The organism is Pseudomonas frederiksbergensis (genome assembly GCF_003732705.1).
GTDB classification, from domain to species: Bacteria; Pseudomonadota; Gammaproteobacteria; order Pseudomonadales; family Pseudomonadaceae; genus Aquipseudomonas; species Aquipseudomonas frederiksbergensis_F.
On the sequence record NZ_MOBR01000017.1, the window covers coordinates 1 to 114,483 of the forward strand.

The 114,483-nt window shown below is 59.7% G+C and carries 110 protein-coding genes (1 of these 110 only partly in view); 83 read left to right on the forward strand and 27 right to left on the reverse strand.

Annotation, left to right across the window (positions count from 1 at the left end; translation table 11 throughout):
• Window positions 1-162 precede the first annotated feature (162 nt).
• The 4 genes from BK667_RS18370 to BK667_RS18385 all read right to left on the reverse strand — a co-directional run bounded on the left by BK667_RS18370 (window position 163) and on the right by BK667_RS18385 (window position 4,228).
• Window positions 163-1,902: a dipeptidase gene (locus tag BK667_RS18370; protein WP_123598484.1), complete on the reverse strand. Its 1,740-nt coding sequence runs from the start codon at window positions 1,900-1,902 to the stop codon at window positions 163-165.
• 196 nt (window positions 1,903-2,098) lie between these two features.
• Complete coding sequence (locus tag BK667_RS18375) at window positions 2,099-2,737, reverse strand: LysE family translocator (protein WP_123510019.1); 639 nt, start codon at window positions 2,735-2,737, stop codon at window positions 2,099-2,101.
• A gap of 1 nt (window position 2,738) precedes the next feature.
• Window positions 2,739-3,509, reverse strand: coding sequence for a 2OG-Fe(II) oxygenase (locus BK667_RS18380; protein WP_123510020.1), 771 nt, complete (start codon window positions 3,507-3,509; stop codon window positions 2,739-2,741).
• 92 nt (window positions 3,510-3,601) lie between these two features.
• The gene (locus BK667_RS18385; RefSeq protein WP_123598485.1) at window positions 3,602-4,228 is read right to left on the reverse strand and encodes an alanyl-tRNA editing protein; all 627 of its coding nucleotides are present in this window, start codon (window positions 4,226-4,228) and stop codon (window positions 3,602-3,604) included.
• Between the two features lie 91 nt (window positions 4,229-4,319).
• Between BK667_RS18385 and BK667_RS18390 the strand changes: the two genes are divergently transcribed.
• Entirely contained in the window at window positions 4,320-5,318 is a 999-nt protein-coding gene (locus BK667_RS18390; protein ID WP_054051724.1) for a LysR family transcriptional regulator, read from the forward strand.
• 170 nt (window positions 5,319-5,488) lie between these two features.
• Here BK667_RS18390 and BK667_RS18395 read toward each other — a convergent pair whose 3' ends face one another.
• Both BK667_RS18395 and BK667_RS18400 read right to left on the reverse strand, forming a co-directional pair.
• Window positions 5,489-5,896: a PA2817 family protein gene (locus BK667_RS18395; protein ID WP_054051726.1), complete on the reverse strand. Its 408-nt coding sequence runs from the start codon at window positions 5,894-5,896 to the stop codon at window positions 5,489-5,491.
• A 74-nt stretch (window positions 5,897-5,970) separates the two neighbouring features.
• Entirely contained in the window at window positions 5,971-8,418 is a 2,448-nt protein-coding gene (locus tag BK667_RS18400; protein ID WP_123598486.1) for an acyl-CoA dehydrogenase, read from the reverse strand.
• 248 nt (window positions 8,419-8,666) lie between these two features.
• Here BK667_RS18400 and BK667_RS18405 point away from each other — a divergent pair, with 248 nt between their 5' ends.
• The 4 genes from BK667_RS18405 (at window position 8,667) to BK667_RS18420 (ending at window position 11,834) form a co-directional block, all read left to right on the forward strand.
• A complete protein-coding gene (locus tag BK667_RS18405) occupies window positions 8,667-9,326 on the forward strand; it encodes a transglutaminase-like domain-containing protein (RefSeq protein ID WP_123598487.1) in 660 nt (219 codons plus the stop codon).
• Between the two features lie 43 nt (window positions 9,327-9,369).
• Window positions 9,370-9,993 (forward strand): glutathione S-transferase family protein, encoded by a 624-nt coding sequence (locus BK667_RS18410; RefSeq protein ID WP_123598488.1) that lies wholly within the window; start codon window positions 9,370-9,372, stop codon window positions 9,991-9,993.
• A gap of 132 nt (window positions 9,994-10,125) precedes the next feature.
• A complete protein-coding gene (locus BK667_RS18415) occupies window positions 10,126-11,058 on the forward strand; it encodes an ABC transporter ATP-binding protein (RefSeq protein WP_123407006.1) in 933 nt (310 codons plus the stop codon).
• Complete coding sequence (locus tag BK667_RS18420) at window positions 11,055-11,834, forward strand: ABC transporter permease (RefSeq protein WP_054051736.1); 780 nt, start codon at window positions 11,055-11,057, stop codon at window positions 11,832-11,834. Before BK667_RS18415 ends, BK667_RS18420 begins: the two co-directional genes overlap by 4 nt.
• 170 nt (window positions 11,835-12,004) lie before the next feature.
• Here the strand turns inward: BK667_RS18420 and BK667_RS18425 are convergent, their stop codons facing one another.
• On the reverse strand, window positions 12,005-12,520 hold the full coding sequence (locus BK667_RS18425; protein ID WP_123510025.1) for a DUF2062 domain-containing protein: 516 nt from the start codon (window positions 12,518-12,520) through the stop codon (window positions 12,005-12,007).
• 135 nt (window positions 12,521-12,655) lie between these two features.
• Here BK667_RS18425 and BK667_RS18430 point away from each other — a divergent pair, with 135 nt between their 5' ends.
• The 15 genes from BK667_RS18430 to BK667_RS18500 all read left to right on the forward strand — a co-directional run bounded on the left by BK667_RS18430 (window position 12,656) and on the right by BK667_RS18500 (window position 27,543).
• Entirely contained in the window at window positions 12,656-14,890 is a 2,235-nt protein-coding gene (locus tag BK667_RS18430) for a DNA internalization-related competence protein ComEC/Rec2 (RefSeq protein WP_123598489.1), read from the forward strand.
• Between the two features lie 86 nt (window positions 14,891-14,976).
• Complete coding sequence (pocA, locus tag BK667_RS18435; RefSeq protein WP_185058243.1) at window positions 14,977-15,615, forward strand: flagellar polar localization protein PocA; 639 nt, start codon at window positions 14,977-14,979, stop codon at window positions 15,613-15,615.
• Window positions 15,612-16,043 (forward strand): flagellar polar localization protein PocB, encoded by a 432-nt coding sequence (gene pocB, locus BK667_RS18440; protein WP_123510027.1) that lies wholly within the window; start codon window positions 15,612-15,614, stop codon window positions 16,041-16,043. Before pocA ends, pocB begins: the two co-directional genes overlap by 4 nt.
• Window positions 16,043-17,053 carry a tetraacyldisaccharide 4'-kinase gene (lpxK, locus tag BK667_RS18445; RefSeq protein WP_123598490.1) on the forward strand — a complete coding sequence of 337 codons (1,011 nt, stop codon included), beginning with the start codon at window positions 16,043-16,045 and terminating at the stop codon, window positions 17,051-17,053. The genes pocB and lpxK overlap by 1 nt, the downstream gene beginning before the upstream one ends.
• Before the next feature lie 25 nt (window positions 17,054-17,078).
• Window positions 17,079-17,264 carry a Trm112 family protein gene (locus BK667_RS18450; protein ID WP_007945752.1) on the forward strand — a complete coding sequence of 62 codons (186 nt, stop codon included), beginning with the start codon at window positions 17,079-17,081 and terminating at the stop codon, window positions 17,262-17,264.
• Window positions 17,261-18,025 carry a 3-deoxy-manno-octulosonate cytidylyltransferase gene (gene kdsB, locus BK667_RS18455; protein WP_123598491.1) on the forward strand — a complete coding sequence of 255 codons (765 nt, stop codon included), beginning with the start codon at window positions 17,261-17,263 and terminating at the stop codon, window positions 18,023-18,025. Before BK667_RS18450 ends, kdsB begins: the two co-directional genes overlap by 4 nt.
• The gene (locus BK667_RS18460) at window positions 18,025-18,489 is read left to right on the forward strand and encodes a low molecular weight protein-tyrosine-phosphatase (protein WP_123598492.1); all 465 of its coding nucleotides are present in this window, start codon (window positions 18,025-18,027) and stop codon (window positions 18,487-18,489) included. Before kdsB ends, BK667_RS18460 begins: the two co-directional genes overlap by 1 nt.
• Window positions 18,486-19,505, forward strand: a complete 1,020-nt coding sequence (murB, locus tag BK667_RS18465; RefSeq protein ID WP_123598493.1) for a UDP-N-acetylmuramate dehydrogenase — start codon at window positions 18,486-18,488, stop codon at window positions 19,503-19,505. The genes BK667_RS18460 and murB overlap by 4 nt, the downstream gene beginning before the upstream one ends.
• 317 nt (window positions 19,506-19,822) lie before the next feature.
• Entirely contained in the window at window positions 19,823-20,293 is a 471-nt protein-coding gene (locus BK667_RS18470) for a (2Fe-2S)-binding protein (protein ID WP_123598494.1), read from the forward strand.
• Entirely contained in the window at window positions 20,290-22,623 is a 2,334-nt protein-coding gene (locus BK667_RS18475; protein WP_123598495.1) for a xanthine dehydrogenase family protein molybdopterin-binding subunit, read from the forward strand. Before BK667_RS18470 ends, BK667_RS18475 begins: the two co-directional genes overlap by 4 nt.
• Window positions 22,623-23,606, forward strand: coding sequence for an XdhC family protein (locus tag BK667_RS18480; protein WP_123598496.1), 984 nt, complete (start codon window positions 22,623-22,625; stop codon window positions 23,604-23,606). Before BK667_RS18475 ends, BK667_RS18480 begins: the two co-directional genes overlap by 1 nt.
• On the forward strand, window positions 23,603-24,193 hold the full coding sequence (locus BK667_RS18485; protein WP_123598497.1) for a nucleotidyltransferase family protein: 591 nt from the start codon (window positions 23,603-23,605) through the stop codon (window positions 24,191-24,193). Before BK667_RS18480 ends, BK667_RS18485 begins: the two co-directional genes overlap by 4 nt.
• Window positions 24,194-24,356: 163 nt before the next feature.
• The gene (locus BK667_RS18490; RefSeq protein ID WP_123406981.1) at window positions 24,357-25,718 is read left to right on the forward strand and encodes an acyltransferase; all 1,362 of its coding nucleotides are present in this window, start codon (window positions 24,357-24,359) and stop codon (window positions 25,716-25,718) included.
• 11 nt (window positions 25,719-25,729) lie between these two features.
• Complete coding sequence (locus BK667_RS18495; RefSeq protein ID WP_123598498.1) at window positions 25,730-26,647, forward strand: DMT family transporter; 918 nt, start codon at window positions 25,730-25,732, stop codon at window positions 26,645-26,647.
• A complete protein-coding gene (locus tag BK667_RS18500; protein WP_123598499.1) occupies window positions 26,647-27,543 on the forward strand; it encodes a hypothetical protein in 897 nt (298 codons plus the stop codon). Before BK667_RS18495 ends, BK667_RS18500 begins: the two co-directional genes overlap by 1 nt.
• A gap of 14 nt (window positions 27,544-27,557) precedes the next feature.
• On the opposite strand, the gene BK667_RS18505 is transcribed toward BK667_RS18500, so the two are convergent.
• Both BK667_RS18505 and rne read right to left on the reverse strand, forming a co-directional pair.
• Entirely contained in the window at window positions 27,558-28,457 is a 900-nt protein-coding gene (locus tag BK667_RS18505) for a LysR family transcriptional regulator (RefSeq protein WP_123406975.1), read from the reverse strand.
• A 254-nt stretch (window positions 28,458-28,711) separates the two neighbouring features.
• A complete protein-coding gene (gene rne / locus BK667_RS18510; RefSeq protein ID WP_123598500.1) occupies window positions 28,712-31,972 on the reverse strand; it encodes a ribonuclease E in 3,261 nt (1,086 codons plus the stop codon).
• 700 nt (window positions 31,973-32,672) lie between these two features.
• On the opposite strand from rne, the gene rluC reads away from it, so the two are divergent.
• From rluC to sppA, 3 genes are read left to right on the forward strand one after another with little or no spacing between them, the layout of a single operon-like run.
• Window positions 32,673-33,635: a 23S rRNA pseudouridine(955/2504/2580) synthase RluC gene (gene rluC, locus BK667_RS18515; protein ID WP_123510041.1), complete on the forward strand. Its 963-nt coding sequence runs from the start codon at window positions 32,673-32,675 to the stop codon at window positions 33,633-33,635.
• On the forward strand, window positions 33,622-34,284 hold the full coding sequence (locus tag BK667_RS18520) for an HAD-IA family hydrolase (RefSeq protein ID WP_123598501.1): 663 nt from the start codon (window positions 33,622-33,624) through the stop codon (window positions 34,282-34,284). Before rluC ends, BK667_RS18520 begins: the two co-directional genes overlap by 14 nt.
• A 24-nt stretch (window positions 34,285-34,308) precedes the next feature.
• A complete protein-coding gene (gene sppA / locus BK667_RS18525; protein WP_123510043.1) occupies window positions 34,309-35,298 on the forward strand; it encodes a signal peptide peptidase SppA in 990 nt (329 codons plus the stop codon).
• A gap of 48 nt (window positions 35,299-35,346) precedes the next feature.
• On the opposite strand, the gene BK667_RS18530 is transcribed toward sppA, so the two are convergent.
• Window positions 35,347-35,925 carry a Maf family protein gene (locus BK667_RS18530; protein WP_123598502.1) on the reverse strand — a complete coding sequence of 193 codons (579 nt, stop codon included), beginning with the start codon at window positions 35,923-35,925 and terminating at the stop codon, window positions 35,347-35,349.
• 105 nt (window positions 35,926-36,030) lie between these two features.
• Between BK667_RS18530 and BK667_RS18535 the strand changes: the two genes are divergently transcribed.
• The 17 genes from BK667_RS18535 to BK667_RS18615 all read left to right on the forward strand — a co-directional run bounded on the left by BK667_RS18535 (window position 36,031) and on the right by BK667_RS18615 (window position 49,726).
• A complete protein-coding gene (locus BK667_RS18535; protein WP_004371317.1) occupies window positions 36,031-36,558 on the forward strand; it encodes a YceD family protein in 528 nt (175 codons plus the stop codon).
• A 13-nt stretch (window positions 36,559-36,571) separates the two neighbouring features.
• A complete protein-coding gene (gene rpmF, locus BK667_RS18540) occupies window positions 36,572-36,754 on the forward strand; it encodes a 50S ribosomal protein L32 (RefSeq protein WP_008152339.1) in 183 nt (60 codons plus the stop codon).
• A 4-nt stretch (window positions 36,755-36,758) separates the two neighbouring features.
• Complete coding sequence (gene plsX, locus BK667_RS18545) at window positions 36,759-37,769, forward strand: phosphate acyltransferase PlsX (RefSeq protein WP_123598503.1); 1,011 nt, start codon at window positions 36,759-36,761, stop codon at window positions 37,767-37,769.
• 125 nt (window positions 37,770-37,894) lie between these two features.
• The gene (gene fabD, locus BK667_RS18550) at window positions 37,895-38,833 is read left to right on the forward strand and encodes an ACP S-malonyltransferase (RefSeq protein WP_123598504.1); all 939 of its coding nucleotides are present in this window, start codon (window positions 37,895-37,897) and stop codon (window positions 38,831-38,833) included.
• A 16-nt stretch (window positions 38,834-38,849) separates the two neighbouring features.
• A complete protein-coding gene (fabG, locus tag BK667_RS18555) occupies window positions 38,850-39,593 on the forward strand; it encodes a 3-oxoacyl-ACP reductase FabG (RefSeq protein ID WP_123510046.1) in 744 nt (247 codons plus the stop codon).
• A gap of 191 nt (window positions 39,594-39,784) precedes the next feature.
• Window positions 39,785-40,021 (forward strand): acyl carrier protein, encoded by a 237-nt coding sequence (gene acpP / locus BK667_RS18560; protein ID WP_003442511.1) that lies wholly within the window; start codon window positions 39,785-39,787, stop codon window positions 40,019-40,021.
• Between the two features lie 108 nt (window positions 40,022-40,129).
• A complete protein-coding gene (fabF, locus tag BK667_RS18565) occupies window positions 40,130-41,374 on the forward strand; it encodes a beta-ketoacyl-ACP synthase II (RefSeq protein WP_054613861.1) in 1,245 nt (414 codons plus the stop codon).
• Window positions 41,374-42,189: an aminodeoxychorismate lyase gene (pabC, locus tag BK667_RS18570; protein ID WP_123510047.1), complete on the forward strand. Its 816-nt coding sequence runs from the start codon at window positions 41,374-41,376 to the stop codon at window positions 42,187-42,189. Before fabF ends, pabC begins: the two co-directional genes overlap by 1 nt.
• A gap of 3 nt (window positions 42,190-42,192) precedes the next feature.
• Entirely contained in the window at window positions 42,193-43,440 is a 1,248-nt protein-coding gene (gene mltG / locus BK667_RS18575; protein WP_123598505.1) for an endolytic transglycosylase MltG, read from the forward strand.
• Between the two features lie 19 nt (window positions 43,441-43,459).
• Window positions 43,460-44,092, forward strand: a complete 633-nt coding sequence (gene tmk / locus BK667_RS18580) for a dTMP kinase (RefSeq protein WP_123510049.1) — start codon at window positions 43,460-43,462, stop codon at window positions 44,090-44,092.
• On the forward strand, window positions 44,085-45,071 hold the full coding sequence (locus tag BK667_RS18585) for a DNA polymerase III subunit delta' (RefSeq protein WP_123510050.1): 987 nt from the start codon (window positions 44,085-44,087) through the stop codon (window positions 45,069-45,071). The genes tmk and BK667_RS18585 overlap by 8 nt, the downstream gene beginning before the upstream one ends.
• A gap of 32 nt (window positions 45,072-45,103) precedes the next feature.
• Window positions 45,104-45,460, forward strand: coding sequence for a PilZ domain-containing protein (locus BK667_RS18590; protein WP_123510051.1), 357 nt, complete (start codon window positions 45,104-45,106; stop codon window positions 45,458-45,460).
• 14 nt (window positions 45,461-45,474) lie between these two features.
• Window positions 45,475-46,260, forward strand: coding sequence for a TatD family hydrolase (locus tag BK667_RS18595; RefSeq protein ID WP_123510052.1), 786 nt, complete (start codon window positions 45,475-45,477; stop codon window positions 46,258-46,260).
• A 342-nt stretch (window positions 46,261-46,602) separates the two neighbouring features.
• Window positions 46,603-47,241, forward strand: a complete 639-nt coding sequence (locus BK667_RS18600; protein WP_123598506.1) for a TetR/AcrR family transcriptional regulator — start codon at window positions 46,603-46,605, stop codon at window positions 47,239-47,241.
• Between the two features lie 140 nt (window positions 47,242-47,381).
• Window positions 47,382-48,350 carry a GTP 3',8-cyclase MoaA gene (locus tag BK667_RS18605; RefSeq protein WP_123510053.1) on the forward strand — a complete coding sequence of 323 codons (969 nt, stop codon included), beginning with the start codon at window positions 47,382-47,384 and terminating at the stop codon, window positions 48,348-48,350.
• A gap of 193 nt (window positions 48,351-48,543) precedes the next feature.
• The gene (locus BK667_RS18610; RefSeq protein WP_123510054.1) at window positions 48,544-49,149 is read left to right on the forward strand and encodes a DUF4823 domain-containing protein; all 606 of its coding nucleotides are present in this window, start codon (window positions 48,544-48,546) and stop codon (window positions 49,147-49,149) included.
• Between the two features lie 16 nt (window positions 49,150-49,165).
• On the forward strand, window positions 49,166-49,726 hold the full coding sequence (locus BK667_RS18615; protein ID WP_123510055.1) for a DUF1285 domain-containing protein: 561 nt from the start codon (window positions 49,166-49,168) through the stop codon (window positions 49,724-49,726).
• 56 nt (window positions 49,727-49,782) lie between these two features.
• Here BK667_RS18615 and BK667_RS18620 read toward each other — a convergent pair whose 3' ends face one another.
• Window positions 49,783-50,655 (reverse strand): esterase/lipase family protein, encoded by an 873-nt coding sequence (locus BK667_RS18620; RefSeq protein WP_123598507.1) that lies wholly within the window; start codon window positions 50,653-50,655, stop codon window positions 49,783-49,785.
• A gap of 225 nt (window positions 50,656-50,880) precedes the next feature.
• Here BK667_RS18620 and BK667_RS18625 point away from each other — a divergent pair, with 225 nt between their 5' ends.
• The 10 genes from BK667_RS18625 to BK667_RS18670 all read left to right on the forward strand — a co-directional run bounded on the left by BK667_RS18625 (window position 50,881) and on the right by BK667_RS18670 (window position 61,944).
• The gene (locus tag BK667_RS18625) at window positions 50,881-51,597 is read left to right on the forward strand and encodes a FadR/GntR family transcriptional regulator (RefSeq protein ID WP_123598508.1); all 717 of its coding nucleotides are present in this window, start codon (window positions 50,881-50,883) and stop codon (window positions 51,595-51,597) included.
• Between the two features lie 129 nt (window positions 51,598-51,726).
• Window positions 51,727-52,602 carry an SMP-30/gluconolactonase/LRE family protein gene (locus BK667_RS18630; protein ID WP_123598509.1) on the forward strand — a complete coding sequence of 292 codons (876 nt, stop codon included), beginning with the start codon at window positions 51,727-51,729 and terminating at the stop codon, window positions 52,600-52,602.
• Between the two features lie 198 nt (window positions 52,603-52,800).
• Window positions 52,801-53,619, forward strand: a complete 819-nt coding sequence (locus tag BK667_RS18635) for an SDR family oxidoreductase (protein WP_123598510.1) — start codon at window positions 52,801-52,803, stop codon at window positions 53,617-53,619.
• Between the two features lie 129 nt (window positions 53,620-53,748).
• Entirely contained in the window at window positions 53,749-54,753 is a 1,005-nt protein-coding gene (locus BK667_RS18640) for a substrate-binding domain-containing protein (RefSeq protein WP_123510060.1), read from the forward strand.
• Between the two features lie 64 nt (window positions 54,754-54,817).
• Entirely contained in the window at window positions 54,818-56,359 is a 1,542-nt protein-coding gene (araG, locus tag BK667_RS18645; RefSeq protein WP_123598511.1) for an L-arabinose ABC transporter ATP-binding protein AraG, read from the forward strand.
• Between the two features lie 12 nt (window positions 56,360-56,371).
• Window positions 56,372-57,340, forward strand: coding sequence for an L-arabinose ABC transporter permease AraH (araH, locus tag BK667_RS18650; RefSeq protein ID WP_123407155.1), 969 nt, complete (start codon window positions 56,372-56,374; stop codon window positions 57,338-57,340).
• A gap of 283 nt (window positions 57,341-57,623) precedes the next feature.
• The gene (locus BK667_RS18655) at window positions 57,624-58,337 is read left to right on the forward strand and encodes a GntR family transcriptional regulator (RefSeq protein ID WP_123598512.1); all 714 of its coding nucleotides are present in this window, start codon (window positions 57,624-57,626) and stop codon (window positions 58,335-58,337) included.
• Window positions 58,334-59,332, forward strand: a complete 999-nt coding sequence (locus BK667_RS18660) for an ADP-ribosylglycohydrolase family protein (RefSeq protein ID WP_123598513.1) — start codon at window positions 58,334-58,336, stop codon at window positions 59,330-59,332. Before BK667_RS18655 ends, BK667_RS18660 begins: the two co-directional genes overlap by 4 nt.
• A gap of 223 nt (window positions 59,333-59,555) precedes the next feature.
• The gene (locus BK667_RS18665; RefSeq protein ID WP_123598514.1) at window positions 59,556-61,022 is read left to right on the forward strand and encodes a purine-cytosine permease family protein; all 1,467 of its coding nucleotides are present in this window, start codon (window positions 59,556-59,558) and stop codon (window positions 61,020-61,022) included.
• Window positions 61,015-61,944: a PfkB family carbohydrate kinase gene (locus BK667_RS18670; protein WP_123598638.1), complete on the forward strand. Its 930-nt coding sequence runs from the start codon at window positions 61,015-61,017 to the stop codon at window positions 61,942-61,944. Before BK667_RS18665 ends, BK667_RS18670 begins: the two co-directional genes overlap by 8 nt.
• Window positions 61,945-62,060: 116 nt before the next feature.
• Here the strand turns inward: BK667_RS18670 and BK667_RS18675 are convergent, their stop codons facing one another.
• The 3 genes from BK667_RS18675 to BK667_RS18685 form a co-directional block, all read right to left on the reverse strand.
• Window positions 62,061-62,441, reverse strand: coding sequence for a Rho termination factor N-terminal domain-containing protein (locus BK667_RS18675; protein ID WP_123598515.1), 381 nt, complete (start codon window positions 62,439-62,441; stop codon window positions 62,061-62,063).
• A 97-nt stretch (window positions 62,442-62,538) separates the two neighbouring features.
• Entirely contained in the window at window positions 62,539-62,793 is a 255-nt protein-coding gene (locus BK667_RS18680) for a hypothetical protein (RefSeq protein WP_123510065.1), read from the reverse strand.
• Between the two features lie 53 nt (window positions 62,794-62,846).
• Window positions 62,847-63,182 (reverse strand): hypothetical protein, encoded by a 336-nt coding sequence (locus BK667_RS18685; protein ID WP_123598516.1) that lies wholly within the window; start codon window positions 63,180-63,182, stop codon window positions 62,847-62,849.
• 288 nt (window positions 63,183-63,470) lie between these two features.
• Between BK667_RS18685 and BK667_RS18690 the strand changes: the two genes are divergently transcribed.
• From BK667_RS18690 to BK667_RS18735, 9 genes are all read left to right on the forward strand, one after another.
• The gene (locus BK667_RS18690; protein WP_054051821.1) at window positions 63,471-63,953 is read left to right on the forward strand and encodes a GNAT family N-acetyltransferase; all 483 of its coding nucleotides are present in this window, start codon (window positions 63,471-63,473) and stop codon (window positions 63,951-63,953) included.
• Between the two features lie 219 nt (window positions 63,954-64,172).
• Window positions 64,173-64,667, forward strand: coding sequence for a PAAR domain-containing protein (locus tag BK667_RS18695; RefSeq protein ID WP_123510067.1), 495 nt, complete (start codon window positions 64,173-64,175; stop codon window positions 64,665-64,667).
• Between the two features lie 5 nt (window positions 64,668-64,672).
• Complete coding sequence (locus BK667_RS18700; protein ID WP_123598517.1) at window positions 64,673-65,404, forward strand: alpha/beta hydrolase; 732 nt, start codon at window positions 64,673-64,675, stop codon at window positions 65,402-65,404.
• Window positions 65,405-65,410: 6 nt separating this feature from the next.
• Window positions 65,411-65,908 carry a hypothetical protein gene (locus BK667_RS33300; RefSeq protein ID WP_259698107.1) on the forward strand — a complete coding sequence of 166 codons (498 nt, stop codon included), beginning with the start codon at window positions 65,411-65,413 and terminating at the stop codon, window positions 65,906-65,908.
• A gap of 257 nt (window positions 65,909-66,165) precedes the next feature.
• Entirely contained in the window at window positions 66,166-67,158 is a 993-nt protein-coding gene (locus BK667_RS18710) for a 2-dehydro-3-deoxygalactonokinase (RefSeq protein WP_123598518.1), read from the forward strand.
• Window positions 67,159-67,177: 19 nt separating this feature from the next.
• The gene (locus tag BK667_RS18715; protein ID WP_123510070.1) at window positions 67,178-67,798 is read left to right on the forward strand and encodes a 2-dehydro-3-deoxy-6-phosphogalactonate aldolase; all 621 of its coding nucleotides are present in this window, start codon (window positions 67,178-67,180) and stop codon (window positions 67,796-67,798) included.
• A 45-nt stretch (window positions 67,799-67,843) separates the two neighbouring features.
• Window positions 67,844-68,992 (forward strand): galactonate dehydratase, encoded by a 1,149-nt coding sequence (dgoD, locus tag BK667_RS18720; RefSeq protein ID WP_090186690.1) that lies wholly within the window; start codon window positions 67,844-67,846, stop codon window positions 68,990-68,992.
• A 184-nt stretch (window positions 68,993-69,176) separates the two neighbouring features.
• Window positions 69,177-70,487: an MFS transporter gene (locus tag BK667_RS18730; RefSeq protein ID WP_123598519.1), complete on the forward strand. Its 1,311-nt coding sequence runs from the start codon at window positions 69,177-69,179 to the stop codon at window positions 70,485-70,487.
• Window positions 70,488-70,547: 60 nt separating this feature from the next.
• Window positions 70,548-71,351, forward strand: a complete 804-nt coding sequence (locus tag BK667_RS18735; protein WP_123598520.1) for an IclR family transcriptional regulator — start codon at window positions 70,548-70,550, stop codon at window positions 71,349-71,351.
• A gap of 15 nt (window positions 71,352-71,366) precedes the next feature.
• Here the strand turns inward: BK667_RS18735 and BK667_RS18740 are convergent, their stop codons facing one another.
• Window positions 71,367-72,419: an NAD(P)-dependent alcohol dehydrogenase gene (locus BK667_RS18740; RefSeq protein WP_123598521.1), complete on the reverse strand. Its 1,053-nt coding sequence runs from the start codon at window positions 72,417-72,419 to the stop codon at window positions 71,367-71,369.
• Between the two features lie 191 nt (window positions 72,420-72,610).
• Here BK667_RS18740 and BK667_RS18745 point away from each other — a divergent pair, with 191 nt between their 5' ends.
• The gene (locus BK667_RS18745) at window positions 72,611-73,501 is read left to right on the forward strand and encodes an AraC family transcriptional regulator (protein WP_123510075.1); all 891 of its coding nucleotides are present in this window, start codon (window positions 72,611-72,613) and stop codon (window positions 73,499-73,501) included.
• Between the two features lie 185 nt (window positions 73,502-73,686).
• On the opposite strand, the gene BK667_RS18750 is transcribed toward BK667_RS18745, so the two are convergent.
• Complete coding sequence (locus BK667_RS18750) at window positions 73,687-75,351, reverse strand: electron transfer flavoprotein-ubiquinone oxidoreductase (protein WP_123598522.1); 1,665 nt, start codon at window positions 75,349-75,351, stop codon at window positions 73,687-73,689.
• Window positions 75,352-75,898: 547 nt separating this feature from the next.
• Between BK667_RS18750 and BK667_RS18755 the strand changes: the two genes are divergently transcribed.
• From BK667_RS18755 to BK667_RS18800, 10 genes are all read left to right on the forward strand, one after another.
• Complete coding sequence (locus tag BK667_RS18755) at window positions 75,899-76,648, forward strand: electron transfer flavoprotein subunit beta/FixA family protein (RefSeq protein ID WP_123598523.1); 750 nt, start codon at window positions 75,899-75,901, stop codon at window positions 76,646-76,648.
• Between the two features lie 2 nt (window positions 76,649-76,650).
• The gene (locus BK667_RS18760) at window positions 76,651-77,580 is read left to right on the forward strand and encodes an electron transfer flavoprotein subunit alpha/FixB family protein (protein WP_123598524.1); all 930 of its coding nucleotides are present in this window, start codon (window positions 76,651-76,653) and stop codon (window positions 77,578-77,580) included.
• Between the two features lie 80 nt (window positions 77,581-77,660).
• Entirely contained in the window at window positions 77,661-78,485 is an 825-nt protein-coding gene (locus BK667_RS18765; RefSeq protein WP_123598525.1) for a substrate-binding periplasmic protein, read from the forward strand.
• 9 nt (window positions 78,486-78,494) lie between these two features.
• Entirely contained in the window at window positions 78,495-78,851 is a 357-nt protein-coding gene (locus BK667_RS18770; protein ID WP_123510080.1) for a DUF4398 domain-containing protein, read from the forward strand.
• Window positions 78,848-79,660, forward strand: coding sequence for an OmpA family protein (locus tag BK667_RS18775; RefSeq protein WP_123598526.1), 813 nt, complete (start codon window positions 78,848-78,850; stop codon window positions 79,658-79,660). The genes BK667_RS18770 and BK667_RS18775 overlap by 4 nt, the downstream gene beginning before the upstream one ends.
• A gap of 212 nt (window positions 79,661-79,872) precedes the next feature.
• The gene (locus BK667_RS18780; protein WP_123598527.1) at window positions 79,873-81,312 is read left to right on the forward strand and encodes an aminotransferase-like domain-containing protein; all 1,440 of its coding nucleotides are present in this window, start codon (window positions 79,873-79,875) and stop codon (window positions 81,310-81,312) included.
• A 90-nt stretch (window positions 81,313-81,402) separates the two neighbouring features.
• Window positions 81,403-81,882 carry a translation initiation factor 2 gene (locus BK667_RS18785; RefSeq protein WP_123510083.1) on the forward strand — a complete coding sequence of 160 codons (480 nt, stop codon included), beginning with the start codon at window positions 81,403-81,405 and terminating at the stop codon, window positions 81,880-81,882.
• A gap of 165 nt (window positions 81,883-82,047) precedes the next feature.
• Window positions 82,048-82,302 carry a YkgJ family cysteine cluster protein gene (locus tag BK667_RS18790; RefSeq protein WP_123510084.1) on the forward strand — a complete coding sequence of 85 codons (255 nt, stop codon included), beginning with the start codon at window positions 82,048-82,050 and terminating at the stop codon, window positions 82,300-82,302.
• 42 nt (window positions 82,303-82,344) lie between these two features.
• The gene (locus tag BK667_RS18795) at window positions 82,345-82,950 is read left to right on the forward strand and encodes an START domain-containing protein (RefSeq protein WP_123510085.1); all 606 of its coding nucleotides are present in this window, start codon (window positions 82,345-82,347) and stop codon (window positions 82,948-82,950) included.
• Window positions 82,951-83,339: 389 nt separating this feature from the next.
• The gene (locus tag BK667_RS18800) at window positions 83,340-85,433 is read left to right on the forward strand and encodes an LTA synthase family protein (protein ID WP_123510086.1); all 2,094 of its coding nucleotides are present in this window, start codon (window positions 83,340-83,342) and stop codon (window positions 85,431-85,433) included.
• A 63-nt stretch (window positions 85,434-85,496) separates the two neighbouring features.
• On the opposite strand, the gene BK667_RS18805 is transcribed toward BK667_RS18800, so the two are convergent.
• A complete protein-coding gene (locus BK667_RS18805; protein WP_177331420.1) occupies window positions 85,497-85,655 on the reverse strand; it encodes a DUF3309 family protein in 159 nt (52 codons plus the stop codon).
• A 410-nt stretch (window positions 85,656-86,065) separates the two neighbouring features.
• On the opposite strand from BK667_RS18805, the gene BK667_RS18810 reads away from it, so the two are divergent.
• The 3 genes from BK667_RS18810 to csrA all read left to right on the forward strand — a co-directional run bounded on the left by BK667_RS18810 (window position 86,066) and on the right by csrA (window position 87,617).
• Window positions 86,066-86,881: an SDR family oxidoreductase gene (locus BK667_RS18810; RefSeq protein WP_123598528.1), complete on the forward strand. Its 816-nt coding sequence runs from the start codon at window positions 86,066-86,068 to the stop codon at window positions 86,879-86,881.
• 64 nt (window positions 86,882-86,945) lie between these two features.
• Complete coding sequence (locus BK667_RS18815; protein ID WP_123510088.1) at window positions 86,946-87,278, forward strand: YnfA family protein; 333 nt, start codon at window positions 86,946-86,948, stop codon at window positions 87,276-87,278.
• Window positions 87,279-87,431: 153 nt separating this feature from the next.
• A complete protein-coding gene (csrA, locus tag BK667_RS18820) occupies window positions 87,432-87,617 on the forward strand; it encodes a carbon storage regulator CsrA (RefSeq protein WP_123598529.1) in 186 nt (61 codons plus the stop codon).
• A 5-nt stretch (window positions 87,618-87,622) separates the two neighbouring features.
• Here the strand turns inward: csrA and BK667_RS18825 are convergent, their stop codons facing one another.
• From BK667_RS18825 to mnmC, 5 genes are all read right to left on the reverse strand, one after another.
• Window positions 87,623-87,850, reverse strand: coding sequence for a YheU family protein (locus BK667_RS18825; RefSeq protein WP_010461751.1), 228 nt, complete (start codon window positions 87,848-87,850; stop codon window positions 87,623-87,625).
• A 204-nt stretch (window positions 87,851-88,054) separates the two neighbouring features.
• On the reverse strand, window positions 88,055-89,245 hold the full coding sequence (locus BK667_RS18830; protein WP_123510090.1) for an osmoprotectant NAGGN system M42 family peptidase: 1,191 nt from the start codon (window positions 89,243-89,245) through the stop codon (window positions 88,055-88,057).
• A gap of 143 nt (window positions 89,246-89,388) precedes the next feature.
• Window positions 89,389-91,134, reverse strand: coding sequence for an N-acetylglutaminylglutamine synthetase (ngg, locus tag BK667_RS18835; protein WP_123598530.1), 1,746 nt, complete (start codon window positions 91,132-91,134; stop codon window positions 89,389-89,391).
• A gap of 3 nt (window positions 91,135-91,137) precedes the next feature.
• A complete protein-coding gene (locus BK667_RS18840; RefSeq protein WP_123510092.1) occupies window positions 91,138-92,910 on the reverse strand; it encodes an N-acetylglutaminylglutamine amidotransferase in 1,773 nt (590 codons plus the stop codon).
• Window positions 92,911-93,127: 217 nt separating this feature from the next.
• Complete coding sequence (gene mnmC, locus BK667_RS18845) at window positions 93,128-95,107, reverse strand: bifunctional tRNA (5-methylaminomethyl-2-thiouridine)(34)-methyltransferase MnmC2/FAD-dependent 5-carboxymethylaminomethyl-2-thiouridine(34) oxidoreductase MnmC1 (RefSeq protein ID WP_123598531.1); 1,980 nt, start codon at window positions 95,105-95,107, stop codon at window positions 93,128-93,130.
• Between the two features lie 339 nt (window positions 95,108-95,446).
• Here mnmC and pap point away from each other — a divergent pair, with 339 nt between their 5' ends.
• Both pap and BK667_RS18855 read left to right on the forward strand, forming a co-directional pair.
• Complete coding sequence (pap, locus tag BK667_RS18850) at window positions 95,447-96,961, forward strand: polyphosphate:AMP phosphotransferase (protein WP_123510094.1); 1,515 nt, start codon at window positions 95,447-95,449, stop codon at window positions 96,959-96,961.
• Between the two features lie 102 nt (window positions 96,962-97,063).
• On the forward strand, window positions 97,064-98,248 hold the full coding sequence (locus BK667_RS18855; RefSeq protein ID WP_123598532.1) for a thiolase family protein: 1,185 nt from the start codon (window positions 97,064-97,066) through the stop codon (window positions 98,246-98,248).
• 112 nt (window positions 98,249-98,360) lie between these two features.
• Here the strand turns inward: BK667_RS18855 and BK667_RS18860 are convergent, their stop codons facing one another.
• A complete protein-coding gene (locus BK667_RS18860; RefSeq protein WP_123598533.1) occupies window positions 98,361-98,555 on the reverse strand; it encodes a DUF6316 family protein in 195 nt (64 codons plus the stop codon).
• Between the two features lie 210 nt (window positions 98,556-98,765).
• Between BK667_RS18860 and BK667_RS18865 the strand changes: the two genes are divergently transcribed.
• On the forward strand, window positions 98,766-99,719 hold the full coding sequence (locus BK667_RS18865) for a DMT family transporter (protein ID WP_123598534.1): 954 nt from the start codon (window positions 98,766-98,768) through the stop codon (window positions 99,717-99,719).
• A 131-nt stretch (window positions 99,720-99,850) separates the two neighbouring features.
• On the opposite strand, the gene BK667_RS18875 is transcribed toward BK667_RS18865, so the two are convergent.
• On the reverse strand, window positions 99,851-101,245 hold the full coding sequence (locus BK667_RS18875; RefSeq protein WP_123598535.1) for a class II fumarate hydratase: 1,395 nt from the start codon (window positions 101,243-101,245) through the stop codon (window positions 99,851-99,853).
• A 192-nt stretch (window positions 101,246-101,437) separates the two neighbouring features.
• Here BK667_RS18875 and BK667_RS18880 point away from each other — a divergent pair, with 192 nt between their 5' ends.
• The 5 genes from BK667_RS18880 to BK667_RS18900 all read left to right on the forward strand — a co-directional run bounded on the left by BK667_RS18880 (window position 101,438) and on the right by BK667_RS18900 (window position 105,862).
• Entirely contained in the window at window positions 101,438-101,971 is a 534-nt protein-coding gene (locus BK667_RS18880) for a DUF2059 domain-containing protein (protein WP_123510105.1), read from the forward strand.
• A 12-nt stretch (window positions 101,972-101,983) separates the two neighbouring features.
• Entirely contained in the window at window positions 101,984-102,283 is a 300-nt protein-coding gene (locus BK667_RS18885; RefSeq protein WP_123510107.1) for a BolA family protein, read from the forward strand.
• Window positions 102,284-102,467: 184 nt separating this feature from the next.
• Complete coding sequence (gene trhO / locus BK667_RS18890) at window positions 102,468-103,409, forward strand: oxygen-dependent tRNA uridine(34) hydroxylase TrhO (RefSeq protein ID WP_123510109.1); 942 nt, start codon at window positions 102,468-102,470, stop codon at window positions 103,407-103,409.
• A 40-nt stretch (window positions 103,410-103,449) separates the two neighbouring features.
• Window positions 103,450-104,052: a DsbA family protein gene (locus tag BK667_RS18895; RefSeq protein WP_185058248.1), complete on the forward strand. Its 603-nt coding sequence runs from the start codon at window positions 103,450-103,452 to the stop codon at window positions 104,050-104,052.
• Complete coding sequence (locus tag BK667_RS18900; RefSeq protein ID WP_123598536.1) at window positions 104,045-105,862, forward strand: ABC transporter ATP-binding protein; 1,818 nt, start codon at window positions 104,045-104,047, stop codon at window positions 105,860-105,862. Before BK667_RS18895 ends, BK667_RS18900 begins: the two co-directional genes overlap by 8 nt.
• Window position 105,863: 1 nt before the next feature.
• On the opposite strand, the gene BK667_RS18905 is transcribed toward BK667_RS18900, so the two are convergent.
• The gene (locus BK667_RS18905; protein ID WP_259698109.1) at window positions 105,864-109,115 is read right to left on the reverse strand and encodes a deaminase domain-containing protein; all 3,252 of its coding nucleotides are present in this window, start codon (window positions 109,113-109,115) and stop codon (window positions 105,864-105,866) included.
• 24 nt (window positions 109,116-109,139) lie between these two features.
• On the reverse strand, window positions 109,140-110,063 hold the full coding sequence (locus BK667_RS33610; RefSeq protein ID WP_259698110.1) for a hypothetical protein: 924 nt from the start codon (window positions 110,061-110,063) through the stop codon (window positions 109,140-109,142).
• Window positions 110,064-110,343: 280 nt separating this feature from the next.
• On the opposite strand from BK667_RS33610, the gene BK667_RS18910 reads away from it, so the two are divergent.
• Together BK667_RS18910 and BK667_RS18915 are read left to right on the forward strand one after the other, a co-directional pair.
• Window positions 110,344-112,803, forward strand: coding sequence for an EAL domain-containing protein (locus BK667_RS18910; protein WP_123510117.1), 2,460 nt, complete (start codon window positions 110,344-110,346; stop codon window positions 112,801-112,803).
• 79 nt (window positions 112,804-112,882) lie between these two features.
• Window positions 112,883-113,644, forward strand: coding sequence for an iron-containing redox enzyme family protein (locus tag BK667_RS18915; protein WP_375539179.1), 762 nt, complete (start codon window positions 112,883-112,885; stop codon window positions 113,642-113,644).
• Window positions 113,645-113,852: 208 nt separating this feature from the next.
• Here the strand turns inward: BK667_RS18915 and BK667_RS18920 are convergent, their stop codons facing one another.
• Window positions 113,853-114,483, reverse strand: the 3' portion of a protein-coding gene (locus BK667_RS18920) for a GGDEF domain-containing protein (protein WP_123598538.1). Its footprint extends 296 nt past the window's final position; only the last 631 of its 927 coding nucleotides appear in the window; its start codon lies off the right edge, out of view — the gene reads right to left on this strand; the stop codon is at window positions 113,853-113,855.

Consider the following 114,483-nt stretch of genomic DNA (forward strand, 5'->3'; position numbering starts at 1 on the left):
AGCGGCGTTTTTGTTTGCGTGTGTTTTGTGGGAGCGGGCTTGCTCGCGAAAGCGGTCTGTCAGTTGACGCATTGGTTGACTGATACACCGCTTTCGCGAGCAAGCCCGCTCCCACATATTTTTTGCGGAGGGCCCGCCGGCAGGGCGGGCCCGTTTAGCGAATCAGAGCTTCGGCAACTGCCCGATACGGCCCATCATCTCGGTCACAATCTGCAGATCCAGCAGGAACTGGTCGACGGTCTTGAACTCGTTGTCGGTGTGGCCGGTGTACTTGATCTCAGGCCGAGCCAGACCGAATTGCACGCCATTAGGCAGTTCATGGACCGAAGTGGCGCCGGCGGATGAGCCGAACTCGTGTTTCATACCCAGGTTTTCCGTAGACACAGCGAGCAAGGCCTTGACCCATTCGCCCTCGGGGTTGCGGTACATCGGCTCGGCGATCGAGTAGTCGAAGGTCGCCGCAACATGGGTCTTCTTGCTCCAGGCGCCAATCTTGTCGGCAATTTTCGCCTTGAGCGCTTCCGGGGATTCGCCCTTCGGTACGCGCAAGTTGACCGCGAGCTTGAAGGTTTTGTCATCCATCCCGACAAAGGTCAGGGACGTGGTCAGCGGGCCCATGAAGGCGTCGGAAAAGCCGACCCCCAATTTGCCACCCAGGTAATCCAGGCCCCAGTTATCGGCGGCGTAGCGGGCGGCGTCGGTGATGTGGTTGTGCTTGAACGCGACTTTGCCATCCAGACTGTGGATGAAGAGTAGCATCCGGGCTACCGGGTTCACGCCGGACTCGGGCTCGGAGGAGTGAGCGGATACGCCGGTAACCGTCAGCTTGACGTCCTTGCCGTCGACCTTGGCGCTCACCTCGAAGTTACCGCCATTGCGCTTGGCATAGTCAGCCCCGGCCTTCTGCAGGCTGGCGGCCAGTTCGGCGGGTTTGTCGGTGACCAGAACGGCAACCGACGCCGACGGAATCTGGTTGGTGGCCTTGCCGCCGGTCATTGAGATGATTTCCGCGCCTTTGCCTTCACCTTTACGGATCGGGAAGTTACCCATCACGGTGCCGTAGCCTTTCTCGGCAATAACCACCGGGTAGCCGCCGTCCAGCGCCAGGTTGTAGTTCGGCGTCGGGTTGTGTTCGAAGTAATAAGGGATAGCGTCGCCGGTGGTTTCCTCGGTGGTATCGACCAGCAACTTGAAATTCCTGGCCAGCGGCAGCTTCTCTTCCTTGATCACCTTCATCGCGTACATCGCTACCACGATACCGTTCTTGTCATCCTCGGTGCCCCGGCCATACATGCGGTCGCCGATCAGGGTGACCTTGAACGGATCGAGTTTGGTGCCGTCCTTCAGGACCCAGTTCTCCGGCGTCACGGGTACCACGTCGGCATGGGCGTGGATGCCCACAACTTCATCGCCACTGCCTTCCAGGGATATTTCGTAGACGCGGTTATCGATGTTGCGAAAATTCAGGTTGAAGGCTTGGGCCAGGCCCTTGATCTTGTCGGCGATCTTGATGAATTCAGGGTTGTCGTGCTGGGCTACGCCGGACACTTGGAAGGTCGGAATCGCCACCAGTTCACGCAAGGTCTCAGTGGCCGCGCTGCCATATTTCACCCGGGTATAAATACCCAGCAGGCGCGTGATCTCGTTCTGCTGTTCGGCAGACAGGGTTTTGTTGTCGAGAAAGGCACTGATGGCCGGGCCGAGGTTGGCGGTTTTGGCCAGGTCGCTCTTGGCCAGGCCGCCCAGGAACTGCCTGAAATCCGTGACCGATGCATCGCTGAAGGTCTTGAGGATCGTCGCGCTCTGTTGCGGGGTGATGTTGGCGTGCGCCAACGTGGTGAACGACGAAAGGCTCGCCAATACAAGGGTGGTCGCGGCCAGGTGTTTGAGAGAAAAATCCATTGCTGGGGGCATTCCTTCGCAAGTAGTGAGTAGGAAATATCTGATCAATGAATCAGAAAGGTTCACAAACTAACACCACGAGGAAGCGGTAGGGGAGTCCCATAAGTGGGAACTGTCGCACAGAAACGCAAAAGCGACGCAGAAACGCAAAAGGCCCGACAGTCTGACTGAGCGGGCCTTTTGCATGGACGCTGGTTTACATCGACAGAATCAGGCGTCCGGCAAACAGGATCAGAATCACCCCCATGGTGCGTTCGAACCAGTGGCCCATGCGCATAAACAACAACCGCACCCGTGCACTGGAAAAGAACAGCGCGACGATCACAAACCACAGTGCGTTCACGAAGCACATCCACAGGCCATACAGCGCCTGGATCTGCAGGGGTGTTGTGGCGCTGATGATGGTGGTGAAAATCGCCAGGAAAAACAGTGTGGCTTTCGGGTTGGTCGCGTTGGTCAGGAACCCTGTGGTGAACGCCTTCAGCAAGGTTTGTTCGACCGCTGGCTCGTCAGCAGGCTTGTCGCCTTCCAGCGCGGTCTTGGGCTTGCTACGCAGCAGGCTGACGCCGAGGTACAGAATGTAAGCACCGCCCACGACCTTGGCCACCGTCAATAACCAAGGCGTGGTGTGCATCAATGCGCCGACGCCGAGCAAGGTGTAAAGCACATGCACGGAAATCCCCGCGCCAATGCCCAGCGCGGTGCAGATGCCCACCACTCGACCGAAGCGCACGCTTTGGCGGATGGTCACGGCAAAGTCCGGTCCGGGTGCGACCACGGCCAGAAAGTGGATGGTCGCCAGCGCCAGAAACTCGCCCAGGTAATTCGAAAGCATCTCAACTCCAAAAAGTAAGGGGTGAAGCATTGCCGCGATAGCCGACAAAGAACGAAAGGCTCAACCGCGGATCCGCCACGCCCGGGGTCACCGAGTGCATGCAGCGCGAATTGAACATGATGAAATCCCCCGGATCCGGGCGCACCTCCAGGGTCGGAGGGCCAAGCAGGGCTGGCTCGATGCCGTAACTGTCGCCACGCATTTCGTCGAACTGGTCCGGGGAAATGTCGTGGTCCCACATCTGCAGCGCACCGCCCTCGGTGGGCATGTTCAGGTAAACATTGCAGGCGAATTGCGCCTCCAGGCTGCGGGCCTGAAAACTGTCCGGGGCGTCCTTGGCGAAGATGTCGTGATGGGCGAGGAAGCACACGCCGGGCTTCACCACCCTGGACAGCCCGACGTACATCTTGCGGCCGTAGAGGTTCTCCAGATGTGCGCCGGCCGGCCAGGACTCGTCGAGCATGCAGCGCAAGGTGTCGACCGGGGACGAGTAGGGCGCACAGCGATTACGCAGCTCCTCGATATTGCTGGTGGCGCGTTCGAAATAGTCTTCGATCAGCAGCGGCTGGTTTTCCGCTTCGTAGAACGCCATGCCGATGCGACCGATGCTCGGCGCGTTGATGTAGCCCTCGAAGCCCGGCGCAAGGATCTTGTCGCCGATCTGCACCGCCAGCGGCTGAGGCAAAAAGCCTTTGACGCGGATGGCGAGGACTTCTTCGTTGGCCAGTTTTTTTATGCACGTCTCATCGAGACGCTCGACGTCAAGCATCATGGTTTAGGTCCATCTATCGAGTAGTCAACGGAGCTCGCGGATGCAGGCTCCCCCGGCGTCAGGCGATGACGGTGTCGACATCGCCAAAAGGCTCAATCCACGTGGTAGTGGACGGACAACGTGCCCTTTTTCTGTGAAAGGGAGTCGATCGTGACCGTGCCCAAATCCTTCAGGCTACGTACATGGGTGCCGCCGCAACCGTAGGCGGGCAGTTCACCGAAACCGATTTCCCGGGCACCTTCGCGTAGCGAAGTCAGGCGTGGCAGGTCCTGGGCGATCCATTGCTCGATGCCGTTTTGCACAGTCTGGATATCAACCTCTTCGGCCGAATCCGACGGTTTGAACTGCACACGGCTTTCGCTTGGCCAGTGATGGGCCTTGATCGGCATCCAGCCCCGCGCCTGGACGAAATGACCGATCAAGTGGCCGGCCGAATGCAGGCGGGCATTGAGTCGGCGGCGTGGTTCATCGATCCGGATCTGGGTCATGCCGAGTTTCACCGGTTGGTCGACGTAATGGACGATCCGGTCCGGATCCTGAATCACCCGTAGCACCCGGCTTTCACCGATCCAGCCGGTATCGTAGGGCTGGCCACCGCCCTGGGGATGAAACAGTGTGGCGCGCAAAACGACCGCGAATTCATTCTCGTGGGGCGTGCAATCCAGGACTTCCACATCGGCCTTGAGGTCATCACTATGGAAAAAGAGGCGAAGCGTCATATTCCATGCCCTTATTAAAGTTTCTATTTTTTATTATATGAAGCGTGGAATTGCGTGATAATCCGTTCAAACATCAAAGGACTGTTGCGCTGTGAGCATAAATCTACCGTTGCCGCTGTTGGGTGAAATGGCGATTTTCGTCAAAGTTGTCGAAACCGGCAGCTTCTCCGAAGCGGCACGTCAATTAGGCTCCTCGCCCTCGGCGGTCAGTCGCAGCATTTCGCGCCTGGAAAAAGCCCTGGCCACCCGATTGCTGCAGCGCACCACACGCAAACTGCGCTTGAGCGACGGCGGCGAAGAGGTGTTCAAGCGCTGCCAGGAGATGGTCAGCGCAGCCAAGTCGGTGATGGAAATCAGCGGTCAGTTCACCCATGAAGCCGAAGGCCTGGTGCGGGTCAGCGTGCCCAAAGCGGTGGGGCGATTTGTGATTCATCCGCATATGCCGGAATTTCTGCGGCGTTATCCCAAAGTGGATGTGGAGTTGTTGCTGGAAGATCGGCAGGTGGATTTGATCGATGACAACGTCGATCTGGCGATTCGTATTACCGACCGCCCGCCCGCAGGACTGGTCGGGCGGCAGTTGCTGACCATCGACCACTTACTCTGCGCGACACCGCAATACCTGGCCGAACACGGCACGCCGACCCATCCCCACGATTTGCTCAACCACAGCTGCATCTACCTGGGGGAAACCCCGAGCGATGCCCGCTGGAAATTCAAGAAAGGCACCAAAGCCGTGACCGTCGGCGTACGCGGACGTTATGCGGCCAATCACACCGGCGTGCGGTTGGGCGCGGTGTTGCAGCACATCGGCATTGGCAGCCTGCCGTATTTCACCGCCCGCTATGCGCTGGAGCAGGGGCTGATTGTGCAGGTGTTGCCGGACTGGACCTTTCTGGCTTCGTACCACGGCGGTGCGTGGTTGCTGCATTCGCCAACGCGTTATTTGCCGCCCAAGCTGCGGGTGTTTATCGATTATCTGGTGGAGTGTCTGGAGAAGGAGCCGACATTGAGCAAACCGGGGAAGCCGAGTGCCTTGGGCAAGGTCGCGGCGGAGTATGAGTTGCCGGAGAGTGATGGGTTGCTTTGACGGGACTCTTCGCGGGCAAGCCTCGCTCCTACAGGTTGTGTTGATCGCACCATTTCCGCATGACCGAACCCTGTAGGAGCGAGTCTTGCCCGCGAAGGCGTCCTCAACCGCGCCACAAAAAAAGGCCCGCATGAATGACCATGCGGGCCTTTTGCATTCCTGATCCGGGATCAGTGCTTGCTGTCGTCCTGCGACATCGCCAACAGCTGCTTTTCCTGGTTCCAGTCGAACGGTTCGTCGTTCTGTTCGGCTTCGAAACGACGCTCTTCCAGCGCCTGATACAAGTCGATTTCATCATCGGGCATGTAGTGCAGGCAGTCCCCGGCGAAGTACCACAGCAGGTCGCGCGGCACCAAGTGGGCAATTTGCGGATAGCGGGTGATCACCTGGCACAGAATGTCCTGGCCAAGGTATTGGCTTTCGATCGGATCGACCGGCAGCAAGGCACGCAATTCGTCGAAGCGCTCCAGGAACAAGGCATGGCTTTCTTCGGGAACCTGTTCGGCCTCACCCACGGCGACCAGAATGCTGCGCAAGTGGTCAAGCAAGACGAGATGATCGGCAACGACGTTGGACACGAGATAAGTCCTCAAGAGCAAAACGGGCGCGGGAGTATAAAGCCCCCGCGCCCTTTTTTACATCGATGGCTGGATCAGCGGACCTTTCCATCGGCCAGCGCCAGCTCATCCTTGTCGAAATCATCGACATCGATCACCTTGCGCCGCGCCACTTCGGCGTCACGCAGGGTCTGCGCCTCACCCGGTTGCAGGACCCCGGCTTCCAGCGCCGCATCGATGGCGTGTTCCCCGGCCGCCGGTTTGACCTGGCCGCTTTTGAGCACCACATGCAGCTTTTTCTGCAACGGTTGCGCCGCGTTCAGCAGGTTGCAGGCATGTTGCAGAGCGCCCACAGCATCATCGGCCGATTGCGGACGGTAGCAACCGCCGAGCAACTCTTCGAGGGTTGGATCACCCTTGGCCCGGCCAATCACCGCTGCCACTTCGGCGCCGAGTTTGTCCGACGGTCCTTTGTGGCGACGACCGAACGGGAACACGATGACCCGCAACAGGCAACCCAGCACTTTATTCGGGAAGTTGGTCAGCAGCTCATCCAGCGCGCGTTCGGACTGGCCCAGGCTTTCTTCCATGGCCCAGATAAACAGCGGAGCCATGTGGTCCGGCGAATCGAGGTCGTGGTAACGCTTGAGCGCGGCGGAGGCCAGGTACATGTTGCTGAGTACATCCCCCAGGCGGGCCGACAGGCGTTCGCGACGTTTCAATTCACCGCCCAGCAACATCATGCTCAAGTCGGCGAGCATCGCGAATGCGGCAGCCTGACGATTGAGCGCACGGAAATAACCTTGGCTGAGTTTGTTGCCCGGAGCCTGTTCGAAGTGCCCGAAACCGAGGTTCAGCACCAGGGTGCTGGCGGCGTTGCTCACCGCAAAACCGATGTGCTTGAGCAGCAAACCATCGAACTCGGTCAGGGCCTGATCCTTGTCTTCACGCCCGGCAAGCGCCATTTCCTTGAGCACGAATGGATGGCAGCGAATCGCGCCCTGGCCGAAGATCATCAGGTTACGCGAAAGAATGTTTGCGCCTTCCACGGTGATGAAAATCGGCGCGCCATTCCAGCTGCGGCCCAGGTAGTTATTCGGCCCCATGATGATCGCCTTGCCGCCATGAACATCCATGGCGTGGCTGATGCACTCGCGGCCGCGTTCGGTCAGGTGATACTTGAGAATCGCCGACAGCACTGACGGTTTCTCGCCCAAGTCCACCGCGTTGGCGGTCAACATCCGCGCGGCGTCCATCATCCAGGCATTGCCGCCGATGCGGGCCATGGCTTCCTGAATCCCTTCGAATGCCGACAGCGGTACGTTGAACTGCTCACGCACCTGAGCGTACTGGCCGGTCACCAGGCTGGTGAACTTCGCCGCGCCGGTACCCACCGCCGGCAGGGAAATCGAACGGCCCACGGAGAGGCAATTCATCAGCATCATCCAGCCTTTGCCGAGCATTTCCTGACCGCCAATAAGGAAGTCCAGCGGAATGAATACATCCTTGCCGGAGTTCGGGCCGTTCATGAACGCTGCGCCGAGGGGTAAGTGACGGCGGCCGATTTCAACGCCGGCGGTGTCGGTCGGGATCAGCGCCAGGCTGATGCCCAGGTCCTCCTTGTCGCCCAGCAGGTGATCCGGGTCATAGGCCTTGAACGCGAGGCCGAGCAGGGTGGCCACCGGGCCCAGGGTGATGTAGCGCTTTTCCCAGTTCAGGCGCAGGCCGAGGGTTTCCTGGCCTTCCCATTCACCTTTGCAGATCACCCCGGTGTCGGGCATCGCGCCGGCGTCGGAGCCGGCCAGTGGCCCGGTCAAGGCGAAGCACGGAATGTCATCGCCACGAGCCAGCCGTGGCAGGTAATGGTTGCGTTGTTCGTCGGTGCCGTAATGCAGCAGCAATTCTGCCGGGCCGAGGGAGTTGGGCACCATGACGGTGGATGCGAGGTCGCCGCTGCGGGTTGCCAGTTTCATCGCGACCTGGGAATGCGCGTAGGCGGAGAAGCCTTTGCCGCCGAATTCCTTGGGGATGATCAGGGCGAAGAAGCCGTTTTCCTTGATATGGGCCCAGGCTTCGGGCGGCAGGTCCATGTCCTGGCCGATCTGCCAGTCACTGACCATCGCGCAGAGTTCTTCGGTCGGGCCGTCGATAAAGGCCTGCTCCTCTTCGCTCAATTGCGCTTTTGGATAGGACAGCAGTTTGTCCCAATCCGGACGGCCACTGAACAGCTCGCCGTCCCACCAGACCGTGCCGGCATCGATGGCGTCGCGTTCGGTTTGCGACATTGGCGGCAGGGTTTTTTGGAACCAGCTGAACAGCGGCGCACTGAAGAATTTGCGGCGCAGGTCAGGCAGCAAGAGTGGCGCCGCAACTGCTGCGATCAGCAGCCAGAGAATCAGCAGCAGCCAGCCCGGTGCATGGCTGAAGGCGCCCATCGCCACCACATAAACCGCAACGATGCTCAGGGCAGGCAGCGGGGCGATGCGGCGGTGGGCCAAATAGGCTATTCCAACGATCAGAACCAGTATCCACAACAACAGCATATTTAATCCTCCGTGAAACCAGGGCAAAACCAACTTTCAGAGCTTAGACGGCATCCGCAAAATCGGGTGGTCAGAGCAATGGATAGAAATCGTGGGAAACAATGGATGGGTTTTGTAAGACCTGTTGGCATCAGGCCTCGGAAATCGTTCGCCAGGTGAGCGGCAAAGCGCCCATGTTTGGCCGAATCGTCGTTATCTCTGTGCTTAAGGTGTGGTTAGACTCGAGGCTCCCCCAGGAGATCGCCCTCATGCACGAGTATCTGAATCCCGGCCGCTTCATCGATAGTGACCACCCCGCCGTGGTGGAGTTCGCCGAAAAACATCGCGGTGTCAGTTGCGATCCCCTCGAACAAGCGATCAATCTCTATTACGCCGTGCGTGAGGCCGTGCGCTACAACCCCTACACCTTCAGCCGCGACCCAGACACCTTGCGCGGCAGTTACGCACTGGCGGCGGGGGAAAGTTATTGCGTGCCCAAGGCCACGTTGCTGGCCGGGTGCGCCCGGCATTGCGGGATCCCGGCGCGCATTGGCCTGGCGGACGTGCGCAATCACCTGTCGACCCCGCGCTTGCTCGAACTGCTCAAGAGCGACATGTTCGCCATGCACGGCTACACCGAGTTGTACCTGAACGAGCGCTGGGTCAAGGCCACGCCCGCGTTCAATCAAGGCTTGTGCGAGTTGTTCAATGTTGCGCCGCTGGAATTCGACGGCATCCACGACAGTATCTTCCACCCCTTCAACCGTGACGGCGCACCGTTGATGGAATACCTGGTGGACCACGGCCAGTTTCCCGACGTACCGCAAGCGTTCTTTTTCGAACACCTGGAGAAGTGCTATCCGCATCTGTTCGGCGATCAACAGCCGGTGCTGCTGGGTGACATGCAGAGTGATTTGAGTCGCGCCTGATCCGGCGTATGCTGCCTGCGCATTCATCCAAAAAGAGGCAGTCATGCTGAAGATCTGGGGTCGGAAAAACTCGTCGAATGTCAGGAAACCACTGTGGGCCGCCGAGGAACTTGGCCTGGCCTATGAAGCCATCGATGCCGGCGGCGCGTTCGGGGTGGTGGACACGCCTGAATACCGCGCGATGAATCCCAATGGCCGCGTGCCGGTGATTCAGGACGACGGTTTTGTGCTGTGGGAATCCAACGCCATCGTGCGTTACCTGCTGGCTCGCCACGCCAACGGCACGGCCTGGTATCCGCAAGACCTTCAGGCCCGGGCATCTGCCGATAAATGGATGGACTGGACCACTTCAAGCTTTGCTGGCCCGTTCCGCACCGTGTTCTGGGGCGTGTTGCGCACCCCGAAAGAGCAGCAGGACTGGACCGCCATCAATGCCGCGATCAAAGAGTGCGACGGCCTGCTGTCGATGGCCGATCAGGCGTTGGCGGTGAAACCCTACCTGTCCGGCGATGAAATCGGCATGGGCGATATTCCCCTGGGCAGCTTCGTTTATGCCTGGTTCGAGATGCCGATCGAGCGCGCGCCGCAACCGCATCTGGAAGCCTGGTATGCGCGACTGAAGCAACGTCCGGCGTATCAAAAAGCCGTCATGACCGCGTTGACTTAATACTCACTATCGACACACTTGACTGTACTTGTGTGGCGGCGACAAGCACCATTGCGCTCGTGCGCCGTGGTTGTATTGATCGCCGCCCGCCCTTATTTATTCCTTTCTTCCCTTCTTGGTGCGTATCCCGATATGAGTTCCGCTCTGTCCATCCGGCAGCTAACCAAAACCTACGGCAACGGTTTCCAGGCCCTGAGTGGTATCGATCTGGATGTCGCCGAAGGTGACTTTTTCGCCTTGCTCGGCCCTAACGGCGCCGGCAAATCCACGACCATCGGCATTCTCTCGACCCTGGTGAACAAGACCACGGGCACGGTGAATATCTTCGGTCATGACCTCGACAAGAACCCTGCGCAGCTCAAGCGCTCCATCGGCGTGGTGCCGCAGGAGTTCAACTTCAACCAGTTTGAAAAGACCTTCGACATTGTCGTGACCCAGGCCGGCTATTACGGCATCCCGCCGAAAATCGCCAAGGAGCGCGCCGAGCAGTACCTGACGCAGCTGGGCTTGTGGGACAAACGCGACGTGCCATCACGCTCCCTGTCCGGCGGCATGAAACGGCGCCTGATGATCGCCCGCGCCCTGGTTCACGAGCCGCGCCTGCTGATCCTCGACGAACCGACGGCAGGTGTGGACATCGAGCTGCGTCGCTCGATGTGGACCTTCCTCACCGAGCTGAACCAGAAAGGCATCACCATCATCCTCACCACCCATTACCTGGAAGAGGCTGAACAGTTGTGCCGCAACATCGGGATCATCGACCACGGCACCATCGTCGAGAACACGAGCATGAAGCAGCTGCTCAGCCAGTTGCATGTGGAAACCTTCCTGCTCGACACCAAGAACACGCTCAACGTGGTGCCGCAGTTGCTCGGTTATCCGACCAAGCTGCTCGACGGCCATACCCTGGAGGTCCAGGTGGACAAGGCCATGGGTATCACCGCGCTGTTCACCCAATTGGCGCAACAGAACATCGAAGTGCTGAGCCTGCGTAACAAAACCAATCGCCTCGAGGAGTTGTTCGTGTCCCTGGTGGAGAAAAATCTGTCGAAGGTGGCGGTATGAGTTCCGAGCTGCAACCCAACCTCGTTGCCCTCAACACTATCGTTTACCGCGAGGTAAAGCGCTTTACCCGGATCTGGCCACAGACCCTGCTGCCGCCGGCCATCACCATGGTTTTGTACTTTGTGATCTTCGGCAACCTGATCGGCAAGCAGATTGGCGGCATGGGCGGCTTCACCTACATGGAGTACATCGTGCCGGGGCTGATCATGATGTCGGTGATCACCAACTCCTATGGCAACGTGGTGTCGAGTTTCTTCGGCAGCAAGTTCCAGCGTTCGATCGAGGAATTGATGGTCTCGCCGGTATCGCCGCACACGATCCTGATCGGCTACACCTTGGGTGGCGTGCTGCGCGGGTTGATGGTCGGGGTCATCGTGACGATCCTGTCGCTGTTCTTCACCGATTTGCAGGTGCATCACCTGGGTGTGACCATTTTGGTGGTGGTGCTGACGGCGACGATCTTCTCGCTGCTGGGCTTCATCAACGCAGTGTTTGCACGTAACTTCGATGACATCTCGATCATCCCGACCTTCGTCCTGACACCGCTGACGTACCTCGGCGGGGTGTTCTACTCGATCTCGTTGTTGCCGCCGTTCTGGCAGACCGTGTCCCTGGCCAACCCGGTGCTGCACATGGTCAACGCGTTCCGTTACGGCATCCTTGGCGTTTCGGATATCAAGATCAGCGTGGCAATCACGTTCATGCTGGTGGCGACCGTAGCCTTGTACATCGGTTGCGCGCGGTTGCTGGTGAGTGGGCGCGGGATGCGGACCTGATCCGAGACCGCGTCGCGGCCTTCGCGGGCAAGCCTCGCGCCTACAGGGTCGCTGCCTTCGCGTTTGGGCAAACGACACAAAACCTGTAGGCGCGAGGCTTGCCCGCGAAGGCGCCCGTCCAGACACCACAAAAAAGAACGGCCTCCAAAAATGGAGGCCGTTTTGCATTCCTACATCCGGGTTTTCTTGCGTCGCGCCCACTGCCGCCCAACCCACCATCGCCAATACATCATGGTCACGCAATAGCCGAGAGCACCCAGCACCAACCCAACCACCACCGACCCAAGCAAAAACGGCTGCCACAACGTCGAGAGTTGCCCGCTGATCCATTCCCAGGTCAACTCATCGGGCAGGTGCCGGGCAGGCACGTCCATCAGCCAGGCGCCAGTCTGATACGTACAGAAGAACACGGCGGGCATGGTGATCGGGTTGGTCAGCCAGACCAGGCTCACCGCGATCGGCATGTTGCCGCGAACCATGATTGCGAGGACGGCAGCCACCAGCATTTGCAGCGGAATCGGCAGAAACGCCGCGAACAGACCGACGGCCATCGCCCGGGCCACCGAATGGCGGTTGAGGTGCCAAAGGTTCGGGTCATGCAGCAGTTTGCCGAGAAAGCGTAAGGATTTGTGTTCCCTGATGCTGGTCGGGTCTGGCATGTAGCGTTTGAATAAGCGCCGGGGCATAAGGCTTCTCGGTCGGTTCAGGCGGCAAGTATGTCTGGATTCTATGTGTGGCCCATTCAGACTTTGTGACAATTAATAACCGCGCCCGTGCGCCAGCCGACTATGCCTAGTTAGGGGACTCTCAAGGACGGGCTTATGCGCACAGGGATGGTGGCGCTGGCGCTCGGGTTGTTGGCGCTGCGTTTTTTACCGGTTTTACCGCCGGTCTGGTTAGGGTTTTTGCTGCCGGTCGTGGGGTTAATGGCGTTGCCGTTTCGCACGTACCCGTTGGCCTTTTTCCTGTTCGGATTCAGTTGGGCGTGCGGGCAGGCGCAGTCGGCGCTGGATGATCGGCTGCCTGCCAGCCTGGACGGCGAAACCCGCTGGGTCGAAGGTCGGATAACCGGATTGCCGCAAAATAATGAAGCGGTGGTGCGTTTCGAACTGGCGGACGCACGTTCGCGACATGGTTCGGTACCGCCGCTGATGCGCCTGGCCTGGTACGACGGGCCGCCGGTAAGCAGTGGCGAACGCTGGCGGCTGGCGGTGAAGTTGAAGCGTCCGACCGGGCTGCTCAATCCCCATGCCTTCGATTACGACGCCTGGCTGCTGGCCCAAGGCGTCGGCGCGACGGGCACGGTCAAGGATGGCCAGCGCCTGTCACCCGCCCGCTGGGCCTGGCGCGACGGCATCCGCCAGCGTTTGCTCAGTGTCGATGCCCAAGGACGAGCGGGGGCTCTGGCGGCGTTGGTGCTGGGTGATGGCGCCGGGTTGAGCCGCGAAGACTGGCAGGTATTGCAAGACACCGGCACCGTGCATCTGTTGGTGATTTCCGGGCAGCACATCGGTTTGCTGGCGGGGTCGGTGTATTTGCTGATCGCCGGGCTCGCCCGCTATGGCTTGTGGCCGGTTCGTTGGCCCTGGCTGCCGTGGGCGTGCGGCCTGGCGTTCGCGGCGGCGCTCGGTTATGGGCTGCTGGCCGGTTTCGAAGTGCCGGTGCGCCGGGCCTGCGTGATGATCGGTCTGGTGTTGTTATGGCGGCTGCGCTTTCGTCATCTGGGTGCCTGGTGGCCGCTGTTGCTGGCGCTCGATGGCGTCCTGCTGCTGGATCCGCTGGCGAGTTTGCAGCCGGGTTTCTGGTTGTCCTTTGCCGCGGTGGCAGTGTTGATCTTCACCTTCGGCGGCCGGTTGGGGCCCTGGCGCTGGTGGCAAACCTGGACCCGCGCTCAATGGCTGATCGCAATTGGACTATGCCCACTGTTGCTGATGCTGGGATTGCCCATCAGTGTCAGTGGGCCGCTGGTCAATCTGCTGGCGGTGCCGTGGATCAGCCTGGTGGTATTGCCGCCAGCCTTGCTCGGGACTTTGCTGTTGCCGGTGCCTTACGTGGGGGAAGGGTTGCTGTGGCTGGCGGGCGGTCTGATCGACCTGCTGTTCAAGGGACTGGCATTGATGGCCGGCCAATTACCCGCGTGGGTGCCGGTGGCAGTGCCGATATGGATCGGGATCATCGGTGCATTGGGGGCCTTTCTTCTATTAATGCCCCGAGGTGTGCCGCTGCGCCCGTTCGGTTGGCCGATGTTGTTGCTGTTGGTGTTTCCGCCACGGGATGAGGTGCCGGAAGGCCGGGCCGAGATCTGGCAGCTGGATGTCGGTCAGGGATTGGCGATCCTGGTGCGCACTCGCCAGCACACGCTGCTGTACGACGCCGGTCCGCGTTTTGGCGATTTCGACCTCGGTGAACGGGTGGTGCTGCCGGCATTGCGCAAACTCGGCGTAAACGGACTTGACCTGATGCTGCTCAGTCATGCAGACGCCGACCATGCTGGCGGGGCTCGCGCAATCAAGGAAGGGCTGCCTGTAAAGCAAGTCATCAGTGGCGATCCACTGGCCCTGCCCGTGGAGTTAAACGCCGAAGTCTGTGAAAGTGGCCGGCAATGGACCTGGGAGGGCGTGACCTTCCAGCTCTGGCAGTGGTCATCGGCCAGCGAAAGCAATCAAAAATCCTGTGTCCTGCAAATCGAAGCCAATGGTGAACGCCTGCTACTGACCGGCGATATCGACATCCACGCCGAACGCGCGCTGCTGGACAGCCCCTTGGCGGTGCCCACCGATTGGTTGACGGCGCCTCATCACGGCAGCCGCAGTTCTTCGTCGATGGCGCTGCTTTCCGGGCTGGAACCCAAAGCCGTGCTGATCTCCCGCGGACACGGCAATTCCTTCGGTCATCCCCACCCCACGGTTATGGCGCGTTACCGCAAACGGGGCCTGCACATCTATGACAGCGCCGAGCACGGTGCCGTCCGTCTACTGCTGGGTAGCTTTGAACCGCCCCGGACGATGCGTCAACAACGGCGCTTCTGGCGCGATGCGCCGGCGGTGAACAAATGATCAGCCGGACGGGATGCGACATCCCGGTCTTCGGTGCGCCGACCCCCTATGTTAGAGTGGCGCACTTTTTCGAGGGGACTGTCACTGTGTGGGAATTGGTCAAATCCGGCGGCTGGATGATGCTGCCGATCATTCTGAGTTCCATCGCGGCCATGGCGATCGTTGCCGAACGTCTGTGGACCCTGCGTGCCAGCCGTGTGACCCCGGAGCATTTGCTCGGGCAGGTCTGGGTCTGGATCAAAGACAAACAACTGAATAAAGAAAAGCTCAAGGAACTGCGCGCCAACTCGCCGCTGGGGGAAATCCTCGCTGCGGGCCTGGCCAACTCCAAGCATGGTCGCGAGATCATGAAAGAGTGCATCGAAGAGGCCGCCGCCCGGGTCATCCATGAGCTGGAGCGTTACATCAACGCCCTGGGCACCATCGCCGCCATGGCCCCGTTGCTCGGGTTGCTGGGTACGGTGCTGGGCATGATCGATATCTTCAGTTCGTTCATGGGCACCGGCATGACCACCAATGCCGCAGTGCTGGCCGGTGGTATTTCCAAAGCCTTGATCACCACGGCTTCGGGCCTGATCGTCGGTATTCCGTCGGTATTCTTCCACCGGTTCCTGCAACGGCGCATCGATGAGCTGGTGGTGGGGATGGAGCAGGAAGCCATCAAGCTGGTTGAAGTGGTGCAGGGCGACCGCGATGTGGATCTGTCCGAGGGCAAAAAAGCGTGAAATTCCGCCGCAAGCAACGGGAGAACATAGACATCAACCTCGTGTCGCTGATCGACGTGGTGTTTGTCCTGCTGCTGTTTTTCGTGGTGACCACGACCTTTACCCGTGAGACCCAATTACGCGTCGAGCTACCGGAAGCGGTCAGCGGTTCGCCGGCTGAAGACCAGCAGGTCAAGCAACTGGACATCGCCATCAGCGCCGAGGGTGTGTTTTCGGTCAACAACCAGTTGCTGCCGAAGAATGATCTGACCAGCCTGATGGACGCGTTGCAGAAAGAATCCAATGGCGACACCAATCTGCCACTGTCCATCACCGCCGACGGCAAGACCCAACATCAATCCGTCATCACCGCCATGGACGCCGCCGGCAAGCTCGGTTTCAGCCACTTGCGCATGACCACGGTCGAGGCGGCGCCGCCCGCTCCCTGATGGCCATGTCTGATCGTTTGCTCGCCGCGTGGTACGCCGGTCATCCGGCCCTGAAACTGTTGCAGCCGCTGGAATGGCTTTATCGGCGGGTGGTTACGGGCAAGCGCCAACGCTTCCTGGCAGGTGAGGGCGAGATCTATCAGCCGCCGGTGCCGCTGATCGTCGTCGGCAATATCACCGTGGGCGGCACCGGCAAGACGCCGATGATCCTGTGGATGATCGAGCATTGCCAGCGCAGTGGTTTGCGGGTCGGCGTGGTCAGCCGGGGTTACGGCGCCAAGCCGCCGCAGTTTCCGTGGCGGGTCGAGGCCGATCAAGGCGCCGATATCGCAGGCGACGAGCCGTTGCTGATCGTCCAGCGCACCGGCGTGCCGTTGATGATCGACCCGGATCGCAGCAGTGCGGTCAAAGCCTTGCTGGCCAGTGAACCGCTGGACCTGATCCTGTCCGACGACGGCATGCAACATTACCGTTTGGCCCGGGACCTTGAGCTGGTGCTGATCGACGCCGCCCGTGGCCTGGGCAACAAACGTTGCCTGCCCGCCGGGCCGTTGCGCGAGCCGATAGAGCGTCTGCAAAGTGTCGATGCCGTGCTGTTCAACGGTGCCGTCCATGACCGCGACGACGGTTTTGCCTTTCAGCTGCAACCTACCGCGCTGATCAATCTGAAAAGCGGTGAACGTCGCCCACTCGACCATTTTCCGCCGGGTCAGGCGCTGCACGCCGTGGCCGGGATCGGCAATCCCCAGCGTTTCTTCAAAACCCTCGAAACGCTACACTGGCAGCCAATCCCCCACGGGTTTGCCGACCACGCCGAATACAGCGTGCAGGCGTTGAATTTCACACCGTCATTGCCGTTGGTGATGACCGAAAAGGATGCGGTGAAGTGCCGTGCCTTTGCCGCTGCCGACTGGTGGTACCTGGCGGTCGATGCTGCGCCGTCGCCGGCCTTCGTGGCCTGGTTCGATACGCAGCTGATGCGCCTGTTGCCGGCTCGGCTTTTGCCTTAACTCCGTTTTTATCCAGGGAATGTTCATGGACACCAAATTGCTCGATATCCTCGCTTGCCCGGTCTGCAAAGGCCCGCTCAAGCTCAGCGCCGACAAGACCGAGCTGATCAGCAAGGGCGCAGGCCTGGCGTACCCGATTCGCGACGGCATCCCGGTGATGCTCGAAACCGAAGCCCGCACCCTGACCACCGACGAGCGCCTGGATAAATGACCACAGCCTTTACCGTTGTCATTCCATCGCGTTACGCCTCCACCCGTTTGCCGGGCAAACCGCTGCTGCTGATCGCCGGCAAGCCGATGATCCAGCATGTCTGGGAACAGGCGAGCAAAAGCAGCGCCCAGCGGGTGGTGGTCGCCACTGACGATGCGCGCATCGTCGAGGCCTGCAAAGGGTTTGGCGCCGAAGTGGTGCTGACCCGTGAAGACCACAATTCCGGTACCGACCGTTTGGCCGAAGTCGCGACGAAACTGGGCCTGGCGCCCGATGCCATCGTGGTCAACGTCCAGGGTGACGAGCCGCTGATCCCGCCGAGCGTGATCGATCAGGTCGCCGCCAACCTGGCTGCCCACACCGAAGCGCGCATGGCCACCCTGGCCGAGCCGATCGAAGACGTGGACAGCCTGTTCAATCCCAACGTGGTCAAAGTCGTCAGCGACCTCAATGGCCTGGCGCTGACCTTCAGTCGCGCCACGTTGCCGTGGGCCCGGGATGCGTTGGCTAAAAGCCGCGAGCACATGCCCGAAGGCGTGCCGTATCGCCGCCACATCGGCATCTATGCCTACCGCGCCGGTTTCCTGCATGACTTCGTCAGTTGGGGCCCGTGCTGGCTGGAAAACACCGAGTCTTTGGAACAACTGCGTGCCCTGTGGCACGGCGTGCGGATTCACGTCGCCGATGCACTGATCGCACCGCCCCACGGTGTTGATACTGTCGAAGACCTTGAGCGCGTTCGTCGCCTGCTGGAGGCCTGATGCGGGTTCTGTTCGTCTGCCTGGGCAACATCTGCCGTTCGCCCACGGCCGAAGGGGTGTTGCGGCATAAGTTGCGTGAAGCCGGGCTGGCCGATCAAATCGAAGTGGCCTCTGCTGGCACCGGTGACTGGCACGTCGGCAAAGCCCCGGACAAGCGCAGCCAGGCTGCGGCCAAGTTGCGGGGCTACGACTTGTCGGCCCAGCGTGCCCAGCAAGTCAGCCGTGCGGATTTCGCGACGTATGACCTGATACTGGCGATGGACAACAGCAACCTGCGCAACCTCAAGGCCTTGCAACCGGCCAAGGGCAAGGCTGAGCTGGACTTGTTCCTGCGTCGTTATGAATCGGAAATGGATGAAGTGCCGGACCCGTACTACGACGGGGACCAAGGCTTTGAGCAAGTGCTGGATTTGATCGAGCGCGCCAGTGATTTGCTGGTGATCGAGTTGAAGGGACGGTTATGAGTTTGCAGGTACAACCCCAGGTTTCGCTCAAGCCGTTCAACAGTTTTGGCGTGGATGTCCGGGCCCGACTCTTTGCCCAAGCCCATAGCGACGCCGAGGTGCGTGAAGCCCTGGCCTATGCCGCTTCGAACGCGGTGCCTTTGTTGGTAATCGGCGGTGGCAGCAACTTGCTGCTGACCGCGGATATCCAGGCACTGGTGCTGCGCATGGCCACGCGCGGCATTCGCGTGTTGAGCGATGACGGCAGCCAGGTGGTGATCGAGGCCGAGGCCGGCGAGCCTTGGCACCCGTTCGTGCAACACACCTTGGCCCAGGGTTTGTCGGGACTGGAAAACCTCAGTCTGATCCCCGGCACCGTGGGCGCGGCACCGATGCAGAACATCGGCGCTTACGGCGTCGAGATCAAAGACGTGTTCGCCGGTCTCACCGCGCTGGATCGCCAGACCGGCGAATTGCGGGATTTCAGCCTGGAAGAATGCAACTTCGCCTACCGCGACAGCCTGTTCAAACAGCAGCCGGGGCGTTGGTTGATCCTGCGGGTTCGCTTCACCCTGAATCGCACCGCGCACCTGCATCTTGAATACGGCCCGGTACGCCAGCGCCTGACCGAGCAGGGCATCGACCACCCGACGCCGACTGATGTCAGCCAGGCGATTTGCAGCATCCGCAGCGAAAAACTCCCGGACCCGGCGGTGCTCGGTAATGCCGGCAGCTTCTTCAAGAATCCGTTGGTGCCGGCGGCGCTGGTGGCACGACTCAAGCTTGAATACCCGGACCTGGTGGCCTACGCGCAACCGGACGGGCAGATGAAACTGGCGGCGGGCTGGCTGATCGAGAAGGCTGGCTGGAAGGGTTTTCGCGAGGCTGACGCCGGCGTGCATAAGTTGCAGGCGCTGGTGCTGGTCAACTACGGCGGCGCGACCGGCCTGCAATTGCTGGATTTGGCGCAACGGATCCAGAAAGACATTTCGCAACGATTCAGCGTCGAGCTGGAAATGGAGCCGAACCGCTATTAGCGGCAGCGGCAGCGGCAAGCTTTAAGCTTCAAGCCGCAAGCTACAATCCTTATAGAGTGTGCCGCTCTGCTTCTACTGGAAGCTTGCAGCTTAAAACTTGAAGCTAAAAAGCCCTGTCTAAGCAGGGCTTTTTTGTTAATGCTGAGTTAACTTAGCCCCCTAACGATGCAAGCATTTGCTCCACCAAAGGCCCGATGCAGACGTTGCCGTTTGCGTAAGAGAGCCCATTAGCCTGAGCCGATCTGCGTGAACCCACCGCTAACCCCCTGGCGGCAGATTGCTCGACCCCATAACCATGACAATATGCGGGCGTGCCCATGATTACCCTGAAACTCAATGGCCAAGACCTTCCACTCGATGTGACCGAGGATATGCCGCTGCTCTGGGCCATCCGTGACGTGGCCGGTTACAACGGCACCAAATTCGGCTGCGGCATGGGCCTGTGCGGTGCCTGCACCATCCATATCGACGGTTTGCCGGCGCGCAGTTGCATCACGCCGATTGGTTCGGTGATCGGCCAGAATGTCAGCACCATCGACAACCTGCACGCCGACCCGGTCGGGCAAGTCGTTCAGCAAGCCTGGCTCGACACTGCCGTGGCCCAGTGCGGTTTCTGCCAGGGCGGGCAGATCATGTCCGCTACCGCGCTGCTCAAGACCAACCCCAACCCCAGCGACGAGCAGATCGAAGAAGCGATGGTCGGCAACATTTGCCGTTGCGGCACCTACAATCGCATCAAGACCGCCATCCGCCAGGCCTCCACTCATCTGAAGGAGGCCAAGGCATGAGCCAGCTCCCGAATGATTTCGCCCTGAGTAATCTGAGCAACCTCAGTCGTCGCGGCTTTCTCAAAGGCGTTGGCGCCACCAGTGCGCTGGTGCTCGCCGCCAGTTGGGGCTGGCAAGACGCTTTCGCCGAAGACAAACCGAAGAAATTCGGCGCCGACGGCATGCCCAATGGCTCGGTCGACGATCCGAAGGTCTACGTCAGCATTGCCGCCGACGGCACGGTGACCGTGATCTGCAACCGCTCGGAAATGGGCCAGGGTGTGCGCACCAGTCTGAGCATGGTGGTGGCCGATGAACTGGACGCCGATTGGGCGCTGGTCAAGGTGCAACAGGCGCCGGGTGATGAAGTGCGCTTCGGCAATCAGGACACCGACGGCTCGCGCAGCATGCGTCATTGGTTCGAACCGATGCGCCGCTGCGGTGCTGCCGCGCGGACCATGCTGGAACAGGCTGCAGCCGACCAGTGGAAAGTCCCTGTCAGCGAATGCCATGCACAACTGCACAAGGTCATTCACCAACCCACTAAACGCGAACTTGGTTATGGCGAATTGGCCGCCGCCGCCGGTGCGCTGGCAGTGCCGGCTCGTGACAGCCTGCGGCTCAAACAGCCGTCGGAATTTCGCTACATCGGCAAGGAAGGCGTACGCGCCATCGACGGTGCCGACATCGTCAACGGTCGCGCCATCTACGGCGCCGATGTGCATTTCGACGGCATGCTTTACGCGACCATCGCCCGTCCTGCGGTGTATGGCGGCAAGGTCAAATCCTTCGATGCCAGTGCGGCGATGAAAGTCCCAGGCGTGATCAAGGTCTTGCAGATTGAAAGCCGTCCGTTGCCGTCGGAGTTCCAGCCATTGGGTGGCATAGCCGTAGTTGCGAGCAACACTTGGGCTGCGATCAAGGGCCGTGAAGCGCTGAGCATCGAGTGGGATGATGGCCCCAACGCCAGTTACGATTCGATTGCCTACCGCAAGGAACTGGAAGCCGCGTCGCTCAAACCCGGCAAAGTAGTGCGCAATACCGGCGATATCGATAAGGCCTTGGCCAATGCAGGCAGCAGCACCCTCGAAGCGTCCTACTATTTGCCGCACCTGGCCCAGGCGCCGATGGAACCCATGGTCGCCATCGCCCGTTTCAAGGACGGCGTGTGCGAAGCCTGGGCGCCGAGCCAGGCGCCTCAAGTCACCCGCGAACGGATTGGCGAGCGTCTCGGCCTGCCGTTCGATAACGTCACCTTCAACGTCACGTTGCTGGGCGGTGGTTTCGGGCGTAAGTCCAAACCGGACTTCGTCATCGAAGCCGCGATCCTCGCCAAAGAATTCCCCGGCAAAGCTGTGCGGGTGCAATGGACCCGTGAAGACGACATCCATTGTTCGTACTTCCACACCGTGTCCGCCGAATACCTGAAAGCGAGCCTCGATAAGGACGGTATGCCCTCCGGTTGGTTGCATCGCACCGTGGCACCGAGCATCACCGCATTATTCGCGCCGGGCATGAACCACGAGGCGGCGTTCGAGTTGGGCATGGGCTTCACCAACATGGCTTACGCGATCCCCAATGTGCGCCTGGAAAACCCGGAAGCGGCCGTCCACACCCGGGTCGGCTGGTATCGCTCGGTGTCGAACATTCCCCACGGCTTTGCGATTCAGACGTTCGTCGACGAATTGGCTCACAAGGCCAAGCAAGATCCGCTGAAGTACCAGATCAAATTGCTCGGCCCGGACCGTCAGATCGATCCGCGCACCTTGAGCGAAGAGTGGAACTACGGCGAATCCCCCGAGCGTTATCCGATCGACACCGCGCGGATGCGCACGGTGTTGGAAACTGCTGCAAAAGCCGCCGGTTGGGGGCGTACGCTGCCCAAGGGTCGAGGCCTGGGACTGGCGGTGCATTACAGCTTCGTCACCTATGTGGCGGCGGTAATTGAAGTCGAAGTCAAAGACGATGGCACCTTGATCGTGCACAAAGCCGACATTGCCGTGGATTGCGGCCCGCAGATCAACCCCGAGCGGATTCGTTCGCAGTTCGAAGGGGCCTGCGTGATGGGCCTGGGCAACGCGGTGCTTGGCGAAATCAGCTTCAAGGACGGCAAGGTCCAGCAGGACAACTTCCACATGTACGAAGTGGCGCGTATGTCCCTGGCGCCGAAAGAAGTCGCCGTGCATCTGGTCACGCCACCGGGCGACGTGCCATTGGGCGGGGTCGGTGAGCCGGGCGTGCCGCCCATTGCGCCGGCGCTTTGCAACGCGATCTTTGCCGCTACTGGCAAACGCATCCGCAACCTGCCGGTTCGCTTTCAACTGCAAGGCTGGCAGAAGGCTGACGCCTGATGGACAGTGTCGATCTGAACGTCCTGCGCAGCGTGCTCGACTGGCGCCGCGCCGGTCAGCGGGTGGTGTTGTACAGCGTGGTCCAGACCTGGGGCACCGCGCCCCGGGCACCTGGCGCCATGTTGGCGTTGCGTGAGGACGGCGTGGTGATCGGCTCGGTGTCGGGTGGTTGTGTCGAGGACGATCTGATTGCGCGGCTGCACGACGGCCGAATTCCGGCCGATGGGCCGCCCGTGCAATTGATCACCTACGGCGTCACTCGCGAGGAGGCGGCGCGGTTTGGTTTGCCCTGTGGCGGCACCTTGCGCCTGACCGAGGAGCGGGTTGGCGATCCGGCGTGGGTCGCTGAGTTGCTGAGCCGTTGCGAGGCCCATGAAATCGTCGCGCGTTCGTTGGATCTGGCGAGCGGTGAAGTGGTTTTGCAACCGGCGCACAAGACCGATGTGCTGAGTTTTGACGGCAGCACCTTGCGCGCCATTTACGGCCCGCGCTGGCGCCTGTTGCTGATCGGCGCCGGGCAACTGTCGCGCTATGTCGCGGAAATGGCGCGGCTGCTGGATTTCGAAGTGCTGATCTGCGATCCGCGCACCGAGTTCGTCTACGGTTGGGAAGAACAGCACGGTCGCTTCGTGCCAGGCATGCCCGACGAGGCCGTGCTGAACATCCAGACCGACGAACGCACCGCCATCGTTGCCCTGACCCATGATCCACGGCTGGACGACATGGCGCTGCTCACCGCCCTGGATTCCAGGGCGTTCTACGTCGGCGCACTGGGGTCGCGGGTCAACAGCCTGAAGCGCCGGGACAACCTGGCTCAGCTAGGCTTGTCACAACAGGCTATCGAGCGGTTGCACGGCCCGATCGGTCTGCACATCGGCAGCCACACCCCGGCAGAAATCGCCTTGTCGCTGCTGGCCGAGATTGTGGCGATCAAGAACGGCGTCGAACTCAAGCAGAAGAAGCCGTTGCGGGAGGACGTATGAGCGAACCCATCGGGGTCATCGTGCTGGCGGCGGGGCAGGGCAGTCGGTTTCAACAGGTTGCCGGTGCGCACAAGGACAAGTTACTGGCGGACTGTACGGGGCGCGACGGTGCCGTGCGTTCGGTGATCGAGCAAGTAGTGGTAAATCTGCCTGCGTCGATTGAGGAGCGTGTGCTGGTGACCACCGAGGATCGCCCCCAGGTGATTCGCATGGCTCAGGCTTACGGTTACGAAATCGTGCTGATTGAATCGACCGGCATGGGCGACAGCATTGCTGCGGGAGTGTCGGTTTGTTCGTCGCTCGGTGGCTGGCTGATTGTGCTGGGGGACATGCCGTTCATTCTGCCGTCGAGTATTGAGCAAGTGGTGGCGGGGATTGCGGACGATTGCATCAGCGTGCCGGTGCACGAGGGTGAATTCGGTCATCCAGTGGGTTTTGGCCGGCGCTTTGGTCCGGGGCTGATGAAGTTGTCGGGTGATCGCGGGGCCAAGCCGTTGTTTGCGCAGGCGAGGGTGGTTGAAGTCGCGGTGGATGATCCCGGTGTGTTATGGGATGTGGATGTGCCTGAGGCGCTGGTTTTTCAATAACGCAATAATCGACTCTTCTTTTCGCCCATTCGTATTTATCGATGGGTGCCAGATATAAAACTCGTTATTCAGCGGGTTTTATCCGACATACGATCATGTGGCGTGCGGTGTTCACAGTTGGGGTGAATATCCGGTCAGCACTCATTAGAAAAAAAGAGCCTACATGATAAAGCACTATATGGATGCGTCGGTCAGTGTCAGTCCTTTGGAACTGGACAGTGATATTCAGGAGTTGGGAGCATTGGAGCGGGCATTAAGTTCTGCAGATGTTTCTCAACCTGTTCCACGGTATGTCAAAACACTTCGGCAACTTAGAAAAGCATCGCAAACCATCAGCTGTCATCGCGACGAGATCAAGTTCGGCGTCACGTTTGGTGAGCGCTTGAAAGAACTGGGCGATGACTTTGGTTTGTCTGCGCAGCACTTTTCGGTCAACACCAGTGGTTCGCCGCTGCTCGTCAAGGAGCAGGTCGGGGAGCACTTGATTTCACCCACTCATTTTGAAAACGGCGCGTATTTCAGCCACCCCCACGCCGACCATCAACTCGATCACTCGGCGGACGAACTGCCTTCGATCAAGATTGGCCAGTATGTGCGTTTTGGTCGTAACGCCGCGGTCAACGCTGGTGGCGATGTTGATATTGGCGACGGTGTCTGGCTGTCGCCAGGCAGTCAATTGCTGCGTCAGGACCATGACCCTTATGGCCGACTCTCCATCGGCTCGCGGACCGTCGCGATGACGCGCCTGCCGCCGGTGCGACTGTGTGATTACGCGTGGGTCGGGCGTGAAGCGATTGTGGGCTGGAACGCCGATTACCTGGGCAAGGCCAGCATCGTCGGGATCCGCTCTTTCCTCAATACCTGGGTCGGCGACTATTCCATCGTGGGTGATCAGGGAAAGGTCCTGCAATACCTGCCGTTCAAGGCTCACCTCATGGAAACCTATCAGCCGTCGATCGAGCAGACGCTGCAAGTCAGCGACTGGGCTGCGATCAATTCGGACTGGTTGATGATCTACCGTGACACGCCGAAGCGCGAGACACCGCCATTGCCGGCGCCACTGGCGGAGTATCTCGACACGCCGGGCAAGAAATCCGTGTTGCTGATCGCGCCGAGCGATAACGCGCAGCTTCAAGCATTCGCCCGGCACAGTCTGGATGTCATCTCGTCTTCCCGTCTGCCCTTTGCGCACCATTTGCAGTGGGCTCAGGACTTCGGTCACAAACAGCTCAGGCTGCGCGCCGACCTGGACTTTTCGAGGCTGCCATTCGCCTCGGCGGGCGACTTTCATTATCGCCGCCGATTGGGTTATTCCCTGATTGTCGCCAACAGTTCGCCCGTCGAAGCCGAGCCTTGCCGAGTCTACGTCAACGAACTGGCCCGGGTGCTGGCGACGCAGGCCCTATTGTTGGTGCCCGTCACTGATGTGTTACAGGCGCAGTTGTCCGTGTATCAGGATCTGTTCCATCTGCAAGGGGAAGTCGAGTTTGACGGCGCCTCTTTCATGTTAATGAAGAAGCTCTGACGGAGGCACCAATGCCGTACTTATTACTTTCACTCGCCGCTGTGTTCTGGGGCGGTAACTATGTTGTCGGAAAGTTGATGGTGGTGGATGTTGATCCTGTACTGCTGTCACAACTTCGATGGTTGATTACCAGTGCATTACTGCTACTGATCAACTATAAAGCCGTGATCGCCAGTTTGCCGGCTGCGCGCAAGTCATGGTTAACCCTGGTGATGCTGGCGGTTTGTGGGCAAGTTATCTTTCCGCTGACGTTGTATATCGGTTTGCAATACACCAGTTCGTTGAATGCGGCGATTTATCTGTCGGCCACGCCGTGTCTGGTACTGGCCCTCAATCGTTTCGTTTTCGGTGATTTCATCTCCCGCTCGAACATGCTTGGGGTGGTCATCAGCACGGTAGGTGTGTTCTGGCTGGTGACCATGGGGCATCTGTCCGATTTGAGCTTCCTGGAGGGCTTCAACAAAGGCGATTTCTGGACCATGGCCTCGGCCGCCAGTTGGGCTGTCTATTGCTCCTTCTTGCGCACCAAGCCCAAAACCATCGCCGGCAATGCGTTTGTGACCTATTGCGCGGTCGTGGGAGCGCTGTGCCTGATTCCGTTCAGCCTCGGGGTTTGGGCGTTGCACCCGGACCTGACATTCAACCTGGGGCAGGGGGCGGCACCGTGGTTGGGGCTGGCGTATCTGGTGATCTTCCCATCCTGGCTGTCGTACTTGTTCTGGAGTAAAGGCATCGGCGAAATCGGTGCCACCCGTGGCGAGATCTTCACTCATCTGGTGCCTCTGTCCGGCGGGTTGTTCAGTATCGTGTTCCTGGACGTGCAACTGCATGCCTATCACTTGGTCAGTCTGGTGTTGATCGTGTTTGGGGTGATCCTGTGCTCGATTAAACGCCGGGCACCGGTGGCGCTGCGCACGGAGGCCGCTTGATGGACAGAATCATCGATGCGGTCGACCGCCACGGTGTGCGATGGGTGGGCCTTGTGCAGGGCGTGGGAGCGTCGGCTACTGCCTGGCAGGTTGAAGGTGCCGAGAGTTCTCAGGCGTTGGCCGTGCGGTTCATGCGCAGCAAGCAATCCTGGGAACACTTCAAAAGCGGCCTGTCCCTGACAGCGGTACCGGTTGAAGCGCTGGCATCAATGACCTTCAATGTGCCGCTGCGGCCCGCGCTGGATGCGGTGTGCATGGTCAGCGGTTTCGGTTATACGCACCGTTCGGTCAATGGTCTGCCCATGCCTGAGCGGTCGTCGCCGGACTGGTACTACAAAGGTAATGGCAAAGGACTGGTTGGTGCTTCCCGGGCGATCAAATCGCCGTGTCATGCCAGCGGCGCGGGAATCGAGATCGAGTATGCCTGTGTATACCTCATCGACGACTGCCGAAATCCGCGTTATATCGGCTACACCCTGGCGGTGGATTTCTCGGATCCGGTGTTGCGTCACACCCAGCCTGGGCTGGCGGGGCTTTCCAAACTGCGCAACACGGCGTTGTGCCACGAACTGGTGATCGCGGAACCACCGCGCCATACGGCGGTGAGGAGTTCGATTGTCCGGCGCGGGGAAATCGTGTGGGACAAACAGTCGCTCTTGGGGCTGGATCAATTGATGTTTATCAAACGCGAACTTGAAGCCCTTCTGTTCCAGCATGAAGAACTTTGCGAGCCCGGGACGGTTCACTACGTGTTGCTCGGCGCTTCATTAAGTACTGACAAGGATGCCTTCGAGTTGCAGCACGGTGATGTCATTCGGGCGAGCAGCCAGGAGGATGGACTGCAATTGTCCAACCTGTTCGAGGATGAGGTGGTGCGACAATCGTGTAACTGCTGACGGGACCCGGCCCGTTACCCCGCTGTTGCCATCAGCGGTGAGCGGGCCGGTTTTTCGAAGTCCAGTACCCATTGCGCCAACGCCCTGGGGGCAGGTTTGCCAGGGTGATCGAAAAACACGAATTCGGTCGTTAACGAAGCATAGGAACCCTTCAGGAAATACGTTTGCACCTGCTCGCTGCGGCAGCACGAATCGACCAGTGACAAGGGCACCAGGGCAACGCCCACGCCGTTGATCACATTTGAAAACAACAGCGGATAGGAGCCGCACTCGATGATCTTTTCCGGGGTGATGTTGCCCATCAGAAACAGTTCATCGAGATTACGTTGCGAGGCGCTGCGCCGACTGTTGACCAGGAACACTTGGCCGCTGAACGCTTTCAGGTCCTCAATGGCGGGTTGAGTTGCACTGTAGATCAGCGCCAAAGGATCGTTGAACAGCGTCACCCGACGATAATGCGCAGGCGCAAAGCCAGCGCCGACAATTACCGCGTCGAGTTTGCCGGCCTCAAGGTCCTTGAGTAGTGACTGTGTGTTACCAATGCTGACATCCACCGCCAGGCCTTCCGGATTGGCCACGATGCTTTGCAGCAGGTTCTGGCGAGTAATGGTGAGGTTTTCGATGACGCCCAGGCGAACCCGTGTTTCGGTTTTTGCCTGGCTCAGGCTGGCTTGGGCGCGAGCCACCAATTCGAGGATTTGTGAGGCGTAGGCATAGAGCTCCTTGCCTTGCGCTGTCATCGTGATGCCACGACCGGAGCGCTCGAACAACTTGGTATCGAGTCGTGATTCAAGTGTCTTGATCCGAAAGGAAATACTGGATTGAGCGCGGTTCAACCTGATCGCTGCCTGCGTGACGCTGCCATAGTCAACAATCGCTTTAAAAGCGTCCAGCTCAGCAATTTCCATAGTCATGCACTCTTACTCCATAACGAGCCGAAGGTTTTCGGACCGTGGCCGGGCCTGCCTTGAGCCCTGCAACCGCTCTATTCTGCACGTTGCACGGCTATTTCGTAATACTTTCTTACAAATATTCCAGCGAGATTTAGCGCGGTGCGTGAGCGCTTGGGCAACAAAGTGCTGCCAGGTTTCATCGGAGTGTCGGTTTCAACAGGCAAAAAAAAGCCCCGCCTGGATCACCAGGCGGGGCTTTTTAGTGGCCGATGGAATCAGGCGAGGGGTTTAGGCTCGTGCTCTTTTTCCAGGGCTTCTTCGTGATGCTTTACCGCTTCCTGAACGGAGCGTGGAGCTTCGTCGATCGCGGATTCAACCGGTTCGGCAGCAACTTCAGCAACCGGGGCAGGTGCTGCCTCGACGACTTCAGCCACAACCGGTGCTGGCTCGGCAACAGCCGGTGCAGCAGCGGCAGCCAGTTCGGCTTCTTTCTGCAGACGCTCGGCTTCACGCTTGCGGCGACGCACTTCACGTGGATCGTTCGGCGCACGGCCATTTTCGGTCAGGGCGCTGACAGGGGCGGCTTCAACCACCGGTGCAACCACTTCGGCAACCACCGGAGCTTCAACGACTGGAGCAGGCTCGGCAGCGACAACCACTGGCTCGGAAACCATCGCTTCAGCTACTGGGGCCTCGACGACAGGCGCTGGCGCTTCAACGACCGGCTCAGCGACTACCGGCTCGGCAACCCAGTTGAACGCGGTTTGCTCTTCACGCACTTCGCGGACAGCTTCGGTCACGGTTTCGGTCGAAGTTTCGACAACCGGTTCTGCGGCAACCACTGGCTCGGCAACGAAAGCAGGTTCGGCGGCAGCTTGAACTTCAGGCTGAGCCTCACGAACCGGCGCTACTTCAACTTCTGGAGCGGCTGTGGCTTCTACCGGGGTAGTCGCTTCAACGACCGGCGCTTCTACTGGTGCAGTTTCCTGCACGGCAGCAGTGGCGCGTTCGGCTTGCTCGTGAGCCTGGGCTTCAGCAGGAGCGCTGATCACAGTGCTGGCAACGGCGGCGGTAACAGCCAGGCCTGCGGCCAGATCGGCAGCGCTTGGCGCTTCGTTGGTTTCGCTGGCTTCGCTTCCTTCGGCGGACTCGGATTCTTCCGAACCTTCGATCACGTTGCCGTTGGCATCACGTTGACGCTCGCGACGGTTGCTGCGACGACGCTGGCCACGGGAGCGGCGGCGTGGACGATCGCCTTCGGCGCCTTCCTGACCATCTTCCTGTTGCTGCTCTTCGTTGGTCAGCAGTTCTTCTTCGGACGCGGCAGCAGCAGCCTGCTCGGCACGTGGCTGACGCTCTTCACGCGGTGGGCGTGGCGCGCGTTCTTCGCGTGGCTGACGGGCTGGACGCTCTTCAGTGGTGGCAGCAACGGCAGCGACTGGCGCAGCAGTAACGGCATCCAGTGGCTCACGCAGTTCGCGAACCGGACGCTCTTCGCGGTCGCCACGTGGCTTGCGGTCTTCACGTGGAGCGCGCGGTGCACGTTCTTCACGAGGGGCGCGGGGTGCGCGTTCTTCGCGAGCGACTACCGGAGTGGTGGTTTCTTCGCGAGCTTCGCGTGGTTGACGCTCTTCGCGTGGCTCACGTGGTGCGCGTTCTTCACGCGGTGCACGCTCCTCACGAGGCTTGCGTTCTTCATCGCGGCGACCGTTACGGTTGCGGCTTTGCTGACGACCGTTGCGACGCTCTTCGTTACGGGCCGGACGCTCGGTGGTCGCTGGTTTTTCAACCACAACCGGAGTGGCTGGCTCTTCCTTGGTAGCGAACAGGCTGACCAGCGACTTCACCAGGCCTTTGAACAGGCTTGGCTCTGGCGCGGCGGCCGGTGCAGCAACCGGGGCAGCGGCGACAACTTCGGTCGGCACCGGAGCGTTGGCGCGGGCCGGGGCAGTCTTGACCGCGGCTTCCTGGCGAACCAGGGTGCGGGTCGCGGCGGCTGGCTGGACTTCTTCCACTTCGGCAGCGGCAGCAGCGATTTCGTAGCTGGACTGATTGATGTGGGCTTCCGGGCTGTCATCGCGCAGACGCTGAACTTCGAAGTGCGGCGTTTCGAGGTGATCGTTCGGCAGAATGACGATGCGGGCACGGGTGCGCAGTTCGATCTTGGTGATCGAGTTGCGTTTTTCGTTGAGCAGGAACGCGGCCACCGGGATCGGCACTTGTGCGCGAACTTCGGCGGTGCGGTCTTTCAGGGCTTCTTCTTCGATCAGGCGCAGGATCGCCAGCGACAGCGACTCAACATCACGGATGATGCCGGTGCCGTTGCAACGCGGGCACACGATGCCGCTGCTTTCGCCCAGCGATGGACGCAGGCGTTGACGGGACATTTCCAGCAGGCCAAAGCGCGAGATCCGACCGACTTGCACGCGAGCGCGGTCGGCTTCCAGGCATTCGCGGACTTTCTCTTCCACGGCGCGCTGGTTCTTGGCAGGGGTCATGTCAATGAAGTCGATGACGATCAGGCCGCCGATGTCGCGCAAGCGCAACTGACGGGCGATTTCTTCGGCGGCTTCAAGGTTGGTCTGCAGGGCGGTTTCTTCGATGTCGCTGCCTTTGGTGGCGCGCGCCGAGTTGATGTCGATGGACACCAGGGCTTCGGTCGGATCGATCACGATGGAGCCGCCGGAAGGCAGTTCGACGACGCGCTGGAAAGCGGTCTCGATCTGGCTTTCGATCTGGAAACGGTTGAACAGCGGAACGCTGTCTTCGTACAGCTTGATCTTGCTGGCGTACTGCGGCATCACCTGGCGGATGAAGGTCAGGGCTTCGTCCTGGGCTTCAACGCTGTCGATCAGCACTTCGCCGATGTCCTGGCGCAGGTAATCGCGGATGGCGCGGATGATCACGTTGCTTTCCTGGTAGATCAGGAATGGCGCGGAGCGATCCAGCGACGCTTCTTTGATAGCGGTCCACAGTTGCAGCAGGTAGTCGAGGTCCCACTGCATTTCTTCGCTGCTGCGGCCAAGGCCGGCAGTGCGCACGATCAGACCCATGTCAGCCGGAGCAACCAGGCCGTTCAGGGCTTCACGCAGTTCGTTGCGCTCTTCACCTTCGATGCGACGGGAGATACCGCCGGCACGCGGGTTGTTCGGCATCAGAACGAGGTAACGACCGGCCAGGCTGATGAAAGTGGTCAGGGCTGCACCCTTGTTGCCACGTTCTTCTTTTTCGACCTGAACGATGACTTCCTGGCCTTCGGTCAGGACGTCCTTGATGTTGACGCGGCCTTCGGGGGCTTTCTTGAAGTATTCGCGGGAGATTTCTTTGAGGGGCAGGAAGCCGTGGCGCTCGGAGCCGAAATCGACAAAGGCAGCCTCAAGGCTTGGTTCGATGCGAGTAATCCGGCCTTTATAGATGTTGGCCTTCTTCTGCTCGCGTGCACCGGATTCGATGTCCAGGTCGTAGAGGCGTTGGCCATCTACCAGTGCAACACGCAACTCTTCGGGTTGAGTTGCGTTAATCAGCATTCTTTTCATGTAGTACCGTCGGTTTCCGGGCTGCCGGAAACGGCGTTCGGCACACACGACTTCTCACGGTCGGTGTCAGGTGCGTCAGGAGTGGTTGGACACTCCAGTGTCTAGCGATGGCGGCCAATGTGGGCCGGCGTCGCGACGTACGCGTCCTGCTTGCTGTGGCTACTTAAGCACTCAGTCAGGAGGAGGAATCAACCAGCGGCTGTGGACGAGATGAAGCGTCTTGATAAAGCCTATTGCTACACAGTCCAGCGGTTGTGCATCTCCACCCTACACGTATCCCTGATAATTCGGGTGCTGCCGCGCGCAGAATCCGCAGCGGGTTGGCATTTACCGTGAGCTCCGAAAAGGGGAGGTCACGCATCATGGCTAATTTAGGCGTTGTTTCCGAAGCGTTCGCTCGGGGTCATTCGCAGCTGACTGCACTTTGTGAACTGGCCGTGAATATGGCTCGCAAGGCGAGTTAAAACTCTGCTTTGCCGCTTGATTCAGGCCTCATGTCACCTGCGCTCGTTACACCTGCAAACTCCACCGTTACGTAGCGAAAGCCCCGTAGGACGGCCTCGCGTCCTGGTGAATTGCGTTGGTCAGGGCCGGTTTTTGACCGTTAGTCCGCTGTCCAGGCCGCTTTTGGCGGCGTTCGCGACTATAGCAGCAATGATTAAGTGCTTCAATTCCATAAAAAATTGTTATCATCCGCGCCATGACGACTACCGCCCCCTCGACCCCAGCCGTACAACTGCTGGAGGTCTCGCCGGAATATGCCGGCCAACGTATTGATAACTTCCTTCTCGCTCGGCTCAAAGGCGTGCCCAAGACTTTGATTTACCGCATTTTGCGCAAAGGCGAAGTGCGAGTGAACAAGGGCCGGATCAAGCCCGAATACAAGCTGCAGGCGGGCGATATCGTGCGCGTGCCGCCGGTTCGCGTGCCCGAGCGCGACGAGCCGGTACCGCTGGCACAAGGCCTGCTCCAGCGCCTCGAAGCCTCGATTATCTTCGAGGACAAGGCGCTGATCGTGATCAACAAGCCTTGCGGCATTGCGGTTCACGGCGGCAGCGGCCTGACTTACGGGGTGATCGAAGCCTTTCGTCAGTTGCGTCCCGATTGCAAAGAGCTGGAGCTGGTTCACCGCCTCGACCGTGACACCTCCGGCCTGCTGATGATCGCCAAAAAGCGCAGCATGTTGCGCCACTTGCACACGGCTTTGCGCGGCGATGGTGTCGACAAGCGCTACATGGCGCTGGTCCGCGGCAACTGGGCGGCCTCGATCAAGCAAGTCCGTGCGTCGCTGGGCAAGAGCAATCTGCGCTCCGGCGAGCGCATGGTCGAGGTCGACGAGGAGGAGGGCAAGGAGTCTGTGACCGTGTTCAAGGTCCTGCGTCGATTCGGCGATTTTGCCACCCTGATCGAAGCGAAGCCGATTACCGGTCGGACTCACCAGATTCGCGTTCACACCTTGCACGCCGGGCATTGCATTGCCGGTGATACCAAGTATGGCGATGACGACTTCAGTAAAGAAATTCGTGACCTGGGCGGCAAACGCCTGTTCCTGCACGCCTACATGCTGACCGTGCCGTTGCCAGATGGCGGCGAGCTCAAGTTGCAGGCGCCAGTGGATGACATGTGGGCCAAGACCGTGGAGCGCCTGAGTGCACCCCTCTGATTACAAACTGCTGATTTTCGATTGGGACGGCACCTTGGCCGATTCCATTGGTCGGATTGTCGAGGCGATGCATGTCGCGTCCGAGCGCTCCGGTTTTCAGCTGTGCGATGACTTTGCCGTCAAAGGCATTATCGGCCTGGGGTTGCCCGAGGCGATTCGCACGTTGTATCCGCAAATCGACGACGACGAGCTGATAGCGTTCCGTCAGCACTACGCGGATCACTACATCGCTGCGGAAGCAGTACCTTCACCGCTGTTCGAAGGTGTGGTCGAGTCGATGGCGGCGTTTCGCGATGCCGGTTATCACTTGGCGGTTGCCACCGGCAAGGCGCGTCGCGGGCTGGATCGGGTGCTTAAGGCCCACGGTTGGGAAAACTATTTCGATATCACCCGTGCCGCCGATGAAACCGCCAGCAAGCCGCATCCGCTGATGCTGGAAGAGATTCTGACGCATTGCGGCGTTCCGGCGCAGCAGGCGTTGATGGTCGGGGACTCGTCCTTCGACTTGCAGATGGCACGCAACGCCGGAATGGATTCGGTTGCGGTCAGTTATGGCGCCCAGTCCATCGAGGCGCTGAAACTGTTTGAGCCGCGACTGGCCATCGATCATTTTTCTGAATTACACGCGTGGTTGAATCAGCGCACCTAATACATTTTTGCTGGGGTAGATGGAATGACCGACGAATGGAAAGCGCCCGACAAGTCGAGTGCTGAAGGTGGTGACGACAAAAGCTGGAAACTGCTGGAAAAGACTTTGCTGGCGGGTGTGCAGGAACAACGTCGCTCCCGTCGCTGGGGGATTTTCTTCAAATTCCTGGCTTTTACGTATCTGTTTGTTGCGATGCTATTGCTGTCGCCGCTGATCAGCATGGAAAAAAGCGCTACCCGTGGATCGAATTACACGGCGGTGATCGATGTAACGGGCGTCATCGCTGACAAAGAGACCGCCAGCGCTGACAACATCGTTACCAGTCTGCGTGCGGCCTTCGAAGATGAGAAGGTCAAAGGTGTGATCCTGCGGATCAACAGTCCGGGTGGTAGCCCTGTGCAGTCGGGTTACGTCTATGACGAGATTGGCCGTTTGCGAGCCTTGCATCCGAACGTCAAGGTTTACGCCGTGATCTCGGATCTGGGGGCTTCCGGCGCTTATTACATTGCCAGTGCGGCCGATCAGATCTACGCCGATAAGGCGAGCCTGGTAGGTTCCATTGGTGTGACGGCGGCCGGTTACGGTTTTGTCGGCACCATGGAGAAGCTCGGCGTTGAGCGTCGCACCTACACCTCTGGCGAACACAAATCGTTTCTTGATCCGTTCCAGCCACAGAAGCCTGAAGAAACCCAGTTCTGGCAGGGCGTGCTCGACACCACTCACCAGCAATTCATTGCCAGCGTGAAGAAGGGGCGTGGCGATCGTCTGAAGGATAAGGATCATCCGGAGCTGTTCTCCGGTCTGGTCTGGTCGGGTGAGCAGGCATTGCCGCTGGGCTTGATCGATGGCCTGGGAAGTACCAGTTCGGTCGCGCGTGATGTGATTGGCGAAAAAGAAGTCGTGGACTTCACTGTTCAGGAATCGCCGATTGATCGTTTCACGAAAAAACTCGGTGCCAGCGTGGCCGAGCAGATTGCGATGTGGATGGGGTTTCATGGTCCGTCGTTGCGTTGATCCATTGAGCGCATAAAGAAACCGGCCTTCGTGGCCGGTTTTTTGTGTTCAGGGGATTTGCACGCCTTCAACCAATAGCATGTCGATCAGGCGAATCAGCGGCAGACCGATCAGGCTGGTGGCGTCAGGGCCTTCGGTGCTTTGAAACAGGCTTACCCCCAAACCTTCGGCCTTGAAGCTGCCAGCGCAGTCGTAAGGCTGTTCTGCGCGAAGGTAGCGCTCGATGCGCGCCGGGTCGAGCGTGCGCATGTGCACGGTGAAGGGTACGCAGTCGACCTGGCAGTGGCCTGTCTGGCTGTTGAGCAACGCGAGGCCGGTCAGGAATGTCACATTGGCGCCGCTGGATGCCAGCAATTGTTCGCGGGCCTTTTCGAAGGTGTGGGGTTTGCCGATAATCCGCTCGCCGAGTACCGCGACCTGGTCGGAGCCGATGATCAGATGAGCGGGGTGGCTGTCGGCCAGTGCGCGTGCTTTCTCTTCGGCGAGGCGCTTGACCAGATTAATTGCAGGCTCGTCCGGGCGATGGCTTTCGTCGATATCCGGTGAGCTGCAGGTGAACTCAAGCTGCAGGCGGGCCAACAATTCCCGGCGATAAACCGAGCTTGAAGCGAGTAATAAAGGCAGCATGGGCATCTCCAAAAGGCAGGGGCGAATTCTAGCGAGGCTTCCAAGTGACGGACAGGGCTGAATTTCCTTTGACATGGCCGGGTGCATCCCTATAATGCTGCGCCTATGTTGAATGACCCGATTCCACCTCACGTTGACCCGCGCAAATTGGCTGATCGTGGCACCACCCTTCAAGGTGAACTGCTGCTGGCCGATTTGGAGAGACTCTGCGACCCGCTTTCCGACACTGTCGGTACGGTGCAGGCTAAATTCGTTTTTGAACGAGATGAACGTAAGTCTGTGGTAATCCACAGTTTTATCGACACCGAAGTCAAAATGGTTTGCCAGCGTTGTCTTGAGCTGGTCACCCTGCCGATCCATAGCGAATGCAGTTATGCTGTGGTGAAGGAGGGTGCGAATACCCAGTCGTTGCCGAAAGGTTATGACGTGCTGGAACTGGGCGAAGATCCATTGGATCTGCAGTCACTGATCGAGGAGGAGCTTCTGCTCGCCTTGCCCATTGTGCCTGCTCATCATCCGGAAGAATGCCAGCAGCCGGCGGGTCTCGATGAGCCCGAACCGAGCGAGGACGAGGTAACGCGGTCCAACCCGTTCAGTGTATTGGCGCAGTTAAAGCGTGACCCAAACGTTTAGGAGTTAATCAATTATGGCTGTTCAGCAGAACAAAAAATCCCGCTCTGCCCGTGACATGCGTCGTTCGCACGATGCCCTGACGGCAAGCACTCTGTCTGTAGAAAAAACCACCGGTGAAATTCACCTGCGTCACCACGTATCGCCAGAAGGCGTATACCGTGGCCGTAAAGTGATCGACAAGGGCGCTGACGAGTAATCACTTGTCTGCTCAAGTCATCGCGATTGACGCAATGGGCGGGGACTTCGGTCCCCGCAGCATTGTTCAGGCCAGCCTTGCTTGCCTGTCTGCTACGCCCTCGCTGCACCTGACCCTCGTCGGTCAACCCTCTCTTCTAGAAGAACTGCTCTGCGGCCATTCGGCTGTGGATCGCGCGCGCCTGTCGATTACCCCTGCGTCCGAAGTCATTACCATGGACGAGAAGCCTGCCCAAGCCTTGCGTGGCAAGCCTGATTCGTCGATGCGCGTGGCCCTTGAGCTGTTGCGCGATGGCAAGGTCCAGGCCTGTGTCAGTGCCGGCAATACCGGTGCGCTGATGGCCTTGTCGCGCTTTGTGCTCAAGACCTTGCCGGGTATCGATCGGCCGGCGATGGTCGCGGCCATCCCGACCCAGAAGGGTTACTGCCAGTTGCTGGATCTCGGTGCCAATGTCGATTGCAGTGCCGAGCACTTATTGCAGTTCGCAATCATGGGCTCGGTGGCGGCGGAAACCCTGGGTGTCGTTCGCCCGCGGGTGGCGTTGCTGAACATCGGTACTGAAGACATCAAGGGTAATCAGCAGGTCAAGCTGGCGGCGACCTTGTTGCAGAACGCGCGCGGCATCAACTACATCGGGTTTGTCGAAGGTGACGGTGTGTACCGCGGCGAGGCGGATGTGGTGGTGTGTGACGGCTTTGTCGGCAATATCCTGCTCAAGTCCAGCGAAGGCCTGGCGACCATGATTGCCGGGCGCATCGAGGCTTTGTTCAAGAAAAACCTGGCCTCGCGAATGGTCGGCGCCCTGGCGCTGCCGCTGATGAAACGCTTGCAAGCGGATCTGGCCCCGGCGCGGCACAACGGCGCCAGCTTCCTCGGTTTGCAGGGCATCGTTGTGAAAAGCCACGGTTCGGCCGGGGTGCAAGGTTTCCAGAGTGCGATTCAGCGCGCCTTGATCGAGATCCAGGAAAACCTCCCGGAACGGCTTCACGGTCGTCTTGAGGACCTGTTGCCTTAGGCGTTTTCGTCGGACAATGCTTAAATGTGACCGCTCAGTTCAATTGGCCATCCAACTGTCAGTTTCTTGCGTCCCCCAAGCGGGACGTCAATTCTCCGACGACAAGATCATTAGGGGCTTGTTACATGTCTGCTTCCCTCGCATTCGTCTTTCCAGGACAGGGTTCGCAGTCCCTCGGCATGCTGGCCGAGTTGGGCGCGCAACATCCGGTGGTCCTCGAAACATTCAAAGAAGCTTCCGATGCTCTGGGTTACGACCTGTGGGCACTGACCCAGCAAGGGCCGGAAGAGCAACTCAATCAAACCGATAAAACCCAGCCGGCCATTCTGACCGCCTCGATCGCCTTGTGGCGCCTGTGGCTGGCGGAGGGCGGTGCGCGTCCGGCTTATGTTGCCGGTCACAGCCTGGGCGAATACAGCGCCCTGGTAGCGGCGGGCAGCCTGAGCCTCGGCGATGCGGTGAAGCTGGTCGAACGTCGTGGCCAGTTGATGCAGGAAGCCGTTCCGGCCGGGCAGGGCGGTATGGCCGCTATCCTCGGTCTGGAAGATGCCGATGTGCTGGCAGCCTGTGCCGAAGCGGCGCAAGGCGAAGTGGTCAGTGCCGTCAACTTCAATTCCCCGGGCCAAGTGGTCATCGCCGGTGCCAAGGCTGCGGTCGAGCGTGCCATCGAAGGCTGCAAGGCCCGTGGCGCCAAGCGCGCCATGCCGTTGCCGGTCAGCGTGCCGTCTCACTGTGAGTTGATGCGTCCGGCGGCCGAGCGGTTTGCCGAGTCCATTGCTGCCATTGACTGGCAGGCGCCGCAGATCCCGGTGGTGCAGAACGTCAGCGCCACGGTGCCGGCCGATCTGGAAACCCTCAAGCGCGATCTGCTTGAGCAGCTCTACAAGCCTGTGCGCTGGGTCGAATCGGTCCAGGCGCTGGCGGCCAAGGGCGCGACCCAACTGGTCGAGTGCGGCCCTGGCAAGGTGCTTGCCGGTCTGAACAAACGCTGCGCCGAAGGCGTGTCGACATCCAACCTCAATACCCCAGACGCTTTCGCTGCCGCTCGCGCAGCGCTGGCCTGAATCAGGAGAAGCTTGCATGAGTCTGCAAGGTAAAGTTGCACTGGTCACCGGTGCGAGCCGCGGTATTGGCCAGGCTATCGCCCTGGAACTGGGTCGTGAGGGCGCCATCGTCATCGGCACTGCGACCTCCGCCTCGGGTGCCGAGCGCATCGCCGCTACCCTGAAAGAAAACGGTATTCAAGGCACTGGCCTGGAACTCAATGTCACCAGCGACGAATCGGTTGCCGCGGTGTTGGCGAGTATCACTGCGCAATTCGGTGTCCCGGTAATCCTTGTCAACAATGCTGGCATCACCCGCGATAATCTGATGATGCGCATGAAAGACGACGAATGGAACGACGTCATCGATACCAACCTGAACAGTCTGTTCCGCCTGTCCAAGGGTGTTTTGCGCGGCATGACCAAGGCCCGTTGGGGACGAATTATCAGTATTGGTTCGGTTGTGGGTGCCATGGGCAACGCAGGCCAAGTAAACTACGCAGCGGCCAAGGCCGGTCTGGAAGGTTTCAGCCGTGCACTGGCGCGTGAAGTCGGTTCGCGTTCGATTACGGTAAACTCGGTGGCTCCAGGGTTCATCGACACTGATATGACCCGCGAACTGCCCGAAGCGCAGCGTGAAGGCTTGATTACGCAGATTCCGCTGGGCCGTTTGGGGCAAGCACAAGAGATCGCGTCTGTGGTCGCTTTTCTTGCATCCGACGGTGCGGCTTACGTTACTGGGGCTACAATCCCGGTGAACGGCGGGATGTACATGAGTTAAATGTGACGGGTTGCTTCAAAAAAATGTCATACGAGCTGTCTAAAATCCGTTATAAAGCTGCAATCTATTTATAGGCGGAAGGCCCCAGGGTTTGAGGAGTGAAGCTTTCAGTTGAAAAACTGAAAAGTCTTTCTATACACTTACCCACTGGCCAGCTGCCTGAATTTGTCCATTAGGAGTGAAAACAAGGTATGAGCACCATCGAAGAGCGCGTCAAGAAAATCGTTGCTGAGCAACTGGGCGTTAAAGAAGAAGAAGTGGTCAACACTGCTTCCTTCGTTGAAGACCTGGGTGCCGACTCCCTTGACACTGTTGAGCTGGTGATGGCTCTGGAAGAGGAATTCGAGACCGAAATCCCTGACGAAGAAGCCGAGAAGATCACTACTGTACAAGCTGCAATCGATTACGTTACTAACCATCAGGCTTAATAGCTTGTAATCGTTGCTAGCTGTCATGGAAAAACCGCACTGCCATCACGGCGTGCGGTTTTTTCTTTAGGCCTGATGCAAAGTCGTCATTTGAAAAAGGAGAGTGCTGTGTCGCGTAGACGCGTCGTAGTCACCGGTATGGGTATGTTGTCGCCACTGGGCACGGATGTGCCGAGCAGTTGGCAGGGCATTCTGGCTGGCCGCAGTGGCATTGGTCTGATCGAACACACCGACCTTTCTGCCTATTCCACCCGTTTTGGCGGCTCGGTAAAGGGCTTCAATGTCGAGGAATACCTGTCGGTCAAGGAAGCTCGCAAGCTCGACCTGTTCATTCAATACGGTCTGGCCGCAGGGTTTCAGGCTGTGCGTAACTCCGGTCTGGAAGTCACTGATGCCAACCGTGAGCGCATCGGCGTGGCCATGGGTTCGGGTATTGGCGGTCTGACCAATATCGAAGAAACCAGCCGCACGCTGCATGATTCCGGCCCTCGTCGAATTTCACCGTTCTTCGTGCCTGGTTCGATCATCAATATGATTTCCGGTTTCCTGTCCATCCACCTGGGTGCACAGGGACCTAACTACGCCATCGCCACCGCATGTACCACCGGTACGCACTGCATCGGCATGGCGGCGCGCAACATCATGTACGACGAAGCCGACGTGATGATTGCCGGCGGCGCTGAAATGGCGGCCTGCGGTCTGGGCATGGGCGGCTTTGGTGCCTCCCGTGCACTGTCGACCCGCAACGACGAGCCGACCCGCGCCAGTCGTCCATGGGACAAGGGCCGTGATGGCTTCGTCCTGTCCGATGGCGCCGGTGCGCTGGTTCTGGAAGAGTTGGAACACGCCAAGGCCCGCGGCGCGACCATCTACGCCGAGCTGATCGGCTTTGGCACCAGTGGCGACGCCTACCACATGACGTCGCCTCCTGCGGACGGCGCCGGTGCTGCACGTTGCATCACCAATGCCCTGCGCGACGCCAAGATCAATGGCGACCAGGTCCAGTACATCAACGCCCACGGCACGTCGACCTCGGCCGGCGACCTCGCCGAAGCCTGTGCGATCAAGTCGGTGTTCGGCGATCACGCCTACAAACTGGCGGTCAGTTCGACCAAGTCCATGACCGGTCACCTGTTGGGTGCGGCGGGCGCGGTCGAGGCGATTTTCAGTGTGCTGGCGATCAACAGCCAGGTGGCGCCGCCGACGATCAACCTCGATGAGCCGGACGAAGGCTGCGACCTCGACTTCGTACCGCACACCGCGCGCAACATGGATATCGATGTGGTGCTGTCCAACTCCTTCGGATTTGGCGGGACCAACGGCTCGCTGGTGTTCCGCCGGTTCGCTGACTGATGGACAGCTGGGTCGACGGTCAGCCGGCTGACGCTCTGTCGCTGAAGGATCGCGGCCTGGCTTACGGTGATGGTCTGTTCGAGACCATTGCTGTGCGAGGCGGGCAACCGCTGCTGCTGGACCGGCATCTGTCGCGTCTGGCGCAGGGGTGTTCACGCCTGGCGATCACTGCCGATCAAGCGCTGATCCGCAGCGAGCTGCTGGCCTACGCCGCTGCAATGGGCGAGGGCGTGCTCAAGCTCATCCTCACCCGCGGCGACGGTTTGCGCGGTTACGCGCCCGATCCTTCGGCCCAGGCCCGACGCATTCTGCAAGGCAATCCTCCTGCGGCTTATCCTGTCGTCCATGGCGAGCAGGGTGTCCGTTTGTTCCCTTGCACCACACGCTTGTCCAACCAACCGTTGCTCGCCGGGCTCAAGCATTTGAATCGCCTGGAGCAGGTTATCGCCCGTTCGGAATGGCAAGACAGCGAACATGCCGAAGGCCTGATGCTCGATCGGGTTGGTCGCGTGATTGAAGGCGTCTTCAGCAATCTGTTCCTGGTGCGCGATGGCGTGCTGATCACTGCCGATCTCAAGCGTTGCGGCGTGGCCGGGGTGATGCGTGCCGAATTATTGTTTCAGGCTGAGTCATTGGGGATCCCCACGCAAATCACCGACATCAGCCTCGATCAGCTGCAATGGGCCGATGAAGTTTTCGTCTGCAACAGCGTGTATGGCGTTTGGCCGGTGCGCGCCTATGCAGCACTGAGCTGGTCGGTTGGCCCGCTCACCCGTAAACTCCAAACCATTGCCCGCGCGCTACTGGATGCTTGATACGTGAGACGTAAACTCTTGCTGCTGCTGGAAACCGGACTGGTTCTGGCAGGGCTGCTGTCAGCCGCTTCGGCCTGGAAAATCCATTCGGCGCTGGAACAGCCGCTGAACATCACCCAGGAAGAACTGCTGGAAGTGCCCAAGGGCACGACACCGACCCGCACTTTCTATCGACTCGAAGCCGATGGCGTCATCAAGGACGCCTTCTGGTTGCGCGTCTATTGGCGCTTCAACCTGTCCGCCACACCGATCCACAGCGGTGAATACCGCATGCTGCCGGGGATGACCGTCGACGGCCTGATCGACCTGTGGAAGCGCGGCGAAGTGGTGCAGTACAGCGTGACGCTGGTCGAAGGCTGGAATTTCCATCAGGTGCGCGCGGCACTGGCCAAGGATGACAAGCTCAAACAGACCCTGACCGGCCTGAGCGATACGCAAGTGATGGACAAGCTCGGCCATACCGGGATTTTCCCTGAGGGCCGCTTCTTCCCGGACACCTACAGCTTCGTGCGTGGCATGACCGACGCCGAGCTGCTGAAAAAAGCCTATGAGCGCCTCGATGAAGTGCTCGCCAAGGAATGGGACAAGCGCGCCGCTGACGCGCCGTACACCGAACCCTATCAGGCGCTGATCATGGCCTCGCTGGTGGAAAAGGAAACCGGCGTGCCGCAAGAGCGCGGGCAGATCGCCGGTGTGTTCGTGCGGCGGATGGCGATGGGCATGATGCTGCAGACCGATCCGACCGTCATCTACGGTCTCGGTGATCGTTACAACGGCAAGTTGACCCGCGCCCATCTCAAGGAAGCAACGCCGTACAACACCTACATGATCTCCGGCCTGCCGCCGACGCCGATTGCCATGGTCGGCCGTGAAGCGATCCATGCGGCGCTGAACCCGGTGGCCGGCAACAGTCTGTATTTTGTCGCTCGTGGTGACGGCAGCCACGTGTTCTCCGATGACCTGGATGCCCACAACTCGGCGGTGCGCGAGTTTCAGCTCAAGCGCCGTGCCGATTACCGTTCCAGCCCGGCACCGGCTAACGCGCCCGTGACGCCGGAAGCCGAGACGCCGATTCCTGCGGCTTCACCCGATACCGCACCCGAAGCGGTGCCGCAAGTGCCGGCGCAAGAGCCACCTCCGGCACCTGCGCCTGAGTCGACACCTGCGCCAGAATCCGTACCACCGATGCCGGCGCAAGAACCCGCGCCCGAACCGGATGCGCCAGCGCCGACGCCGCAAAGCCCGCAATGACTCTGATTAAGGACTGCCTGTGACTGGCTTGTTTATTACCCTGGAAGGCCCTGAAGGCGCCGGCAAGAGCACCAATCGCGAATACCTGGCCGAGCGCCTGCGCGCCGCCGGTATCGAAGTGCTGCTGACCCGCGAACCGGGCGGTACGCCGTTGGCTGAACGCATCCGCGAAGTGCTGCTGGCCCCGGTGGACGAAGTCATGAACCCCGACACCGAGCTGTTGCTGGTGTTCGCCGCCCGGGCTCAGCATCTGGCCGAGGTGATTCGCCCGGCGCTGGCCCGGGGCGCGGTGGTCTTGTGCGACCGCTTCACCGATTCGACTTATGCCTATCAGGGCGGCGGTCGCGGTTTGTCGCTGGAGCGCATCGCGACTCTGGAAACCTTCGTCCAGGGCGACTTGCGCCCGGACCTGACACTGATTTTCGATTTGCCGGTGGAAGTCGGCCTGGCCCGCGCCAGTGCTCGTGGTCGACTGGATCGTTTCGAACTCGAAGGCCGAACCTTTTTCGATGCGGTACGTAGCGCCTTTCTCAAACGGGCTGAGGCGGATCCGGCGCGGTATGTGCTGGTGGATGCCGCCCAGCCACTGCCGCAGGTTCAGCAGTCCCTGGATGCGTTGCTCCCGCGTTTGTTGGAGCTGACCCGTGGCTGAGGCCTATCCGTGGCAGGACGAGCTCTGGCAGCAACTGGCGGGGCGTAAACAGCACGCCCATGCCTATTTGCTGCATGGCCCGGCCGGAATCGGCAAGCGTGCATTGGCCGAGCGATTGATGGCGCATTTGTTGTGCCAGCGCCCGACCGCGCAGGATGCGTGTGGCGAGTGCAAATCCTGCCTGTTGCTCAAGGCCGGCAGTCACCCCGACAACTACATCCTGGAGCCGGAAGAAGCGGACAAGGCGATCAAGGTCGATCAGGTGCGTGATCTGGTTAGCTTCGTGGTCCAGACCGCGCAGATGGGCGGGCGCAAAGTGGTGCTGATCGAGCCGGTGGAGTCGATGAACGTCAACGCCGCCAACGCCTTGCTCAAAAGTCTGGAAGAGCCGTCCGGCGATACGGTGTTGCTGCTGGTCAGCCACCAGACCAGCCGTTTGCTGCCGACGATCAAGAGCCGCTGTCAGCAACAGGCCTGTCCGCTGCCGAGCGAGGCGATGAGCCTGGCGTGGCTGGCGACGGCGTTGCCGGATTGCTCACAGGACGAGCGCATCGAATTGCTGACCCTGGCTGCCGGTTCGCCGTTGGCCGCGGTCAAATTGCAGAACCAGGGTGTACGCGAGCAGCGGATGCTGGTCGTCGAAGGCGTGAAGCAGTTGCTCAAGCAACAGAAATCACCGACCCAGCTGGCCGAAGAATGGAAAAGCATTCCCCAATTACTGTTGTTCGATTGGTTCTGCGACTGGTCGAGCCTGATCCTGCGCTATCAGTTGACCCAGGATGAAGAAGGCCTGGGCTTGATGGACATGCGCAAAGTCATCCAATACCTGGCGCAGAAGTCCGGGCAGGGCAAAGTGCTGAATATTCAGGACTGGATCCTCGCCCAGCGTCAGAAGGTGATGAGCAAGGCCAACCTCAATCCGGCGCTGCTGCTTGAAGCGCTGCTGGTGCAATGGGTGTCTTTGCCGGGCCAGAAGTGACTAGACTCTGAGCAACAGCAATGGAGGTCAGCATGAATGAACCCGTCAACACCGGGCCGCGCAACGGCATTTTATCCCTGACCATCAAGGACAAGTCCGTGCTGTACGCGGCTTACATGCCGTTCATCAAGAACGGTGGCCTGTTCATCCCGACCAACAAAAGCTACAAGTTGGGCGATGAGGTGTTTATGTTGCTGAATCTGATGGATGATCCGGAAAAGATCCCGGTCGCTGGCAAAGTCACCTGGATCACCCCAAAAGGTGCTCAGGGCAACCGGGCCGCCGGGGTTGGCGTGCAGTTCAGTGACGGTGACAACACCGCCCGCAGTCGAATCGAAACCCATCTGGCCGGAGCCCTGAAATCCGACCGTCCCACTCATACGATGTAAGTTGTAGCCCTTTTATGCTCGTAGATTCCCATTGCCACCTCGATCGCCTCGACCTCGCCGCCCATGACGGCTCTTTGGATGCTGCACTCGATGCCGCCCGCCAGCGCGGGGTCGGGCATTTTTTGTGCATCGGCGTCAGCGTCGACAATGCCGCCGATGTCAAAGCCCTGGCCGAGCGTTATGACGACGTCGATTGTTCGGTCGGCGTGCATCCGCTGGACGTGCAACCCGGTGCCGCGCCCGCGCTGGATTGGCTGTTGCAGGAATTGAATCACCCGCGTGTGGTGGCGATTGGTGAAACCGGCCTTGACTACCACTACGAGCCGGAAGCCGCGGAGTTGCAGCAGGAATCTTTCCGTCTGCATCTGCAAGCTGCTCAGCAAACTGGCAAACCGGTGATCATTCACACCCGCGGCGCTCGCGCCGATACGCTGGAGCTGTTGCGCGAAGCCGCGTTGCCCCAGGCTGGCGTGCTGCATTGCTTCACCGAAGACTGGGAGATGGCCAAGGCTGCGCTGGACATGGGCTATTACATTTCCCTGTCCGGGATTGTCACGTTCCGCAATGCCGATGCGTTGCGTGACGTCGCGAGCAAGGTGCCGGCCGACCGTTTGCTGGTGGAAACCGATTCGCCGTACCTGGCGCCGATCCCTTATCGCGGCAAACCGAACCTGCCGCAATATGTGCGGGAAGTGGCAGAGTTCCTGGCGATGCTGCGCGGTGAGTCCTATGAGCGATTTGCGGAGCAGACCACTGAGAATTTCAAGCGACTGTTCCCGTTGGCGCATGTGAAAGGTTAAATCGCAGGCAAAAAAAACCCGGGTTCTGGGGGGTGAATCCGGGTTAAGACCATTAGGAGTAAAACAAAGGTACGCGGTCCGTTGGTACCTATATCGACGCGACACTTGGGGGAGATGCCTCGCCGACAGTTCAAGTATTGATCAGTATCGCGACGACGCCAGTTTAGCCGCCCCGGTTTTTAAACATATTTGGAATACCTGCGCTTCGGAAGAGTTCTCATCAACCGGCGACCTTGCGTGAAATCATCAAGAAACACAGATATGCTCGGATGATCCGTGCATTTTGGCGCAAGTTAGGCATAATACGCGGCTTCGAATTTTGACCCCAACAGACCTTTTCTTATGCATAAAGAACCTCGTAAGGTCCGTGAGTTTCGTCGCCGCGAGCAAGAAATTCTCGATACCGCGCTCAAGCTGTTCCTCGACCAAGGTGAAGACAGTGTCACCGTCGAGATGATTGCTGATGCCGTCGGTATCGGCAAAGGCACGATCTACAAGCACTTCAAATCCAAGGCAGAGATCTATCTGCGCCTGATGCTCAATTACGAGCGCGATTTGAACGAGCTGTTGCATTCGGCCGATGTCGACAAGGATAAGGAAGCCCTGTCCCGGGCCTACTTCGAATTCCGCATGCGCGACCCGCAACGCTATCGCTTGTTCGATCGCCTGGAAGAAAAGGTGGTCAAGGGCAACCAGGTGCCTGAGATGGTCGAGGAGCTGCACAAGATCCGTGCCTCGAACTTCGAACGCCTGACCCTGCTGATCAAGGGCCGGATCAGTGAAGGCAAGCTTGAAGACGTGCCGCCGTACTTCCATTACTGCGCGTCCTGGGCGCTGGTGCATGGCGCCGTGGCGCTGTATCACTCGCCGTTCTGGAGCAATGTGCTGGAAGATCAGGAAGGCTTCTTCCAGTTCCTGATGGATATCGGCGTGCGCATGGGCAACAAACGCAAGCGCGACACCGACACCCCAAGCAGCTGAGCCATTCAGCTGGCTGATTGCGCCATTATTTCGCTACATGGCGCAGTACCGCAGGAATATACTCAGGCTTAGGTATTGCTAAAACTTGATTTGTGAGTCAAGTTTTAGCGGTCCCGAAAATTCTTCAGCCGGAGTGATCCATGATCGTTGACCGTCAAGGCAGGCGTTTTCGCAATTTGCGGATCAGCCTGACTTCAGCCTGCAATTACGCGTGTACTTACTGCGTGCCGAACGGCAAGCGGCTGGTCGCCGCGCAGGATGAATTGTCGGCCGAGGCCATGGCGCGCGGCGTAGCGTATCTGATCGAAGCCGCCGGCATCGAGCGGTTGCGCATCACTGGCGGCGAGCCGCTGGTCAGTCCCAAACTCGAAGCTTTCATGACCGCCGTCGGCCAGATGGGCCTTGAAGACATCAGCCTGACCACCAATGGTCAATTGCTGGCGAAAAAACTGCCGCTGCTGGTGGACGCCGGCATCCGTCGCATCAACGTTTCCCTCGATACCCTGGATGCCAGTGCGTTCCGCAGCATTGCCCGTGGCGGCGATCTGGCGACGGTGCTCGACGGCATGGACCAGGCGTCGGCGGCCGGCATCAAGATCAAGGTCAACATGGTGCCCTTGCGCGGGCAGAACCTGGATCAGGTGATGCCGCTGCTCGACTACTGTCTGGAGCGTGGCTATGAGCTGCGTTTTATCGAGCTGATGCGCATGGGTCACCTGGCCAGCGACAACAACGCCTTCCTGCAACAGTTCGTCAGCCTTCAGCAATTGCTGAGCCTGATCGGCGACCGCTACGAATACCTGCAAGCCGACGCGCCGGTGGATGCCACAGCGGTGCGCTACGAGGTTCCGGGGCAGGGCTACTTCGGTGTGATCGCCAACGAAAGTGTGCCGTTCTGCCGGACGTGTTCACGGCTGCGGCTGTCGTCCACGGGGTGGCTGCATGGCTGTCTGTCGTCGAGCAATCGCCACTACGTTGGCGACCTTCTGGACAAACCCCGTCACCAAGCGCTCCCAGCGTTGCAGCGACTGTTGGTGAAAGCCCTCGGCGATAAGCAGGAAGTGGCGTTCTCCGGTGGTGCGACCATCATGAAGATTATCGGCGGCTGATCGGGCGTTATCGCGGGCAAGCCTTGCTCCTACAGGTTTGTGTCGTACCCAAATGTGCGAACGCCTCAAACCTGTAGGAGCAAGGCTTGCCCGCGATTGCATTCTATAAAGTCGACGATAATCCTGAGCTGGCGCGGAAGCTGCATCCAACGCCCATTCGCCGGTTTTCCGTCACCGGCCTCTGGAGGGTAGGATGCGTAGCCTGGTTTTGCTGCTGGCCGTTTTGGCGCTTGGTGGCTGCATGAATGTCAGCGACATGGGCGAAGGTGTTCGCTACCACATGAGCGACGCGGGGCTGCTGGATCACAGCAACAGTCAGCGCGTGAACAACTTCCGCATCCAGCCGGACTCCTTTATCTACATCGCCCAGGGTGCCTTCGCGCCGCCGGGCAGTGCTTATCCGCGTCCTAACGTGGTGGCGGAAGAAGCCTTCGACGGCTTTATCGAATACTTCCCGATGGTCCGCCGCGCCCGTGCACCGGAAGGCCTCGATGCCGCCATGGGCGAAGCCCGGGCCGCCGGTGCGCATTACTTGCTCTACACGCGGTTTGCCAAGGCTGACGACCGCATTGGCAACTCCGACGAATGGCTTGATCAGGAAGCCGTGGATCGCCTCGGTATCGACAGCGGCGTGATTCAGATCATGTTGATCGAGACCAGCACCCAGTATTTGATCGATACTGCACGGATCAAGAGTCGTGGCGGTTTACTGACGTTCCACGACAAAAAGCCAGAAGACCTGCTGGGCCCGCCGCTGGAGCAATACGCTCGCAGCCTGTTGGGGCTCAGCGACCAGTAATCCAAAGGAGATCGCCATGAGTGGCCCGCAAAAAGCCAACGACCTGTTGGGGCAAATCCCCAAGACCAAAGGCTTGCCACCCGTCCACTTGTGGAACCCTGACTTTTGCGGCGACATCGACATGCGCATCGCCCGGGACGGCACCTGGTACTACCTGGGCACGCCGATCGGGCGCAAACCGATGGTCAAGTTGTTCTCCACCATCATCCGCCGCGATGGCGATGATTACTTTCTGATCACCCCGGTCGAGAAAGTCGGCATTAAGGTCGATGACGCGCCGTTCGTGGCGATTGCCGTGGAAGTGGAAGGCGAGGGGGACGCTCAACTGTTGCGCTTCACCACCAACGTCGATGAGACGGCCGAGGCAGGGGCTGAGCATCCGATTCGCGTGGTGATCGATCCGGTCACTCAAGAGCCTGCGCCGTACGTGCACGTGCGGACCAACCTCGAAGCGCTGATCCATCGCAATGTGTTCTACCAATTGGTGGAGCTGGCGGTGAGTCGTGAAATCGACGGGCAGCGTTGGTTGGGGGTGTGGAGTGGTGGCGAGTTTTTTGTCATCGGGCTTGAGCCGTAACGGTGAAGTATCTTGTTATGAAAATGGCCCGCTAATTAAGCGGGCCATTTTTTTGCCTACAAACCTTTGTCCTTGAGCCGAGCCGCATGTTCGAGATAGAGGTGTACCGGGCTAACGTTCCAACTCGTGATCCCGGCCATTTGATTGACCGCGTCGAAATGGTCCATCGGATAATCCGAACGGATGACTTTGCCCAGGTGCGAACTGTTCTGTCCGACCAGCCCATCGTTGGCATGTTTCTCTTTATAAAATAGCTTCGACAGCACGATGCAGTTCAGATGGGACGGATCGAGCGGTTGCAGACTCTGAAAGTTCTGCACGATCCCGCTCCAGGAGTAGTAATACACGCCGTTTTCAATTTCGTTGCCATCCCCGCCCCAGTGTTTCGGCACCCCTTGCGGGTACTTCTTGTTGAAGGCTGCCAAACCCTCGCTGGTCAACGATGCGAAGGCTGCGCGGGCATCCTGAGGGTTTTCCGGGTGGCCGCTGATCAGCGATATAAAGATACCGACCGCTGCAAACAGTGCCAGCACCACCGCTTCCGGCAACTCGCCGGGCGTCAACGCCTTATGCAGCTGATCGGCAATTTCCGAACCGTGGTTGGGGCAACTGACCGAGGTGACTGACGCGACCTTCTGTGGGTGCAGCGCGGCGACGTAGCGTGCCGCCAGTGGGCCTTGGCTATGGCCGATAAGGTTGACCTTGGCCGCTCCCGTCTCCCGCAAAATGCGATTGACGTGTTCGAGCAGTTTTTCGCCGCGCTCCTCATTGCCGTTAACGGCTGGAATATTAACGGCATATACCTTGGCGCCAGCCCGTTCCAGGGCTTCCTTGATCTCGAAGAAGTACGGGTAACCGCCTATGGTGTCGAAACCAAACAGGCCGTGGACCAATACAATCGGGTATTGCGTAGACGCATCCATGTTCATACTCATACCTGTCGATAGCGGATTTTGGTGGAACAGATGCTATTGACTGCCTGATCTGTCGCGGGCTAACCGTAGGTGACAAAGCCAGTTGCTTCAAATCTTGCGGATAAAAATGCCGTGAGCCTCGAAAGCGGCGAATAAAATCAAATTGACACTTAATCATATGATGATTAGCGTGGGCCTCCATCGCGAACGGCTTTTTGCCGTCCCTGCTTCGAGGTTTTCATGTCCAGCAGTTTTCATGCATCGACGGTCGATTGGCTAGGTGGCTGGATTGCTGCCGGCCAGGTGAAGCCCGGCGAAACCATCAAGGTTGAGGCCGATCTGGGCGAACAGCTTGGGGTCAGTCGCACGGTCATTCGCGAAGCCATCAAGACTCTGGTCGCCAAGGGCATGCTCGAAGTCGGGCCGAAAGTCGGAACGCGGGTGCTGCCGATAAAACGCTGGAACCTGTTTGATCCGCAAGTCGTCGGCTGGCTATCCCGCAGCGGCCTGCCGGAAAACTTCGTCGACGACTTGCTCGACCTGCGCCGCACCATCGAACCCATGGCCGTGCGTTGGGCCTGCGAGCGCGCCACCGTCGAACAAGTCCAGGCAATCCTCCAGGCTTACAACGCACTGGAGCGCGCCGTGGACAGCGGCATCGATTACAACCGCGCTGACCAGTTTTTCCATGAGTGCATCCTCGCCGCCAGCCACAATCAATTCATCGAACAAATGGTCCCGGCCCTCGGCGCGTTGTTGGCGGTGTCGTTTGAAGTGTCCGCCGCCGATCCGGATGAACTCCGTCGTACGCTACCGATCCACAAAGACATGGCCGACGCCATCGCCGCCCGGGATGCCGCGCGGGGTGTGTGGGCCTGCATGACCCTGATCGACAACGCCGACCTGGCCATCAAGCGTTTCTACCCGCAAGTCATGGCCGACAAAAAAGCCAGCTGATAACCCAAATCCCCATGTAGGAGCGAGGCTTGCCCGCGAAAGCGATTTCATGACCAGCAAAGATGTTGAATGTTAAATCGCCTTCGCGGGCAAGCCTCGCTCCTACAGGTAAAGCAATAAGGAGGTTTCATGACGTGGACTGCCGTTACCGAACACCGTGCCCAGCTCGGTGAAGGCCCATTTTGGGACGCGCCAACCCAAGCGCTCTACTGGGTCGACATCGCCGGCAAACAAGCCCTGCGGCTGATCGGCGCCAACGTGCAGATCTGGCAGATGCCGGAACACGTGTCCGCCTTCATCCCCTGCGAAAGCGGCGATGCGCTGGTGGCCATGAGCAGCGGCGTCTATCGCCTGGACCTGGATTCCCCCGGCCTGGAACCGCGCCTGACCCTGCTCTGCGTCGCCGATCCGCAACCCGGCAATCGCCCCAACGAAGCCCGTTGCGATGCCCTGGGTCGGCTCTGGCTCGGCACCATGCAAAACAATATCGGCGAGAACGGCGAAGACCTGCCCATCGAGCGCCGCTCCGGTGGCCTTTTCCGCATCGACCGCGATGCCCGGGTCACGCCGCTGCTCCGAGGGCTGGGCATTCCCAACACCTTGCTGTGGAGCGATGACGCCACCCGCCTGTATTTCGCCGACAGCCTCGACCGCACGCTCTATCAACATTTCATCCGCACCGACGGCGCCCTCGATCCGGCGCAGGTCTGGTTCGGTCCCCACGAACGCGGCGGCCCGGATGGCTCGGCGATGGATGCCCAGGGTTATCTGTGGAACGCCCGGTGGGACGGTAGCTGTTTGCTCAGGCTCAGTCCGGAAGGGCAGGTCGATCGAGTGATCGAGTTACCGGTCAGCCGCCCCACCAGTTGCGTATTTGGCGGCGAAGACCTGCAAACCCTCTACATCACCAGCGCCGCGAGCCCGCTCAATCATCCATTGGACGGCGCGGTGCTATCGATTCGGCTCGATATAGCAGGAAAAACCTGTACGAGGTTTGCCGGTTAAATCCCAAAATATGGGATGTAAAATTATATATTGAGATTATTTGGCGGTCGGGTTTATAGTCGGCTCCATCAGTTACACGCACTCACACTTAAAAAAACAAAACAGGTGAAGTGATGCAGGGATTTTCCAAACAGTTTTTTCGCCGGACATCGACAGATGCCCGGTTTTTGTCGTGCCTGGAAAAGGGAGCCGTAATCCATGGCTGAGCCTCTTACCTTGCCGCCGGTGCCTGAGCCGCCGAAGGGCGAGCGCCTGAAAAACAAGGTCGTGCTGTTGACCGGCGCAGCTCAGGGGATCGGCGAAGCGATTGTCGCGACCTTTGCTTCCCAGCAAGCCAGGCTGATCATCAGCGACATCCAGGGCGAGAAAGTCGAAAAAGTCGCGGCCCACTGGCGGGACAAAGGTTTTGACGTACAGGCGATCAAGGCTGATGTCTCCCACCAGCCAGATCTGCACGTCATGGCCAGACTGGCTGTCGAACGCCACGGTCGCATCGACGTGCTGGTCAACTGCGCCGGGGTCAACGTGTTCCGCGATCCATTGGAAATGACCGAAGAAGACTGGCGCCGCTGCTTCGCCATCGACCTGGACGGCGCCTGGTTCGGCTGCAAAGCCGTGTTACCACAAATGATCGAACAGGGCGTCGGCAGCATCATCAACATCGCCTCGACCCATTCTTCCCACATCATTCCCGGTTGCTTTCCGTACCCGGTGGCCAAGCACGGCTTGCTCGGCCTGACCCGTGCCTTGGGCATCGAGTACGCAGCGAAGGGTATTCGGGTCAACGCCATCGCGCCGGGCTACATCGAAACCCAACTGAACGTCGATTACTGGAACGGTTTTGCCGACCCCCAGGCCGAACGTCAGCGCGCCTTTGATCTGCATCCGCCACGGCGTATCGGTCAGCCGATGGAAGTGGCGATGACGGCCGTATTCCTGGCCAGCGATGAAGCACCGTTCATCAACGCCTCGTGCATCACCATCGATGGTGGTCGCTCGGTCATGTACCACGACTGAGCACATCGGATTCAGGCGCGGAACTCCGCCCGGAATCCAATCATCATACGATATGACTTTTGGCTACATGCTTTACCGCTGCATCGGTTTTCAAAATAACGCTCAAAAAAAATAACAAGGAGTCAGCTTATGAATCGTCGTCGTGGGATCCGTTCCCTGTGCTGTGCCGCTTTGGCGGTCACGGCGGTCAGCCTGAGCAGTTCGCTGCTGGCGGCCGAGCAAGTGAAAATCGGTTTTCTGGTCAAGCAGGCGGAAGAGCCATGGTTCCAGACGGAATGGGCCTTCGCGGAAAAGGCCGCCAAGGACAAAGGCTTCACCTTGATCAAGATCGCCGTGCCTGACGGCGAGAAAACCCTTTCGGCCATCGACAGCCTGGCGGCCAACGGCGCCAAGGGCTTTGTGATCTGCCCGCCGGACGTCGGCCTCGGCCCGGCAATCATGGCCAAAGCCAAAGCCAACGATTTGAAAGTGATCGCGGTCGATGACCGTTTTGTCGATGCCAAGGGCAAATTCATGGAAGACGTGCCGTACCTCGGCATGGCGGCGTTTGAAGTCGGTGAGAAGCAGGGCAACGCCATGGCCACCGAAGCGAAAAAACGCGGTTGGGACTGGAAAGAAACCTACGCCGTGATTAACACCTTCAACGAACTCGACACTGGCAAGAAACGCACCGACGGTTCAGCCAAAGCGCTGACCGATGCGGGCTTCCCGAAAGACCACATCCTCTACACCGCGCAGAAAACCCTCGACGTCCCGGGCAGCATGGACGCCACCAACTCGGCGCTGGTGAAACTGCCCAGCGGCGCGAAAAACCTGATCATCGGCGGCATGAACGACAACACCGTACTGGGCGGCGTGCGCGCCACCGAGAGCGCTGGTTTTGCCGCTGCCAACGTGATCGGCATCGGCATCAACGGCACCGACGCCATCGGCGAACTGAAAAAGCCCAACAGCGGCTTCTTCGGCTCGATGCTGCCGAGCCCGCATATCGAGGGCTACAACACTGCGGCGATGATGTACGAGTGGATCACCACCGGCAAAGAGCCGCCGAAATATACGGCCATGGACGAGGTGACGCTGATCACGCGCGAGAACTTCAAGCAGGAACTGGAAAAAATCGGCCTGTGGAACTGAAGGCCGGTTGATTTCATCGGCGGCCCTGGCGACGGGGCTGCCTGATCTGTGTGATGAGGTGGTTATGCAAGCGCAAACACAAACACAACAACACAGCGGCGGCAGCTTGCGCTTCAACGGGATCGGCAAGACCTTTCCCGGGGTGAAGGCGCTGGACGGCATCAGCTTCGTCGCGCATCCGGGGCAGGTGCACGCCTTGATGGGCGAGAACGGCGCCGGCAAATCGACGCTACTGAAAATCCTCGGCGGCGCGTACATCCCGAGCAGCGGCGACCTGCAGATCGGCGAGCAGACGATGGCCTTCAAGTCCACCGCCGACAGCATCGCCAGCCGCGTCGCCGTGATTCACCAGGAGCTGCACCTGGTCCCGGAAATGACCGTCGCGGAAAACCTGTTCCTCGGCCATCTGCCGGCCAGTTTCGGCCTGATCAATCGCAGCACCCTACGCCAGCAAGCCTTGGCCTGCCTCAAGGGCCTGGCCGATGAAATCGACCCGCAAGAGAAAGTCGGGCGCCTGTCCCTCGGCCAGCGGCAACTGGTAGAAATCGCCAAGGCCTTGTCCCGTGGTGCGCATGTGATTGCGTTCGACGAACCCACCAGCAGTCTTTCGGCGCGGGAAATCGATCGCTTGATGGCGATCATCGGTCGCCTGCGGGACGAAGGCAAAGTGGTGCTCTACGTCTCCCATCGTATGGAAGAAGTGTTCCGCATCTGCAACGCGGTGACGGTGTTCAAGGATGGCCGCTTTGTGCGCACGTTCGAGAACATGAGCGAACTGACCCACGACCAGTTGGTGACCTGCATGGTCGGTCGCGATATCCAGGACATTTACGATTACCGTCCGCGTCAGCGCGGTGCAGTGGCGTTGAAAGTCGACGGTTTGCTCGGGCCGGGCCTGCGGGAGCCGGTGAGTTTCGAGGTGCACAAAGGCGAGATTCTCGGGTTGTTCGGTTTGGTCGGGGCAGGGCGCACCGAGTTGTTCCGCATGCTCAGCGGACTGACGCGCAACACGGCGGGTCGCCTGGAATTGCGCGGCCATGAACTGAAACTGCGCTCGCCCCGGGATGCCATCGCCGCCGGGATTCTGCTGTGCCCCGAGGACCGCAAGAAGGAGGGCATCATGCCGCTCTCCAGCGTCGCCGAGAACATCAACATCAGCGCACGCGGCGCCCATTCCACCTTCGGTTGCCTGTTGCGCGGCCTATGGGAAAAGGGCAACGCCGAGAAGCAGATCGCCGCGCTGAAAGTGAAGACGCCCAGCGCGTCGCAGAAAATCATGTACCTGTCCGGTGGCAACCAGCAGAAGGCCATTCTCGGTCGCTGGCTGTCGATGCCGATGAAAGTCCTGCTGCTCGACGAACCGACCCGTGGCATCGACATCGGCGCCAAAGCCGAGATCTACCAAATCATCCATAACCTTGCGGCCAGCGGCATCGCGGTGATCGTGGTGTCCAGCGACTTGATGGAAGTCATGGGCATTTCCGACCGCATCCTGGTGCTGTGCGAAGGCGCGATGCGCGGCGAGCTGTCCCGCGACGAAGCGAATGAATCCAACCTGCTGCAACTGGCTTTGCCGCGCCAACGCGCTGACGGCGTGGCGAACTGAGAGGTAACTATGATGACCATGCAAAACAACGCACTGCCCACCCAGCGCAAACCCCTGGACCTGCGGCGTTTTCTCGATGACTGGGTGATGCTGCTGGCGGCCATCGGCATCTTTGTCGCTTGTACGTTGCTGATCGACAACTTCCTCTCGCCGCTGAATATGCGTGGGCTGGGCCTGGCGATCTCCACCACCGGGATTGCCGCGTGCACCATGTTGTATTGCCTGGCGTCCGGGCATTTCGACTTGTCGGTGGGCTCGGTGATTGCCTGTGCCGGCGTGGTCGCGGCGGTGGTGATGCGCGACACCGACAGCGTATTCCTCGGTGTCGCGGCGGCGCTGTTCATGGGGCTGATCGTCGGGTTGATCAACGGGATTGTGATCGCCAAGTTGCGGGTCAATGCCTTGATCACCACGCTGGCGACCATGCAGATCGTGCGTGGCCTGGCGTACATTTTTGCCAATGGCAAAGCGGTGGGCGTGTCACAGGAACAGTTCTTCGTCTTCGGTAACGGCCAGTTGTTCGGCGTGCCAGTGCCGATTTTGATCACCATTGTTTGCTTCCTGTTTTTCGGCTGGCTGCTGAACTACACCACCTACGGGCGCAACACCATGGCCATCGGCGGTAACCAGGAAGCGGCGCTGTTGGCTGGGGTAAACGTTGACCGGACCAAGATCATCATCTTCGCCGTGCACGGTTTGATCGGTGCGTTGGCCGGGGTGATCCTCGCTTCGCGCATGACCTCGGGCCAGCCGATGATTGGCCAGGGTTTTGAGCTGACGGTGATTTCCGCTTGTGTGTTGGGCGGGGTGTCGTTGAGCGGCGGGATCGGCATGATCCGGCACGTGATTGCCGGGGTGTTGATTCTGGCGATCATCGAGAATGCGATGAACCTGAAGAACATTGATACGTTTTATCAGTATGTGATTCGCGGATCGATTCTGTTGTTGGCGGTGGTGATTGACCGTCTGAAACAACGCTGAGATCAAGAGCCACCCCTCACCCCAACCCTCTCCCCAGAGGGGAGAGGGGGAAAGGGGGCAGGTCTCCAAGCTTTTCAAAACCTGAGTTCGACACGATTTCTTCTGTTTGATCGTTCCCACGCTCTGCGTGGGAATGCCTCAATGGACGCTCCGCGTCCGCTTTTGGGACGCAGAGCGTCCCGGGCTGCATTCCCACGCAGAGCGTGGGAACGATCAGTCCACCTGTCACCTCCCTGAAAAAATGCCTTGCCCGTCCGACCCTGTTTCGGTTATCGCTTTGTACATGATTAGACAGGTTCGATTTGACAAGAAACAACGGGTGGTCGATGAGCTCATCCGGCGCATCGAAAGCGGCCTCATGGAGGACGGCTTTCTGTTGCCGGGCGAGCATCAATTGGCTCAAGAATTCAAGGTCAGCCGCGGCACGCTGCGTGAAGCCCTGGCCGAACTGAAGAGGCGCAACTACATCGCCACGCAAAGCGGAGTCGGCTCTATCGTCACCTTCGACGGTGTGGTGCTCGATCAGCACAGCGGTTGGGCCCAGGCCCTGGCGGACAGCGGGGCGCTGATCAACACCGAAGTGCTGCGGCTGGAGGCGGTCAGTCGGCCTGACCTGCTGTCGCGGTTCGGCACCGACAAGTTCATTACCCTCGACCGTCGCCGCCGCGCGAATGACGGCACGCTGGTATCCCTGGAACGTTCATTGATTCCCGCCACTGGCACCCTGGAAAGTCTGCCGCGAGTGGGCCTGATCGATAACTCGCTGACCATCACCCTAGCCGCCTACGGTTACATCGGCGAACGCGGTGATCAGTGGATTGGCGCCGAACCGCTGAACGCCGAAGACGCTGAACTGCTCGGTCGTCCCACCGGCACGGTATTCCTCAAGGCCCTGCGCACCACGTACGACCGTCAGGGCCGGTTCATGGAACAGGTCGAAAGCTTGCTCGACCCCGTCCATTTCCGTCTGCACCTGCAATTTGGAGAGTCAAAGTGACCGCGCTCAATCGTGCCTTGGGCGCGTTCTATGGTTTGGCTCTGGGCGATGCCCTGGGCATGCCGACCCAATCCCTGAGCCGTGCCGAGATCAAGGCGCGCTTCGGCGAAATCACCGACCTGGAAGATGCCGGCCCCGATCAACCGATTGCCGCCAACATGCCCAAAGGTTCGATCACCGACGACACCGAACAGGCGATCCTGGTCGGCCAATTGTTGATTGAAGGCGAAGGCTGGATCGACCCGGCCGTGCTCGCCCAACGGCTGATCGAATGGGAAGCCGAAATGCAGGCCAAGGGCTCGCAGGATTTGCTCGGGCCTTCGACCAAACGTGCGATCGAGATGATCCTCGCCGGGCATTCGCCGGAAGAGGCGGGGCGCTACGGCACCACCAACGGCGCGGCGATGCGCATTACACCGGTGGGGATCGCGGCGGATGTCGCGGATCCGCAGCGCTTTATCAACGCCGTGGTCCAGGCTTGCCAGGTTACCCACAACACCACGCTGGGGATCTCCAGCGCGGCGGCGGTGGCGGCGGTGGTTTCGGCTGGGATTAACGGCATGGACCTCGGTGAGGCTTTGAACCTGGGCATGCAGATTGCCCAGCAGGCTGAGAGCCACGGTCACTGGGTCGCCGGCGGACGCATCGCCTCGCGAATCAGTTGGGCGCGGACCATCAGCATAGACAGCGACAAGGCCTTGCTCGCCGATTTGCTCTACGACGTGATCGGCACCTCTGTGGCCTCGCAGGAATCGGTGGTGGTGTCGTTTGCCCTGGCCCAGCAAGTGGCCATCGGTGAGATGAACGCCTTCGACGCCGTGTGCATGGCCGCAAGCCTGGGCGGCGATACCGACACCATCGCGGCGATTCTCGGCGCGATGCTCGGCGCTTGCCTGGGCATGGAGAGCTGGCCGGCGGCGATGATCGACAAGGTCAAAACCGTGAATGGTCTGGAGCTGGGACCGTTGGTGCAAGGCCTTTTGGCGCTGCGTTGACTGGACGGGCCCCATCGCGAGCAAGCTCGCTCCCACAAGGGATAGTGCAAATCTTCAGGTACACGCTGTACCTGTGGGAGCGAGCTTGCTCGCGATAGGCGCGCCGCCTATATCAGAATTTTCACCCGCAACGGAACGCACAAATCTGGCCAGGACTGCCGGGATGTTATGTCGACTTCCGAAACTGCCCACAACCAAAACAATGGCAACAGGAGCATCCATCATGAGTTCATCGAACGCCGGGCCAAGCGCCGGGCAACTGGAAACCCGTGGCATCGAACCGGTCCCGGAAAGCGAGTGCAACGGTCATCCCCTGCAACTGTTCTGGGTCTGGTTCGCCGCCAACATCTCCATCCTCGGCTTGCCGTTGGGCGCCACACTGGTCGCGTTTCGCGGCTTGGCGATCTGGCAGGCAATCATCGTCGCGATCCTCGGCGCTGCCGGCTCGTTCGCGGTGGTCGGGATCATTTCCATTGCCGGCCGTCGTGGTCGCGCACCGAGCCTGACCCTGTCCCGAGCGATCTTCGGCGTACGCGGCAACATCGGCCCGACCGTGGTTTCGCTGATGTCGCGCCTGGGCTGGGAAACCGTCAACACCACCACCGCTGCGTTCGTGTTGCTGTCGTTGTGCTCGATCCTGTTCGGCTCGCCGGTGGAAGCCAAAAGCGCACCGGTGTTGACCCTGATCTTCATTGCGATTTTCGTTTTGCTGACCCTGTCGGTATCCGGCCTCGGTCATGCGACCTTGCTGGTGATCCAGAAGTGGGCGACTTACGTGTTCGGCGCGCTGAACATCCTGGTCGGCGGCTTCCTCTGCGCCACCATCGACTGGAGCGCGGTATTCAATGCCACCCCGGCACCGCTGAGTGCGATGATCATCGGCGTCGGCACCATGGCTGCCGGCACCGGGATCGGTTGGGCCAACGCTGGTGCCGATATGTCGCGCTACCAGCACAAAAGCGTGAAAGCCGTGCGCCTGGTGGCCTCGGCGGCATTCGGTGCGGGGATTCCGCTGGTGTTGCTGATCACCCTCGGCGGCCTGCTGTCGGTGGGCAACAACGACCTGGCGCAAGCGACTGACCCGATCATCGCGATCCGCGACATGCTGCCGACCTGGATGGCCGTGCCATACCTGATCACCGCGTTCGGCGGGCTGCTGCTGTCGAATAACCTGTCGGTGTACTCCGCCGGTTTGACCACCCTGACCCTTGGCCTCAAGGTCCCGCGCGTCTACGCGGTGGTGGTGGACATCGTCGCGATCTTCGCCGGTTCGATCTACTTCATGCTGATCGCCGACAGCTTCTACGGCCCGTTCATCACCTTCATTTCCCTGTTGGCGGTGCCAATCACCGCGTGGGTCGGGATCTTCGTGGTTGATCTGATTCACCGTCATTACTACAGCCCCAAAGACCTGCTGGACGTCAGCCCGAGCAGCGCCTATTGGTATCACGGTGGTATCGAATGGCGAGCCTTTGGTGCCTGGGCGCTGGCGATTGTGCTGGGCTTCAGCTTCACCACCATCGGCACCACCGCTGAAAACATCTGGTTCCGCGGCTTCCTGTCCGACTCGTGGCTGGGGCATAACGGCCTCGGCTGGATCGTGACCTTCCTGGTGGCCGGCGGGATTTACTGTGTACTCGGCGGGGCCAAGGATCGTCGCGCCGGGTTGATCGAGAATGCTCATGCCTAAGATGTTGCATACCGGCCAGGTCATCATCGACCTGGTCATGGCCGTGGATAAATTGCCCCAGGCGGGCGGCGACGTATTGGCGCAATCCGCCAGTTTCGAAGCCGGCGGCGGCTTCAACGTGATGGCTGCCGCCCAGCGAAATGGCTTGCCGGTGGTCTATCTCGGCCGCCATGGCACCGGCCGTTTCGGCGACCTGGCCCGGGAGGCGATGAAGACCGAAGGCATTCAGATCGGCATCGCCCACAAAGCCGAGCACGACACCGGGTTGTGCGTCGCAGTGACCGACGCCTCGGCCGAACGCAGTTTCATTTCCTACATCGGCGCTGAAGGCGAAGTGACGGTTGAAGACTTGGCGAGTGTGCCGGCGCAGGCGGGTGACTATGTTTACGTCAGCGGCTACAGCCTGTTGCACGCCGGCAAGGCGCAAGCGCTGGTGGATTGGGTGCTGGCGTTGCCGAAAGGGATCAACGTGATTTTCGATCCGGGTCCCTTGGTGGATTCGCCCGATGAGCCGCTGATGAACGCGCTGCTGGCGCGCATTGATCTGTGGACCAGCAACGGTGTCGAGGCGCTGCGGTTTACCGGGGCCTCGGACATTGCCGAGGCGTTGGATCGATTGGTCGATCATCTGCCGGCCGATGTGTTGATGGTGGTTCGCGATGGGCCGCAAGGCTGCTGGATTCGCCAGCGCGGTGACTGTCAGCATGTGCCGGGTTTCAAGGTCGATGCGGTGGACAGCAACGGCGCCGGGGATGCTCATGCCGGGGTGTTTGTGGCCGGGTTGGCGCAAGGGTTGTCGGCGGTTGAGGCAGCGCGGCGGGCGAATGCGGCGGCTGCGTTGGCTGTGACGCGGTGGGGGCCGGCGACTTCGCCGGGGAGTGCTGAAGTGGATGCGTTGATCCGCAAGACCTTCGGCGACTGACTTATCGCCATCGCGAGCAAGCTCGCTCCCACAGGGGATTTGCGTCGTTCACAGATCCAATGTGGGAGCGAGCTTGCTCGCGATGAGGGCACCACCGTCAGCACACATCCTGACTATTAGCCGGCCTTGCGCAACGCCTCAATCAGCTCCTGCTTACGCATCCCCGACCGCCCCGGAATGTTCTTCGCCCGGGCTTCTCTCATCAAACTGTCCACGGTCTGGGTATCGCGCGAAGCCTTGTTGTTACGCGCATGACCTTCACGGCTGGCCACCGCCCGGCGGGATGAATCCTGGCGATCTTCAGACTTGGCGCTCGCCGGTTTCTTGCGTCCGGAGCCGCCGGCCCGTTCGCCGCCGCCCGATTGTTTATTCACCGTCGCCCAGGCCCGGGCTTCGGCTTCTTCCTTCGAAACACCTTTGTGTTCGTAGCTGTCTTCAATGTGCTCGGCCTTGCGCTTTTGCTCGGCGGTGTATTTGTCTTTGCTTCCACGAGGCATGGGATTTCTCCTGGCTTCACGAATTTTTTTGAAGATCGCAGCGATTCACAGTCCCGCAGGAGCTGCCGAAGGCTGCGATCTTTTGATCTTGCTGCGGTTAAACGTCCAACTTACGCGCCGCCTCAACCCCGGCAGCACTGAGCTTGATCGGCAGGTTCAGCGAATGCTCGCCCGCCTCGTTACAGGTGACATGACCATGGTGGATCAATCCGCGATCCTGCAAGGTGGCGAGGGTACTGGCCACGACTTTCTCCCCCCGGTAATTGTCCAGAACCTCCTTGCCCAAACCGCTTGGGTGGGCGTGCAACAGACGGGTCAGGACTTCTTTTTCCAGGTTTTTATCGACGTTCATGGTTACCTCTTTCATGGATGTGGATAGGGTGTTGCGTCGCTCGCGTCGGCGAACTATTGGCCGGCACCTTCGGAACCCGAACCACCGGTGGTGGTTTTTGAGCTCGTGCCGCTGCCGGCGTTATCGGGTGTCTGGCTGTCCGGCATGCCCGTACCGCCCTGACGACCGGTGTCGCTGCCTTTGATCCGCGGATCGGTGCCCGTTGACGGTGGCAGGCTGTTTTCGACGCCCGAGCCGTCGGTGTTCATGCCCGGCGCACTCTGGATGGCGGGGGCCTTGGGTTTTTCAACCGGGTCGGTCGGGCCGGTGTCGGTCGCCGACGTGGCGGCGAAAGCCGTAGAGGACAGCAGGGCAGCGAGCACGAGAGCGGTCAGCCGGGACATGATCATGGTGTCGTCTCCAGATTATTAGAGTCCTTACCTGATGTTGGTCCGCCCCCGATTTGGATTGGTGCCTGATGAACGACGGACGGTTGCACGGCAAACATTGTGGAAGCGGGCTTGCTCGCGAAAGCGGTTTCACATTCAAAGCTGATGTGGCCGGAAGTCGGCTTTCGCGAGCAAGCCCGCTCCCACAGGGGCCTTCCAGGCTGTCGGTCGCGTACTTTTTGCTTTGCCATGTGACGAGCGCCGATTGCCGCCTTAGTATGGCGTTTTCAACTTTGACAAGGCACGTCCATGACGATCGACATCCGCCCGGCGACCCCCAGCGATGCACCGCAAATTCTCGCGTTCATCACTGAGTTGGCCGATTACGAACGTGCCCGCCACGAAGTCATCGCCAGCGTCGCCGACATCGAGCGCAGCCTGTTCAGCGAAGGCGCTACCGCCCATGGCCTGATCTGCTTGCGGGACGGTTTGCCGATTGGTTTCGCGGTGTTCTTCTTCAGTTATTCCACGTGGCTGGGGAGCAATTGCCTGTACCTCGAAGACCTCTACATCACCCCTGAGCAACGCGGTGGCGGCGCCGGCAAAACCTTGCTGCGCCACCTGGCGAAAATCGCCTGCGCCAACGACTGCGGGCGTTTCGAATGGAGCGTGCTGGATTGGAACAAACCGGCCATTGAGTTTTACAAATCCCTCGGTGCGCAGCCGCAGGAAGAGTGGGTGAGGTATCGGATGGATGGGGCGGTGCTTCGCGAATTTGCCGAAGGCCGGTAATCGCGGTGTCCCGTGGATGTTAAATCAGTTGCCGACGGCACGCTGGTTCTGCATCCTGTCGGCCATTGCACGCTCACGGATGACACTCGCAATGTCTTGCACCCTGTCATCCCTCAAATTTTTTCGACGATTGCCACGGTCCGTCAAACCCCTTTGGCAATTCTGAGGTATGGCCAGCCCTTGCCATCACCTTAAAACTCAACAGCAAGGAGCTTTGACTTGAGTGGAAAACCCGCCGCGCGCGTAACCGATCCTACCGCGTGCCCTTTGCCAGGCCATGGCACCAACCCGATTGCCTCAGGTTCCCCAGACGTCTTTTTCGACGGCCTCGCGGCTGCCCGGATGACCGATAAATCCGCCTGCGGCAGTCCGATTACCGGTGCGGTGTCCGGCACGGTCTTCATCAACGGTCTCAACGCCGCCACCCTGGACAGCATCGGTGGTCACGGCAACGTGGTGATCGGCGGCTCCGGAACGGTGATCATTGGCCAAAGCGGGGGAGGGGCACCTTTTAGCGGTCTGCTGCCGATGCCCGTGCATTTCACCGACAAGTTGCAGGTGGTCGATGAGGCGACCGGCAAACCGATCCCCGATCACCCCTACACCATTCAACGTGGCGACGGCAGCGAAGAGCACGGGGTGACGGATGCGTCCGGTTTTACCCACACCGTCAGTTCGCATCTGGCTGAAACCATTAAATTGTTTGTGGAGTGATCGGGATGGCAGATGCAGCGCCGGCGTTGAAGGAAGAACCGCCAAAAAGAGAAGTCAAAACCCACACGTTAACGTGCAAGACCGACCAATCCGTCAAGTCGGTTCCTGTGGCCTTGCGCGATTTGGTCATATTCTTTATTGGCGGTGCGGGCGATCAGGAAAGTTACTACGGGCAAGGGCCGAATAATAATATTGACTATGTCCGCAAGATCACCATAGACGATGCAACGCAGTTGAATATATTGAAGCGCTGCCCGTCCTGGCCGCTCAGTTATAACGCGTTTATCAGTGATGAAGATCTCGAAAAGAACGTACTGAGTCGGATCCCTAATTGTTCCACTGCGGTTTACATTGTGGGCCACAGCCTCGGAGGCTGGAACGGTGCTCACCTGTCCAGTGTGCTGACGGATAAAGGCTTTAAAGTAAGAATGTTAATGACGCTGGACCCGGTCGGCGAAGGCAAGATTGTCTACGGCATTTCCAATATCTATCGGCGCGAGCCTAAACCCAAGGCTGAATACTGGTTGAATATCCGGGCTGCCGCCGTCGATAGGAACGTGTCGGACCTGGTTGCCGACTTTGGTGAACAGTGGGAAGTGACGCAAGGCCCTAATGTAATGGGGCGCGTAGACGTCAATCATGCGGATGCCGACAGAATGTTTTTGCAAATACTGCCCGGCGGCAAATCGGCTCGACAAATATTTTATGAATCCATTTTGAGTTATTTCAGGGAGTGAGTCCGGGTGCGCAAGGTTCTTCTATGTCTATTTATATTGATGAGTGCCGGATGCTCGTTAAATCACGGAAAACCAGAGGCAACGCTCGACTATTCGAGTGTGGAGGAGCTTCGTAATACCGGGCTCTATCAGATTTATTTCAGCGCTGACGTCGATGTTCTGCAGTTGTTCAAGTCCAGGATTGGTCAGGGACTTGTCTGTGCGTTGGAAGATGACCTGGACTTTAGCGAAGCCCATCACATAAAACGTTCCGGTTTTGGTCTGGTAGAACCCGTGGCGGGCGATCTGCCGTTGCGGTATCGCGCAAATGTCATTTTCAGTGAATCGGAAACTGGCAAGGGCGGGGAAAATTATCTGGACGGTGAAACCCTGGTTCCGCTGTTGAAACAACGGGATTTTATTTCATGTGTCTTTAGGGTCCAGACAACTACCTACAAGACCTACTTCTCAAAGGTGATGCGCGTCCCGACGAGTGAGTTGATAAAAGCGGCGACGAAACAGTAAACGCGCGCATCTGCCACAAGAAAGCGCTCCGGCCTTGATCTCATCGAGGCCGCTCTTCATTGCACATAACCCCTGATTGAATGGCGAAATCTGCGCCGCCGGCCCCGATGAGGCAGGTGGCATCGAACGCTGCCGGGCATTTTTTGCTGCTGCTATAAATCCCATAATATGGGAGTGATATTTATATATTGAGATTTATCTGCGTCCGGGTTTATAGTCCAGCTCACTCACTGCCAATAAACAAAACAGGTGAAGCGATGCTGGCGCAATTGATCGCGCTCGATTGGGGGACAACCTCATTACGTGCTTACAAACTCGCCGCGGGTGGCCAGGTGCTGGAACAGCGTTCGCTGTCGTCCGGGATCATGCAGCTGCCGCGCACGCCCAGAATTATCAACGGCCAGGAATGCACCGACGGTTTCGAACTGGCCTTTGACGAGGCCTGCGGTGACTGGCTCGACGCTCAGCCCGACTTGCCAGTGATTGCCTGTGGCATGGTCGGCAGCGCCCAAGGCTGGCGCGAAGCGGCCTACCGGGATACGCCGGCCAACGTCGCCAATCTCGGAACTTCCCTACAAACCGTGCGCAGTTTTCGCGGTGTGGATGTGCACATCGTGCCGGGTGTGATTCAGCGTTCGCACTTGCCGAATGTGATGCGCGGCGAAGAAACCCAAGTCCTTGGCGTGTTGCAGAATCTGCCGGGCGGGGCGGGCAACGATCTGTTGATCGGTCTGCCGGGCAGTCATTCGAAATGGGTGGAGGTGGCCGACGGCTGCATCGTTCATTTCGACACCTTCATGACTGGCGAAGTCTTCGCCGTACTCAGCGAACACAGCATTCTCGGGCGCACCCAACAGCAGGGCGCGTCGTTCGATGGCCAGGCATTTGATCGCGGCGTGCAAGTGGCGTTGTCGGCGGACGGCGAGATCGGGCCGTTATCGACGTTGTTTAGCGCTCGTAGTCTCGGATTAACCGGTGAACTCAGCGCCACCGCACAACCGGACTATCTGTCCGGCCTGTTGATCGGCCATGAGCTGTCGGCCCTGGCCAACGTTCAGCGGCGCCGGCGCCATAGCGTTCACCTGCCTTCGATCATCCTCATTGGAAATACCCAACTCTGCGCCCGCTATAGCCGGGCACTCGATGCCTGCGGCTTTGCCAATGTGACGTTGGCCGAGCAAGCCACCGAGCGCGGGTTGTGGCAACTGGCGGTCGCCGCCGGACTGGTCTCACAAAATCCATCCCGTTAAACCTGACTGGAGGTCTGACATGCTCAAGCAAGCCCTGGCGCAAAACGGCCTGATCGCGATCCTGCGCGGCCTGCGTCCTACAGAGGCGGCAGCCATCGGAAACGTCCTGTATTCCGCCGGATTTCGCGTCATCGAAGTGCCGCTTAATTCCCCGGAGCCGTACGAAAGTATCCGCATCCTGCGCAGTACCTTGCCCGCCGATTGCCTGATCGGCGCGGGCACGGTGCTGACACCGGAACAGGTCGAGCAAGTGAAAGCGGCGGGCGGTCAGGTGATCGTCATGCCGCATAGCGATCCCAAGGTTTTGCGCGCAGCGAAGGCGGCGGGGTTGTTCCTGTCGCCGGGTGTGGCGACGCCGACCGAAGCCTTTGCCGCATTGGCCGAAGGCGCGGATGTGCTGAAGATGTTCCCCGCCGAGCAGATGGGGCCCGCTGTTGTGAAAGCCTGGCTCGCGGTGTTGCCGGCCGGGACTATCCTCGCGCCGGTGGGCGGGATTACACCGGACAACATGCAGGTATTTATCGACGCTGGCGTCAAAGGATTTGGCTTGGGTTCCGGGTTATTCAAACCGGGTATGACGCCTGAGGACGTGGCCGTTAACGCCAAGGCCTACGTCGCTGCATGGAACGCTCTGCGTTAAGACTTTTGGCGCCGAGCGCGCTACATCTATAAGAGAGACAAAAAGATGAAAATCACCAAACTCACTACCTTCATCGTCCCGCCGCGCTGGTGCTTTCTCAAGATCGAAACCGACGAGGGCGTGACCGGTTGGGGCGAGCCCGTAGTCGAAGGCCGCGCCCACACCGTCGCCGCCGCCGTTGAAGAATTGTCCGACTACCTGATCGGCAAAGACCCACGCAACATCGAAGACATCTGGACCGTGCTCTATCGCGGCGGCTTCTACCGCGGTGGCGCGATCCACATGAGCGCATTGGCCGGCATCGACCAGGCCTTGTGGGACATCAAGGGTAAAGCGTTGGGTGTATCGGTCAGCGATTTGCTCGGTGGCCAGGTGCGGGACAAGATTCGCGTGTATTCGTGGATCGGCGGCGACCGCCCGGCCGATACCGCTCGCGCGGCGAAGGAAGCGGTGGAGCGTGGTTTCACTGCGGTGAAAATGAACGGCACCGAAGAGCTGCAATTCCTCGACTCCTTCGAGAAAGTCGACCTGGCCCTGGCCAACGTCGCCGCCGTGCGTGACGCGGTCGGCCCGAACGTCGGCATCGGCGTCGACTTCCATGGCCGGGTGCACAAACCCATGGCCAAGGTGCTGATGAAGGAACTCGATCCGTACAAACTGATGTTCATCGAAGAACCGGTGCTCAGCGAAAACTACGAAGCGCTGAAGGAACTCGCGCCGCTGACCAGCACGCCGATTGCCCTCGGTGAGCGGTTGTTCTCGCGCTGGGATTTCAAGCGTGTGCTCAGTGAAGGCTACGTCGACATCATCCAACCTGATGCCTCCCACGCAGGCGGCATTACCGAAACCCGCAAGATCGCCAACATGGCCGAAGCCTACGACGTGGCGCTGGCGCTGCATTGTCCGCTGGGCCCGATTGCCCTGGCCGCTTGCCTGCAACTGGACGCGGTTTGCTACAACGCGTTTATCCAGGAACAGAGCCTGGGCATTCATTACAACGAGAGCAATGACCTGCTGGATTACGTCAAGGATCCACGGGTATTCGACTACGACAAAGGCTTCGTCAAGATTCCGAATGGCCCGGGGTTGGGCATCGAGATCAACGAGGAATACGTAATCGAACGCGCGGCCGTCGGCCACCGCTGGCGCAACCCGATCTGGCGTCATGCCGATGGCAGTTTTGCGGAGTGGTGATTTGACCCACCCTTGTAGGAGCGAGGCGGTGATCGTTCCCACGCTCCGCGTGGGAATGCCGCCATGGACGCTCCGCGTCCGCTGTTCACGCTGTGACGCAGAGCGTCACGGGATGCATTCCCACGCGGAGCGTGGGAACGATCACAACTTACGCCCTCAATAAACATAAGAAGAGGCATCCCTCATGCAACCGCAAACCCTCACCGGGCAGGCGTCGTTGGTGACGCCCAGTCGCAAGCGTTTTTTCATCATGGTGCTGCTGTTTATCACCGTGGTGATCAACTATCTGGACCGCAGTAACCTGTCGATCGCCGCCCCGGCGCTGACCAGCGAACTGGGGATCGACCCGATCCACGTCGGGCTGATTTTCTCCGCGTTCGGCTGGACCTACGCCGCCATGCAGATCCCCGGCGGCTGGCTGGTGGATCGCGTGCCGCCACGGATTCTCTACAGCGTCGCGCTGCTGTTGTGGTCGCTGGCCACGGTGATGCTCGGTTTCGCTGCGAGCTTCATCGCGCTGTTCGTGTTGCGCATGGCGGTCGGTGCGCTGGAAGCCCCGGCCTATCCGATTAACAGCCGCGTGGTCACCACCTGGTTTCCCGAGCGCGAGCGCGCCACGGCCATCGGTTTCTACACCTCCGGGCAGTTTGTCGGGTTGGCGTTCCTCACGCCGGTTCTGGCCTGGCTGCAACACCAATATGGCTGGCACATGGTGTTCGTCAGCACCGGTGTGGTGGGCATTATCTGGGCGGTGATCTGGTACGCGGTGTATCGCGAGCCACGGGATTTCAAAGGCGCCAACGACGCGGAAATCGACCTGATCCGCGAGGGCGGCGGGTTGGTGGATATCCAGGCTGACACCGCGAAAGCCAAGGCGAAATTTAGCTGGACCGATCTCGGAATCGTACTGAGCAAACGCAAGCTCTGGGGCATCTACCTCGGGCAGTTTTGCCTCAACTCGACGCTGTGGTTTTTCCTGACATGGTTCCCGACGTACCTGGTGAAATATCGCGGCATGGACTTCATCAAGTCTGGCTTGCTGGCGTCGCTGCCGTTTCTCGCGGCTTTCGTCGGCGTGCTGTGCTCCGGGTTCTTCTCGGACTTTTTGATCCGTCGCGGCTACACCGTCGGTTTCGCCCGTAAGCTGCCGATCATCGGCGGATTGCTGATTTCCACGTCGATTATCGGCGCCAATTTCGTCGAGTCGACGCCGCTGGTGATTGCTTTCCTCGCGTTGGCGTTCTTCGGTAACGGGCTGGCCTCGATCACTTGGTCACTGGTGTCAACATTGGCCCCGGCGCGGTTGCTCGGGCTGACCGGCGGGGTGTTCAATTTCATCGGCAACCTGTCGGCGATTACTACGCCTATCGTGATCGGTTTTCTCGCCACCGGTGATTCGTTTGCCCCGGCGATTACCTACATCGCGGTTCTCGCATTGATCGGTGCACTTTCCTACGTGTTGCTGGTGGGCAAGGTCGAGCGTATCGAGTTGTAGTCGCAGCCGTCGGGCGACCATAATGTCGCCCGTTCACTCGCTCAACGGTAAAGGCTGGATATGCAGGAAGACGCCGCAAAAATCGCCAAGGACGCCGCGCCCACCGGCACTCAGACTCTGCTTCGCGGTTTGGGTGTGGTTCAGGCCGTGGCCAGTGGTGCCCGCGATCTCAAGGAAATTGCCCGGCTGATCGGCACCACGCGCAGCACGACGCATCGTCTGGCCAGTTGCCTGGTGGACGAGCGTTACCTGCGCGTGGTGCCGCAAATCGGCTATCTGTTGGGGCCGAAGCTGATCGAACTGGGTTTCCAGGCGCGGGAAGAGCTGCCGTTGGTGACATTGGCTGGACCGTATCTGGATGAGTTGTCGGCATTGACCGGCGATACCGTTCACTTGGCGATCCGCGAGGGCGACGAAGTGCTGTACCTGCACAAGAATCCAGGGCGCAATGGCCCGGAAATGCGTTCGCGGGTTGGCCATCGCATGCCGTTGGCGCGTACCGGGATCGGCAAGGCGCTGATGCTCGATGACTCGCAGGAAGACTGGAAACGACTGTACGAAGTCAGCCTGCCGGCCGGTGGGAAAAATCAGTTCTGGCCGCAGCACCCGGAGCAGTCCTGGGAGCAGTTTCAGCAGCGCATGGTCGAGTATGTAGCGGGCGGTTACGCGTTCGATCTGGAAGACAACGAACCGTCGATCCGTTGTGTAGCGGCGCCGATTCGTGATGCGAGCAAGCGCATCGTCGCCGGCATCAGCATCGCCAGCACCGTGCCGTACATGCCGCTGGAAAAAATGGCCGAGCTGATTCCCCTGATCAAAGGGGTCACGGCCCGGCTCTCGGCTGAGCTTGGTTTGAAAGTCTGAGGCGCTAAAGTCTGATCAGACTTTCAGCGTCGCCATGTCGATCACAAAGCGGTACTTCACGTCACCGGCAATCATGCGGGTGAACGCTTCGTTGATCTGATGGATGTTGAGCATTTCTATGTCGCAGGTGATGTTGTGCTCGGCGCAGAAATCCAGCACTTCCTGGGTTTCGGCAACACCACCGATCAGCGACCCGGCCAGTACGCGGCGGCTCATCACCAGTTTGCCGGCGTGGACTGGTGGATCCACCGGTTCGATCAAACCCACCAGAATGTGCACGCCATCGAAACGCAGGGTATCGAGGTAGGGGTTGAGGTCGTGCTGCACCGGAATGGTGTCTAGCAGGAAGTCGAAATGGCCGGCGGCGGCCTTCATCTGTTCAGCATCGGTGGACACGATCACATGGTCCGCGCCCTGGCGCCGGGCTTCTTCAGCCTTGCTCGCCGAGCGGGTGAACAACGTCACTTGCGCGCCCATGGCCTTGGCGAACTTGATGCCCATGTGGCCGAGGCCGCCCATGCCGAGGATCCCGACCTTGTCGCCAGCCTTCACGCCGTAGTGCTTGAGCGGCGAGTAGGTGGTGATGCCGGCGCAGAGAATCGGCGCGGCGCTGGCCAGGTCGAGTTTTTCCGGGATGCGCACCACGAAGTGTTCGCTGACCACGATGCTGTCGGAGTAGCCGCCCATGGTGTTGCTGCCATCGACCCGGTCCGGGGTGGCGTAGGTCATGGTCGGACCTTCGAGGCAATATTGCTCAAGGTTGGCCTGGCAGGCTTCGCAGCTGCGGCAGGAATCGACCATGCAGCCGACGCCGACCAGATCGCCGATTTTGTGCTTGGTCACGTTCGCACCGACGGCGGTAACTTTGCCTACGATCTCGTGGCCCGGCATCAGTGGGTAAACGGCAATGCCCCACTCGTTGCGGGCCTGGTGGATGTCGGAATGGCAGACGCCGCAGTAGAGAATATCGATCGCCACGTCGTCGGCCCGAGGGCTGCGACGTTCGAATTTCACGGGGGCGAGGGGAGTGCTGGCCGACTGGGCGGCGTATCCGATAGCGGTGTACATGAGGAGCCTCGCAAAAGCAGTGACAGGTGAGATGCGCCATTTTGGGGGGCGTCACCGGTATCAGCCATGACGATTCCTCCGGGTGTCATGCCTAATCCTCCGGCATGTACCCCTGATGGGTCGCATTGCTCGCCAGACCTGCGATGATGTTTTCATCCCTTTTTTCGTCACTTTTGTGTGAAGAGTTGCCCATGTTGTTGACCCGTCATCTGGATGCCAACGCCACGCTGGTTTCGCTGATTCAACCGCTGACCACCCGCGATGGTTTCGCCCCCACGGCGTTGCCGGGCGTGCAGGTGTTGCGCGCCAGTCGTGACGTGGCCCGGGGGCCGCAGATCTATGAGCCGAGCCTGGTCATCATCGTCCAGGGCAGCAAACTGGCGTACCTGGGGCCGCGCACGCTGGAGTACGGCGCCGGGCACTATCTGATTCAGGCACTGCCGGTGCCATTCGAGTGCGAAACCTTCGCCGCGCCGGAGGGGCCGATGCTGGGGATTTCCATTGCCATCGACCGGGTGTTGCTTGGTGAGTTGGTGTTGGCCATGGGGCTGGTGTCGGGACGCAGTATTGCGGCGCAGACGCCGGAGTCCATGACCTCGGCGGTGCTTGATGACGACATGCGTGGTTGTGTCGAGCGGCTGTTGCGCTGCCTGCACGATCCGCTGGAATGCCAGATCATGGGGCCGGCGCGTTTGCGTGAATTGTTGTTCGTGGCATTGCGCGGTCCCCAGGCCGATGTGTTGCGGGCCTTGGTGGAACAGCAGGGGCAGTTCGCCCGAATTGCCGCTTCACTCAATCATCTGCACGGGCATTTCACCGAGCCGCTGAATGTGGAGACGCTGGCCAGTTGCGCGAACATGAGTGCATCGACCTTTCATGAGCATTTCAAGCGCAGCACGTTGTTGTCGCCGGTGCAGTATTTGAAGCGCTTGCGGTTGCTCAAGGCGCAGCAATTGTTGCTGGGTGAAGGGTTGGGCGTGGCGCAGGTGGCGCATCGGGTGGGGTATCAGAGTACGTCGCAGTTCAGTCGGGAATATAAGCGCTACTTTGAGCGCAGTCCCGGGGATGAGCGCGCGGCCTGAGCCACCGACGATCTTTTGTAGGAGCAAAGCTTGCTCGCGATAGCGGTCTGTCATTCGGCAGTGTCGTTGCCTGGCATACCGCTATCGCGAGCAAGCTTTGCTCCTACATTTGGGGCGTGGTGATTCTTGAAACGTGGGCAACAAAAAGGCCCCCATTCGGGAGCCTTGATGTTCAGGCGAGCAACTTACATGTTCGGGTAAGTCGGGCCGCCGGAGCCTTCCGGTGCCACCCAGGTGATGTTCTGTGCAGGGTCCTTGATGTCGCAGGTCTTGCAGTGAACGCAGTTCTGGGCGTTGATCTGGAAGCGCTTCTCGCCGTCTTCCTTGGTCACCACTTCGTACACGCCGGCCGGGCAGTAGCGCTGGGCAGGCTCATCGTACAGCGGCAGGTTCTTACTGATCGGGATGCTTGGGTCGGTCAGCTTCAGGTGGCACGGCTGCTCTTCTTCATGGTTGGTACCGGAGATGAACACCGAGCTGAGTTTGTCGAAGCTGATCTTGCCGTCCGGTTTCGGGTAGTCGATCTTCTTGCAGTCCGCCGCAAGCTTCAGGCATGCGTAATCCGGCTTGGTGTCATGCAGGGTGAACGGCAGTTTGCCGCCGAAGATGTTCTGGTCGAGCCAATTGAAACCGCCACCAACGATGGCGCCGAACTTGTGGATCGCCGGGCCGAAGTTGCGGCTGGCGAACAGTTCGTCGTAGAGCCAGCTCTTCTTGAAGGCGTCGACGTAAGTGGTCAGCTCTTCAGTGCCGTCTTTCTCGGCGAACAGCGCCTCGGCCACGGATTCAGCGGCGAGCATGCCGGACTTCATCGCGGTGTGGCTGCCTTTGATCTTGGCGAAGTTCAGGGTGCCGAGGTCGCAACCGATCAGCGCACCGCCCTTGAACACCATTTTCGGCAGCGAGTTCAGGCCACCTTTGCAGATTGCGCGAGCGCCGTAGCTGATGCGCTTGCCGCCTTCCAGGTACTGCTTGAGCACCGGGTGATGCTTGAGGCGCTGGAACTCGTCGAATGGCGACAGGTAGGTATTGCTGTAGGAAAGATCGACGATCAAGCCGACAACCACCTGATTGTTTTCCAGGTGATAAAGGAACGAGCCTCCGGTGTTCTCGGTGCCCATGATGTCCAGCGGCCAACCGGCGGTGTGCACCACCAGACCCGGCTGATGCTTGGCCGGATCGATTTCCCAGATTTCTTTCAGGCCGATGCCGTAATGCTGGGCGTCGGCTTCGCTGTCGAGGTTGAAGCGTTTGATCAACTGTTTGCCGATGTGGCCACGGCAACCTTCGGCGAACAGCGTGTACTTGCCACGCAGTTCCATGCCCGGGGTGTACAGGCCTTCTTTCGGATGGCCTTCGCGGCCAACGCCCAGGTCGCCGGTGATGATCCCGCGAACTACGCCGTTGTCGTCGAACAGCGCTTCCTGAGCAGCGAAGCCTGGGTAGATTTCCACGCCCAGGTTCTCGGCCTGCTGGGCCAGCCAGCGGCACAGGTTGCCCAGGGAGATGATGTAGTTGCCTTCGTTGTGCATGGTCTTGGGCACAAAGAGGTCAGGGATTTTCTGCGCGCTGTCGGCGTTCTTGAGAACGAAGATGTCATCGCGGGTGACCGGCGTGTTCAGCGGTGCGCCAAGTTCTTTCCAGTCCGGGAACAATTCGTTTAGGGCGCGTGGTTCGAACACGGCACCGGACAGGATGTGAGCACCGACTTCGGAGCCTTTTTCGACCACGCAGACGCTGATTTCCTTACCGGCTTCGGCGGCCTTCTGCTTCAAGCGGCAGGCGGCGGAAAGACCAGCGGGGCCGGCACCGACGATGACCACGTCGAATTCCATGTATTCGCGTTCCACAGGTTATCTCCTACTCAAGGCTCAACAGTTTTTTTTCTAATATTGGAGGTTTGGTGTCGCATCCGTGAATCCCGGCGCAATGCCGGAAGAGGACAATCGATGAACCACCTTTCTCTCTGGGTGGCGCATTATATCTACACCACTCCTAGCGTCCAATACAAACGTTTGTTTGAATTGGCTCCAGGCCAGAGAAATCAAAGTAACGCGGCTTATGACTGGCCATTTTGCCGTATTGACCGGAATAGGCGTTCCGGTCAAGATACGGGCGGTTTTGCGCTCGCCGTAGGCTGACTGTTGGTTTCAAGAGCACCTCTAAAGACAGGGCGATGGCAGTACAAGGTGATACGCCACGAAGATTCGGCGCGCAGTTTACACGCCGCGGTAATGAATGACTCATCGGTCACCACTGACGAACGGTCATCAGCAACGCGAGCCGTGTCACCCCGTTCAGATGCCAGCGTTTTTAGAGGTGCCCTTGCGCCCACGAGCATCAACCGCCAGGTTCGCCTAGGCGACTTTCTTTTCACCGGAGAGTAACGAGGAATCCATGAAGGTTCTTGTAGCTGTCAAACGCGTTGTGGATTACAACGTCAAGGTTCGCGTCAAGGCGGACAATTCCGGCGTCGACCTCGCTAACGTGAAGATGTCGATGAACCCATTCTGCGAAATCGCAGTGGAAGAAGCCGTACGCCTGAAAGAGAAAGGCGTTGCGACTGAAATCGTCGTCGTCTCCGTCGGCCCGTCCACCGCTCAAGAGCAACTGCGCACCGCGCTGGCTCTGGGTGCCGACCGTGCCATCCTCGTCGAATCCGCTGAAGATCTGACCTCGCTGGCCGTTGCCAAGCTGTTGAAAGCTGTTGTCGACAAGGAACAGCCTCAGCTGGTGATCCTCGGCAAACAAGCCATCGACAGCGACAACAACCAGACCGGCCAGATGCTCGCTGCATTGAGCGGCTACGGTCAGGGCACGTTCGCTTCGAAAGTCGAAGTCACTGGCGACACCGTTGCCGTGACCCGCGAAATCGACGGCGGCGCGCAGACAGTTTCCCTGAAACTGCCGGCCATCGTCACCACCGACCTGCGTTTGAACGAGCCGCGCTACGCGTCCCTGCCAAACATCATGAAAGCCAAGAAGAAGCCTCTCGAAGTGCTGACTCCGGACGCTTTGGGCGTTTCCACCGCCTCCACCAACAAGACCGTGAAAGTCGAAGCGCCGGCTGCACGCAGCGCGGGTATCAAGGTCAAGTCGGTGGCTGAACTGGTCGAGAAACTGAAAAACGAAGCGAAGGTAATCTAACCATGACTATCTTGGTAATCGCAGAACACGACAACAAAGTACTGGCCCCGGCCACGCTGAACACCGTCGCTGCTGCCGCCAAAATCGGCGGTGACATCCACGTTCTGGTCGCCGGTCAAGGCGCTGGCGCCGTGGCTGAAGCCGCTGCGAAAATCGCTGGCGTGGCGAAAGTGCTGGTGGCCGACAACGCCGCCTACGCTCACCAGTTGCCGGAAAACGTTGCGCCGCTGGTTGCAGAATTGGGCAAGGGCTACAGCCACATCCTGGCTGCCGCCACTTCCAACGGCAAAAACATCCTGCCACGCGTTGCCGCGTCGCTGGACGTTGACCAGATCTCCGAGATCATCTCGGTTGAAAGCGCTGACACCTTCAAGCGCCCGATCTACGCCGGTAACGCCATCGCTACCGTTCAATCGAACGCTGCGGTGAAAGTGATCACCGTGCGGGCCACCGGTTTCGACCCGGTTGCCGCTGAAGGTGGTTCCGCTGCCGTTGAAGCGGTTGCTGCTGCCCACAACGCTGGCACTTCGAGCTTCGTTGGCGAAGAACTGGCCAAGTCCGATCGTCCGGAACTGACCGCTGCCAAGATCGTCGTTTCCGGCGGCCGTGGCATGCAGAACGGTGACAACTTCAAACACCTGTACGCCCTGGCTGACAAGCTGGGCGCTGCTGTTGGCGCTTCCCGCGCCGCGGTCGACGCAGGTTTCGTACCCAACGACATGCAGGTCGGTCAGACCGGCAAGATCGTTGCTCCTCAGCTGTACATCGCCGTCGGTATCTCCGGCGCGATCCAGCACCTGGCCGGCATGAAAGACTCCAAAGTGATCGTTGCGATCAACAAGGACGAAGAAGCGCCGATCTTCCAGGTAGCCGATTACGGCCTGGTGGCAGACCTGTTCGAAGCCATCCCCGAGTTCGAGAAGCTGGTCTAATCCAGCGGCTTAAACTATAAAGAGCCCGGCCTTTTGGTCGGGCTTTTTTTTGTTTCGGATTTGAGTGGGAGAGCTTTGCCATGGATCTGCGCCGCCAGTATGGCTGGTCATTATTGCTGGGCCTGACGCTGTTGCCAGGGCTGGCCAGCGCCGCCGGCAAGTGCGAACGCCTGGTAGTCACCGGTAGCCCGGACGCACCGCCGTACCTGTGGCAAGACCCGCAGAACCCCAAGCACCTGATCGGCGCCAGTGCCGATTTGTTGCAGCAAGTGGCGGGGGAGTTGGGCATCAAGATTGAAATGCTGTATGCCGGCAAACGGGCCCAGGCTTTGGATGAAGTGCGCAGCGGTCGCATGGACATGCTGGCGGACGCACCGTTGACCCTCAACGAACTGGATACCCTGGATTACATCCATCCGCCATTGCTGGAAAACGACTATCTGGTCTGGACCCGCAAAGGCTCGACGCTGACCTACAGCGAAGCCAAAGACCTGCACGGGCACCCCGGCGCCGTGTCGGAAAAGTCTCGGATGACCCGGGAATTCAGCACTTTCGCCGAGCAGCAATTGACCCTGACCCGTACGCCAAACCTGACCCAGGCCCTTCAGAAATTGCTGTTGGGCGAGGTCGAATTTGTACTCGCCGGGCGCTATTCGGGCATGGCGGCCGCGCAGGCATTGGGCATGGGCAACGACCTGCAAGCCTATCCGCAACCTGTCGACAGACCTGGCCTGTTCCTCGCGGTTTCCCATAACTCCGCCTGCAACGATCCGTGGTTGCGCGGACAGCTGGCCAAAAAGATGACAGAATTGCCCGCGTCCGGACTGACGGAGGCTGTGCTTCAACGCAATATCGAGCGTTGGAAAACGCAGCAACAGCAACCCGCCAGTACCCCAAAACAGTAGGGATTTTTAGTGAGTATTCGACCTCTTTTCGCTGCCCTGGCCGTTCTGGCTCTGGCGGGTTGTGCAGCCGATCCGGCGCCGAATGAACAAATTCGCCTGACCGAGCAGGCACTCGAACAAGCCAAGGCCGTTGGCGCCACCGCTGACGACGTGCCAGAGCTGAAACTGGCCGAAGACAAGTTCTCCCGCGCCCAGGGCGACATGACCGACCAGTCCTACAAACATGCCCGCATGCGCGCCGAACAGGCTGAGCTGGATGCGCGCCTGGCTGAAGCCCGGGTCCTGACCCTCAAGAGCCAGGAGCAGTTGAACGTACTCAATACCCGCATCACTCGCCTGCGCAAGCAACTGGGGGATGCCCAATGAGCCTTAAGTCCAAAGTACTCGGCGGTTTGATCCTCGCAGGTTGCGCCAGCCTGTATGGCTGCGCCGGCCAGCACAGCGAGTCCGCGGTGCAACAGGCCGGGGCTGACTTCCAGAAGGTCAAGGAAGACTCCAACGTGCTGCGTATCGCGCCCAAGGACGTCATCCGTGCCGGTGAATCCCTGGCTCGCGCCGATCGCCTGTCCAGCTACTGGGGCAGCGGTTCGGATGTGGTGCATTACGCGTACCTGAGCCAGCGCTACAGCGAAATCGCCCGGGAACACACCAATCAGGTGCTTAACGAAGAGCAGGCGGCAAAACTCGAACTGGAACGCCAGCGCCTGCAACTGGCCCTGCGCGAGTCCAAGTTACTGAGCGTGCAGCAACAGGGCAAATGGCTCGAAGAACAGATCGTGGCGCTGGCCACTACCCAGACTGACCGTGGCCTGGTGATGACGCTGGGCGACGTGCTGTTTGATACCGGCGAAGCAGAATTGAAGAATTCGGCGAACCGCGTAGTGCTGAAGATCGTTCAATTCCTGCAGCTCAACCCCAAACGTGTGGTGCGGATCGAAGGCTACACCGACAGCACCGGCGGCAAGCAGGATAACCTCAAGCTGTCCCGCGACCGTGCGCAATCGGTGGCAGACGTGCTGATGGATCTGGGCATCGACGATAAACGCATCCAGGTCGAAGGCTATGGCGATGAATACCCGGTGGACGTGAACGCCTCAGAACGCGGTCGCGCGCAGAACCGTCGGGTGGAAATTGTGTTCTCCGACGAAAAAGGCCAGCTCGGCGCTGCCCGCTAAGGGCTGCGTTACTGGAAAACCCGGCCTGCAAGACAGCGCCGGGTTTTTTTGTGCCTGTGAAAGGCTTCACGCTCTTCAAAAAAAGCAGTACAGATTTTGCTGACACTGCACTGTACGGTCGACTATTGTGGCAACTGTCCCCGTACACTTCTAAACTGTTCCGGTATTGTTTCACACAAGAATAAAATGCCCGTGAAATCGAGTGCTGCGTCATGACCAATCTCTTGCTTTACCAACGTATTGCTCAACAACTGGCCGAGGACATCCGCCGCGGTGTCTATCAACCGGGGGAGCGCGTGCCTTCGGTGCGCAAGATGAGCTCGCAGCTCAATGTCAGTCATGCAACCGTGTTGCAGGCTTACGCCAACCTTGAAGACCAGGGCCTGATCCGCGCCCGGCCGCAGTCCGGTTACTACGTGCACCAGACGCCGGCCCTGACGGCGCCGACGCCGGACATTGCCCGGGTCGAACGGCCTGGTCTGGTCACGCGCAGCAGCATCATTCAGCAAGTCCTGGTCGAATCCCGCCGCGAGGGTGTTTTTCCCTTGGGTGCGGCGGTGCCGAGCGTCGATTATCTGCCGGTCCGTGCACTGCATCAGCAATTGGCCAAGGTTACCCGATTCCATAGCCCCCGGGCGTTCAGCTACATGTTCAGCCCGGGCTTCGAACCATTGCGCCGTCAGGTGGCGATTCGCATGCGCGATGCCGGTGTGGTGGTCGATCCGTCCGAAGTGGTGATCACCCACGGTTGTGTCGATGCCTTGCAGATGTCGCTGCGGGTATTGACCCGTCCAGGTGACCTGATCGCCGCTGAATCACCGACCTATTACGGCCTGCTGCAATTGTCTGACTTGCTCGGCCTCAAAGTCATCGAAATTCCCAGCGACCCCGCCACCGGCATGAGCCTGGAAGCCTTGCAACTGGCCGCCAACCAATGGTCGATCAAAGCATTGGTGCTGACCACCCGCCTGAGCAACCCACTGGGCGGCACCATGCCCGAAGAGCGGCAGAAACAGTTGCTGCGCCTGGCCTCGGATTTCGATATTCAGATTGTCGAAGACGATATCTACGGCGAATTGATGTTCGAACAGGGCCGCACCAAAGCGCTGAAGGCTTACGACCGACTGGATCGGGTGATCTATTGCTCGAGCTTCTCCAAAACCCTGTCGCCGGGGGTGAGGATTGGCTGGATGATCGCCGGCAAGTACCAGCAGGAAATCCAGCGTTTGCAGACCTTCAGCACCCATTCGGCGTGCAGCGTCACGCAAATGGGCATCGCGGCTTACCTGGAGAACGGCGGCTACGACCGGCATTTACGCTACATCCGCCAGGAATACCGCAAGAACCTCAGTGCCTTCCAGTTGGCGGTGCAGCAGTACTTCCCCGAAGGCACACAGATGAGCCGGCCAACCGGTGGATTCATTTTGTGGGTCAGCCTGCCGGGGCGGGTCAATACCCAGGAACTGCATGTGCGAGCCTTGCAGCAAGGCATCAGCATCGCGCCGGGGCTGATTTTCAGTAACACCGAGCAGTTCAATCACTGCATTCGACTGAACTGCGGCACTCCCTGGAACCGTGAAGCCGAGCGTGCATTGATGACCTTGGGGATGCTGGCGACTCAGCTCTGTCAGGAGACGGCCAGCGGTTTTTGATCCTGCGGGCAGGTCATCCACTGTCCGTGCTTGTCATGTCGCTTGCAAAAAGCGAGCATATGGCCCTCTGCCGTTAGCGCTGTTGGGTCCATGAAACCGATTTTTTCCGCCGCATGGCTATCGATCTGCCTGTTGCTGACTGCTGTGCCGCAAGGTGTCATGGCGGCTGCCGTTCAGGAAAAAACTGCCGCCACCAGCACCACGGCAACGCCGAAGAAACCGGTTGCGGCCAAAAAAGCCACGCCGGCCAAAAAGAAAGCTGCGCCGATCAAGAAGCGTCCACCCATTGCTTCCAAGTCCAAGTCGGCCAGCGAAGTGGTGAAGACCACCAAACTGCCACCCGCCAATCTCGACTTGAGCTTGCCGCAACACTTGGTCGAAGAACTCAAGCCCGTCGGTACGGTGCCATTGCCCAAACACGATGGGGTATTGCCACAAATGTTCGGCGACAAATCCAGTGATTTTCAACTCAACGGCCGTCTGCTGAGCAACGAAATGCAGCTGCAACTGCGCAATGATGAGCGCCGTGAGATCTCAGGCGCGGCGTTGGAATTCGAGTTCAAGCGGTAAATCATTCCCATCGGTAAGGCGCGGACCAGACGCTTCGTCGGAGACTGGTCGGTCACGTTCCGTTGAGCGTAAAAACTCCCCTCAAGTAATTTGAAACAGTCGTTTTAGCGGGTACTCTGTGCCACGTCCCTTTTACATATTGCCCGTCGCGAGGAGCTTGTCGTCATGAAATGCCGTGAAGGCTGTGGCGCTTGTTGTATTGCCCCTTCCATCAGTTCACCGATTCCCGGCATGCCCCATGGCAAAGCCGCCGGAGAACGTTGCGTACAACTTTCTGTCGAAAACCTGTGCAACATTTTTGGCCAGGCAGAACGTCCGGCAGTCTGTTCGGCCTTTGAAGCCGATGCCGAGGTATGCGGAAACAGCAGTGAAGAAGCGATCCGGCTGATTGGCTGGTGGGAGCGAATGACGGCGGCGTGATGTGTTCAAACGAACGGAACTTCAACAATAAGGAATAAGATTATGGGTTCGCTGCATCGTATTGCTGTGCTGTGTGGTTTGACGGTTTTGCTGGCCACCTCGGCCGCCCAGGCCGAAGACTGGAAAGTCGCCAAAAACGAAGACGGCATCAAGGTGTCCCTGAGTGAAGTAGCCGGTTCCGATTACAAGGCGTACCAGGGCGTCACCTTGATGAAGACCACGATCGCCAAATTGCGCGCGCTGCAGGAAGACGTGTCGGGAGCCTGCTCGTGGATTCACGAGTGCAAAGCCCAGAAGTTGCTCAAGCACGAAGGCGCTGACAGCTGGACCTACACCCAATTCAATACCCCATGGCCCGTCACCCCGCGTGATTCGGTGTTGCACGTCACCACTGTCGAAGGTGCAGATGGCAGCCTGACTCGCAAACTCGAAGGCGTGCCGAAGTACATTCCTGAAGAAAAAGGTTTTGTGCGGGTCGCCAAAGTCGATGGTTTCTGGAAGTTCGTACCCAAGGGAGATCAGGTCGAAGTGACCTATCAAGTGCACACCGAGCCGGGCGGCAGCGTACCGTCGATGATCGCCAACAAGTTCGTGGTCGATGCCCCGTTCAACACCTTGAAAGCCCTGAAAGAACGCGCCGAGAAGTAACCGCGCCGCTCTTTCGATAACGCCCCGACTGGTTCGGGGCGTTTTTCTTTAGAAGACATGCACAATCCCTTGTGGGAGCGAGCCTGCTCGCGAAAGCGGTGGGACAGTCGACATCAATGTTAATGACAGACCGCTTTCGCGAGCAGGCTCGCTCCCACAGGGGATTGGGGGTTTATTGTGTTTCCGGATATGCGTTGCACGAAATTTTCACAAAGTGTCCAAGACAATTCGCCCGCGCCAACATTGCGGACAGTAATCAATGGCAATGCCGCGAGTGATCGTGCAACATTTGCGCACCCGCGCAAGCCCCGGGGCCAAGTAGTGGCCAACAGAGGGCAGGGCGCAGCTGTATTTTTGAAACTTCAACTTCCAATGGGTCCTAAAACGACATGGCAAACCCGGACGCCCTGAATCAGCAGCGAGCTTCTAGTCGCCTGCTGCAACCGACCGTCAAATCGCATCTGGCCTACACGTTGTTGTGTGCCCTGGTCATGATGGTCATGTTCAGCCTGCTGCGCGTCGCGCTGCTGGTCTACAACCGCTCGATGATCCTCGACACCCCGGCTGCGACCTTCCTCGAAGCGTTCGCCAACGGCCTGCGTTTCGATTTGCGCCTGGTGGTCTACCTCATTATTCCGTTGCTGCTGGCATTGTTCAGCGCCCGGGCCATGGCGGCTCGCGGACTTTTCCGCTTCTGGCTGACCATCGCTTCGAGCATCGCGCTGTTCCTCGGCCTGATGGAAATGGACTTCTACCGTGAATTCCACCAGCGCCTCAACGGCCTGGTCTTCCAGTATGTGAAAGAAGACCCGAAAACCGTGATGAGCATGCTCTGGTACGGTTTTCCGGTGGTTCGCTATCTGCTGGCCTGGGCCTTGGGTACGTTGATCCTGACTCTGGCGTTCAAGGGCGCCGACCGCGCCACCCGTCCTCGTGGTCCGTTCAGCGGCGGCAGCATTGGCACTCGCCAGATTGCCCCGTGGTATACGCGCATCGCGGTGTTCGTGGTTTGCCTGCTGGTCTGCGTGGTCGCCGCACGTGGCACCCTGCGTCAAGGTCCGCCATTACGTTGGGGTGACGTCTACACCACCGACTCCAACTTCGCCAACCAGTTGGGCCTCAACGGCACGCTGTCGCTGATCGCGGCGGCCAAGTCGCGGATGTCCGAAGAGCGCGATAACATCTGGAAAGCCACGCTGCCACAGCCGCTGGCCCAGCAAACCGTGCGTGACATGTTGCTGACCCCGAGCGACAAACTGGTGGATGCCGATATCGCGGCGGTTCGCCGTAACTACACGCCGGATGCCAACAAGACCCTGCCGATCAAGAACGTGGTAGTGATCCTGATGGAAAGCTTCGCCGGTCACTCGGTGGGCGCCCTGGGTCGTCCGGGCAACATCACGCCAGCCTTTGACAAGTTGTCGAAAGAAGGCCTGTTGTTCGATCGTTTCTTCTCCAACGGCACCCATACCCACCAGGGCATGTTCGCCACCATGGCCTGCTTCCCGAACCTGCCGGGTTTCGAATACCTGATGCAGACCCCGGAAGGCAGCCACAAGTTGTCCGGCCTGCCACAGTTGCTCAGCGCTCGCGACTATGACGATGTGTACGTCTACAACGGCGATTTCGCCTGGGACAACCAGTCGGGCTTCTTCAGCAACCAGGGCATGACCAACTTCATCGGGCGTAACGATTTCGTGAACCCGGTGTTCTCCGATCCAACGTGGGGCGTGTCCGACCAGGACATGTTCAACCGTGGCCTGGAAGAACTGAAGGCGCGCGATGGCAAGGACAAAAAACCGTTCTATGCCTTGCTGCAAACCCTGTCCAACCACACGCCATATGCCTTGCCGACACCATTGCCGGTAGAGCGCGTGACCAACCGCGGCAGCCTCAACGAACACTTGACCGCCATGCGCTACTCCGACTGGGCGCTGGGGCAATTCTTCGAGAAGGCCCGCAAAGAGCCTTACTTCAATGAAACCCTATTCGTGGTCGTTGGCGACCATGGCTTCGGCGACGAGCAGCAAATCACCGAAATGGACCTGGGTCGCTTCAACGTGCCGATGCTGATGATCGCACCGGGCATCCAGGAAAAATTCGGCCAGCGTGACCACACCGTGGGCACTCAGATCGACATCGTGCCGACCATCATGGGCCGTGTCGGTGGCGACGTGGTTCATCAATGCTGGGGCCGCGACCTGCTGAACCTGCCGGAAGGTGACAAGGGTTTCGGCGTGATCAAGCCTTCGGGCAGCGATCAGACCGTGGCCTTGCTGACCGCTGACCGCGTGCTGGTATTGCCGAAAGAGATGCCGCCAAAACTGTATCAATACGAACTGGGTGCCGATCCGAAAGGTGTGGTGATTCCCGAGTCGGCTGACGAAGCGGCCCTCAAGCAGAAGCTCGAGTCGTTCCTGCAAACTGCGACCAAGAGCTTGCTGGATAACACCGCCGGTGTGGTTAACGGCAAGCCGGACTAACGTTTGACGCAATAAAAAAGAGGCCCTTTTTCAAGGGCCTCTTTTTTTGGTCGGGTTAACGCTTTATATCTTGCCGAGCAACAGCAGAATCAACAGCACTACCAACACCACGCCGAGGATACCCGATGGGCCATAACCCCAACTTCTGGAGTGTGGGAAGACTGGCAAACCACCGATCAGCAACAGGATCAGAATAACGATAAGAATTGTGCCCATGACGATTTCCTTGTTGGAAGTGTTCTGGATTGACCGAGTGTTTTAACGATCAGCCGGAATGCGATAAATCCGAACTGCTTACAAAATCCGACTCTCGCGAATGAAAGAAAATTCAAAGTTTTTTAATGTTTTTTAGAAAGCAGGCTTATTTCGTTTTCGCGTCTTGTTAGTTGGTCAGTTAAACCGCGTTATCGTTCTTCGCGGGCAAGCCTTGCTCCTACAGGTTTTGTGTTGGCCACGATATCCGGGACCGACACAAAACCTGTAGGAGCGAGGCTTGCCCGCGAAGGCCGCGACTCGATCCGAATCCGTGCGCCGGTTTGTGCGGACCATTCAGCAATCTGATGGAGCGTGGGTCGGGCAATATCCTTCGCTACACTCGGCGCATCTTCCCCAGAACAACAAGGCTGTTAGCTATGCAAAATCGCATGATGATCACTGGCGCAGGCTCGGGCCTGGGTCGCGAAATCGCGCTGCGCTGGGCCCGCGAAGGCTGGCAGCTGGCCTTGTCGGATGTCAGCGAGCCCGGCCTGCAGGAAACCCTGAAGCGGGTTCGCGAAGCGGGCGGCGACGGTTTTATCCAGCGTTGCGATGTGCGCGACTACAGTCAACTGACTGCGTTTGCCCAAGCGTGCGAAGAAAAGCTCGGTGGCATTGATGTCATCGTCAACAACGCCGGTGTGGCCTCGGGCGGGTTCTTCAGCGAACTGTCCCTGGAAGACTGGGACTGGCAGATCGCAATCAACTTGATGGGCGTGGTCAAAGGCTGCAAGGCCTTCCTGCCGCTGTTGGAAAAAAGCAAAGGCAAGATCATCAACATCGCGTCGATGGCCGCGCTGATGCAAGGTCCGGCCATGAGCAACTACAACGTGGCCAAGGCCGGCGTGGTGGCGTTGTCCGAAAGTCTGTTGATCGAATTGGCGCAGCAGGAAGTTGGCGTGCACGTGGTGTGTCCGTCGTTCTTCCAGACCAACCTGCTGGACTCTTTCCGTGGCCCGACGCCGGCCATGAAGGCCAAAGTCGGCAAGTTACTGGAAAGTTCGCCGATCACCGCCACCGACATTGCCGACTACATCTACACCCAAGTGGCCGCCGGCGAGTTCATGATCCTGCCCCACGAACAGGGCCGCATGGCCTGGGCGCTGAAGCAGAAAAATCCGCAATTGCTCTACAACGAAATGACCGTCATGGCCGACAAAATGCGCGCCAAGGCCAAACAATCCGCCGGCTGATCTTGCCCGTGGGCAACACCGTCGTTAGGGTGGCCGCATTCGGCCATCCTCACGAGACACCTGCATGCTCAATTACCTGTGGTTTTTCCTCGCCGCGTTGTTCGAAATCGCCGGCTGCTTCGCGTTCTGGATGTGGCTGCGCCAGGGTAAAAGTGCCTGGTGGGTCATTCCGGCGTTGCTAAGCCTGACGGTGTTTGCGCTGTTGCTGACCCGGATCGAAGCAACCTACGCCGGCCGCGCCTATGCCGCTTACGGTGGCATCTACATCATTGCGTCGATTGGCTGGCTGGCGGTGGTCGAGAAGGTGCGTCCGCTGGGTTCGGACTGGATCGGCGTGGCGCTGTGCGTGATCGGCGCGACTGTCATCCTTTTCGGCCCGCGTTTCTCCGCATCCTGAAGGATCGGTCCTTCAATGGGGCGGTTTGCAGGACGTTTCCGTCAGGCGAAATATCCCGGGTTGTAGGGCAAGACTGATTTGCCCACAGCGCATTGAACCCCCGGCGCGCGCCGGGCATCTTCAGGGCCCGGTAACCCCTGAAGGATAAAGGCCATGCTTGTACTCAGTCGCGTTGTAGGCGAGTTGATTTCCATCGGTGACAACATTTCCGTGCGCATTCTGGCGGTCAACGGCGGCAACGTGCGCTTCGGCGTCGAAGCGCCACAAGACGTCAATGTGCATCGAGCCGAAGTCTACGAACGCATCCAGGTCAAACTGACCAAAAACAAAGGACGCTGAGCCATTCAGTCGAACAGGTGCTTGGGCACATCGTGCTTGAGCATCAACTGGCATTGCTCGCTGTCCGGGTCGAAAACGATCAGTGCCTGGCCTTTGGTCAGCGCTTGGCGAACTCGCAATACGCGGGTTTCCAGCGGCGTGTCATCGCCGTTGTCCGTGCCGTCGCGGGTCACGAAATCTTCGATCAGGCGGGTCAGGGTGTCGACTTCGAGTTGGTCGTAGGGGATCAGCATAGGCACCTCGGCTAAAACAATGTCGCGATGCTACGGCGAATGATGGGTTGCGACTAGCCTGAGCGCATTCATTGCCTGATCTGACGCCATCGCGGGCAAGCCTTGCTCCTACAGGTTTTGTGTCGTGCCCGGATATCGAGGTCAACACAAGACCTGTAGGAGCAAGGCTTGCCCGCGATGGCGATTTTTCAAACGCCGCAGGACTTAGCTGTCGTTGCGCTGTCCGACCAAACTATCCACCGACGGCACCCGCGTATCGCTTTCCATCTGCGTGTCATGTTCGATCTGATGACTGAACCGGTCCAGCGAACCCTTGGCCGGTTGTGCATCGCTGGCAAACACCGGCGGACTGAGGATGTACGCGCCGAGCAGACGACTGAGCGCCGCCAGGCTGTCAATGTGCGTCCGTTCATAGCCATGGGTCGCATCGCAACCAAACGCCAGCAGCGCCGTGCGAATGTCATGTCCGGCCGTCACCGCCGAATGGGCGTCGCTGAAGTAATAGCGGAACAGGTCGCGGCGCACCGGCAAGTCGTTGTCACTGGCCAATCGCAGTAAATGCCGCGACAGGTGATAGTCATACGGTCCGCCGGAATCCTGCATCGCCACGCTCACCGCGTGTTCGCTGGAGTGCTGCCCCGGCGCGACCGGCGCAATGTCGATGCCGACGAATTCACTGACATCCCACGGCAACGCGGCCGCGGCGCCACTGCCGGTTTCCTCGGTAATGGTGAATAGCGGATGGCAGTCGATCATCAGTTCTTCGCCGCTGTCGATGATCGCTTTCATCGCCGCCAGCAGCGCGGCAACGCCTGCCTTGTCGTCAAGGTGACGGGCGCTGATGTGGCCACTTTCGGTGAATTCCGGCAACGGGTCGAACGCGACAAAATCGCCGACGCTGATTCCCAGGGAATCGCAATCGGCGCGGGTGGCGCAGTAGGCGTCCAGGCGCAATTCGACGTGATCCCAACTGATCGGCATTTCATCCACGGCGGTGTTGAACGCATGCCCGGAAGCCATCAAGGGCAACACACTGCCGCGGATCACGCCATTGTCGGTAAACAGGCTGACCCGGCTGCCCTCGGCAAAACGGCTGGACCAGCAGCCGACGGGGGCCAGCGTCAGGCGACCGTTATCCTTCACCGCACGCACCGCCGCGCCGATGGTGTCCAGGTGCGCGGACACCGCGCGGTCCGGGCTGTTTTTCTTGCCCTTGAGGGTGGCGCGGATGGTGCCGCGCCGGGTCATTTCGAACGGAATACCCAGCTCTTCGAGCCGCTCGGCGACGTAACGCACAATGGTGTCGGTGAACCCGGTCGGGCTGGGAATGGCGAGCATTTCCAGCAGGACTTTTTGCAGGTAGTTGAGATCCGGTTCGGGAATTTTGCTGGTCATGGAAACTCCTGATGAATTGAGCGCTGATCGTTCCCACGCTCTGCGTGGGAATGCAGCCAGGGACGCTCTGCGTCCCAAGAGCGGACGCGGAGCGTCCGAGGAGTCATTCCCACGCAGAGCGTGGGAACGATCATGAAGGGGGTTTAAACCGCCGGCTGACTATGCGGAAACAACAAATCCACAAAGCGCTCCGCCGTCGGTTGCGGTTCATGGTTGGCCAGGCCGGCGCGTTCATTGGCTTCGATAAACACATACTCCGGCTGGTCGGCGGCCTGCACCATCAGGTCGAGCCCGACCATCGGGATATCCAGCGCCCGCGCCGCGCGCACGGCGGCATCCACCAGGGTCGGGTGCAGGATCGCGGTGACATCTTCAAGCACACCGCCCGTATGAAGATTCGCCGTACGCCGTACGAACAGATGCTCGCCGGCCGGCAGAATGCTGTTGTAGTCGTAACCCGCCGCCTGCAACGTGCGCTGGGTTTCGTGGTCCAGCGGAATCTTGCTTTCACCGCTGGTGGCTGCCTGACGGCGTCGGCTCTGGGCTTCGATCAGCGCACCGATGGAATGCTGACCGTCACCGACGACCTCCGCCGGCCGGCGAATCGCCGCAGCGACCACCTCGAAACCAATCACCACGATCCGCAGATCCAGGCCTTCGTGGAAGCTTTCCAGCAAGACTCGCGAGTCGAACTTGCGCGCCGCTTCGATGGCCTGCTGGACTTCTTCAATGGTGCGCAAATCCACCGCCACACCCTGGCCCTGCTCGCCGTCCAGCGGTTTGACCACCACCCGTTCGTGCTCGTCGAGAAATGCCAGGTTGTCGTCGCCGTTGCCCGCCAATTGCTGTGAAGGCAAGTTCAGGCCAGCGGCTTTCAGCACCTTATGGGTCAGGCTCTTGTCCTGGCACAGGCTCATGCTGATGGCGCTGGTCAGGTCACTAAGGGATTCGCGGCAACGCACCCGGCGCCCGCCATGACTGAGGGTAAACATCCCGGCGTCCGCATCATCGACCTGCACATCAATGCCGCGACGATGGGCTTCCTCGACGATGATCCGCGCATAAGGATTGAACTCCGCCTCCGGCCCCGGCCCAAGGAACAACGGCTGATTGATGCCGTTCTTGCGCTTGATGGCGAAGGTCGAGAGGTTACGAAAACCGAGCTTGGCGTAGAGACTCTTCGCCTGGCGGTTGTCGTGCAATACCGACAGGTCCAGGTAACTCAGCCCACGGCTCATGAAATGCTCGATCAAATGCCGCACCAGCACTTCGCCGACACCGGGCCGCGAGCAATGCGGGTCAACCGCCAGGCACCAGAGGCTGCTGCCGTTTTCCGGGTCGTTGTAGGCCTTGTGATGATTGAGGCCCATGACACTGCCGATGATCGCGCCGCTGTCTTCGTCCTCGGCCAGCCAATACACCGGGCCGCCCATATGACGCGGGGTCAGCAATGACGCATCGATCGGCAACATGCCGCGCGCCTGATACAGCAGATTGATCGCCTGCCAATCGGCTTCGCTCTGGGCCCGGCGAATCCGGAAGCCGCGAAACACCCGGGTCGACTGGCGGTAATCGCTGAACCACAGGCGCAAGGTGTCGGACGGATCAAGAAACAACTGCGCCGGTTCCAGCCCCAGCACTTGCTGGGGCGCGGCGACGTACAAAGCGATGTCGCGCTCGCCGGGCTGCTCGTTGAGCAACTCCTGGGCGATGCTTGCCGCATCAGGAAAGGTATGCCCGATCAGCAACCGGCCCCAACCGCAATGCACCGCAATCGGCGCGGCATTCAATTCGCTGCCGTCTTCGGCCAGGCGCGCCTGCAAGCGTTCATAGGAGGGTGACTGACCGCGCAACAAGCGTTGGCTGTATGCCGTGGCGTGGGGTTTCATCGATCAGATTCCTTGTTCACTGAGCCACAGGTTCAGTGCCGCCAATTGCCACAGCTTGGAGCCGCGCAACGGGGTCAACTGGCCTTGCGGGTCGGTCAGCAGGCGGTCGAGCATGGCCGGGTTGAACAGGCCGCGATCCTGGCTTGGATCGAGCAGCAGTTCGCGCACCCAGTTCAGCGTATCGCCCTGCAAATGCTTGAGGCCAGGCACCGGGAAGTAACCTTTTTTGCGGTCGATCACTTCGCTTGGAATGACCAGTCGCGCGGCTTCTTTCAGCACCTGTTTACCGCCATCCGGCAGTTTGAACTTGCCCGGCACCCGGGCCGACAATTCCACCAGGCGATAGTCGAGAAACGGCGTACGCGCTTCCAGGCCCCAGGCCATGGTCATGTTGTCGACGCGTTTGACCGGGTCGTCCACCAGCATGATCGTGCTGTCCAGACGCAGGGCTTTGTCCACCGCCGCATCGGCGCCGGGTTGTGCGAAATGTTCCTTCACGAAGTCACCGGCGGCGTCATTCGCCGTCAGCCATTTCGGCTGCACGGTGGCGGCATAGTCTTCGTAGCTGCGGTCGAAAAACGCATCGCGATACGCCGCATACGGATCGGCGGCGCCGTCCACTTGCGGATACCAGTGATAACCGGCGAATAACTCGTCCGCGCCCTGGCCGCTCTGCACCACTTTGCAGTGCTTGGCGACTTCCCGGGACAACAGATAAAAGGCGATGCAGTCATGGCTGACCATCGGCTCGCTCATGGCGCGGAACGCTGCGGGCAGTTGCTCGATGATTTCGCTTTCCTGGATCCGCAGTTGATGGTGCTGCGTGTTGTAGTGCTTGGCGATCAGGTCCGAATACTGGAATTCGTCCCCACGCTCGCCGCCGGCATCCTGGAAACCGATGGAAAAGGTCGAGAGGTTTTCGACGCCGACTTCACGCAGCAGACCGACCAACATGCTCGAATCGACGCCGCCGGACAGCAACACGCCGACATCGACGGCCGCACGTTGACGGATGGCGACGGCATCGCGGGTGCTGTCGAGCACGCGGTCACGCCAGTCTTCCAGGGTCAGGTTCAGCTCATCGGCGTGGGGGCCGTAGGGCAGGGTCCACCAGGTTTTCTGCTCGGTGGTGCCATCGGCTTCGATGCGCATCCAGGTCGCGGGCGGCAGTTTTTCGATGCCGGCGATCAAGGTGCGCGGGGCCGGGACCACCGCGTGGAAATTCAAGTAATGGTTGAGCGCCACCGGGTCGAGCATCGGGCTGATATCGCCGCCCTTAAGCAGCGCCGGCAACGCCGAGGCAAAGCGCAAACGCTGGCCGGTGCGCGACAGGTACAACGGCTTGACGCCGAGGCGGTCGCGGGCGAGGAACAGGCGCTTGGCGTCGCGCTCCCAAATCGCGAAGGCGAACATGCCATTGAGCTTGGGCAGCAGTGCTTCGCCCCAGGCGTGATAGCCCTTGAGCAGCACTTCGGTGTCGCCGCCGGAATAGAAGGCATAACCGAGCGCTTCAAGCTCGGTGCGCAGTTCCGGAAAGTTGTAGATCGCGCCGTTGAAGGCCAGGGACAAGCCCAATTGGTTGTCGATCATCGGCTGCGCCGAGCCGTCCGACAGGTCCATGATTTTCAGGCGCCGATGGCCCAGGGCAATCGGCCCCTGGCTGTGGAAGCCCCACGCATCCGGGCCGCGAGGGGCCAGGTGATGGGTGATTCGTTCAACGGCCGCGAGGTCCGCAGGTTGTTGATCAAAGCGTAACTCGCCAGCTAATCCGCACATAAAGTCCTTACCGGTTTTTCCGTTGGGGAGGGTCAATCATTTCCGCGCCAAAACGGCGGGTACTCTGAAACTGACCCGGTGACTTGGCGGGAGTTTTAGATCGATCGGTTATAAGCAGCGGGGCGAGGATATTGCGGGTGACAGGCACAACGTCAGGTGTGCCCGGTGGTAGAGCGTTATACGAAGGCTGAAAGTGACGGCTCGAAGCCGTGCCGGATCAGACTCCGCGAATCAACCGGCGCAGGGCAAAGCGGTTCGGATGACAAGCCTCGGCCACACTGCGCGGCAGGGGCAGCGGTTCGTTTTCCAGCCAGGACGCCAGCAATTCGCCGGACAACGGCGCGGTGATCAACCCCCGGGAACCGTGACCGCTGTTGACGTACAAACCGTCGAGCCATGGGCACGGGACGTCCGGCACCTGTCGCGCGTCCTTGCTCAGGGCGGCATAGGCCTGGTTGAACGCCTGGCCATCGGCGAGCGGCCCGACGATAGGCAAGTAGTCGGGGCTGGTGCAACGGAACGCCGCGCGGCCCTGGAGGCGCTCCGGGTCCAGTTGATCGGCGTGCAGGCGGGTGACCAGATCGCTGGAGATTTCTTCCAGCAGTTGCAGGTTGCCCAGGTGTTCGGCGGTGGTCGGTGTCAGGTCATCGCTGGTGAAATCGAAACTGGCTCCCAAGGTGTGTTCGCCCAGGCGCGCCGGTGCCACGTAACCTTCGGCGCAGACCACCGTGGCCAGACCTTCGCTCCCGGTGGTTTGCGCCAGTCGGGTGATTTGCCCGCGAATGCGTTTGAGCGGCAGATCGGCGCTTTGCGCGAAACGTTTGATCTCGGCAGCGCCGGCCAGCACCACCACCGGGGCGCTGGCGAGCAGGGTGTCGCCGTCCCAGGCCTGCCACTGGTCATCGACCTTGCGCAGCTCCAGCACATCGCGATGGGTCAGCAATTGAACGTTGGGCTGCGAAGCCTGCCACTGACATAGCGCCGGCGGATGCACCCAGCCACCCTCGGGATAGAACAAACCGCCATGGGCCAGTCCAATGCCGGCCCGTGCCTCGGCTTGCGCTTGATCCAGTACGTGCAGCAGATCTGCAGGAAACGCCGCCGCCAGTTGCGCCTGACGCTCGGCTTCCTTGGCATTGAACGCCAGTTGCAATACACCGCAGCCGTCCCAGTCCACACCGCGATGCAACTGTTCAAGCACCCGTCGGGTATGGCCGAAACCGCTGACAATCAATTGCGACAACGCAGTGCCGTGGGCCGACAGCTTGAGGTACAGCACGCCTTGAGGATTGCCCGAGGCTTCCTGGGCGATATCGGCATGACGCTCCATCAAACTCACCTGCCAGCCCCGTGCCGCGAGACTGGCCGCACTGGCGCAACCCGCCAGGCCTGCGCCGATGACCAGGGCGCGGCGCTCACCGTTATAAGGCGCAGGGCGAGTGAACCAAGGTTTGGCAGGCATCGGTGCCGCTACGTCGGCGGGCCAACCGAGAAACGCGCCGCGCAGGATTTCCCATTTGTGGCCGATGCCCGGCGTGCGCTTCATTTTGAAGCCCGCCGCGTTGAGCAGCCGACGGACCCAACCGGTGCTGGTAAAAGTACTGATGGTGGAATCCGGGGCGGCCAGGCGCGCCAGTTCGGCGAACAGCTCGGCGGTCCACATGTCGGGGTTTTTCACCGGGGCGAAACCGTCGAGAAACCACGCATCGATCTGCGCGTCCAGTTGCGGCAATTGCTCCAGCGCATCGCCGATCAGCAAGGTCAGGGTCACCCGGCCGTTATCCAGCACCAGGCGTTGAAAGCCCTGATGGATCGCCACGTACTGGGCCAGCAATTGATCGGCGAGTGGCTTGAGTTCCGGCCACAGCGCCAGCGCCCGTTTCAGGTCCGGGGCGGTCAGCGGGTACTTTTCCACGCTGACAAAATGCAACCGAGCACCGGCCACGGCTTGCTCTTCGAACAGTTGCCAGGCGCAGAGGAAATTCAATCCGGTGCCAAAACCGGTCTCGCCAATCACCAATCGACCGTCGGCGGGCAACGCGGCAAAACGTTCCTTCAGGCGGTTTTGTTCGATGAACACGTAGCGGGTTTCGTCCAACCCGGACAGGTCGGAAAAATACACATCATCGAACACCCGCGAATACGGGCGTCCCTGGTCGTCCCAGTCGAGCTGGGCGTTGGGCAATTCGGGGTTCATGGCAGGCTCGGTGACGGCAAGGCGGGCATTCTAGCTGATCGGTGGGGCGGCGCTTGATCCATGGCAGGTTTCGATGGCTTTGCATCAGACAGAATCTGGCGCCGCGGTTGAAGGCTTTTGTGGCGAGGGGGCTTGCCCCCGTTCGGCTGCGAAGCAGTCGTAATATCAGCAAACTTGGTTTACCTGACAAACGTGTTGCCAGGTTTGGGGGCCGCTTCGCAGCCCAACGGGGGCAAGCCCCCTCGCCACAAAAGCCATAAGCCTTACGACACACGGAATTTCTCTGATGCCCATCAGGTCAATCCGCTAGTCTTGCTCAATCTTGGAACGGAGCCGCCCATGTTCGAATCTGCCGAAATCGGTCACGCCATCGACAAAGAAACCTACGACGCCGAAGTACCGATCCTGCGTGAAGCCTTGCTCGAAGCGCAGTTCGAACTTCAGCAGCAGCAACGTTTCCCGGTGATCATTTTGATCAATGGCATCGAAGGCGCCGGCAAGGGCGAGACGGTCAAGTTGCTCAACGAATGGATGGACCCGCGCCTGATTGAGGTGCGCACCTTCGACCAGCAGACCGACGAAGAACTGGCCCGGCCACCGGCCTGGCGCTACTGGCGAATGCTTCCGGCCAAGGGCCGCATGGGGATTTTCTTCGGCAACTGGTACAGCCAGATGCTCCAGGGCCGCGTCCATGGCGACTTCAAAAATGCGGTGCTGGACCAAGCGATCAACCAGTCCGAGCGTTTCGAAAAAATGCTCTGTGACGAAGGCGCGCTGATCTTCAAGTTCTGGTTCCACCTCTCCAAGCAGCAAATGAAGGCGCGCCTCAAGGCGCTGGCCGATGATCCGTTGCACAGTTGGCGCATCAGCCCGCTGGATTGGCAGCAGTCGCAAACCTACGACAAATTCGTCAAATACGGCGAGCGGGTATTGCGCCGCACCAGCCGCGACTACGCACCCTGGCATGTGATCGAAGGCGTCGACCCGCACTACCGCAGCCTGACCGTTGGCCAAATCCTGCTTGAAGGGCTGCAAAGTGCCTTGAAACGGCCCGAGATCCATCCCGACAAGGTCAATGCGGCGCCACTGCCGACCCATATCGATCAAATGAATGTGCTCGACAGCCTGGATTTGACCCAGCGTCTGGAGAAGGACGATTACGAAGAACAGCTGATTACCGAGCAGGCGCGGTTCTCTGGCCTGATGCGCGATAAACGCATGCGTCAGCACGCGTTGGTGGCGGTGTTTGAAGGCAATGATGCGGCGGGCAAGGGCGGGGCGATTCGACGGGTGGCGGCAGCGCTCGACCCACGGCAATACAGCATCGTGCCGATTGCCGCGCCCACCGAGGAAGAACGGGCGCAACCCTATCTGTGGCGCTTCTGGCGACACCTTCCGGCCAAGGGCAAGTTCACCGTGTTCGACCGTTCCTGGTACGGCCGGGTGCTGGTGGAGCGCATCGAAGGTTTCTGTCCGCCGGCGGATTGGCTGCGGGCTTACAGCGAGATCAACGATTTCGAAGAGCAAATCTCCGAGTCCCACGTCATCGTGGTCAAATTCTGGCTGGCCATCGACAAGCAGACGCAACTGGAGCGCTTCCAGGCTCGGGAGGACATCCCCTTCAAACGCTTCAAGATCACCGAAGACGACTGGCGCAACCGCGACAAGTGGGACGCGTATCGCGCCGCCGTCGGTGACATGGTCGATCGCACCAGCACCGAGATCTCGCCCTGGACCCTGGTGGAAGCCAACGACAAGCGCTGGGCGCGGGTGAAAGTGTTGCGCACGATTAACCGGGCGCTGGAAGAGGCGTTCGAAAAGGCCGACAAGAAGGCCAAGAAGCACAAGAAGTGAAACGATGGTTGCGCATACGCGAGGTGAATGATTGTCGCGGTCGGTAATGGGGTGGACTTATGCTCGGTCCACTCCCAACCGACAACAACAATGAGGTATGCCATGCGTGAAGTGGTGATCGTCGACAGCGTACGGACCGGCCTGGCCAAATCCTTTCGCGGCAAGTTCAATCAGACCCGCCCGGACGACATGGCGGCTCACTGCGTCAATGCGCTGCTCACCCGCAACGACATCGACCCGGCCAGCGTCGAGGATTGCATTGTCGGCGCCGGCTCCAACGAAGGCGCCCAGGGTTACAACATCGGGCGCAATGTCGCGGTGCTCTCGCACCTGGGCATCGGCACCGCCGGCATGACCCTCAACCGTTTCTGCTCCTCGGGCCTGCAAGCCATCGCGATTGCCGCCAACCAGATTGCCTCGGGTTGCAGCGACATCATCGTTGCCGGTGGCGTCGAATCCATCAGCCTGACCATGAAAAGCGTCAACACTGACAACCTGATCAACCCGTTGCTCAAGGAACAGGTGCCGGGCATCTATTTCCCGATGGGCCAGACTGCTGAAATCGTCGCCCGACGCTACAACGTCAGCCGTGAAGAACAGGATCTCTACGCGCTGCAAAGTCAGCAACGCACGGGTCAGGCCCAGGCTACCGGGTTGTTTGACGACGAAATCGTGCCGATGGCGGTCAGGTACCGGGTCGAAGACAAGGCCACCGGTCAGGTGCAGATCCTCGACGGCATTGTCGATCGCGACGACTGCAACCGCCCGGACACCACCCTGCAAAGCCTCGCCGGTTTGAAACCGGTGTTCGCCGAGGACGGTTCGGTGACGGCGGGTAACTCGTCGCAGTTGTCGGACGGGGCGTCCATGACCCTGGTGATGAGCCTGGAAAAAGCCCTGGAATTGGGACTCAAGCCCAAGGCGTTTTTCCGTGGTTTCACCGTCGCCGGTTGTGCGCCGGATGAAATGGGCATCGGCCCGGTGTTCTCGGTGCCCAAGTTGCTCAAGGCCAAGGGTTTGCAGATTGCCGATATCGATTTGTGGGAACTCAACGAAGCGTTCGCGTCCCAGTGCCTGTACAGCCGTAATCGACTGGAAATCGATAACGCGAAGTACAACGTCAATGGCGGGTCGATTTCCATTGGGCATCCGTTTGGCATGACCGGATCGCGGCAGGTGGGGCATATCGTGCGGGAGTTACAGCGGCGCAATCTGCGTTACGGCGTGGTGACCATGTGCGTGGGGGGCGGGATGGGGGCTACGGGGTTGTTTGAGGCGGTGCGTTAAACCACAAGATTTGTGGCGACGATTAGATTGCTTTCGCGGGCAAGCCTCGCTCCTACAGGAGATCGCATTCCCCTGTAGGAGCGAGGCTTGCCCGCGAATGGGGCCCCGCGGTCTATTGGTTTTTACTCTGAAGCTGCATCCGCTCGATATAGGCCTCTATCTCCCGCGCCGCTACTTCGGGGTTGTCAAACGGCCCCTCGAGGGTGTTTTCCCGGGTGCTGAAATACAACTCCCCGTTCACACGACACATCCGGTCACTGCGAAAGTGCGTGGCGGGGGCGTGGTCCTGGGCGCGCATGCCGTACATGGCGGTCTCCTGTGGGATGGTCTCGTCTGCGGATCCAATGAGCTTAGATCTGAAGTACTTGCGGCGCCTGGTCAACTGATCGACGGCACTGCGTCAATTTAGCGTTGCGACCTGCACAGTTTCATTCGCGGCCAGCTCGCAACTGTCCCTGTGTGCCACACGGCGCTGAGCCTAGAATGGCGATTCTCGCCACTGGGCTTTGGGGTCGGCATGCATATTTCATCGGGTCGCTGGGTTTACGGTCTGTTCCTGGCGTTGCTGACGGCGCTGCTGTGGGGCATTTTGCCGATCAAGCTCAAGCAAGTGCTGGAGGTGATGGACCCGGTGACGGTGACCTGGTTTCGCCTGTCGGTATCCGGCGGTTGCCTGTTCCTGTATCTGGCGGCGACCCAGCGTCTGCCGAGCCGCAAAGTGCTCGGCCCCAAGGGTGGCTGGCTGGTGCTGATGGCGGTGCTCGGGCTGGTGGGCAATTACGTGCTGTACCTGATGGGCCTGAACCTGCTCAGCCCCGGCACTGCGCAACTGGTGGTGCAGATGGGGCCGATCATGTTGCTGATCGCCAGCCTGTTTGTGTTCAAGGAGCGATTCAGCGTGGGGCAGGGGATTGGCCTGCTGGTGTTGCTGATCGGTTTCGGACTGTTTTTCAATCAGCGCCTGAGTGAGTTGCTCACTTCCCTGACGGATTACACCGCCGGCGTGTTGATGGTGCTGGCGGCGTCCACGGTCTGGGCCTTTTACGCCCTGGGCCAGAAGCAATTGCTGACGGTGTGGAATTCGTTGCAGGTGATGATGGTGATCTACCTGTTCTGCGCGCTGCTGCTGACGCCGTGGGTGCATCCACTGGAAGCGCTGAACCTGAGCCCTCGGCAAGGCTGGCTGCTGCTGGCGTGCTGCATGAACACACTGGTCGCCTATGGCGCATTTGCCGAAGCGTTGGCGCACTGGGAGGCTTCGCGGGTCAGTGCGACGTTGGCGATTACGCCGTTGGTGACGTTTGTTGCAGTGGCCGTGGCGGCGTGGGCGTGGCCGGAATATGTGCACGCCGAGACGATCAATGGCTTGGGTTATGGCGGGGCGGTGTTGGTGGTGCTGGGGTCGGCGCTGGTGGCGTTGGGGCCTTCGTTGATGGCGGGGCTCAGGGCTCGGCGTTTAAGGATGGCCTGAAGATGATCGTTCCCACGCTCTGCGTGGGAATGCCTCACTGGACGCTCTGCGTCCGCTTCAAAAGGGACGCGGAGCGTCCCGGGCTGCATTCCCACGCGGAGCGTGGGAACGATCATCTGTCACCGCAAATCTCAGCCTTTGGCGCCCGCTTCCAGCATATTCTCCGGTCGCACCCACGCATCAAACTGCTCGTCGGTCAGATAACCCAGTTGCAACGCCGCCTCGCGCAAGGTCAGCCCTTCGCCGTAAGCCTTCTTGGCAATTTCCGCCGACTTGTCGTAGCCAATGTGCGGGTTCAACGCGGTCACCAGCATCAAGCCACGTTCCAGGTGTTCCGCCATTTTCTCGGCATCCGGTTCCAGCCCGGCGATGCAATGCTGCTGGAAGTTGCTGCAGCCATCGGCCAGCAGGCGAATCGACTGCAGCAGATTGTGGATGATCACCGGTTTGAACACGTTCAATTGCAGATGACCCTGACTCGCGGCAAAGCCAATCGCCACGTCGTTGCCCATCACCTGGCACGCCAGCATCGACAGGGCTTCGCACTGGGTCGGATTGACCTTGCCGGGCATGATCGAACTGCCGGGTTCGTTGGCCGGCAGCTTCACTTCGGCGAATCCGGCGCGTGGCCCGGAGCCGAGCAGACGCAAGTCGTTGGCGATTTTCATCAGGGTCACGGCCAGGGTTTTCAGCGCGCCTGACAGTGTGGTCAGCGGTTCATGGCCGGCGAGGGCGGCGAATTTGTTTGGCGCGGTGACGAACGGCAGGCCGGAGAGTGCCGCCAGTTCAGCGGCGATGGCCTCACCAAAGCCGTGGGGCGAGTTCAACCCGGTACCAACCGCCGTGCCGCCCTGGGCCAGTTCACAGACTTGGGGCAGGGCGCTGCGGATCGCCCGTTCGGCGTAATCCAGTTGCGCGATAAACGCGGACAGCTCCTGGCCGAAGGTGATCGGCGTCGCATCCATCATGTGGGTGCGGCCGGTCTTGACCAGTTTCATGTGCCGCGCCGACAGCTCGGCCAGCCCGCCCGACAATTCGCTGATCGCCGGTAGCAAGTGCTGCTGCACCGCCTGAACGGTGGCAATGTGCATGGCGGTGGGGAAGCAATCGTTGGAGCTCTGGGAGCGGTTGACGTGATCGTTGGGGTGCACCGGCGACTTGCCGCCGCGGGCGTTGCCGGCCAGTTCGTTGGCGCGACCGGCGATCACTTCGTTGACGTTCATGTTGCTCTGGGTGCCGCTGCCGGTCTGCCAGACCACCAGCGGGAACTGGTCGTCATGGCTGCCGTCGAGCACTTCGTCGGCGGCTTGTTCGATCAGCCGGGCGATGTCGGCCGGCAGGTCGCCATTGCGGTCATTGACCCGGGCCGCGGCTTTCTTGATCAGCGCCAGGGCGTGCAGGACCGCCAGGGGCATACGTTCCTGACCGATGGCGAAGTTGATCAGCGAGCGTTGGGTCTGAGCGCCCCAGTAGGCCTCGTCCGGGACGTCCACTTCACCAAGGCTGTCGGTTTCGATACGGCTCATCGGTCACACTCCTGAATGTCTGATTGCGCAGTTTAGGCCGTGTTCGGCCATTGTGGTTCCATCAGTCTGTTTTTTGACCACCGGGCCTTACAAATCAAGGCCTGTAAGGGTTGGGGGTTGAGCCATGGCGTTTTTTAGGCGCAGAATGGTCGCCCTTGGGGTTTTACCTCGCCTGCTAGAAAAGGAAACTCGATGACTCGTCTTCGTGCCATCTGTACCGCGGTTGCACTGGTTTGCGCCAGCGGCCAGGTTTTTGCCGATACCGCCAGCCACAACGCCAGTGCCGAAGCTTTCCTGACCCTGGCGCACGCTGACAAATTGGGCACTCCGGTGTACATGCAAGTGCAGCAAATGTTCGCTCAGCGCTTTGAACAGACCAAAGCCCCTGAATCGAAAAAAGCCCTGCTGGAAACCTACCAGGCCAAGGCCAACGCCGCTCTGGACCAAGCCATTGGCTGGAACAAGCTGAAACCTGACATGGTCAAGCTCTACACCACCAACTTCAGCGAATCCGAGCTCAAGGACCTGGTTGCGTTCTACCAGTCGCCACTGGGCAAGAAAGTCCTCGAAAAAATGCCGCAGCTGACCCAGCAATCGGCCCAGATGACCCAGGCCAAGCTCGAAAGCGCCGTGCCAGTGGTCAACAAACTGTTGGCTGACATGACCAATGAGCTGGATCCTAAAGGCGCCGCTGCTGCTCCTGCTCCTGCCAAGAAAAAGCCTTAAGCGGAGTCGGGTATGACCATGCAACAACGCATCGAATCGACGCTGGGGCTGTTGCAGCCCGAGCACCTGCAAGTGCTGGATGAAAGCCACATGCACAGCCGTGGGTTGCAAACCCACTTCAAGGCCGTGGTGGTCAGCCAGCAGTTCGAAGGGCTCAATCGCGTCAAGCGCCACCAGAAGGTCTACGGCACGCTGGGCGAGCTGATGGGTGAGTTTCATGCGTTGGCGCTGCATACCTACACGCCTGAAGAATGGGCACAGATGGATGCGGCTCCGGCCTCACCGACCTGTGCTGGCGGCAGCTCGCATTGATGTCCTGCCACCTGTAGGAGCAAGGCTTGCCCGCGATGGCGTCCTCAAGATCGCTATCGCGGGCAAGCCTTGCTCCTACAGGGAGCGTTATTTTTGCTAGAATCCGCAACGCGCCGCTCACCCGGCGCGTTTTTTTTCGCATCCGGTTCACCCCTTACGAGGGTAGCCACCTGGAGAATCACCCATGACACAACAGATTGTCGTGGCGGCACTGTATAAGTTCGTCACCCTGGAAAACTACGTCGAAATGCGCGAGCCATTGCTGCAAGCGATGGTCGACAACGGCATCAAAGGCACCCTGTTGATCGCCGAAGAAGGCATCAACGGCACCGTGTCCGGCAGTCGCGAAGGCATCGACGGGCTGATGGCCTGGCTCAAGAACGACCCGCGCATGGACGATATCGACCACAAAGAATCGTACTGCGACGACCAGCCGTTCTACCGCACCAAGGTCAAGCTCAAGAAAGAAATCGTCACCCTTGGCGTTGACGGCGTGGACCCGAACAAAACCGTTGGCACCTACGTCGATCCGCAAAACTGGAACGCGCTGATCAGCGACCCGCAAGTGCTGTTGATCGATACCCGCAACGATTACGAAGTCGCGATCGGCACCTTTGAAGGCGCCATCGATCCGAAAACCACCAGTTTTCGCGAATTCCCCGACTACATCAAAGAACACTTCGACCCGGCCGTGCACAAGAAAGTCGCGATGTTCTGCACCGGTGGCATTCGCTGCGAAAAGGCTTCGAGCTTCATGCTCAGCCAAGGCTTCGATGAGGTCTATCACCTCAAGGGCGGGATTCTGAAGTACCTCGAAGAGGTGCCGCAGGAAGAAACCAAGTGGCAGGGCGACTGCTTCGTGTTCGACAACCGCGTGACCGTGCGCCACGACTTGAGCGAAGGCGACTACGATCAGTGTCATGCCTGTCGTACACCGATCAGCGCCTCCGACCGTGCATCCGAGCACTACGTGGCTGGCATCAGTTGCCCGCATTGCTGGGATAAGCTGAGCGAGAAAACCCGTCGCAGTGCCATCGATCGGCAGAAGCAGATCGAACTGGCCAAGGCGCGCAACTTGCCGCACCCGATCGGTTACAACTACAAGCAAACCCCTTCCGAGGCTTGAATCCATGTCTGCTCGCCGCCTGCTCTATGTGATGGACCCGATGTGTTCCTGGTGCTGGGGTTTCGCGCCGGTGGCCGAAGCGCTGGTCGAGCAGGCACAGGCAGCGGGTGTGGAGTTGCATCTGGTGGTGGGCGGTTTGCGCACCGGCAGTGGCTCGGCCCTGGAGCCGACCACCCGGCGCTACATTCTTGAGCACTGGCAGGCGGTCACCGAGGCTACCGGCCAACCGTTCAAGACTGAAGGCGCGTTACCTGACGGCTTTGTCTACGACACCGAACCCGCCTGTCGGGCGCTGGTGACGGCGCGCAGCCTGGCGCCGGATTGCGCCTGGAAACTGCTCGGGCTGATTCAGCATGCGTTCTATGCCGAAGGCCGCGACGTCACCCACGCCAGTGTGCTGGTGGAGTTGGCGGAGCAGGCCGGGTTGCCGCGCATCGAGTTCGCCGCGGCGTTCGACCGCGCCGATCAGCACGCCGCGACCGCCGCCGATTTCACCTGGGTCCAGGACCTCGGCATCGCCGGGTTCCCGACCTTGCTGGCCGAGCGCGATGGGCAACTGGCGCTGCTGACCAATGGCTATCAACCCTTGAGTGTCCTGTCACCGCTGCTCGGCCGCTGGCTGGAGCGCGCTGCCTGTGCATGATCTGCCCGATGATGCACCGGCAACCCCGCGTGTCGATCGACTGAGCTGGGCGGAAATCCGCCGACTGGCCCTGCATCACAAAAAATCCCTGTGGATCGCCAACGGCGTGGCCGTGCTGGCGACGTTGTGCAGTGTGCCTATCCCGCTGCTGCTGCCATTGCTGGTGGACGAAGTGCTGCTGGGCCACGGCGACTCCGCGTTGAAAGTCATGAACCACGCGCTGCCCGATGTCTGGCAGAAAGCCGCCGGCTACATCGGCCTGATGCTGCTGGTGACCTTCGTCCTGCGCTGTGGCGCGTTGCTGTTCAACGTGGTCCAGGCCAAGTTGTTCGCGGCGCTGGCCAAGGACATCGTCTACCGCATTCGCGTGCGCCTGATCGAGCGGCTCAAGCGCATCTCCCTCGGCGAATACGAAAGCCTGGGCAGCGGCACGGTGACCACGCATCTGGTCACCGACCTCGATACCCTGGACAAATTCGTCGGCGAAACCCTCAGCCGTTTCCTCGTGGCCATGCTGACCCTGGTCGGCACCGCGAGCATTCTGGTGTGGATGCACTGGAAACTGGCGCTGCTGATCATGCTGTTCAACCCGCTGGTGATCTACGCCACGGTGCAGCTGGGCAAACGGGTCAAGCACCTGAAGAAACTCGAGAACGACAGCACCTCGCGCTTCACCCAGGCGTTGACCGAAACCCTCGATTCGATCCAGGAAGTGCGCGCCGGCAACCGCCAGGGCTTTTTCCTCGGACGTCTCGGCCAACGGGCCCGGGAAGTGCGGGATTATGCGGTCAACTCGCAGTGGAAAACCGATGCGTCGAACCGCGCCAGCGGTTTGCTGTTCCAGTTCGGCATCGATATTTTCCGCGCCGCAGCGATGCTCACCGTGCTGTTTTCCGACCTGTCCATTGGCCAGATGCTCGCGGTGTTCAGCTACCTGTGGTTCATGATCGGTCCGGTCGAGCAGTTGCTGAACCTGCAATACGCCTACTACGCCGCCGGTGGTGCGCTGTCGCGGATTAACGAGTTGCTGGCCCGTGCCGATGAGCCGCAATACACCGGTGGTGTCGATCCGTTCCAGGGCCGCAACACCGTGGGGATCGACGTTCAGGGCCTGAGTTTCAGTTATGGCGATGAGCTGGTGCTGGACCAAATGAATCTGACCATCGCCCCCGGTGAAAAAGTCGCGATTGTCGGTGCTAGCGGTGGCGGAAAAAGCACCCTGGTGCAGTTGCTGCTGGGCTTGTACACGCCGCTGGCCGGGACGATTCGCTTCGGTGGCGCCACGCAAGAAGAGATCGGCCTGGAAACCGTACGGGAAAATGTCGCGGTGGTGCTGCAACATCCGGCGCTGTTCAACGACACCATTCGCGCGAACCTGACCATGGGCCGCGAACGCAGCGACGACGCCTGTTGGCAGGCCCTGGAAATCGCCCAACTCGATGCAACTGTTCGCGGGTTGCCCCAAGGCCTGGACAGCGTGGTCGGCCGCTCCGGCGTGCGCCTGTCCGGCGGCCAGCGCCAACGCCTGGCCATCGCCCGGATGGTGCTGGCCCAGCCCAAAGTGGTGATCCTCGACGAAGCCACCTCGGCGCTGGACGCCGCCACCGAATACAACCTGCACGAGGCGCTCGCGCGATTCCTCAGCGAACGCACCACACTGATCATTGCCCACCGGTTGTCAGCGGTGAAGCAGGCTGACCGCGTGCTGGTGTTCGATGGCGGGCGCATCGCCGAGGATGGCGACCATCAGCAACTGATTGCCGATGGTGGGTTGTACGCCAAGCTTTATGGGCATTTGCAGCAGTTGTAGGTTATCTCCACGTTACCTGCAGGCCGTCCTTACTACCGTCGTAGGCAAACTGCTTCATCACCACCGAACATGAATCACAGGGCGCCATGGTCGTCGCGACATTGACCGACTTGATGGACTCGCGATCCGGGTACTTTTCGCGAATCACCCTGATCAGCTTGCTTTCACTGTCCAGTGACGTTGGTGCGCCGGTTATGTCCGGGTTATAGGTATCGATATTCTTGATGGTGTGCGGTACGGCGAGCACCTTGCTGTCGCTGGTCACGTTCAGAGCGGTGCGGGGGAAAACCTTGTCGGCGTCGATGTTGAAATACGTGGTGTTGCCGACCGTCACCTGATTTACCCCCGGGTTGCTCTTGAACAGCGGCAGATACCCTGTGGTGCCCTGAGCTCCTGAGACACTGACATAGATTTCCTTCGCACCATTGGCGGTGGTGACTTCGGCATAGGCAATGTTTCTGGGTTTTTGCGAGCGTTCACGATAGGGGATCTTGTGGTGCAGCTTTCTCATCGTTTCGTCGATCTTCAATGCGCTGTCGGCGTTTTTTGGCTTGATCGTGGCTTCCTGGAACAGCGTGTCGAAGATGTCCACGGTCCTTTGCCGCAGATCTTCGGGTGCCACTTTGCTGCGAGACCAGGACTTGGCGCCTTCCGGCAACTGGCTGACGATCATGCGTGATTTGTGATCGAACAGAATCGCCTCTCCCGGTGAGGTGTCGACCTTCAACCACTTGAGAGTATCCGGCGGATTAACCGGTCCGCCGATCGGAATGGCGATTTCGTCCATGGTTTTCATCGCTCGTTCCACGGCCTCAGTGCCATAGATCCGCGCCATGTTGTTGGCGTTGAGGGAGCCGGTGTAAACCACCTTCAACTCATCGATTGGGGCATCGGTCGCGGTGCTGGCCTTCTTGAAGATCAGCGGGTCGTACTTGCTTTGTCCTTTCAAGCGTTCGGCGACATAAAAATCCCCGGCGTCGAGGCGGGTGAAAACGTAATGTTTCGATCCGTCCATGGCCTCCACAATAGTGGCGCCTACATCAAGGTTATCGACCAATTCCTGCTCGGGAACCGGAATGCTGACTTTGACCCGCCCGTAAATCCCCTTTTGAAACTCCATCGATGCGGTGAGGGAGTCGTGTGCAGCCATCGCTTTTGTCGTCATCGGTGTCCTGCCGGTCGCGGGGGTGTAAATGCTGTCGCCGAACCATGGCGCCCAGCCTTTGGTGTCGTCAAAGCTGCCGATATCCGGGGTGGGGGCAGGGTCGCGGGTGACGTAGGCGGTTCGGCACAGATTGCTCCCGCCAGGGGCACGACGTAGGCGGCAGGGGATTTTTTTGAAGCCCCTGTCATCAATCAGATCAGCACGACGCAGCGTATCGCCGTCCAGTCGGTAAGGCACGTCGTCAATCAGCATCGTGGTGCGGCCATCGATTTCGAGTATTTCCCGGACATGGCTTTTATCCGAGAGCTCAACGAGCAGGTGGCTGTCGGTTTTTTCCAGGGTGCTGTAGGACGATCGGCCAGGGGCAAGCGCGCTGGCCCTTGTGCTCAATCGCGGACCATAGGCCTTGGCTGAGTTGGGGTCGACCAGATGATAGAGGGGTTTATCCGGCGTTGAGACATTACGCACCGGTACGTCGTCAATCCCTTTCACCGTGGACAACTGATCACCGTTCGATATCGGCTTCCAGCGCCCGGGCTCAATCAGCTGGGGCAGGCCTTTTACGAGGTGGTATTGATCGGCGTGGCCCGCCAGGCTTTTCAGCGCTCGAAAGCCGGTTTTGCCGGCCAACACGGTGAGCTTGCCGCCCCCGGTCAAGACTGATTTGAGCAACGTCGGTATGCCGTCCAGCGGGTTGAGGTTTTGCAGCGTCGACACCAGCAATTTTCGGGTCAGTGTCGAGAAGGACGGCAGTGAGGCCTGCGTGCCGATTCTGCCGGCCGTGGCCGCCACTTTGATCAACCTCGCCGAACCGGAGATGAATTTACCCATGGGGTAAAGGAACGAAGCCAGGTCGACCACGAGGCCCAGCGCGCCTGCGAATATCTTGTTCTTGTCCCCCGACATCAAGTCTTCGATGCTGCTCCAGAACGGCACGAAGGATTTGATGAAGCTCAGTTTTCTTTCGAATTCTTCATCTATTTCGTCGAATCGGGTTCTGCCACGGGCTGCGGTATACAGCAGTTTTTCGTCCTGGTAGAGAAAGTTGGAAACGATGAAATCGGCGACTTCCTTCTGGCGAGGCGATGACAAGGGCGGCAGGTCGATGAGCGTTCTGGTGGCGGTGGGTAACGTATCGCCTACTTGATCGAGTATGGCGTTGCAGTGTTTTCCCTCAACCGGTGCAGTGCCTTTGGCGTGGGCCGACCAATCAAAGGGCAGGCGCCTGGCGCGTAGAACCGTGACGTTGGTCTTGGCACCGAAGCCCTCATTGTCGTGGGTGTTCGTAGACTCAACGCCACCCTCCATGCTGGCGTCGATATCCGGTCGGCGACGGATAACGCCGGCCTGGGGCAAGACTTCGTAGTAAAACACGTCCTGCCGAAGGCTGACCTCAAGGACAAACCCTGCCCTGGCTCGCAACGGGAGGGTTATTTGCGCCGTTTCATCTTCCTTGCTCACGCCCTGTGTGACTTGTCGCAAGCTCAGTAACCGGATTTTGCCCTGTTCCACGGCTTGGCGATCTGCCTGTGGCAGCGAAGCCAACAGGCTGATGATCAAGGTTCGGTAGGCGCTTTTGATCGAAATCAAATGGCGTTTGAAGGATGTCTCGAACGTTTCTCCTACATCAGGGAGACTTTTTCCATTAGGGAAGAACCCGAACTTTGCGGGTTGGGTGGAATCGTCGAAAACACTACCGCCGCGAAGCTCGATCCTGCGCTCGTCATCGATGCGAATCCATCTGGCGCCTGTCGATTTGCCGTCGGCGTCGGTGATCATCCATTTTTTGCCATTAGCCAACTTGCCCGTGACGTAGAGATCCAGAAAACTGAAGGCAACAACCCTCGGGTTTTTCAGCAGCGGCACTTTGACCGTGCCGCCACCGCTGCCGTCTGTGTCTTCCAGTACCAGTTTTCGTCCATCGCTGATGAAGGCTGTCCGGCCGAACAGCTTGGCCATCTCCAGTTTGGCCATGGCCATCCGGTCGGGAGTCGGGACAACTATTTGAGCGATCGCATTGCGCAAGGCTTCGCTGTGCTCGTCGAGTGCCTTTACCGCGCGTTCGATTTCGTCCTGGGTGTAATCCATGGCCTCATGCTCGGGGATGAGGCCTTAGGTGACCGCCCATTGCAGGGTCGGCAGCAGCCGTGCCAGGGCAATGGCTTGCAGCTTCTCGTCAGCGGCGTCCGTCGACAATGTGATTGGCAGGTCGACCAGTTGCTGAAACCCGAGCGGCGGGCTCGCCGGTGTTCCGGCGGATAACAGCACGCCCTGCATGAAATTCACCCAGACCACGGAGCTGCGGTAGCGCAGGTCGGCGGGGATGTTGCGTACCGAAAAATCCGGGGAGAGTTGCGTTTGATAGAGACGCGCCAGCAGTACGGCTTCATTGGCCGTGGCGACGCGTTGGGTCTTGCGCAGGTGGGCTTCGAATCGAGCATGAATGGCTTGATAGCTCAGCCCCCAGTGTTCGCGCTGTTGCCAGGCATAGCCGGCGATCTCTTGCGGGGCATCGGCGGAGGGGGCGTTCAGATAGAGGCGGATGGCTTTGCCCAGCAGTTGCGTGCGCACGGTCGGCGCAGCCTGTTCGCCGGGATTGGCGCCATACCATTGCAAGGCCCCGAGCAACTGGTCGGTGAGGGTCTGCGCTTTGGGCGAAGTGAGCAGTTTCTCCAGGTAGGCGGCCGGGGTGGCGCGTACGCGCTCCAGTGTCGCGCTGGCGAGTTCCGCATCGCCCAGGTAGCCCATCAAGGACGCCTTCGGCGGCAGGAAATTGCGCACGATGTCGACGATTTGTCCGTTGATTCGCCGGGTCACGAAGTCATCTAACGTCAGCGTCTCGGCGATGAGGGGTAGGTTTTTCTGAATGTTCTTGTACAGTTTTCGGTCCTGGGCGTTCACTGGACGTTTGAGGTTCTCGATGTCCAGGGCGTTATCAAGGCCCAATGCCTGGCTGGCACGGTGTTCTTCCCGTGCATCAAGGATGGATTGCGCCTCGGCAGGGGCGACGGTTTCGGCGGGTGGTATGGCTGACATAAATGATGTCCTTCACAAGTACTGGATCGAGCTGCAATTCAGCCGGCAGGCGGCGTGCAGTGGAGGTGCCCAGTAAAACGGCCGCGCACGCCGTCCGTGCGGTATATATGTATGCAAATCAACGTCACCCTGTAGGTCGCTGACCGCCGATGGGGCGGGGGCTGTCGTGATCGGAGCGAGCCTTGCATCCCGGACCTTGCGGGGATGGGGAACGCCTCCTAGTCTTGCGGGAGCGGTCGGATCTGGATGATGATCAGGCAGTACCTATGCAAGGGACCTCATGAAGCCAAAATGGACTCTCGGAACGCCACGATTGTTGGGCATCGTCTGGCCGTTTATCGCCGTCGTGCTGTTTCAAGCGTTGCTCGGCGGTGTCAGCCTGTATGTGCTGTCGGCGGTTCGTGGCTATGTGGCCGGCGAAAGCCTGTGGTCCAAGGGGCAGAAAGACGCCATCTATTACCTCAACCTCTACGCCGACAGCCGCGACGAGGCGATTTTTCTCAAATACCAGAACGCCATTGCCGTGCCCCAGGGCGGGCATGAGCTGCGCCTGGCCCTGGATAAGCAGCCGCCGGACCTCGACGCCGCGCGGGTGGGGATTCTCAAGGGAGGCAATCACCCGGACGACGCCTCAAGCCTGATCTGGCTGTACCTCAATTTTCGGCATTTCAGTTACCTGGAAAAAGCCATCGATCGCTGGACCGTGGGCGACGCTTATCTGGTGCAGCTCGATGACGTTGCTCGGGAGATGCACCAGCGCGTTGTCGACAATCAGGCCACCTCTGCCGACATCAAGCGCTGGAAGGATCGGATTTTTGCCATCAACGACGGGGTAACCCCGGTCGCGAAGGCGTTCAGCGATGCGCTGGGCGAGGGCTCGCGGGTGATCCTGCGCCTGTTGCTGGTGACCAACCTGGCCACGGCGCTGGGGTTGATCGTGCTGGCGTTGCTGCGCACCCACAAATTGCTCAAGCAGCGGCATGCCTTTGCCGAGGCCTTGCAACTGGAGAAGGACCGGGCGCAGATCACCTTGCAATCAATTGGCGATGGCGTGATCACCACGGACGTTGAAGGGGCGATTGCCTACATGAACCCGGCCGCCGAGGCCATGACCCACTGGAAAGCCGAGCAGGCCACCGGGTTGCCGCTGGCGGCGCTGTTCAATCTGCTGGACGAAAACGCCCAGGCCGACGGCTTTACCTTGATCGAACACATTTTGAGTGGCCAGCTCAGTGGCGGCAGCGAGCATTCCAAACTGATTCAGCGCCTGGATGGCAGCACGGTGTCGGTGACCCTGGTCGGCGCGCCCATCCGCAATGCCGGCAAGGTCAGCGGCACGGTGCTGGTGCTGCATGACATGACCCAGGAACGGCAATACATCGCCAACCTGTCCTGGCAGGCCACCCACGATGCCTTGACCGGATTGGCCAACCGCCGCGAGTTCGAATATCGCCTGGAGCAGGCGCTGCACAACCTGACGCGCCAGCCCGGGCGCCACGCCTTGATGTTCCTCGACCTGGACCAGTTCAAACTGGTCAACGACACCTGCGGCCACGCTGCGGGGGATGAGCTGCTGCGGCATATCTGCGCGTTGTTGCAATCCGGTCTGCGTGAAGGCGACACCCTGGCCAGGCTGGGCGGCGACGAGTTCGGCATCCTGTTGGAGAACTGTGCGCCGGAGCATGCGGAAAAAATCGCCGAGGTGCTGCGTCAGACCGTACAAAACCTGCACTTTGTGTGGAAGGGCCGGCCGTTCCTGACCACCGTCAGCATCGGCCTGGTGCACGTCGCGCAAACCCCGACCACCCTCGAATCCTCGCTGCGCGCCGCCGATATGGCCTGTTACATGGCCAAGGAAAAGGGCCGCAACCGGGTGCAGGTCTACCATGCCGACGACTCGGAACTGTCCCTGCGCTTCGGTGAAATGGCTTGGGTGCAACGCTTGCACATGGCGCTGGAGGAAAACCGCTTCTGCCTGTATGCCCAGGAAATCGCGCCTTTGGGGCATGTCGAACACGGTGGTGGGCACATCGAAATATTGCTGCGTCTGCATGACGAGGCCGGGCGCATGATTTTGCCTGACAGTTTTATTCCGGCCGCCGAGCGTTATGGCTTGATGACGTCGCTGGATCGCTGGGTAGTGGAAAACGTATTCAGAATCATTGCCCAATGTATTGCCGAACAACGCAAAGGCCCATTGGCCATGTGTGCGATTAATCTTTCAGGCATTACTATCGGAGATGAGGCGTTCCTGGACTTCCTGCGTGAACAGTTTGTTACTTACGCGATTCCTCCTGAAATGATTTGTTTTGAAATTACGGAAACCAGCGCTATTTCCAATTTGGGAAGCGCAATCAGATTTATTAATGAACTCAAAGGTTTAGGTTGCCACTTTTCACTTGATGACTTTTGCGCCGGAATGTCCTCGTTCGCTTACTTAAAACATTTACCTGTAGACTTCTTGAAGATCGACGGGAGTTTCGTAAAGGATATGCTGGACGACCCGATTAACCGCGCTATGGTCGAGGTGATTAACCACATCGGTCATGTCATGGGTAAGCGCACCATTGCCGAGTTTGTCGAGACACCCCAGATCGAGCAGGCATTGCTCGAAATCGGTGTGGATTACGCTCAAGGGTATGTCATAGAACGCCCGCAATTGTTTACCTGTGACAGTCTGCAAAGTCGTCCCGCCAGACCACAGCCTCTGTTATTCAAGGCGCCTGGCACGTTCCGTTGAAATCTCTTGCTGATCCGTACAATCACAAATCAAAAGGAGCCGAACAGTGATCGACACATTCAACCGAACCGGACCACTCATGGAAGCTGCAAGTTATCCCGCCTGGGCACAACAGTTGATCCAGGATTGCAGCGAGAGTAAACGCCGGGTTGTCGAACACGAACTGTATCAGCGCATGCGAGATAACAAACTCAGCGCAAAAACCATGCGCCAGTACCTGATAGGTGGCTGGCCGGTGGTCGAGCAGTTCGCTTTATATATGGCACAGAATCTCACCAAGACCCGCTTTGCCCGCCACCCCGGCGAAGACATGGCGCGGCGCTGGCTGATGCGTAACATTCGTGTCGAACTCAATCACGCCGATTACTGGGTGCACTGGAGCCGCGCGCACGGTGTCAGCCTGGAAGATCTGCAAGCGCAACAGGTGGCCCCTGAGCTGCATGCACTGAGTCATTGGTGCTGGCACACCAGTTCGGCGGATTCGCTGATCGTGGCCATCGCCGCGACCAACTACGCCATCGAAGGCGCGACCGGGGAATGGTCGGCGCTGGTGTGTTCCAGTGGTGTCTACGCGGCGGCTTTCCCTGAGGAAGATCGCAAGCGGGCCATGAAGTGGCTGAAGATGCACGCCCAGTACGACGACGCTCACCCGTGGGAAGCACTGGAAATCATCTGCACCCTTGCCGGTATGCATCCAAGCAAATCCCTGCAAGTGGAACTGCGTCAGGCGGTGTGCAAGAGCTATGACTACATGTTCCTGTTCCTGGAGCGCTGCATGCAGCAGGAACACGCGGAGCGGGCGCCGGTAGCTCGCGAGCGGATGGTGTTGGTCGAGAGCTGATCCAACTGCAACACAAAACCAAATGTGGGAGCGGGCCTGTGGCGAGGGGGCTTGCCCCCGTTGGGGTGCGAAGCGCCCCTGAACCAGTCAGCGCAATCGTGCATTGGAAATGCGGTGACTGGTTTACGATTGCTTCGCAATCGAACGGGGGCGAGCCCCCTCGCCACACAAGCCCGCTCCCACACTGTTTTGTTTTGTCCTTGAAAAATCAGCCCGCCATCGCCAACCGATTACGCCCCTCGCGCTTGGCTACATACAACGCGCTGTCAGCCCGACGCAGTAGACTCTCGGCCGATTCGCCCGGCAGCAACGTCGAGCAACCCAGGCTGACCGTCAGTTCGATCGATTGGCCATCGGCAACATATTCCTGGGCCTGGGCGGCAAACCGCAGGCGTTCGCCGACCATCGCCGCCGCTTCCCGCGTGGTGTTGGACAGCAGGATCAAAAACTCCTCGCCGCCAAAGCGGAACACCATGTCCACGTTGCGCAACTGACCTTTGATCGAGGCGGCAACCGCCTTGAGCACTTCATCGCCGGCGCTGTGACCGTGGCTGTCGTTGACGCGTTTGAAATGGTCGATATCCAGCATCAGCAACGACAAGGGCTGCAAATGCCTGCGCGACATTTCGATTTCCCGTTGCAGGGTCTGGTCCATGGCAACGCGGTTGCCGGTGCCGGTGAGCGGGTCACGCAGGGCACTTTGAGTCGCGGCACGGTAGAGCAGGGCGTTACGCATTGGATAGAGCAATGCTGAAAGCAGTGACTCCAGATTGCCCTGTTCCTGTTCGTTGAAACGCTGATTGCGGCGGAACACCAGTTCACCCAGATGTTCACCTTCA

Bases quoted from the DNA above. Each gene is read 5' to 3' on its own strand.
- BK667_RS18450 (WP_007945752.1), top strand. From the start codon at position 17,079: ATGGACACCAAATTGCTCGATATCCTCGCTTGCCCGGTCTGCAAAGGC.
- fabD (WP_123598504.1), top strand. From the start codon at position 37,895: ATGTCTGCTTCCCTCGCATTCGTCTTTCCAGGACAGGGTTCGCAGTCC.
- kdsB (WP_123598491.1), top strand. From the start codon at position 17,261: ATGACCACAGCCTTTACCGTTGTCATTCCATCGCGTTACGCCTCCACC.
- BK667_RS18505 (WP_123406975.1), bottom strand. From the start codon at position 28,457: ATGACTATGGAAATTGCTGAGCTGGACGCTTTTAAAGCGATTGTTGAC.
- BK667_RS18915 (WP_375539179.1), top strand. From the start codon at position 112,883: ATGGAAGCTGCAAGTTATCCCGCCTGGGCACAACAGTTGATCCAGGAT.
- BK667_RS18670 (WP_123598638.1), top strand. From the start codon at position 61,015: ATGCCTAAGATGTTGCATACCGGCCAGGTCATCATCGACCTGGTCATG.
- BK667_RS18815 (WP_123510088.1), top strand. From the start codon at position 86,946: ATGCTCAATTACCTGTGGTTTTTCCTCGCCGCGTTGTTCGAAATCGCC.
- BK667_RS18780 (WP_123598527.1), top strand. From the start codon at position 79,873: ATGACCAATCTCTTGCTTTACCAACGTATTGCTCAACAACTGGCCGAG.
- BK667_RS18425 (WP_123510025.1), bottom strand. From the start codon at position 12,520: ATGCCCCGGCGCTTATTCAAACGCTACATGCCAGACCCGACCAGCATC.
- BK667_RS18855 (WP_123598532.1), top strand. From the start codon at position 97,064: ATGCGTGAAGTGGTGATCGTCGACAGCGTACGGACCGGCCTGGCCAAA.
- BK667_RS18370 (WP_123598484.1), bottom strand. From the start codon at position 1,902: ATGGATTTTTCTCTCAAACACCTGGCCGCGACCACCCTTGTATTGGCG.
- BK667_RS18875 (WP_123598535.1), bottom strand. From the start codon at position 101,245: ATGAGCCGTATCGAAACCGACAGCCTTGGTGAAGTGGACGTCCCGGAC.
- BK667_RS18620 (WP_123598507.1), bottom strand. From the start codon at position 50,655: ATGAACATGGATGCGTCTACGCAATACCCGATTGTATTGGTCCACGGC.
- BK667_RS18795 (WP_123510085.1), top strand. From the start codon at position 82,345: ATGGGTTCGCTGCATCGTATTGCTGTGCTGTGTGGTTTGACGGTTTTG.
- BK667_RS18500 (WP_123598499.1), top strand. From the start codon at position 26,647: ATGGACAGAATCATCGATGCGGTCGACCGCCACGGTGTGCGATGGGTG.
- BK667_RS33610 (WP_259698110.1), bottom strand. From the start codon at position 110,063: ATGTCAGCCATACCACCCGCCGAAACCGTCGCCCCTGCCGAGGCGCAA.
- BK667_RS18685 (WP_123598516.1), bottom strand. From the start codon at position 63,182: ATGATCATGTCCCGGCTGACCGCTCTCGTGCTCGCTGCCCTGCTGTCC.
- BK667_RS18430 (WP_123598489.1), top strand. From the start codon at position 12,656: ATGCGCACAGGGATGGTGGCGCTGGCGCTCGGGTTGTTGGCGCTGCGT.
- BK667_RS18665 (WP_123598514.1), top strand. From the start codon at position 59,556: ATGAGTTCATCGAACGCCGGGCCAAGCGCCGGGCAACTGGAAACCCGT.
- BK667_RS18910 (WP_123510117.1), top strand. From the start codon at position 110,344: ATGAAGCCAAAATGGACTCTCGGAACGCCACGATTGTTGGGCATCGTC.
- BK667_RS18880 (WP_123510105.1), top strand. From the start codon at position 101,438: ATGACTCGTCTTCGTGCCATCTGTACCGCGGTTGCACTGGTTTGCGCC.
- BK667_RS18765 (WP_123598525.1), top strand. From the start codon at position 77,661: ATGGATCTGCGCCGCCAGTATGGCTGGTCATTATTGCTGGGCCTGACG.
- BK667_RS18800 (WP_123510086.1), top strand. From the start codon at position 83,340: ATGGCAAACCCGGACGCCCTGAATCAGCAGCGAGCTTCTAGTCGCCTG.
- BK667_RS18630 (WP_123598509.1), top strand. From the start codon at position 51,727: ATGACGTGGACTGCCGTTACCGAACACCGTGCCCAGCTCGGTGAAGGC.
- BK667_RS18735 (WP_123598520.1), top strand. From the start codon at position 70,548: ATGCAGGAAGACGCCGCAAAAATCGCCAAGGACGCCGCGCCCACCGGC.
- araH (WP_123407155.1), top strand. From the start codon at position 56,372: ATGACCATGCAAAACAACGCACTGCCCACCCAGCGCAAACCCCTGGAC.
- BK667_RS18625 (WP_123598508.1), top strand. From the start codon at position 50,881: ATGTCCAGCAGTTTTCATGCATCGACGGTCGATTGGCTAGGTGGCTGG.
- BK667_RS18710 (WP_123598518.1), top strand. From the start codon at position 66,166: ATGCTGGCGCAATTGATCGCGCTCGATTGGGGGACAACCTCATTACGT.
- BK667_RS18490 (WP_123406981.1), top strand. From the start codon at position 24,357: ATGATAAAGCACTATATGGATGCGTCGGTCAGTGTCAGTCCTTTGGAA.
- BK667_RS18635 (WP_123598510.1), top strand. From the start codon at position 52,801: ATGGCTGAGCCTCTTACCTTGCCGCCGGTGCCTGAGCCGCCGAAGGGC.
- BK667_RS18380 (WP_123510020.1), bottom strand. From the start codon at position 3,509: ATGATGCTTGACGTCGAGCGTCTCGATGAGACGTGCATAAAAAAACTG.
- BK667_RS18740 (WP_123598521.1), bottom strand. From the start codon at position 72,419: ATGTACACCGCTATCGGATACGCCGCCCAGTCGGCCAGCACTCCCCTC.
- ngg (WP_123598530.1), bottom strand. From the start codon at position 91,134: ATGAAACCCCACGCCACGGCATACAGCCAACGCTTGTTGCGCGGTCAG.
- BK667_RS18460 (WP_123598492.1), top strand. From the start codon at position 18,025: ATGCGGGTTCTGTTCGTCTGCCTGGGCAACATCTGCCGTTCGCCCACG.
- BK667_RS18400 (WP_123598486.1), bottom strand. From the start codon at position 8,418: ATGCTGTTGTTGTGGATACTGGTTCTGATCGTTGGAATAGCCTATTTG.
- BK667_RS18745 (WP_123510075.1), top strand. From the start codon at position 72,611: ATGTTGTTGACCCGTCATCTGGATGCCAACGCCACGCTGGTTTCGCTG.
- BK667_RS18675 (WP_123598515.1), bottom strand. From the start codon at position 62,441: ATGCCTCGTGGAAGCAAAGACAAATACACCGCCGAGCAAAAGCGCAAG.
- pap (WP_123510094.1), top strand. From the start codon at position 95,447: ATGTTCGAATCTGCCGAAATCGGTCACGCCATCGACAAAGAAACCTAC.
- BK667_RS18885 (WP_123510107.1), top strand. From the start codon at position 101,984: ATGACCATGCAACAACGCATCGAATCGACGCTGGGGCTGTTGCAGCCC.
- murB (WP_123598493.1), top strand. From the start codon at position 18,486: ATGAGTTTGCAGGTACAACCCCAGGTTTCGCTCAAGCCGTTCAACAGT.
- BK667_RS18785 (WP_123510083.1), top strand. From the start codon at position 81,403: ATGAAACCGATTTTTTCCGCCGCATGGCTATCGATCTGCCTGTTGCTG.
- BK667_RS18475 (WP_123598495.1), top strand. From the start codon at position 20,290: ATGAGCCAGCTCCCGAATGATTTCGCCCTGAGTAATCTGAGCAACCTC.
- BK667_RS18470 (WP_123598494.1), top strand. From the start codon at position 19,823: ATGATTACCCTGAAACTCAATGGCCAAGACCTTCCACTCGATGTGACC.
- BK667_RS18615 (WP_123510055.1), top strand. From the start codon at position 49,166: ATGAGTGGCCCGCAAAAAGCCAACGACCTGTTGGGGCAAATCCCCAAG.
- BK667_RS18410 (WP_123598488.1), top strand. From the start codon at position 9,370: ATGCTGAAGATCTGGGGTCGGAAAAACTCGTCGAATGTCAGGAAACCA.
- mnmC (WP_123598531.1), bottom strand. From the start codon at position 95,107: ATGAACCCCGAATTGCCCAACGCCCAGCTCGACTGGGACGACCAGGGA.
- BK667_RS18610 (WP_123510054.1), top strand. From the start codon at position 48,544: ATGCGTAGCCTGGTTTTGCTGCTGGCCGTTTTGGCGCTTGGTGGCTGC.
- BK667_RS18600 (WP_123598506.1), top strand. From the start codon at position 46,603: ATGCATAAAGAACCTCGTAAGGTCCGTGAGTTTCGTCGCCGCGAGCAA.
- BK667_RS18755 (WP_123598523.1), top strand. From the start codon at position 75,899: ATGAAGGTTCTTGTAGCTGTCAAACGCGTTGTGGATTACAACGTCAAG.
- BK667_RS18760 (WP_123598524.1), top strand. From the start codon at position 76,651: ATGACTATCTTGGTAATCGCAGAACACGACAACAAAGTACTGGCCCCG.
- BK667_RS18420 (WP_054051736.1), top strand. From the start codon at position 11,055: ATGAGTTCCGAGCTGCAACCCAACCTCGTTGCCCTCAACACTATCGTT.
- BK667_RS18385 (WP_123598485.1), bottom strand. From the start codon at position 4,228: ATGACGCTTCGCCTCTTTTTCCATAGTGATGACCTCAAGGCCGATGTG.
- BK667_RS18415 (WP_123407006.1), top strand. From the start codon at position 10,126: ATGAGTTCCGCTCTGTCCATCCGGCAGCTAACCAAAACCTACGGCAAC.
- BK667_RS18905 (WP_259698109.1), bottom strand. From the start codon at position 109,115: ATGGATTACACCCAGGACGAAATCGAACGCGCGGTAAAGGCACTCGAC.
- BK667_RS18730 (WP_123598519.1), top strand. From the start codon at position 69,177: ATGCAACCGCAAACCCTCACCGGGCAGGCGTCGTTGGTGACGCCCAGT.
- BK667_RS18375 (WP_123510019.1), bottom strand. From the start codon at position 2,737: ATGCTTTCGAATTACCTGGGCGAGTTTCTGGCGCTGGCGACCATCCAC.
- BK667_RS18655 (WP_123598512.1), top strand. From the start codon at position 57,624: ATGATTAGACAGGTTCGATTTGACAAGAAACAACGGGTGGTCGATGAG.
- trhO (WP_123510109.1), top strand. From the start codon at position 102,468: ATGACACAACAGATTGTCGTGGCGGCACTGTATAAGTTCGTCACCCTG.
- BK667_RS18865 (WP_123598534.1), top strand. From the start codon at position 98,766: ATGCATATTTCATCGGGTCGCTGGGTTTACGGTCTGTTCCTGGCGTTG.
- rpmF (WP_008152339.1), top strand. From the start codon at position 36,572: ATGGCTGTTCAGCAGAACAAAAAATCCCGCTCTGCCCGTGACATGCGT.
- BK667_RS18860 (WP_123598533.1), bottom strand. From the start codon at position 98,555: ATGTACGGCATGCGCGCCCAGGACCACGCCCCCGCCACGCACTTTCGC.
- csrA (WP_123598529.1), top strand. From the start codon at position 87,432: ATGCTTGTACTCAGTCGCGTTGTAGGCGAGTTGATTTCCATCGGTGAC.
- lpxK (WP_123598490.1), top strand. From the start codon at position 16,043: ATGGCCATGTCTGATCGTTTGCTCGCCGCGTGGTACGCCGGTCATCCG.
- BK667_RS18680 (WP_123510065.1), bottom strand. From the start codon at position 62,793: ATGAACGTCGATAAAAACCTGGAAAAAGAAGTCCTGACCCGTCTGTTG.
- BK667_RS18775 (WP_123598526.1), top strand. From the start codon at position 78,848: ATGAGCCTTAAGTCCAAAGTACTCGGCGGTTTGATCCTCGCAGGTTGC.
- BK667_RS18530 (WP_123598502.1), bottom strand. From the start codon at position 35,925: ATGCTGCCTTTATTACTCGCTTCAAGCTCGGTTTATCGCCGGGAATTG.
- sppA (WP_123510043.1), top strand. From the start codon at position 34,309: ATGACCGACGAATGGAAAGCGCCCGACAAGTCGAGTGCTGAAGGTGGT.
- BK667_RS18485 (WP_123598497.1), top strand. From the start codon at position 23,603: ATGAGCGAACCCATCGGGGTCATCGTGCTGGCGGCGGGGCAGGGCAGT.
- BK667_RS18690 (WP_054051821.1), top strand. From the start codon at position 63,471: ATGACGATCGACATCCGCCCGGCGACCCCCAGCGATGCACCGCAAATT.
- araG (WP_123598511.1), top strand. From the start codon at position 54,818: ATGCAAGCGCAAACACAAACACAACAACACAGCGGCGGCAGCTTGCGC.
- rluC (WP_123510041.1), top strand. From the start codon at position 32,673: ATGACGACTACCGCCCCCTCGACCCCAGCCGTACAACTGCTGGAGGTC.
- BK667_RS18825 (WP_010461751.1), bottom strand. From the start codon at position 87,850: ATGCTGATCCCCTACGACCAACTCGAAGTCGACACCCTGACCCGCCTG.
- acpP (WP_003442511.1), top strand. From the start codon at position 39,785: ATGAGCACCATCGAAGAGCGCGTCAAGAAAATCGTTGCTGAGCAACTG.
- BK667_RS18830 (WP_123510090.1), bottom strand. From the start codon at position 89,245: ATGACCAGCAAAATTCCCGAACCGGATCTCAACTACCTGCAAAAAGTC.
- BK667_RS18405 (WP_123598487.1), top strand. From the start codon at position 8,667: ATGCACGAGTATCTGAATCCCGGCCGCTTCATCGATAGTGACCACCCC.
- BK667_RS18535 (WP_004371317.1), top strand. From the start codon at position 36,031: ATGTTGAATGACCCGATTCCACCTCACGTTGACCCGCGCAAATTGGCT.
- BK667_RS18495 (WP_123598498.1), top strand. From the start codon at position 25,730: ATGCCGTACTTATTACTTTCACTCGCCGCTGTGTTCTGGGGCGGTAAC.
- BK667_RS18595 (WP_123510052.1), top strand. From the start codon at position 45,475: ATGCTCGTAGATTCCCATTGCCACCTCGATCGCCTCGACCTCGCCGCC.
- rne (WP_123598500.1), bottom strand. From the start codon at position 31,972: ATGAAAAGAATGCTGATTAACGCAACTCAACCCGAAGAGTTGCGTGTT.
- BK667_RS18810 (WP_123598528.1), top strand. From the start codon at position 86,066: ATGCAAAATCGCATGATGATCACTGGCGCAGGCTCGGGCCTGGGTCGC.
- BK667_RS18640 (WP_123510060.1), top strand. From the start codon at position 53,749: ATGAATCGTCGTCGTGGGATCCGTTCCCTGTGCTGTGCCGCTTTGGCG.
- BK667_RS18715 (WP_123510070.1), top strand. From the start codon at position 67,178: ATGCTCAAGCAAGCCCTGGCGCAAAACGGCCTGATCGCGATCCTGCGC.
- fabG (WP_123510046.1), top strand. From the start codon at position 38,850: ATGAGTCTGCAAGGTAAAGTTGCACTGGTCACCGGTGCGAGCCGCGGT.
- dgoD (WP_090186690.1), top strand. From the start codon at position 67,844: ATGAAAATCACCAAACTCACTACCTTCATCGTCCCGCCGCGCTGGTGC.
- BK667_RS18700 (WP_123598517.1), top strand. From the start codon at position 64,673: ATGGCAGATGCAGCGCCGGCGTTGAAGGAAGAACCGCCAAAAAGAGAA.
- BK667_RS18895 (WP_185058248.1), top strand. From the start codon at position 103,450: ATGTGTTCCTGGTGCTGGGGTTTCGCGCCGGTGGCCGAAGCGCTGGTC.
- pabC (WP_123510047.1), top strand. From the start codon at position 41,374: ATGGACAGCTGGGTCGACGGTCAGCCGGCTGACGCTCTGTCGCTGAAG.
- BK667_RS18590 (WP_123510051.1), top strand. From the start codon at position 45,104: ATGAATGAACCCGTCAACACCGGGCCGCGCAACGGCATTTTATCCCTG.
- BK667_RS18605 (WP_123510053.1), top strand. From the start codon at position 47,382: ATGATCGTTGACCGTCAAGGCAGGCGTTTTCGCAATTTGCGGATCAGC.
- BK667_RS18840 (WP_123510092.1), bottom strand. From the start codon at position 92,910: ATGTGCGGATTAGCTGGCGAGTTACGCTTTGATCAACAACCTGCGGAC.
- BK667_RS18790 (WP_123510084.1), top strand. From the start codon at position 82,048: ATGAAATGCCGTGAAGGCTGTGGCGCTTGTTGTATTGCCCCTTCCATC.
- BK667_RS18480 (WP_123598496.1), top strand. From the start codon at position 22,623: ATGGACAGTGTCGATCTGAACGTCCTGCGCAGCGTGCTCGACTGGCGC.